The following is a 110159-nucleotide window of genomic DNA, read 5'->3' as shown; positions in this document are numbered from 1 at the left end:
GGACATGGTGGAGGCCCTTATCGCGCAGATTGACTTACTCGCGGGCGATCCAGATCTGGAGGAAACTGACGCGGAGGATTCGTTCGCCCCTCCGGCCGACGCCTTGGATCGCGCCGCTGGTGCAGGCTGCCCCATTTCTGATGGGGCGGGTGATGTTTCGTGGAACGAGTGGCACACCCGCCGCGGGCGCACCGCTGCGGGCTATCCTCACGAGCTAATCGGCGCCCGCCCCCACGGTGACCATGCCTATGAGGACGACGAAGAGGACGACCCTCATGGCCAGTGCGATGAAGATGGCTTGAATACCGGCCTATGCGCGCTGCGGGCTGGGCTACCAGGCTGTGAGATCAGCGATCCGGACTATGGCGTTGACGATCGAGGGTGCGATGATCCTGACGGCTTGCCGCTGCCTATTCTGTCGTGGGGCGAGGACCAGACTGAGCCCCTCTCGATCGACCCGGGTGCCGACAGGCGCATCCTCCAGCACCATCGCGACTTCATCCGGGCCAAGTCCTATGCGGCAGTACCTTCCCGCCTGCGGGGCTATCCGCCGGCCTATGCGGAAGCCGTCCCGGGAAATGTCGGAGCGCTTACGGCCGTCACGGTGAGTCGTGTTCCGGTGGCCAACGAAACACAGCGTATATGATCGTGACAGCCCCATAGGTTCTGGGCCATGATCAAGGCGACGGGATAGGAGGCATCCGACAAGCGCGACACTCCGACGCGCTTCCCGTCGTCACTTCGGAGCCGCTTGGAGGGCGGAATGGATATCGAGGCAAACCAAGGGGCCGGGTTGGACTCAACCGCGGCCAGTGCGCGGGGAAAAGAGCTTGATCGCCTGGAACTGGCGCAAGACCTGCGCGAAGCTCGCTCTTTAAGGGTAGAGCTATCTTTGGAAGGGCACGGTTCTCTGACCTTAGCCCAGACATATTCCGAGATCATTGCCGTTCTCAGATCAGATGAGCCAATGCCTCAGAGCCTTAGGGAGTCGATCGCTGGCGCCTTGGAACGCGGGCAGATCAACGCGCCTGGCGTTAGGCTTAGGATTGAGGGACCACCGTCCTACTTCAAAGCCTTATCATCCAAAGAAAGTGATGATCGGCTACTTGAAGCGGGCCTCTATATCGCACAGCAGCACATCAAGGGTCGGCCCTACAGTGCTATTTACAATGACCTCCCCGAGATGTTCGGCAGAAACGACGCGGCTGACTTTGCGAAACGGGCGCGAAAAATATACGCGGAACTGCGAGACTTCATAGAAAGCAATCGAGATGAAGTAATAGTATTTTCCGTTTCGGAAGAGCTTCACGGCTATGAAACGAACATGCATGATTACGATATGTTCGCTTATGCCCGTTCCCTGTTCCTTGAGGCTCGGCACGGGTTTGTTGAGCTTGACGAGCAGCAGACTGATACCTGATCAGTTGATCATAGCCCACAAACAAGCATGTTTCTGCCAACTCGTGAACCTTGAGGTTTTGATCTAAAGAATTGGTAATCGAATAGTATGGGGAGCGCGGTACGTCTCCCCATTGCTTATTTCTGCCGGTTTCCCGGCCTCTTTTTTGAGCGCGATTGGTTTAGCACCGCTTCATAGGCTTTCATCATGTCGCCTTTTCTGGACATTCGCACACGGCCATCTTTGACACGGTGTTGCACCCGGGATTGAGGCCCAGGTTCGTCTCCGAGTTCGTTCAAGGCCGCTACGTCATACGTCCATCGCCCGAACACTTTTCGAGCGCCGGGAATTAGACCCGCAGCTGCCTTCTCTTGAAGAGTACGAGCTGAAAGGCCCGTGATGCCTGCGGCTTCAGCTGTCCTCACCCGCCTTGATGTCACGCAATTTTGGCTCCCGTAGCGCTGCCGACAACTTTCGGTCTAGTGAGGGAGAGGATGCGCTCAGCCCACTTGTCCAAGGCCTCGCGCTTTTCAACAGCCCAGTCGTGCTGCTGGTAAACGCCGGCGATGCCGCCGCGGCTGCCGCTGACGTGGTTCAGCACGGCCTCGGTCACTTCGAACCGGACGCCCAGCTTTTGAAAGCCGGTGGCGACCGTGCGGCGAATGTCATGCATGCGCCAGGCTGCCGGGGCGGTGCGCTGCATATCCTTCGCCTTCGCGGCCATGTCGGCATCGAGCCTCCGCTTTGCGCGCGAGTGACCGGAGATCGGCGTTTTACCTGTCACCGTGAAGACGAGGCCAGCCGAGGGCCAGGCGATTTTCTTGGCCTCCTTCGGCGCCGGGGCCAGCGCGTCCAGTTCGGACATGGCGGCATCGGAAAGCGGGACAAGGTGGGTGACGCCATTCTTCGTCCGCACGCCGGGGATCACCCAGGCTCGCGCCTTGCGGTCAAGTTCGCTCCAATCCATCTCGCCCACCTCGTCGACGCGTTGGCCAGTGAGGGTGAGCAGGCGGTAGCACGGGCCGAACGGATAGCCCTGCTTGTGGGTCGCAAGCCAGAACACTTGCAACTCGGGATCTGTCAGCACGCGATCGCGGCTTTCCGGCGCGGCTGGTGTTTCGAGGTGATCGAACGGGTTGTCGGTGATCAGCTTCTTGCGCTTGGCCCAGCGCCACAGGATGCGCGCGCTGGCGAAGGTGTTGCGCCGGGTTGCCATCTTCGAAGGCGCGATTTTGTCGATCGCCTTCGTCACGTCGTCATCTTCGATCTCGTCGATGCGCCGGTTGCCGAACTGCTTCTTGAGGAAGGCCATGGCGCTCTCCACCATAGCGATAGTGGACTCGCTCCGCACGCGCCCCTTGCGTGCGCCCTTCTGCCGTCGCTCGGTCTTGTAGGCCTCCAGCCAAGAATCGGCGACCACGCCGAACGCTCGATCGACAGCATCGCGCTTCGCCTTCTCAGCTGCCTTGGCTTGGGCCTTGTCGTTATCGAGAGGATCGGTTCCGGCGTCGACCATGCGGCGCAGCTCGCGGGCGCGCTCCCTGGCCGTCTCCACAGTCCAATCGCCATATTTGCCGACCTTGTAGCGCCGATCCGTCTTCGCCCCTCGCATCCTGTATTGGAAAACGAAGCCCTTACTGCCGGCGGGCGTGACCTTGAGCCCAAAGCCGGAGACCGCGCCCTTGCCGTCGTCCCAGAGGTAGAGGTCGGCGCCAAGCTTGTCGGTGCGCGGCACTGCCGCATCGACCACTGTCTTCGTCAATCTTACGCTCGGCATCGGCCCTTACCTCCATTTGGTAAGTGTCGCAGTAAGTCAGTAAGTGGGGAGCATCAAGCACAAACGGGATCGTGCGGGAACATGTCTATCGCCAAAGCAGCGGATTTAAGCCATTTTTCGTGTTGACGGTTGGAGGCGCGGGATTTAGCGGGAACTTGCGTCGCCTGACTTTTAATCAGTAGGTCGCTGGTTCGAACCCAGCAGGGCTCACCACCGTTTTTGCCGCTTTCCGGACATTCCGGCGGCTTTCCAGGTCGCTGCTCTTCGCCTCGGTGCTGCCTTGCGGCGCCCCTGCGATCGAGCGCGATATATCGTTCTTTTTCGGAACTCTCCGGCATTTGTGCGTTAGATTCATAACGGCCAGAAAAGGAGAGAGCGATGTCGATCGGCGTGGAACAGAAGAGGCTGCATCAGGACCTCAAGAATGTGGGGCTTCGTGCGCAGGCGACGGCGGCGGGGCTGGTGCAGCTTTGCAAGGAGCTGCAGGCCGTGGGCGTGCTGGGCGATGCCGCCGTCAGCCGCGTCAAGGAAGCGATCGCCAACGAAATCGCTCTCACCGCGCCGCGGCCGATCCTGCGAGAGGATTTTCGCCGGGATGTCTGCGCGCGTCTGGACGCGATTTTCTCCGGCGCGGAGAAGCTCGGTCCCGCCGAGGAAATGCCCTTCGCGCAGCAGCGGATGGAGTAACGGCCCGGTCTGGGTGGCTCCAGACGGGCAGCGGTCTCCCGCGCATTCAGGGAGACTTTGCGGCAGTGCGATCTCGCAACTGCGAGATTTATTTTTGCGCGCAGGAACAAAGACATCGCCAATGACTTAAGTCACTGCCGGGCGCAGTTGCGAACCCTATCCCGCACCCACGGGATGCGCGCGCGGCAATTTAGGAACGCTTCCCGTCGGTCGCCATCGTGCACTTTCGGAATGCATTTCGGACTGGACCCAATCCTTCGGGCCCCGCGGATTTTCCGTGGGGCCTTTCTTTTTGCCCGAGGGCAGCGGGATCAGAGCGCCCGAGGGCACTGGGATCAGAGCGCCCGGGAGCGCCGGGATCAGAGTGCGGTGGGGCGCTTGCCTTCGGGATTGCCGAGGTGTTCGATCTGCGCTTCGGTCAGGTTTTCGCTGAAGGCGGGCGAGAGCTTGCGCTCCAGGCGGCGGCACATGTCCGAATGGGCGATCAATGCGCGTGCCGTCTCGCGCAGGGTGGCATAGTCCAGCGGCGCTTCGCCGGAGATCCATTCGCGCACGTCGCGTTCGGCGATGCCGAGGTGCCGGGCCAGCGCGCGCTGGCCGCCAAGGGCGTCGACGGCCTGTGAGAAGATGGCGAGTTGGATATCGGAGGCTTGCGGCATGTGGGGAGGCATGGGCGTAATCGGCGCCGTGCGCAAGCGGCGCCGGGCCGGTCAGGCCTCGCTACCGACAGGTTTCGTACCGGCCCCGGAATTCCCGGGCTCTCCAGAGGCTGCGCCGGTGCCCGCGGTGAGCGTGGTGCCGATCGTGGCGCCGACGATCGCGGCAATGCCCAGCCACTTGGCCAGGGGCAGCACTTCGCCCAGCAGCAGGGCGCCGGTCAGCGCGCCTACGGCCGGTTCGCCGCTGGTGAGGATGCCGAAGCTCTTGGTCGGCAGGCGGCGCAGCGCGAACATCTCCAGGGAATAGGGGATGGCGCTGGAGAAGATCGCCACGACCAGCGCTATGGCCAGGACATGCGGCTGGATCATGGCCATGCCGGCCTGGGCGATGCCAAAAGGCAGGGCGACGAGCGCGGCCACGGTCATGCCGTAAGCCGGCGCGGCGGCGCCCAGGACCTCGCCCGCGCGCTTGCCCATGAGGATGTAGGCGCCCCAGAACACCCCGGCGGCCAGAGCGAGCAGCACGCCTGCAGGGTCGAGGGCATGGTCGATGGCCCGGGGGGCGGCGGCGGCGGCGGCCTCTGGCGAGGCGGAGATCGGCACCAGCAGCGCCAGGCCCGCGATGGCCAGCCCGATCCAGGCGAGGTCGATGCGGCGGCGCGAGGAGAACGTCGCCACGGCCAGCGGGCCGGTGAACTCGGTGGCGAGGGCGATGCCGAGCGGGATGCGCTGGATCGCGAAGTAGAACAGCATGTTCATGCAGCCCAGCGCCAATCCATAGGGCAGGGCGGCGCGGAGCATCTGCCGGTCCAGCGGCTTTCGCCAGACGCGGAACACGCCGCAGAGGATGGCCGCCGCCAGCGCCAGGCGCAGCGCCGTCGTGCCGGCCGGGCCGGTCACCGGGAAGAGCGACTTGGCCACCGAGGCGCCCCAGCAGATCGAGACCATGGCCGTCGCCACCGCGGCAAGCGGCGCGAAGTCATTGGAGGAGGAACGCGTTGCTATGCGGCGAATGACCATGGAACCCTCGGCTGGAATCGGCGATGCTTTTATCCGGGGACGGCGATAAAAGCGGTCTATGATTGCCGCGCGGCGATAATATTTATCGGAGATCAGCCCCATGCCCGATGCGTTCGACTTGCGCATCCTTACCGAGCTTCAGCGCGACGCGCGGATTTCCATGCCGGATCTCTCCGAGGCGGTCGGGCTTTCCGCTCCCGCCTGCTATCGCCGCGTCAGGACGCTGCGCGAGCAAGGCGCGATCGAGCGGGAAATGGCGCTGGTCTCGCCCCGGACGATGGGCTGGCTGGTGACGATGATCGTGCTGGTTTCTCTGGAGACCGACAAGGGCCGCGTGGTGGACGACCTGGTCGCCCGGCTTCGGCAGACCCGCGAGGTGATCGATGTCTGGTACGTCACCGGCGACCACGACCTGGTGCTGCAGGTGGCGGCGCAGGACATGGCGCATTACGATGCCTTCTCGCGCCGGGTGCTTCACGGCGAGGAACACGTCCGCGCGTTCAAGACGCTGGTGGTGATGCAGCATGCGAAACGCGCGGCGGCATTGCCGGCGGCCTAGGACGGAACCGGCCGGCGAGGCACGAGGGTCGCTGTCCGCTTTCGCAGCAGACTGCCGGCAGCGATTGACGCGCCGGGGATTTGTCCCAAGGGTTCGCGAATTGGTTGGAGAGACTCGAGAATGAAATCCGTAAAGCTGGCCTGCGTCTTCCTGATCGCTCCGCTTGGCCTGTTCCCCGTTGCCGCGAACGCCAGTTTCTACACCGGCGACGACCTCTATGCGGCCTGCATGACCGAGCGCGGCAGCAATACCTATGTCGAGAAGAGCTACGAATGCATCGCCTATATCACTGGCGCCGTCGATGCCTTCAACACCACGCGCAAGACCAACAAGCTCGACAGCTGCCTGCCGGCGGACGTGACCATCGGCCAGCTGAAGGAAGTCACCATGGACTACCTGGCGCGCAACCCGAACGACCGGAAGGGCTCGGCGTCGGAGCAGGTCTTCAAGGCCACCCGCAAGGCCTGGCCCTGCGCCTCGTCAACGAAAAGCGCGCCCCAGAAAAGCACTGGGAAGAAGAGCACGGGCAAGAAGACGACTACGAAGAAGAACCGCTAGGGGGCTTCTACGGCGACTCCAGCCGCTCGCGGTTGCGGCGGTGGAAGATGCGTTCGTGGAAGTACCACTGGTAGGGGTAGCGTTCGAGCAGGCGGTAGACGATCTCGGTGAAGACCAGCGTCACCGGGATCACCACGGAGAGGAACAGGGCCAGCGACAGTGCCCAGTGAGCGCTGAACAGGCCGAGGCGCACGAAAAGCAGGCGCGTCGTCAGGTACGTGTAGGGGTGAGCCAGGTAGAGGCTGTAGCTGACGGTGCCGAGGTAGAACGCCGAGGGCCGGTCGAGCAGGCGGCCGGTCACGCTGCCCGGGGCGATGGCCATGTAGAAATAGGCCGAAGTGAAGAACAGCATCGCGTAGTTACGCGGGTCGCCCATGTTCTTCAGCATGAAATCGTAGTGCTGGATCGAACCGAAATAGAGGCACCCGGCGAACGCCAGGGCCTCCAGCGCCGGGCGCCAGGCGGCGGGCGGGCGCAGGCCCCGCTCGTCGAGCAGTCTCGCGCCCATTCCGGTGAGGAAGAAGGCCATGGCCGGGAAACGGTAGACGAGGCCGGCCGCGGTCAGGGCCAGGAGCACGGTCAGCACACGGTCCCCGCGGCGCAGCGCGGTGTGCACCGTCAGGCAGGCCATCGCGTAGAACAGCACTTCGTAGCTGAGGCTCCAGGCATTGGGCGTGAGCTGCTCGGTATGGGTGAGCAGGTTGACCAGCAGCAGCGCCGGCACGATCGATTCCAGCGTGTTCAGTTCGGGCATGGTGCCCGTCGCCGCGTTCACCGCGATGAACAGCAGCGAGAAGGCCAGGAACAGCGGATAGAGGCGGAAGAATCGCCGCAGCGCGAATTCGCGCGCGGAATAGCGCATGACGCTGGGCAGGATCACGTAGCCGCTGATGACGAAGAACAGCCAGACGCCCCAGCGGCCGAAGTTCCACGGTGCCTCGGTAACGGCCAGGTAGGCGGCGTCGTGCGGGTAGATGTTCTCGCCCAGGCCGCCCAGGACATGGGCAAGGAAGACCATCATCGCCGCGACGCCGCGCAGGCCGTGGACGGTGGGGTTGAAGCCTGCGCCGGATCGGGACGCCCTGCCGTCACCCGTCCTTGCGGCATCGGCCGCAGGCGCGGGCGGCCCGCCCGGCTCGCGCTCGAGCGGGAGGGCAGTGGCGCAGCTCTGGGTCACAAGGATGTCATGCCGTGCGCGACCCGCCTGTGTGATTGTGCGCCTGGCCGTGAGCGTGGAGGGCGGCGCGCGAGCGCTTGGTCTTGCGCGGGACGCCGGCGGCCGTCGCGCCCCTGATGCCGGGTTCCAGCATCGGCGCGGCCGGACTGGGCAGGCTGTAGCCGAAGCGGCGCAAGTCGTAGCCGGTCATGCGCTGAAGCTGCTGGTTGCTTTCCGCATAGCGCTCTCCGACCGACTGCTCGATCTGGCGCATCAGGCGGCGGCGGAGCGGCTTGTCGAACATGGCGGTGAAGGCGAAGATCGGGCGGAGCTTGCGGTAGTAACGGTCGAACGGGGGGAACACCACCGGCGCCTGGGGCGAAAGCTGGTTCCGGTTGAACAGGGCGTTGAGCGGACGGCGCAGGGCCTGCATGAGGATCGGCATGCCCTCGTTGGCGGGGGCGCCGAAGATGTCGTGCGGGATCAGCGAGGCGTCGTGCTCGCAGAACTGCGAGATCTCGCGCGCGACGCGCGACGCGTCGTTGCGCAGGGCCTCGTAAGGCAGCACCAGCACGTTTTCGGGGCCGAAGAGCTGGCGGTAATATTCGATGCACTGGACATAGGCGAAGGAGCGGAAGTCGAAGTCCGGCTTGCGCGAGAGGGTCCATTGCAGCGGGGTGGTCAGCCGGCGGAACGAGAGCGAGCCGCCGTCGCTGATATATTGCAGGTAGTACGAGAAGATCATCGAGCGCTGCTCGCGCACGAAGACCAGGATCCGGGCGTTGGGCAGGCAGTTCTTGATGCGGTCGGCTATCAGCTTGGCGTCGTATCCGCCCGAGGCGGGATAGCCGGACAGCCGCTCGTGCGAGACTACCAGGGTATTGCCGCGCGCCTGCGCCTCGCGGCTGCGGCGGCGATAGCTCTCGATCCGGTGGGGAGAGAGGTCGTCGAAGGCGCCCTGTTTCACGAAGTCCAGCTGGATGTGATAGCGATCGTTCTCCAGCCGCTCGAAGCCGAGTTCGCGCCGCGAGAACAGGGCGTTCTGGAGCAGCGTTGAAGCAGTCTTGTGGAATCCGATATGGACAAGTGGTCTTGTACCCGGCTCCTTCACGTCGCGCTCCCTGGCTCCTCCGCGCGTGCATGCCGGGGAAGGTCAGGCCGCGAGGACATCGTTTGTCACGTTCAGGACAACACCTTGAACACAAACGAGAGACCATGCCGGGGCGGGTCGGGTCAATTGCCATGAATCGCCCGGATGGTCCTCCGAAAGTCTAGGGTGGATCGATATATACAGCCGGTTCCGGCGCGTTTCCGCGCTCGAGCCGCGCCCCTGCGATGCGGGATCGCCGGTTTCCTGCGAGGGGTTAATCCCTTGGGTCGCGGTTCGGCCCCAATGACCGGGCGCGCTATGCTTCCGGGTGATTGTCGGCCCGCCCGGCGATGCCCAACCTTGCGGCGGAACCCGTCGCAACAGGAAGCCGCTCTTGAACCCACCAGATCCCGCACTCGCTGCCGCCAACGTCACCGGACCTGTCCTGGTCACGGGCGTGGCCGGCTTCATCGGCCATGCCGTGGCGCACCGCCTGCTCGACCGGGGCGAGCAGGTGATCGGGCTCGACGTGGTCAACGACTACTACGACCCCGCGCTCAAGCATGCGCGCCTCGCCACGTTTGAGGGCCTGCCCGAGTTCGAGTTCCACCGCCTGGACGTGGCCGATGCCGCCGCCGTGGCCGCGCTGGTCCGCAGCCGGGGTGTGCGCCGGGTGGTCCATCTCGCCGCGCAGGCCGGGGTGCGCTACAGCATCGAGAACCCCTTCGCCTATGAGCGCTCCAACCTGGCCGGCCATCTCGCCGTGCTGGAGGCCTGCCGCCATGCGGAAGGCTTCGAGCATCTGGTCTATGCCTCCTCCAGCTCGGTCTACGGCGAGCGGCCGCTGGCCGGGCCGGACGGCCAGGCCTGTCAGGAAGGGGGCGCGGGCGGCTTCTCCGAGGACGATCCGGCCACGGAGCCGGTATCGCTCTATGCCGCCACCAAGCGGTCTTGCGAGCTGATGAGCCAGTCCTACGCCAGCCTCTACGGGCTGCCGCAGACCGGGCTGCGTTTCTTCACGGTCTATGGACCCTGGGGCCGCCCCGACATGGCCTACTTCGGCTTCACGCGGAAGATCTTCGCCGGAGAGCCGATCGAGGTCTATGGCGAGGGCCGGATGGCGCGGGACTTCACGTATATCGACGACATCGTCGACGGTGTGCTGGGCGCGCTCGACAATGTGCCGGGCGCTGGCGGCGCGAAGGCGCGGGCGCACCGGGTGCTCAACATCGGCGACAGTCGCCCGGTGGGGCTGATGGACATGATCGAGGCGCTGGAAGCGGCGCTCGGCCGCAAGGCGCAGAAGATCATGCGGCCGATGCAGCCGGGGGACGTCACCGCCACATATGCCGACGTGAGCAAGCTGCAGGCGATCTGCGGCTACCACCCGCGCGTCATGCTGGAAGAAGGGCTGCAACGCTTCGCCGACTGGTATCGCCAGTTCTACGACGTGGAATCGCTGCAGTCTCAGGAGGCGGAGTGACCGATATTCCGCGCAAACGCCGGCCGCTGGATCGGCCCACACTGGACAGGCCCCCACTGGACAGGTCGGCGCTGGCGCGCGAGGCGGCGACGCTGGCGCGCTTCGTGCTGGTGGGGCTGGCCAATACGGCGATCGGCTACGGCCTGATCCTGGGCTGGCTGCGGGCGGGGCTGGGCGACTATGCGGCCAACCTGGCGGGCTTCGCCATGGGCCTGCCGATCTCCTACGCCCTTCACCGGCACCTCACCTTCCGCGCCCGCCACCGCGCCTCCACGGCCGAGGCCCTGCGCTACGGCGCGGCGTTTCTGGTGTCCTATGCCGCGAACCTGGGGGTGATCGCGCTGGGCCGCGCGGCGGGCTTCGAGCGCAGCGCCCTGGTGCAGGGCCTGGCGATCTGCACTTATGCGGGTGTGCTCTTCGTGCTCACCCGCATCACTGTCTTTCGCGCGCAACCAGCGAGATCACTTCGGGAAAGTTGATCTTCTGCTCGACGATCGGCCGGGTGCCCGGCTTGGCCTGGAGGAACAGGCGGCCGACATATTCGCCCAGGATGCCCATGAAGACCGCGTTGATCGAGATCGACATGAGCAGCAGGATCGTGGTCGTGGCGAAACCGGCGGGCCAGGCCTGGCCCAGGAACACCCGCCCGACGAGGTAGATGAAGGTCAGCACCATGCTGAGCACGCCGATCACGATCCCCGAGATCGAGGCGATCCGCAGCGGCATCAGCGAGTGGTTGAGCACCCCGTCCACCGCCAGCGAGATCATCGACTTGAGCGGGAACTTGCTCTCTCCGGCGATACGGTCGCCGCGGTCGTATTCGAGGCCCACCTGGGAGAAGCCCATCGCGCTGATCAGCCCGCGCAGATAGGGCGAGGCGTCCTCCACCTTGTTCAGTTCCACCAGGATGCGGCGGTCGACCAGGCGGAATTCCCCGGCGTTGACGGGAAGGTCGTCGTCGCTGGTCCAGGAAATGAAGCGGTAGAAGGCGCGGCGCAGCGTCGCGATGACGAAGCCGTCCTTGAGCGAGCGGCGGATGCCGTAGACCACCTGGTGGCCCACCCGCCACAGCCCCAGCATCTCGGGGATCAGTTCGGGCGGATCCTGGAGGTCGCAATCGAGCTGGATCGAACAGGCGCCGGTGGCGGCCTTGTAGGCGCAGAGCAGCGAGCGCTGGTAGCCGTAATTGCGCGAGAAGCGGATGACCTTGAGCGCCGGGTCCTTGCGGGCGAGGTCTTCCAACAGCTCGAAAGTGCGGTCGGTGGAATGGTTGTCCGTGACGATGATCTCGTAGGCGTATTCGGGCAGCTTCTCGAAGACGCGCACGATCGCCTCGTAGCAGCGCACGACGTTGAGTTCCTCGTTGAAGGCGGGAACGAGGATGGAAACCAGGGTCTTCGGCTCGGCGTTCACGGATCTATCCTGCTTTCGTGCACATGAGTTGCTCGCCCGCGATGGTACGGGCGAGGCCTTCGTCGAGTTCGATGCGGCGGCGCCAGCCGAGCACGCCGGCGGCAAGGTCGGGACTGGAGCAAAGCTCCACGGGCGCGTCCTCGGGCTCGGCCCGCGGCAGGAAGTTCTCCGGGCAGCCGGTCATGGCCTCGATCCGGCAGGCGACCTCCTCCATCGTCGGCGCGTCGCCCGAGCAGATGTTCACGCAGTCCGGGACATCCCGCCCCGACGCTTGCCGGGCGATCTGCAGCAGCGCGTCGACCGCATCGTCGACATGGATCAGGTCGCGCCGGTCGGCGGGGCGGCGGATCGTCATCGGCTGGCGCGAGAGGCAGGCGTCGATCAGCGCGGGTATCAGGAAGCTGGGGGCCTGGCCCGGGCCGTAGCAGAGCGCCAGGCGCGCGGTGACGACCGGGAAGGGCAGGCGCGGGGCCAGCATGGCGATGGCCTCGGTGGTCGCCAGCATGCCCGCGCCATAAGGCGTGGAGGGCACCGCGCGGGCGTCTTCCTGGTAGGGCAGCGCGGCCCGGCCATATTCGGCGATGGTCCCTGCGCGCACCACCACTTCCGGGGGCCGGGGCAGCTCGGCCAGCGGCTGGAGCAAGTTGAGCGCGGGCTGGAGGTAGATGGCGTGGGAGGCGCGGGCCGCCGCGAAATCGGGCTGGGGCGGCAGGCGGGTCTCGGCCGCCAGGTGGAACACGCGCCGGGGCGCGATGCCGCGGATGCAGCGCCGGATCTCCAGCCGGTCCGACAAGTCGATGCGGTGGATCGTCAGGCGTTCGGCAAAGGGCGAGAGCCGCCCCAGCTCGGTGGAGGGGCGCACGATGGCATGGACGTCCCCGCCCTCATCGAGAAGGCGGCGGACGAGGTGCGCGCCGATGAAGCCGCCGGCACCTGTGAGCAGCGTTACGCCTTCGGCCACTTGGCGACCCTTCTACAAGAATTGCGGCCTTCCACGACAATCCGGCCTTCCGCAAAAGATCCGGGCCGGAAATTACGCTCCGGCCCGGCTTGATCGGTTCAGCAGACGATCCTCGGCACGGGCAGGGGCACGAGGAAGCGGCCGCCGCGTTCGCGGAAGGCGGCCTGCTGCTCGAAGATCTCGTCGAAGAAATTCCAGGCGAGCACGAAGAGCACGTCCGGTTTCTCTTCCTCGATCGCCTCGACCGGGCGGATCGGAATGCGCGTGTTCGGCGAATAGAGGCCGTGCTTCAGCGGATTCCGGTCCACCAGGAAGTCGAGGTAATCGGTGTCGATCCCGAAATGGGTGATGAGGGTGTTGCCGCGGGCCGAGGCGCCGTAGCCGGCGATCTTCAGGCCCTGGGCCTTCATCTCGTCGAGCATGGCGCGGATGTCCCGGCCCATGTCCTCCACTTCGAGCGCGAGCGCGTCATAGGTCTCCTGGACCAGCATGCCGCCGGCCAGTTCGTCGCGCAGCATCGTTCCGACCGACTGCGAGGGGCCGATCCCGGCCGCCTTGCGGTTCAGGAACACCCGCATCGAGCCGCCGTGAATGTCGGGCAGCGAGAGCGCGTCGGTCACTTCGAGGTCGAAGAAGGCGGCCAGCTTGACGATCGAGAGCAGGCTGAACTCGGAGACGTGCTCGTGGTAGATATTGTCGAATTCGGTGTGGTCGATGTATTCCTTGGCGCGGGGCACTTCGATCACGAAGGTGCCGTCGTCCGCCAGCAGGATGCTGATGGCCGCCATGAAAGTGTGCAGGTCGCCGATGTGGTTGAAGGTGTTCGTGGTGACGATCACTTTCGCCGGGCCGCGCTGCGAGCGGACCAGTTCGGCGGAGGCGGGCGTGAAGTAGTCGATATATGTCTCGACCCCGCGCTCGGCGGCCATGGCGGCGATGTTCTCGGCCGGGTCGAAGCCCAGCGTCCGGCAGCCCAGCGCATTGCAGGCGGCCAGGAGCAGGCCGTCGTTGCTGCCGATGTCGACGATCAGCCCGTCACCCGCGCGCGCGGCCAGCACTTCGGCGAAGTCCGAGAAGTGCGTGTGCATGCGCGCGGCCCCCGAGGGGACATAGAGGTAGTGGCGGAAGAAATCGGCCGGGATCTGGTCGGCGATCTCCACCAGCCCGCATTCCAGGCAGACCTGGGTGTTGAGCGGGAAGGCCGGCTGCTCCGCGCCCAGGTCTTCCGGGCGGATCAGCATCTGGCCGGGGGCATGGTCGCCCAGCGGCAGGAAGAGATAGGGCGAAGGCGCCTTGCACGCGCGGCATTCGCTGAGCTTCGAGGCGGAATCGGCGGCATCGGCCGGCTTGGGAATGGACATTTCAAGCATTCGCCGCCTCCCGCGAGGACGTTGTCGTCAGGGAGCGGACGAAGCCTTCGAACGTCTCGTGCATGAAGTCGATATGCGCTTCCGTCAGGCCGTGGTGGCAGGCGAGCAGGATGCCGCCCTTCATCACCGCATCGGCGACCGGGCAGCCTTCCGGCGGGGCCTTGAGCGTCACGTCCTTCATGGCCGGCTGGCGCAGGATGTTGCCGGTGAAGACCGGGCGGGTCTGGATGTCGCGCTCTTCCAGCCAGATCTGCATCTGGGTGCGGGTGAAGGGCGCGTCCTCGCGAATGGTCAGCGGGAAGGCGAGCCAGCCCGTACGCGATTCCGGCAGCTGTTCGGGCAGGACGAACCAGTCCTCGTACTGCTTGAAGAACTGGTACTGCCGCTCGAAATTGTGCTCACGCGCGGCGATGTTGTTGTCCAGCTTCTTCAGCTGGACGAGGCCGAAGGCGGCGCCCATTTCCGAAGGCTCGACATTGAAGCCCAGCTCGTCGAACAGGAACTTGGCGTCATAGTCGATGCCGTCGAGCGCCACGTTGAAGCGCTTCTCGATGCTTTCGGAATCGACGTAGAGCGAGCTGGTCCGCCCCCAGGAACGCAGCAGCAGCGCGCGGCGGGCGAGGTCTTCGTCCGAGACGCAGAGCATGCCGCCGTTACCCGCCGCATTGATGACGTGCGAGCCGTAGAAGCTGGTGGTGGAGATGTGCGAACGGGTGCCGGTGCTGGTGCCGCGCAAGGTGGCGCCCAGGGTGTCGGCGCTGTCTTCCACCACCATCAAGCCGTGCTTGTCGGCGATCTCGCGGATGCGGTCCCAGTCGGGCAGGTTGCCGATCAACGAAGGGATCATCATCGCCCTGGTGTTCGGCCCGATCATCGCCTCGATCTTCTCGACGTCGATGTTGTAAGTGCCGACCGCCGAGTCGACGAAGGCCGGCACCAGGCGCGAGCGCACGATCGGGGCCACGGTGGTGGCGAACGTCAGCGCCGGGGTGATGACCTCGCTGCCTTCGGGCAGGTTCAGCAGCTCGATCGCGAGGTAGTTCGCCGAGGAGCCGGAATTGACCATGATGCCGTGGTCCTTGGCGAAGAGCGCCGAGACCTGCTCCTGCATGGCGCGCACTTTCGGGCCCATCTGGGTGGAGGTGCGCAGCACTTCGAGGACGGCGGCGATTTCTTCCTCGCCGTGGACGGTCTGACCATAATTCACGCGCATATTGCTGTTTCCCCCTGGAGAGTTTCAGTGATCCCGGTCTCCGAGCCGGAGAGCTGATCGGAGTACCGGGCGATCTGCGCCTCGCTGAAGGCGCGCATGTCGGCGTTGCCGCGCGCGTAGGCGCGGTACCATTCGGCGCTCATCGTCACCGCTTCCTCGGTCGAGAGGCGCGGGCGCCAGCCGAGCCGGGCATGGGCCTTGCTGGAATCGAGCGTGAGCAGCCCCGCCTCGTGCGGGTCGTCGGGACGGCGCCCGAAGGCGATCCGCGCCACGCCCGGGCCCCAGGCCCGCTGGAAGTGGCGCGCGATTTCCTCGACGTCGATGAAGCCATCGGCGCTGGGGCCAAAGTTCCAGGCCTCGGCAAAGCGCGGCGCATCCTCTCCAAGAAGCCGCGCACCCAGCATCAGGTATCCCGCCAGCGGCTCCAGCACATGCTGCCAGGGGCGCACGCTGGCCGGGTTGCGGATGGTCACGGCGGTGCCGGCCATGGTGGCGCGCACGACGTCGGGCAGCAGGCGGTCGAGCGAGTTGTCGCCCCCGCCGATCACGTTGCCCGCACGCACGGTGGCCAGCTGGCAGCCGTCGGGACTGGAAAAGTACGACCGCCGGAACGCCGCGGCGACCAGCTCGGTGCAGCCTTTCGAGGCGCTGTAGGGATCCGCCCCGCCCAGCGCGTCGGTCTCGCGGTAGGGCCATTCCCACTCGCGGTTCTCGTAGCACTTGTCGCTGGTGACCACGACCACGCCGCGCGCCGAAGGCATGCGCCGCACCGCGTCGAGGACGACGGCGGTGCCGGTGACGTTGGTGGCGAAAGTCTCGACCGGATCGTCGTAGGACGGGCGCACCAGCGCCTGCGCGGCGAGGTGGAACACCAGGTCCGGCCGCAGGTCAGCACAGGCCGCATCGAAGGCGGCGGCGTCGCGGATGTCGGCAATGCGGTGGTCGACCAGCCCCCCCAGGTCGACCGAATGAAACATGTCAGGGCCTTGCGGGGGGCGGTGCAAGGCGACCCCGGTGACCTCTGCGCCCAGTTGCCTGAGCCAGAGGCATAACCAGCCACCCTTGAAGCCGGTGTGGCCGGTCACCAGAATCCGCTTGCCCCGATATGCCGAAACAAGCGCCTGATTCAGTGTGCCTTGTTCAGGCATGTTGCAACTTCGCGGGCAGGTCGGTGCTGAGCACCGGCTGGCCGTTTTCGAAATCCATCCAGGGCGGCATCGCCGAGGTACCCAGCTTGTCCAGCGTGTCGCGGTCGCGCACGGTGTCCATCGGGTGCCAGAAGCCCTTGTGCTTGTAGGCCATGAGCTGCCCGTCATGGGCCAGGCGCGTCAGCGGCGCCTGCTCCAGGGGTTCCTCGTCGCCGCTGAGATAGTCCAGCACGCCCGGTTCGAAGACGAAGAAGCCGCCGTTGATCCAGGTCTCGTACTTGACGACCTTCTCGGTGAATTCGACCACCTGGCCGCCGTTGCCGTCGCACTCACCCAGCTCCAGGTTGCCGAAGCGGGCGGGCGGCTGGACCGCGGTGACGGTGGCGAGCTTGCCGTGCGAGCGGTGGAACGCCAGCAGCGCGTCCAGGTCGACATTGCCGACGCCGTCCGAATAGGTGACCATGAAGGTCTCGTCGTCGAGCCAGGAGCGCAGGCGCTTCAGGCGTCCGCCGGTCATCGTGGCCAGGCCGGTGTCCACCACCGAAACGCGCCAGTCGACCTTGGAAGTGGGGCGCAGGGCCATCTCGCCATTGCCGATGCCGACCGTGAAGTCGTTCGACATGAGGTGGAGGTCCTGGAAAAAGCTCTTGATCGCCATGGCCTTGTAACCGCAGGCGACGATGAAGTCGTTGTGGCCCCAGCGGTCGTAGATATCCATGACGTGAAGCATGATCGGGCGGCCCGCCACTTCCACCATGGGTTTGGGGACGCGGACCGTTTCTTCGGCAAGGCGGGACCCAAGGCCCCCGGCGAGCAGGACGACTTTCATAACCGCACCTCCGGTGTCGGAATTTTCTGGAGAATTTCTCCGGTCGATGGGGGAAGGTTAAGGGCAGAGCGGTCCGGCGGAGAAGTGTTCATCGGGGTTAGGCAGCTTTAGCCAGCAGGGGTGCCAAAGGGTTAACCCGTGCTCTGCAAATGGCCGAAGGAACCATTCGGGTAGGCTCCGCAGAGGGATCGGCCACGCCTTCTGCGCCGGGTTTCCGCGCGATCACTGCGAAGCCTCGTCCGGGTCCAGCGGGCGGCGGTAGAGCACCGGGCCGGTGCCGTTGCGGCGGCTGGCGAATTCCAGGTAGCCGTGGCTGCGCGCATAGTCCGCGAAAGCCTGCTCCAGCGGTTCTTCCCCGCCGATCAGGATGGCCGAGGGGTGATTGGCATCGAGCCAGGACACCAGCCGGGTGGGTGAGGTTGTCGTCCAGTAAGTGCGGTCCTGCGGCGGCATGTAGTCCGCCACGCGGTAGACGAACTGGCCGGCGGCGAACTCGCCCGGCAGCGAGAAGCCGCCCTCCAGCGCCAGCACCGGAGAGAGCGTCGCCACGCTGTCGCCCGAGGAGGCCCCGGCGCTGCGGGCGAGAGCGCGCATCTCGCGGTGGATCTTCACGCCTTCCCACGACGTCGGTCGGGCGAGGGAGATCAGGCCCGGCCCCAGCCTGGACCCTGCGCAGAGCAGCGCCACGAAAGCCAGCGAGAGCAGCACGGCGTCGGCCGCCAGCCGGTTTTCGCTGAGCGTGCGGGCGCGCAGCAGCACCACCAGCAGGATCAGGAAGGGGATCGGCGGCGCGAAATATTGCGGGAAGGACGGGCTGGGCACGAAGGCCACGACCACGCCCATCAGCGCCAGCACCGCGGCCAGCACCACCGGCCAGGACCAGACCGCCAGGACTCCGTCCCGCCAGCCGCGCCGCCGCAGGGGGAGGGCGACCAGGGCCACCGCGCCGACGAGGGCGAGGAGCGTGGCGTTGGAGGTCCAGATGTCTTCCGCCAGCAGGATCTTCTGGGCCACGCCGATCACTTTGGGCTCGGTGGAGTGCATCCAGTAGACCGGCTGGAGCTGGGTGAAGTAGCGGATCGTATGCGCGAAGAAGGCGTCGGGGTCGGAGGCGATGGCGATCAGCGCGGGGATGCCGCCGGTCAGCCCGCCCAGCGCCAGCGGCACGGTGCCGCAGGTCAGGCGCTGGCGCAGCGGATGGGCCAGCGGCGCCAGCAGCGTGGTCACGGCCAGGAACGGCGCGATGAAGATGTAGTTGGCCTTGAGCCCCACCGCCACCGAGACCAGCACGCCCGCCACGAAGCAGCACATCCAGGAGGGCCGCTCCCGGTCCAGTCCGCAGAGCAGGAAGTGGATCGCCATGAGCGCGAAGGGAATGGGCAGGAAGTTGTTGCTCACCATCATGCCCGGGGGGCCGATCAGGAGGACATTGCCCATCAGCAGCATGGCGGCGGTGAAGAAGGCCGGAAAGCCGGTTCGCTGGCGGCGGGCGATCAGCCAGAGCGCCCCGATCGCCATGGCCCAGGCGGCCACGATCAGCATGCGGCCCAGCAGCAGGACGTGCCCGGTGCCGGTCAGCCAGTAGAACCCGCCCAGGATATAGGGCAGGTAAGGCAAGTGGTTATAGCCGAAATCGCGGTAGATATCGCCGGTGCCCCAGAGGCGGGAGACGGTGATGAACAGGTTCTCGTCCCGTCCGATCGGGAAGGCCAGGATCCGTCCGGCCAGCCCCAGGAACAGCACGGCCAGCAGGCCGAGCGCGGCGACGATGGCCGGGCTGGGGGCGGTTCGCGCGGTATTGCCCGGGCCGTCGCTCAGGCCTTGCGGCAAGGCGGCCGAGAGCCCCGCGGGTTCGGCGCCGAGGTCCGGCGCGGATTGCGGCGCGGCGTAGTCCCGGCCCTGACCAGCGGCCTGGCCCACGTTCTGGCCTGCGTTCTGGCCCAAACCCTGCCCCGCGGCTTGCCCCGCGTTCTGCGGCCTGTCGCGTTCCATCATCGGGATCCCCTGTTGCCTGCGGCGCCAGCAGCCTGGCCTCACCCCTGGCACGGGAGTGTGGCCGATGCCGCCAGCGACCGTGAGCGCGATTAGGGCGTACCCACTCAGGATGACGGCGGACCGCCGGGTGGGGGTGCCGGGGCCTGCCGGAGGCTCATCGTGATGTTTCGGCCGTCGCCCGGTCCGTCATGGTCCCGATCCTGCCGGGTCGCCCTCCCGCATTGCTCCCAAATCGCCCGCTCCAATAAAGGGTTAGACCGCATGAACGCCTGCCTGCGGGGCAGGCTTTCGCTAGGTTCTGGCGCAATTGACGAAGCGGTTTTCACGCAGGCAGGTTTTCACGCAGGCGGAAGAGGGGGCCTTGGTACTTCCAACCAGCACGATGCGCATCGCGATCCTCGCCTCCGGCCTTGGCGCCGGCGGGGCGGAGCAGGTGATCGCCCAGCTCGCGCACCATTGGTGCGCGGCGGGACATACGGTGGACGTGATCGCCTTCGACAGGCCGGAGGATCCCGTGTTCCACCGCCTGCCGCAGCCGGTCACGCTGCACCGGCTCGGCGGGGGCAGCGGCTTTGCCGGCATGGCGGGGCGGGTCGCGGCGCTGCGGCGGGTGTTGCAGGCGCGGCACCCGCAAGTGATCGTCTCGTTTCTGACCAAGAACAACCTGATCGCCGCGCTGGCCACGCTCGGCACGCCCACGCGCCTCGTCTGTGCCGAGCGCAACAATCCCGAGCGGCAGGGCACGCATCCCTTGTGGAACCTGCTGCTGCGCCTGCTCTATCGCCGCGCCGACGCCATCGTCTGCCAGACGGCGGCGGTAAGGCGCTGTTTTCCCGCCGCCGTGCAGGCCAAGCTGGTGACGATCGCCAACCCGGTGCCCGCGCCTGACGTGATGCGGGCCGAGGGGGAGGTGAAGCGCCTCTGCGCGGTCGGCCGGCTGACGCACCAGAAGGGCTTCGACCTGCTGGTGCAGGCTTTCGCCGCCGTGGCGCCGCTCTGGCCGGACTGGCGGCTCGACATCTGGGGCGAAGGCCCGGAACGCGCCGCGCTGGAGGCGCAAGTGAGCGCTCTCGGCCTGGAGGGCCGCGTCCTGCTGCGCGGGCTCAGCCCCCGGCCGCGCGCCTGGGTGGAGGAGGCCGGGATCTTCGTCCTGTCCTCCCGCTACGAAGGCTTTCCCAATGTGCTGGGCGAGGCCATGGCCGCGGGACTGCCCGCGATCGCTGCCGACTGCGACTTCGGCCCGGCCGACATGGTGGAGCATGGCCGCAGCGGGTTGCTGGTCGCGAGCGAGGACCCGGCCGCGCTGTCGCAGGCGATGGCGGGCCTGATCGCGGATCCCCTGGCGCGCAGCCGCATGGGCGCCGAGGCCGCAGAGGCCATGGCGCGGTTCCAGCCGGCGCGGATACTCCAGCAATGGGACCAGGTCCTGGCGCAAGTCGTCTCGCCGCGGCATCGTGGCGCGCGGTCGGTCACGGTGTCCGGTCCGGCCGGGCGCAGGGCCGGGGCGGAAGGTTGAGGGGCGCCGGAATCATGGGGCCGAAGGCATGAACGGGGGAAACAGGGTGGTACGGATACTCTTCACGTCGGCCGGGCGCCGGGTGGAACTGACGCGGTGCTTCCGCCGCGCGGCCGAGAAACTGGGCCTGCGCGCGGAAGTCCATGCCTGCGACCTGCAGCCCGAACTGAGCGCCGCCTGCCTGGAGGCGGAAGTGGCCTTCGCGGTGCCGCGCTGCACGGCGCCCGATTATGTCGAACGCCTGCTGGAGCACTGCGCGCGCGAGAAGATCGCCTTGCTGGTGCCAACCATCGATACCGAGCTGGACCTGCTCTCGCGGGCGCGGGAACGCTTCGCGCAAGTGGGAACCCTGGTCCACGTCAGCGCGCCCGAAGTGATCGACGTCGTGCGCGACAAGGAACGCACGATCGCCGTGCTGGCAGAGGCGGGCGTGCCCGTGCCGCGCACCGCGCGGATCGAGGATGTGCGCGCCGATCCCTCGGGATGGGCCTTCCCGCTTTTCGCCAAGCCCGTGGGCGGCAGTGCCAGCCGCGGCATCGGCGTGCTGCACGCGGCGGCCGACATCCGCGAGGACTATCCCGAGCCGATGCTGGTGCAGGAACTGCTGCGCGGCCCGGAATACACGATCAACATGTACCTCGATGCGCGCGGGCGGATGCGATCGGCGATCCCGCACTTGCGCATCTCGACCCGGGCCGGCGAAGTGGAGAAGGGGCGCACCGTGCGCGAGCCGCGCATGATCGCCATCGCCGCAGACATCGCCGCTGCCCTCAATGCGCGTGGCCTGAATGCCCGTGGCCTGAATGCGCGTGACCCGGACGCCGGTGATCTTGCTGCCCCGGCTCCGAGCGGGCCGGGCGCCGAGGGCGTGCTCTGCTTCCAGCTCATCGACGATCCCGATCGCGGCCCCCGCGTCTTCGAGATCAACGCCCGCTTCGGCGGCGGCTATCCCCTGGCCGACCAGGCCGGGGGCCGCTTTGCCGAAAGCCTGCTCGCCCGCGTCTCCGGGCTGCCCGAATGCGCCAGCGAGCACTGGCGCGAGGGCGTGACCATGGTGCGCTACGACAGCGCCGTGTTCCGTGGTTGATATCCCGCATCCGGTCGTGGTGCTGGATCTCGACGACACGCTCTATCTCGAACGGGACTTCGCGCGCAGCGGTTTTGCGGCCGTGGGGCGCCACCTGGAGGAGAGCCACGGCCTGACCGGTTATGCCGAGCACTGCGCGCGGCTGCTGGACGAAGGGCACCGCGGCACCGTGTTCGACGCGGCGCTGGCGGCCATGGGGCTTGCCGCGATCGAGGTCGCGCCGCTGGTGGCGCTCTACCGTGGCCACGCGCCCGAGATCGCGCTGGCCGAAGACGCCGGACGCCTGCTCGACCGGCTTGGCGCGCGGGCCAGCGCGATCATCACGGACGGCCCGGCGCAGACCCAGGGCAACAAAGTGGCGGCGCTGGGCCTTCTCGACCGGATCGGCAAAGTGATCCTCACCGGCCTGCTGCCCGAAGGCTGCGGCAAGCCCCATGCCATGGCTTACGAGATGGTCGAGCAATGGTCCGGCCGTCCTGCGGGGGACCACGTCTATATTGCCGACAATGCCGCCAAGGATTTCGTGACGCCCCGCGCCCGAGGGTGGACGACCGTGCAGATCCTGCGCGAGCGGCGCATCCACGCCTGCACCGCGCCGACGCCCGGCCATGCGGCGCACCATGTGGTGGTTTCGCTGGACGAACTGAGGCTGGCCTGATCGGGTTCCGGGTTTTTCACAAGAGTCACGCGCAGAAAGAACAGGCGCCCGCGGCGCCGCGCGCTTCCTCAATCCGCGAGAACCACCGCCTGCGAACGGCGTTCGCCGCCGACCATGACCCAGAGGGTCAGCGCCACGATCCGCAAGTCCAGCAGCGGCGAGGCATTGTCCACGTACCACAAGTCCAGCGCGATCTTCTCGTCGAGCGAGAGCAGGGTATTGCCATTGACTTGCGACCAGCCGGTCAGCCCCGGCCGGACCCGACCCCGCGCCGCGCCGCGTGGTCCGAGACCGGCGATGGTCTCGGGCAGCAGCGGGCGCGGGCCGACGAAAGTCATGTCCCCGGCCGCGACGTTCCACAGGCCCGGCAGTTCGTCCAGCCGGCTGCGGCGCAGGAAGCGGCCGAAGGCGGTGACGCGGGCTTCGTCCGGCAGCGGCTGCCCATCCGGCCCCGTCGCCTCGCGCATGGAGCGCAGCTTGAGCAGGGTGAAATCCCGCCCGTCGCGGCCCGCCCGGCGCTGTCGGAACAGCACCGGGCGACCCATCGAGAGCAGGACGCCGAGCCCCAGCAGCAGGAGCAGCGGCAGAAGGGTGAGCAGGAGCAGCGAGGCGAGCAATCGAAGGGAAGCGAAGGCCACTCGCGCGCTCCTGCTCACGCTTCCACGGGGCGCCAGGAGTGGCCCCGGAACAAGCGACGGATCTTGGCGGCCCATTCGTCGCGGGCCGGGACCGGCGACGAGTAGTAGCTGGCCGAGTCTGCGTAGTACTGGACCGAGTCGCCATAGCGGCGACGGGCGTGCTCGACGTAGTCGACCTGGTCGAAGATCACGCCGCTGACGCTGTCGTCCAGCATTTCCAGGGCGGCGCGCATCTGGTCCCCGGTGGTGTGGCCCCAGCGGGCGACCAGCACGGTCTGGTCCGCGAAGTGGCACATGGCCCGGGCATCGCGCACGGCAAGGGCTGCCGGGGCGTTGATGATGACCAGTTCGAAGCGCTCCCGCAGCTGTTCGAGCAGGGTCTTCAGGCGATTGGACGAGAGCAGCAGCGCGGGTTCGGCCACCGGATCCTTGGCGCTGAGCAGCACGATCTGGTTCGCGCCTTCCGGCTCGATGATCTGGCTGCCGTCGGGCCCGGTGACGATCGTGCCGGCATTGGGCGAACCGTCATAGGGATGGGCCGAGCGCGGGCCCACCAGGCTGTCGAGATCGGCCCGGCCGCAGACGATGTCCACGAGGTCGGGCATGTGCATCTCGTTCTGGAGGCGCTGGAGCGCGCCGCGCTTGCGCAAGTCGAGGTCGAGGATCACCGTGCGGTCGCCCATGGCGATGCCGGCGGCGGCGAGCGTCAGCGAGACGGTGGACTTGCCGTCGCCGGGCAGCGGGGAGGTGACCAGCACCACTTGCGAATTCCCGCGGGCGGCGGCGGGCCGCCGGTCCAGTGCCCGCACTTCGGTATAAGTCGAGCGGGCGACTTCGGCGAAGAGCGATTGCGGCTCCTTGATGACCGGGCTGTCCTTGGGGTCTTCCGACAGGCTGTTGTTCAGCAGCGGCAGCATGCCCAGGGTCGGCAGCCCGAAGAGGCGGCGGATCTGCGCGGTGGTGCGCAGGCGGTCGTCCAGGAAGTCGCGGGCGAAGGCGATCAGGAAGGCCAGGACGCTCGATCCCAGCAGGGCGGTGATGGCCATCTTGACCGGCGCCGGGGCGACCGGGTCGTAGTCCGGCACGGCGGGCGAGACGACCGAGGAGGACACGCCCTCCATCTGCATCTGCGCGCGAACCTGCTCCACGCGGCCGGCGATCGCCTTGTAGGCATCGTCGGCCAAGGTCGATTCGCGCACCAGCTTGTCGAGCTGCACGGCATTGGCGGTGTTGCGATAGGCGGTCGAGCTGAGCCCGGCGACGATGCCTTCCAGGCGGTTGGCCTGGGCGCTGTCGCCGGCAGCTTCGCTGCGGGCGATCTCGGTCATCTGCGAGGCCTTGGCCGAAGCGTCGGCCTGGGCGGCGCCCTGGACGCGGGCCTGTTCCTTGGTGATGCCCTCGTTGACGGTGGCAAGCTGGGAATTCAGGCGCTTCACGTCGGGGTGGTTCGGCCCGAGGCTGGTGGAGAGCTTCGAGGTTTCGGCGATGAGTTCGCCGCGGGTGCGTTCGAGCTGGTCGAGCACGCCGGAACTGGCGAGCGCGGTGCTCTGCATCCGGCTGGCGCGGGCGATGCCGGCGCTGCGGGCGGCGGCAGCGTCACGCGCGGCCATGGCCGAGGCGCTCTGCACGGCGATGCGGTTGATCTGGGCCAGGTCCTCTTCGCCGCCGGCGCCGGTCAGCATCTGGTGCTGGCCGCGGAAGTCGGCGACGCGCTGGGCGGTCTCCTCGGCTTCGGTGGCGCGCGACTGCTGTTCCTGCTCCAGCGAGGCCAGCAGCTCGGAGCGGCGCTCGTTGGTCTTCATCGTGCGCAGCGAGCGGACCGAGATCGGGATCTGGTTGGCGATTTCGGCGGCGACGACCGGCGAACGGGCGGTGACGGCGATCTCGACAAGGTCGGAACCGGCCTCGGAATTGATCGTCACCATCGACAGGACCTTGTTGGTCGCCGCCTGCTGCAGCGCCCGGCGGTCGGCCGGAACCTTGCCGAGTTCCTTGAGGAAGTCGTTGTCGCGGGTGAGGTGAAGGTCGTTGACGACCTGCTCGGCCGCGGAGCGCGAGCGATGCAGGCGCACGGCATTGGCCACGCGCTCGGCATTGCGGGAGTTCACGTCCGCCTGGTTGGTGCCGACCTCGTCGATCAGCTCGACCTGCACGGTCGAGGATGCCCGGTACTGGGTGGGGGAGAGCAACTGCTGCACCAGCACACCCAGGGTGATGACCCCCACGACCAGCGCCATCATCGTTCGGTGACGGTAGATGACGCGAAGAAGGTCGCGTGGCCCGACTTGTTGTTCGGATGGTGATGAAGCATCCCGCGACAGCGCCGGTCCGCGATAATGCGCCGGCGCGCCGCCGATCGGGCTTGGCGCGATTGCAGTTGACATGTGTGCCCCTCCAGCGAGGTGAAGTTCGCCGCCACAGGGCGGCCCTGTAATACCTGCCGCCCCCCCTCGGGACGGGCCTGGTGCGGGACCGCCCACGCGGGGCGATCTTCAGTCTGGACTATGCGATCAAAGCCGGGACGCGCAAAAAGGGCATCCGGGACGGGCGCGCCCTAATAGAGACTAGTCCTTTTGGGGAGCGCGCAGCCGCAGCAGCGACGCGTAGAGTTCGAGGTGCCGGGCGGCGGCATTCTCGATGGTATATTCGCGGCTCGTGGCCAGCGCGCCCGCGGAAAACTGCCGGTAAAGCGAATTGTCCTGCATCAGCCGCATGATAGCCGCCGCCAGGGCCTGGGGTTTGTCCGGCGCGCAGAGCAGTCCGTTCTGCGCGGGACGCACGAGCCCGCGGTTGCCGGCGACGTCAGTGGCGACGACGGGCATGGCCATGGCCATCGCCTCCAGGATGGCGACCGAGAAACCCTCGTAGTGCGAGGTATTGAGGAACAAGTCGCTGCGGGCGATGAGGTCCGGCACGTCGCGCCGCTCCCCGAGGAATTCGACCACCCCTTCGAGGCCCAGCGTCCGCACTTGCGCGCGCAGGTCCTCCAGCCCCTCGCCGCCGCCCGCCACGCGCAGGACCGGCGGCGGCATCGCCTCGGTGGCGCGGTCACGCAGGATGCGGGCGGTCTCGATAAGCAGGGGATAGTTCTTCTGGTCGGACACGGCGCCCACGCTCAGCACGTTGCCGGGCCGCCGCGCGGCCACGCGCGGGGCCTTGGCCTTGTAGCGGGCCGAGGGCGCGTTCTGGATCAGGGTATAGGGCCGCCGGGACAGCCGGCGATACATGGCCGCGGTGTCGTTGCTGATCGCGACATAGTGATGCACCACCCGGTCGACCGCGGCGAACAGGCCGGGCGGGAAGCTCAGGCGGCTGTTGTGGTAAGTGAAGACCACCGGGCCGGCGAAACCGGTGAAGGCCATCATGGCCACCGCGCGCACGGTATGGACGTGGACGACGTCCGGCCGGGCGGCCGCCAGGTGGCGGCGCAGCGCGAGCGCGCCGCGCAGCAGGCCCCGTCGGCGGGTGAGCTGCATCGATTCGAAACGGCAGCCGCTCTCGGCGATCTGTCCGGCGAGTTCGGCCTCCATCTCGGGCGAATTGCCGAGCGTGGGGGCGTCGCAGAAGGCGACGACGGTGCCGGCCGCGCCCCGGGCGGCGAAAGCGCCGTTGAGGTTGGTGACGAGGATCTCGGCCCCGCCGGAGGTCAGGCTGGTGATGACCGAACTGACCCGCAGCGGCCTCGGCGCCCCGTCGCCGCCCGGGAATTCGCCGTCGCGGGCGAAGTCTCCGGCGGGGGCGTGGGCCGTCACGCCTCGGACTCCAGGGCGAAGGCGGCCTTGGGCGATGCCGCAGGGCCCTTGGGCGCCGCTTCCGGCCCCGTTTCGCGCGGGTTGTGGTCGGCGCTGCGGAGGCCGCGCCAGAACGCGATGTCGAGCAGGATCACCGTGACCAGGCCGAAGGCGATATGCGCGTAGTTGGCGCCCAGCGCGCCGTAGCGGGGGATCAGCACGAAGGCGACGGCGAAGAACGAGGCGGTGGAGGTGAAGCTGGCGGCCAGCACGTAGGTCGGCCGGTTCATCGCCAGCAGCGCCGCGCGGGCCGGAGTCGCATGGAGCGTCAGCAGCACCGCGAAGAGCTGCACCAGCAGGAGCTGGTAGCTGTCCGCGAAGCCCGGCCCGAACACGATCTCGATCGCCTGGCGCCCCATCAGCCAGCAGGCGCCCACTGCCGTCAGCGCGATGGCCGCCAGCGAGGCCTGGAGCACCGAGACCAGCTGTCCCATCGCCGCCGGGCCGACCTTGCGCCACAGCCGGGCGAGGTCGGGGTAGATCACCGTCTGGATCATGTCCCCGGCGGTCTGCGCCACTTTGGCGATCCGGCGGGAGAGGTAATAGAGCCCCGCCGCGCTGGCGCCCGCGAAAGTGCTGACCAGCAGCGTGTCCATCTCATGCGTCATGGTGCGCAGGGTGGAGGACAGGTTGGTCGATATGGCGAAGCGCATGAAGCCGGGGAAGCGGCCGGGCAGGTCGCGCCAGTCGGCCTTGAGCGGGCTGGGGATGCCGGTCTCCGCCAGGGCGCGGAAGCCGAGGTAGTTGAACAGGGCCGAGTCGAAGATCTGGCTCACCGTCCAGACCAGCACGAACCAGATCAGTCCCCCGCCCAGTCCGTAAAGCAGCGCCGAGAGGGCGAAGCGGGCCACGAAGGAGGCAAGCTGCACATAGGCCAGCACCCGGAACCTGCCCGCCAGACGCAGCGCCGCGCTGGCCATGCCGCGCGGGTTGCAGGCGATGGCGCAGGCGTAGATCGCCACGAGGTGCACGTTGTCATGGCCAATGCCGATCAGCCCGCCGGCCGTCCACGCCACGATCACGCTCAGGACCGCGGCCACCAGAGCGCTGCCGACATCGAGGAACAGGCCGTAGGCATAGAGCGAGGACATCCGCGAGACGTCTCCGTTCTCCTCCTCCACGGCCACGAAGCGCACCAGCGGTTGCCAGGATTCGAAGCGGATCAGGCGTTCGCAGACGCGCCCGATCGACAGGACCACGGCGAGAATGCCGAACTGCTCCTGTCCAAGCGCGCGGGTGGCGATGGCGAGGCTCGCCATCATGATCATCACGCCGCCGAAATTGCCCGAGAGCAAGTGGCCGATGCTGACCAGATGGGGCTTCAGCATCTCGCTGCCGCGCCAACGGGAAAGCAGGCGCGGAAGGAACGAGGCCTTGCTGGCGCTGTCGATGGGAGTCATCCTGCTTCCGAAGTCCGTTCTGTGTCAGCCGCCGGTTCTGCATCCCGGTGGCCGGCCTGATTGTACCACTGCGGGCGCCGCGTGGCGGTGAGGGCGGCGACTCCGGCCCCGGCCGTGGACAGCGCGAACATCAGCATCACCGGCCCGTTCCACATCCGCGCGAACATGTGCGGCAGCGACATCGCGTACATGAAGAAGACCCCCAGGATCGCGAGCGCGCAGACCCCGTCGGTGCGACTTCGCCCGGCGATGAAGAGGCCCTGCACGAACATGGCGGCGAACATCACGCTGAGCCCGATGAAGGAGACCAGCCCGCCTTCGTTGAGCACCAGGAGGTAGAGCTGGTGCACCGGCATGCCGTAGACGCTGGCCTTGCGGTATCCGTCGCTGCCCAGGCCGATCAGCAGGTTGTCGCCCGACATCTGCCAGGCCTCCTGGATCAGCACCGAGCGGCCGACGAACGTGCCGGCCTTGGTCGGATCGCCGGAGACGACCGCGTCGCCCACCCGCTGTTCGAACACGGCCGGAACCGGGCCGCCCAGGCCGACGTAGGCGCCCACCGCCAGGGCCACCGGCAGCGCGATGGTGACGACCGTGCGCATGCGCGAGAGCGCCAGGATGAAGCCGATCGCCAGGATGGTGGCGGTGAAGGCGGTGAAGCTGGCGGAATAGACCAGGCCCGCGACGATCACGAGCGCCAGCGGCACGGCGATCACCGGCCGCAGGCGCTTCTCGATCACCGCATGGAGCAGGAAGATCAGGGCGAAGACGCAGACCGCGCCGTTCGAATTGGGCTCGCCGGTGAAGGCGCCCAGCCGGCCATTGCCGGTGACCACGTACTTGTTCACGTACTGGTTGATCATGTCGCGGCTGAACAGGTTCACCAGGGCGACGCCCACCGCCTGCGATACCGCCACGCCCCAGACATAGGCCAGGCCGCTGCGGCGCAGCGCCGTCAGCGAGCAATTGGCCAGGACCATCGGGATCAGCACCAGGGCGAAGGCATATTGCCCGGCCACCACCGGCCAGCGCGTGAAATCGCCGTGGACGGTCGAGCCCACCAGCATGCCGCCCAGCAGCATGACGATCCCGCCCACCCACAGCACCGACATGCGCCCCATCATCCGCGCGTTCAGCCCGCGCGAGACGAGCATCAGCAATGTGCAGACGATCAGGATCATGTCCGACATGGTCAGGTTGAAGGCGGGAATGCGCCCTACCTGCCACCAGCTGAGGAAGAAGGCGGCCGCCGGAAGCAGGAAGCCGATGGCGCGGTCGTAGGGGGATTCCGGTGCGCGGGCAGGCCGATAGCCCCCCGCCATCCGGAACGGGCCCCGCAGGATCGCCGGTTGCTGCACCCCGTCGTCGGGAAGCTGGGTTAGGATAGCGGCCATGGACCGGGATCATGGGCAGGGGATCGGCCCAAGGCAAAGGCCAGTCCGGGCAATAGGCAAGCGCATAGATGTTAGCGCAAAAGGGGGAGGGAGCGGGCCGCGCTAAGTCCAATTGGTAACTTGTGCGCGTTCGGCCGAAGGATCACGTTTCGCCGCGCGCATGTTTCCCGGGCCCATTTCCGATGCTTGGCCCGGTCCTCGGCTGGAGAATCGGCATGGTTGCGGCAAAGCTTTCCAAGACAGCGCGTTCCCGAACGACCCGTTTGCGCGCGCTGATAGTGCTGGCGGCGATGGGGCTGGCGGTGCTGGCCCTGGTGCTGGGCCTGGCCGGCACGGTCAGCGAGCGCGTCATGGCCGCGGCGCCGGTGGTTCGCATTCCCACGGGCAAGAAGTCCTTCCCCGCCGCGATCGGCTACGGCGCCACCAGCGTCGGCGGACGGGGCGGGCGGATCATCTATGTCACCACCCTGGCCGATTCCGGCACCGGATCCTACCGCGCCTGCGTTACCGCCAGCGGCCCGCGCGTCTGCGTGTTCCGGGTCAGCGGCGTGATCCGCTTCACCCAGCGGCCGCCGTGGATCATGACGCCTTACCTGACCATCGCCGGGCAGACCGCGCCGGGCGGCGGCATCACCCTGGCCCATTCGGGCGGCAAGAACGGGCTGACCCCGCTGGTCATCAAGAACACCCATGACGTCGTGGTGCGCGGCATCCGCGTGCGCAACGACCGCGTGGGCGGCAACCGCGAGGCCGAGGACAGCATCACCATAGAAAAGAGCAGCCGCGTGGTGATCGACCATGTCAGCGCCTCCTGGGCGCGCGACGAGCTGATCAACGGCTATGACGACAACGACGAGATCACCATCAGCAATTCGATCTTCGCCTGGGGCGTGCCCAAGCACGACAAGTGCGCGCTGCTCGCCAGCGATCCGGTGGACAAGCAGAAGCTGAGCTTCATCGGCAACCTCTGCGCCCATAACGGAGACCGCAACCCGGACATCAACTTCCCCAAGGGATCCTGCGTGGAAGTGATCAACAACGTGCTCTACAACGCCATGTCGGAATTCGCGGAAGTCTGGGAAAGCTACGGGGGCAGCCCGGTCTCGATCGTGGGCAACAGCTTCATCGCCGGCACCAATACCAATGCCCAGAGCCGCGGCGTCGCCCGCGAGACCCAGGGATCGACCGGCACGGCCTCGATCTACCTCTGGGACAATGCCTTCGACGGCAATTTCAAGCATGTCAGCCCCGAAGTGGTGCCGGCCCAGATCCAGCAGGCGCCGTGCCCGCTGACCGTCCAGCCGATGGCCGCCGCGGCCGCCTATACCTCTGTCCTCGCCCGCGCCGGGGCCTTCCCGCGCGATGCCCTCGACAAGGAAGTGGTGGCCGACGTCAAGAACCGCACCGGCCGCATCGGCGAACCGGTTCCGGCACTGCCGGCCCAGGCATCGGGCACGCCTTATGTCGATGACGACAAGGACGGCATGGACGATGCCTGGGAACGCGCCAATGGCCTGGACCCCACGCGCAACGACGCCTGGGGCGACAAGAACGGCAACGGCATCGAGAATATCGAGGAATTCCTGAGCTACCGAGAGAAAGGGTTCGGTCTTTGAACAGTCTGGCAGGGCCGCTTGGGGCCAAGTTCGAGAGGGCCGAATTCGAAAGCGCCGAATTCGAGAGGGCCGAGCTGGACAGGATCGAAGGCGGGACCGCCCGCGTGGCCGCCGGGTCCGCGCCGCTGCGGATCTGCTATCCCTTCGCCGGTGACGAGCTGGGCGGCAGCCACGTTTCCGCACGCGGGCTGATGGAGCAGCTCGATCCCGCCGACTATCGCCTTCTGGTGGTTCCCGAAGTGCCGGGCGGCACGATCGCGCAGTTCTTCTCCGCTTTTGCCCAGGTGCCCGACCCGGCCCGGCCGCGCCGCTCCTTCGTGCCCGGCGCGCGCTTCGGCTTCGGCAAGGTTCTGCGCGCGATGGCCGGCGTGCCGCGCCGGGTGCGGTTCCTGCGCGAGAATGCCATCGATGTCGTGCACAGCAACGACGGGCGCAGCCATGCGAGCTGGGCACTGGCGGCACGGCTGGCCGGCGTCCGGCTGATCTGGCACCACCGCGGCGATCCCGACGCGCGGGGCCTGCGCTATGTGGCGCCGTTTCTGGCGCACCGCATCTTCACGGTGTCGCGCTTTTCGCTCCCGCAGGGCAGCCGCGGGGCGGCGCGGGCCGCGCAAGTGGTCTACAGCCCCTTCGACACCAGCGTCACGGCCGACTGGGCCGCCATGCGCCGTACCCTCGTGGAGGAACTCGGCTGCTCCCCGGACGCCGTGCTCTGCGGCTGGTTCGGCAACTTCGTACAGCGCAAGCGGCCGCTCGAATTCGTCGATGCGGTGGAGCGGCTCGGGGCCTTGCTGGACAAGCCGGTGGTCGGCCTGATGTTCGGCGATCCCCGCAATACCGAAGTGGGCGACGCCCTGCCGGAGCGGATTGCGCGGGTCTCGGGCAATGCCACCGTCCACATGATGGGCTTCCGCACGCCCGGCCACGAATGGCTGGCCGGCTGCGACCTCCTGCTGGTTCCCGCCGCGCGCGAGCCCCTGGGGCGGACCCTGGTGGAGGCCATGCTGGTCGGCACGCCGGTGGTGGCCACCGATTCGGGCGGCAATCCGGAAGCGCTGGAGGGCGGCTGCGGCGTGCTCTGCCCGCTCGACGATGCCGAGGCCATGGCCCGCGCCGCCGCGGGCCTGCTCGCCGACCCCGAACGCCTCGACGCCATCCGCACCCGCGCCCGAGGCGAAGCCCGCCGCCGCTTCTCGCGCGAAAACCACGTCCGCCAGGTCACCGCCGCTTATGAGGAACTGGCGCGAGGGTAGGGCGCCCGCGCCGGACCGGGGCTGGTGCCGCAAGCCTTCGACATCCGTCGAAGGCGCTCCAACCAAATCCTCCCCCCGTTTTTGCCTGGCGATATCGGACAGGAAACCCATCCTCCCCCCACGAGGATTAGCTCTCATCGCCCGAGTATTCCCCCGGATAACCCTTAATAACCAAGGCATTCCGCCGATCTTTGCGTCAACGTGTCGGACGACGGTTTCGCTGGGGCCGCGCTGCTTCGAGGGGCCGCGCGGGGGGCGAGCCGGGCTCGATTTCGCAAGGGCCTCAATTTTTCGCAAGGGAGGGCAACCCAATGTCACATGGTCTCGCAAGCCTGTTCCGGTTCCGGCCGCTTCTGGCGGTCCCACTGGCCGTTTCGCTCATTTCGACTTCGATGCTTGGCGGATGTTCGTCGCCCACCGCATCGTTGCCCACGCTCGCATCCACCCCGGCGGGAGCCTACAAGGTGGGTGCGGGCGACAAGCTCCACATCGTGGTGCAGGACCTGCAAAGCGCCAACGGCGACTACATCGTCGAGGACAGCGGCGCGATCTCGCTGCCCTATATCAAGCAGGTGGACGTCGCCGGCCTGACCTATCGCGAGATCGAGCAGGGCATCGCCGCGTCGCTGCTGCGCCAGGGCATCATGACCGGCGATCCGGTGGTCAACGTCGGCCCGGTCGAACTCCGCCCGTTCTACGTGGTGGGAGAGGTGAACAAGCCCGGCCAGTTCGAATATCGCCAGGGGATGACGGTGCTCGCGGCGATCTCGGCCGCGGGCGGCTATACCTACCGCGCGCAGACCGGCAAGGTCGCCGTGACCCGCGTGGTCAGCGGCAAGGACGTCACCGCCAGCGCCGACGAGATGGCGACCATCCAGCCCGGCGACCGGATCCGCGTCTACGAGCGGTGGTTCTGAGGCCATGCGGGGGGCAATCGTACTGGCCGCGCCGGTCCCGTTCCTGCTCGCGATGCCGCAGCAGGCACTGGCCCAGGCCCGCGACATCGGCTCGACCGCCTCGGCGGTCTATCCCAACGACAAGGACTATCGCGAGCTGCCGATGCACCTCGGCTCGCTCAACGTCAGCCTCGGCGGCGAGGCGCGGGTGGAATACGACACCAACGTCTACGCCCAGGAGAACAACGCGCGCGACGACGTCCACCTGGAACTGACGCCGGAACTGCAGATCAACACCGGCCCCGGCACGCTCAGCGGCCAGGCGCATGCTTCGGCCACGGTCCGCCGTTTCGCCAATCTCAAGACCGAGAACACCGAGGCCTGGTCGCTGGACGGCACCCTGCGCTGGTCCCCGGAGGCGACGACTTCGCTGGTCGGGCGCGCCTTCTGGCAGCGCACGGTGGAAGAGCGCGGCAGCCCGGAATCGCGGCAGGACCCCAATGCCGGACCGCGCGAGATCGACAGCCTCGGCACCGACTTGCGCTTCCGGCACATGACCCGCCGCCTGCTGTTCGACCTCCAGGGCAACTTCACCAAGTACGATGCCGTCTCCACCGTGGACGACAACCGCGACTTCAACAGCATGAACGGCGTGGCCACCGTGGGCTGGCGCGTGACCGGCATCACTTTCGTGACCGCCAGCGCCTTCGTCGCGCGGCGCGACTTCCGCATCGAATATACCCCCGCGGGAGACAAGCGTAACACCACCACCTGGGGCGGCCGCCTGGGCGTGGAATTCGAACCCGGCGGTGTGCTGCAAGGCAACCTTTCCGCCGGCTTCTTCCGCTTCACGCCGGACGACAAGGCCGTGCCCGATCGCACCGGCCTCTCGGTCTCGGGCAGCCTGACCTACCGGCCTCGCGAGCGCACGGCGATCATGCTGGACGCCTTCAACGGCGATGTCGCCACTTTCCGCAGCGGCGCCCAGTCGCGAACCGACACCACGGTCAAGCTCTCGCTCCAGCAGGAGATCCGCCACAATCTCTTCGCTTCGGTGGGCGCGGGCTATCGAAGCACGCGCTACATCGGCTCGGGGGTGAAGGAACAGACGCCCACGGTCTCGGGCGAAGTGGAATACCTGTTCTCGCGGAACATGTCGGTCGCGGGCTACGCCAACTTCGGCAAGCGCAACAGCGACGACGCGACTCAGGAATTCGACCGCCTCAAGGTCGGCGTCTCCTTCCGCCTGCGGTTCTGATCGGAACCGGGAAGCGGGCGGCAAGGGAAGGCGAAGGGCGCTACTCCTCGAGGGCGCCATTCCCCGTCGCCGCGCGCGCTTCGACTTGCGCGCGAAGTCCGGCGACTTTGGCCCGGATCGAGGCGCGGACTTCCTCCAGAGAGGGATATTCCGCCTCGATCTCGGCCCGGATACGTTCGTAGAGCGGATCGCCCGGCCGGGGATCGCGGCGGGTGTCGCCATAGCGATGGGGCAGGCGCTGGCGCAGCAGGAACAGCATGAGCTGCGTGTCGTGGCGCGTCCAGGAGGCCACCACTTCGCCGCGGCTTACCACCGGACGCTCCTCGCCCCGGATCGCGCGTTCGAGCGCGCAGTCCTCCAGCCGCATCATTCCCCGGCCGATCGCCATGTCCCATGCCGCCGAGAACCCCTCCGCGCCGGGCAGGTGGCGCAGCTTGTAGAGCGCTTCCATCGAGGCGCCGATGCTGCGCGCGGCCTGCGTGACGATGCCGCTGGCCGCGAGCGCAGCGATGAAGGCCCGCTGCCGCTCCGGCGTGATCGAGTTGGCGCGCGGCGCCTTGTGCCGATAAGGCGCGAAGCCCAGCAGGGGATCTTCGGGATCGATGGCATCCTCGAAGAAGGCCGTCCGCGAAGTCCGCCGCCCCGGCCGCACGGAAGCGCAGCGCACCGCCGTTTCCGCGGCAACCCGCACAGAGGAACTGGAACAAGCCGTTTCGCCGCGAGCCTCCGGGGCCGAGGATTTCACGCCGGCCGCCGGAGACGCGAAGGATCCTCGCGCCCGCTCATCCCGCGCCTGTCGAAGAAGCCGCTCACCGCGACGCCGTTTCGAAGAACCTGGATTTGGAGATTTTCTGCCGGAAGACATAAGGCAACCTCGCTCGCGCTGATGGACCTGTGTTCCCAATGGCAGGCCGGTCTAACGCGAGCGGGGACGTGTAGGAAAATGGTTTCTTCACTACGTCTCTTCCAGTTCTCGATCATCCACTTCATCACCGCACTTCGCTCGGTTCGCGCGGCGATACGCTATGTTTCAAGCTGTTAACACCTGTCTTCATCCTTGATTTATTGCTTTTTTAAGCAACTCTGAGCATCTTCAGATGATAATCTGGGGGCAGCATGGCCGACAAATTTTTCACTTTATTCCACTACAGTATGGTTCCGATTCAACAATTAGATATTGAAACCAAGATCGGGATGTCGCGCGAAGAATGGATACGTTACGTTCTATCCAGGCCCTTCCAGTTCTCATACCGAGGAGGCGTGGAGCTCCATTGGACGCCCAAGGGGAGGCTAGAAGAATCGTTCTACGGCCTAGTGCAGCGTCAGCGTGCTCACTCCCTACATCGATCGCCAGACGAAGGCGGCGACGAAATCATGACCGAAGAATGGCAGGGCGCTTATGTACTAGTTGATCCTACGGTTCACAACGAAGGACAGCGGATAGCGGTCGAAAACGACGTTGTCGGGCGCCCAGAAACGCTCCTGAAATACTTGATGGCCGCAATAAACGAGCGCATCGACGCCCCTTATCAAACCGAATTCGAGCCCATATTTGATGCGGATTCATTCTGGAGCTTCGTTGATGAGCATGGATCGAAACTAAAGTCGATTAGGTTTAAGTTTGTGGTGCCTAACATGTGGGGCACCGAAAAAGAGCTCGAAAGAGAGTTGCAAGATACTCGCGATAAAACGGGCGCTGAAAGAGTGGATATTGGGCTATCGTCCGAGCATGGTGTGGATGCACGCTCCGATCAAGTTGCCAATGGTGTTGAGTATGCCGAACGCGGCTCGGGGAAAATTTTTGCGCGATCCATGGGAGGAGCTACTTACAGAAGCAACGACGAGCCAAAGCGTACAGAAATTTCATACTTAAATGATATTGCGTTGATGGGAGAAAATTTTCTCCGAGATGCAAGAAAGAGGATATTAGGCCGTGAGTAAGGAAATTCCCAGAATCTTATTGATTCTGATTTTCTGCTTACTTATGACTGGTTGTATTTTCTTTCCATGGTGGATTAGTAGAAATTCCTTTCTAGATACATTTTTGAACGGGTCGTATCTAAGTGTAATGGGGACAATTGTATCAATAACCGTGGCTTCCTGCTCAAATATTTACTTAAGGTTGGGGCAGCTTGAGGCTGCGGGTCGGGGGCCTTTTCCTGGAACTAAGAAGGCTCTCCGCAAGTCGGCTTTTAGTCTTGTATTTATATTTTCGGCGGCGTTCTTTATTCTTGTTTTAAGAGGTGCGATTGACGCAAGCGGCCGTTTCGGCGCATTTTTAAATTCCTTATTGATATGCGGTGTGTTTTTCTTTTGTTCAGTGCTGCTGGATATTACGCGCGTCGCATTCAAGTTGCCCAGCAGCTGAATTTCTTGACCCCGCCTCCCAAATCTCCTAAGGGCGCCCATCTCCTGCGAGTGTTCTCGCGGGAAACGACATAGAGCTGAACATTGTCATGTCAGCATTTCCGGGACTTTCCCGCAGCCTGGCTGCCGGAAAAGCCGCTTTGGGAACGCCTTTCGCGAGTCGCGGGGTGGTTCTTGCCGGGAAGGCGCATGGCAAAGTAATCCGGTGCATTTGCCCGGGTGGAGTGTTTTTCGGCTCACGTTCGACGGTTGCCATGGGCGAACCGCCAGTAACTCCGGATCGGGGTGAAAGGGCTGGTTCCGATATCCGGCTCGTCTCGCGTGAACTCTCGAAAAAATTCCGTCCCTTTCAGATGCTCCGGGCTCCGATGTCGATCGGTCCCTTGGGGTGCGAAGGGTTCGCGCCGGTGCGCCTGCTGCTGCAGGCATCGCTCCGGCCCGGATCCATCGCACTCCCATTTGAAAGAAGAGTATAGATGCCCACTATCAACCAGCTGATCCGCAAGGGTCGCGAGCCGCAGAAGGCCAAGTCGAAGGTTCCTGCGATGGAGCAGAACCCGCAGAAGCGCGGCGTTTGCACCCGCGTTTACACCACGACCCCGAAGAAGCCGAACTCGGCTCTCCGCAAGGTCGCCAAGGTGCGCCTGACCAACAGCCGCGAAGTCATTTCGTACATCCCCGGTGAAGGCCACAACCTGCAGGAGCACTCGGTCGTGCTCATCCGCGGCGGCCGCGTCCGCGATCTTCCCGGCGTTCGCTACCACATCCTGCGCGGCGTGCTCGACACCCAGGGCGTCAAGGATCGCAAGCAGAGCCGCTCGAAGTACGGCGCCAAGCGTCCGAAGTAAGCCGGCCCGCGGGGCTTCGCGCCTCGCACGGTACTAGATTTACCGGCCGGTGATGCTCACGCTCCCGCCCGAAAGAACAAGGAATATCAACGATGTCACGTCGTCGTCGTCCCGAGAAGCGGATTATCCTGCCCGATCCCAAGTTCGGGGATCTCATCCTGTCGAAGTTCATGAACAACCTCATGTACGACGGCAAGAAGTCGGTCGCTGAAGCGATCGTCTACGGTGCCATGGAAACCATGGAAACCCGCGCCAAGGCCAACCCGGTCCAGCTGTTCCACGACGCCCTGAACAACGTCGCGCCGCAGATCGAAGTCCGCAGCCGCCGCGTCGGTGGTGCGACCTACCAGGTCCCGGTCGAAGTCCGTCCGGAGCGCGCCCAGGCTCTCGCCATCCGCTGGCTGATCACCGCAGCCCGCAACCGTCCCGAGACCACCATGTCGGCGCGTCTCTCGGGCGAGCTGCTCGATGCTGCCAACAACCGCGGCAATGCCGTGAAGAAGCGCGAAGACACGCACCGCATGGCGGACGCGAACCGCGCCTTCTCGCACTACCGCTGGTAATGTGCGTGGTGTCGCCCGGATCGATTGCCTCTCGGCGGTCATCCGGGCGTCACACTTTTATTTCAGGGGGCGAGGTCTTATCTGAAGGCCGCTCCGCTCCCAAACACTCCTGCTAAGGATTTTCACCATGGCACGCAGCCATCCGCTCAATATGTACCGTAACATCGGTATTATGGCGCACATCGACGCCGGTAAGACCACCACGACCGAGCGAATCCTCTACTACACCGGCAAGTCCTACAAGATCGGCGAAGTCCACGACGGCGCTGCGACCATGGACTGGATGGAGCAGGAGCAGGAACGCGGCATCACCATCACCTCGGCTGCGACCACCTGCTTCTGGACGTCCGAGGGCCAGGAATACCGCATCAACATCATCGACACCCCCGGGCACGTCGACTTCACCATCGAAGTCGAACGTTCGCTGCGCGTGCTCGACGGTGCGGTCGCGTGCTTCGACGGCGTTGCCGGCGTTGAGCCGCAGTCGGAAACCGTGTGGCGCCAAGCCGACAAGTACGGCGTTCCGCGCATGTGCTTCATCAACAAGCTCGACCGTACCGGCGCGAACTTCAAGTACTGCGTGCAGTCGATCATCGACCGCCTCGGTGCGACGCCTGCCGTGCTCTACATTCCGATCGGCCTCGAAGCCGATCTGAAGGGCCTGGTCGATCTGGTTCACAACCGCGCAATCGTCTGGAAGGACGAATCGCTCGGCGCCGAATTCTTCTACGAAGAAATCCCGGCTGAACTGGCTGACGAAGCTGCCGAATACCGTGAGAAGCTGCTTGAACTCGCTGTCGAGCAGGACGATGCGGTGATGGAAGCCTACCTCGAAGGCACCGAGCCCGACGTCGCCACGCTGAAGGCGCTGATCCGCAAGGGCACGCTGAACCACAAATTCGTTCCGGTCGTCTGCGGTTCGGCGTTCAAGAACAAGGGCGTGCAGCCCCTGCTCGACGCCGTCGTCGACTACCTGCCTTCGCCGCTCGACATCGAAGACGTCCAGGGCGTCAAGGTTGACAGCGACGAAGCCGACAGCCGTCCGCCGGAAGACAGCGCACCGTTCTCGGCGCTGGCCTTCAAGGTCATGAACGATCCCTTCGTGGGCTCGCTCACCTTCATCCGCATCTATTCGGGTACGCTCGCCAAGGGCACTTACCTGAACTCGGTGAAGGGCAAGAAGGAAAAGGTTGGCCGTATCCTCGAGATGCACGCCAACGACCGTAAGGACATCGACGAGGCCTTCGCGGGCGACATCGTCGCGCTGGCCGGCATGAAGGAAACCACCACGGGCGACACGCTCTGCGCGGAAAAGGCGCCGATCGTTCTCGAACGCATGGAATTCCCCGAGCCGGTTATCGAACTGTCGGTCGAACCGAAGACCAAGGCCGACCAGGAGAAGATGGGCGTTGCGCTCAACCGTCTCTCGGCTGAGGATCCCTCGTTCCGCGTCACCACCGACCACGAGTCGGGCCAGACGATCATCAAGGGCATGGGCGAACTTCACCTGGACATCATCGTCGACCGTATGCGTCGCGAGTTCAAGGTCGAAGCCAACGTCGGCGCTCCGCAGGTCGCCTATCGCGAATACCTCGCCAAGCCTGTCGATGTGGACTACACCCACAAGAAGCAGTCGGGCGGTACCGGTCAGTTCGGTCGCGTGAAGATCAAGGTCACGCCGGGCGAGCGCGGTGCGGGCATCACCTTCAAGGACGAGATCAAGGGCGGTAACATTCCGAAGGAATATATCCCCGCGATCGAAAAGGGCATGCGCGAAACCGCTGCCTCGGGCTCGTTGGTCGGCTTCCCGATCATCGACTTCGACATCGTTCTCTACGACGGTGCCTACCACGACGTCGACTCGTCGGCCCTGGCCTTCGAAATCGCCGGTCGCGGTGCCATGCGTGAAGTCGCGCAGAAGTCCGGCATCAAGCTGCTCGAGCCGATCATGAAGGTTGAAGTCGTCACCCCCGAGGAATATCTCGGCGACGTCATCGGCGACATGAACAGCCGTCGTGGTCAGATCCAGGGAACCGACAGCCGCGGCAATGCCCAGGTCGTCGAATCCATGGTCCCGCTGGCCAACATGTTCGGCTACGTGAACCAGCTCCGCTCGTTCACCCAGGGCCGTGCAAACTACTCGATGTTCTTCTCCCACTATGACGAGGTCCCGGCGAACGTCGCGGCCGAGGTCAAGGAGAAGCTTGCTTAAAAGGCAAGATCAGACTACGGGCGGCGCCTGTTTCAGCGGGCGCCGTCCATTCCCGCAGATTCGATTTCAAGCGAAAAGAAGGTTTGAACAATGGCGAAGGCAAAATTCGAGCGGAACAAGCCGCACTGCAACATTGGCACCATCGGTCACGTCGACCACGGCAAGACGACCCTGACGGCCGCCATCACCAAGGTCATGTCGGAAGCTTTCGGCGGTGAAGCCGTTGACTTCGCCAACATCGACAAGGCTCCGGAAGAGCGCGAGCGCGGCATCACCATCTCGACCGCTCACGTTGAGTACGAGACGGAAGCCCGTCACTACGCACACGTCGACTGCCCGGGTCACGCTGACTACGTGAAGAACATGATCACCGGTGCCGCCCAGATGGACGGCGCGATCCTGGTTGTGAACGCTGCTGACGGCCCGATGCCGCAGACCCGCGAGCACATCCTGCTTGCCCGCCAGGTCGGCGTGCCGCAGCTTGTCGTGTTCATGAACAAGGTCGACCAGGTCGACGATCCGGAACTCCTCGAGCTCGTCGAGCTGGAAGTTCGTGAACTGCTCTCGTCGTACGATTTCGACGGCGACAACATTCCGATCGTCATGGGTTCGGCTCTGGCCGCCCTTGAAGGCCGCGACGACAACATCGGCAAGGAAAAGATCCTTGAGCTGATGAAGGCAGTCGACGACTTCATCCCGCAGCCCCCGCGTCCCACCGACAAGGCATTCCTGATGCCCGTCGAAGACGTGTTCTCGATCTCGGGTCGTGGTACGGTTGTTACCGGCCGCGTCGAAACCGGCATCGTCAAGGTTGGTGAAGAAGTCGAAGTCGTTGGTATCCGCGACACGCAGAAGACCACCGTCACCGGCGTCGAAATGTTCCGCAAGCTGCTCGACCAGGGTGAAGCCGGCGACAACATCGGCGCACTGGTTCGTGGCCTGAAGCGCGACGACGTTGAGCGTGGCCAGGTTCTCGCCAAGCCGGGCACCGTGACCCCGCACACCGAGTTCTCGGCTGAAGTCTACGTTCTGTCGAAGGACGAAGGCGGCCGTCACACGCCGTTCTTCGCCAACTACCGTCCGCAGTTCTACTTCCGCACCACCGACGTGACCGGCGAAGTGATCCTTCCCGAGGGCACCGAAATGGTCATGCCGGGCGACAACGTTTCGCTGACCGTGAAGCTGATCGCTCCGATCGCCATGGACGAAGGTCTCCGCTTCGCAATCCGCGAAGGCGGCCGCACCGTCGGTTCGGGCGTCGTTGCCACGATCACGAAGTAATTCGCTGATCGGCTTCGGCTAACGTGATTGGCCCGGCGTCTCGAGAGAGGCGCCGGGCTTTTCGCGTTCATGGAGCCAAATGGATTTAAAGGGCGCAAAGCCCGGCTTGCAGTTTTATCGGGCCCGCAAATCGCCCTGTGCGATCTTCCATGCATCCGAGCCCTTGGGTGCTTCGGGAATGGACGCGAGGTCGATGTAGTAGACGGGTGCCGGCACGCGGCCGAACGGTATGGTGATGCAGGGGCCTAGGCAGCCGGGCAGGTCCCAGAGGTCCGGCGGGTACGCTGCGCCCGTCCGCGTGCTCTCGTCGACGGATTTCGAGGCCGGGACGCGCTGGTTCGTGCCGTCGCCGTTATGTGAGCAGACAACGATCGTGCCGTCATTGCCGCCATTGCTGGCGCGGGCGGCCTCACGGCATGCGTCGTCCACGGGGCCATTCCCGGCATCGGGCATGGCGGCGTGAGCGGTGAGCACGTCGGTATCGTCGAGGTCGATCGGAACGCCCGTCTGGCTGCGGCCGTAGGGGGAATTGCCGGCTACGGCGAGCTCAGGTGCCAGACATGCAAGTGTTAGCGCGGCAAGTGCGCGGGAAATTATCGTGGTAGTGGAGGGCATTGAAAGCGCCTTCTGTTAGGCGTCGCCATGCCAAGGTAGGATGCTGATCGGGGGCAGGGAAGAGGGGATGCGATGAACTGCATCGGCGGCCCCCGGAAACCTGCCGGACTTGATGAAATCAGGGCTTGCCCGACTCGGCATCAGCGTGTAGTGGCGCGGTTCGAATTTGACGGGGCTTCGGCCCTTTGGCTCTTTCTCATCGGTAGTAGGTAATGGAAGCTCAGAACATCCGTATCCGCCTCAAGGCGTTTGACCATCGCGTGCTCGACCAGGCCACTGGCGAAATCGCTGACACGGCTCGCCGCACCGGCGCTCTGATTCGTGGGCCCATTCCCCTGCCGACGAAGATCGAGAAGTTCACGGTCAACCGTGGTCCGCACATCGACAAGAAGTCGCGTGAGCAGTTCGAAGTCCGCACCTACAAGCGTCTGCTTGATATCGTGCAGCCGAACGCAGCTACCGTCGACGCTCTGATGAAGCTCGACCTGGCTGCCGGCGTGAACGTCGAGATCAAGCTGGCCTAAGCCGGTTTGCGGGGCTGCCATCGGCGGCCCCGACAGTCTTTTGATCGGACTTTAAACGATCGGTGAAATTCGGATCCTCGGATCCAAATTACCTTGTCGGCCCCCATGGCCGGCTTTGCAGGCAACAGTCTGCAGAGACAGCGCCCCGGACAAGCGGTTCGGGGACACAAGGGATACCTCCGCCGTTTCCTTCGGGAATCGTCGGGAATGCGTCCCCCGTCTCGTTTCCGCGGCCCATGATGGGCTTGCAGGGAACACCTGACCCGGACGGGGTTCGTATCACAACCAGGGTTGGACACGCGTACGAGGGATGGTCCTGCGTACGCCTCTGTAAGGAGAAAGGTCATGCGTACAGGCGTGATCGCCAAGAAAGTCGGGATGACCCGCCTGTTCCAGGAGGACGGTCGCCACGTGCCCGTCACTGTCCTGGCACTTGAAGACTGTCAGGTGGTTTCGGTTCGTACTGCTGATCGTGACGGCTACGTCGCGGTTCAGCTCGGTGCGGGCGAAGCAAAACAGAAGAACGTTGCCAAGCCGCAGCGCGAACACTTCGCCAAGGCTCAGGTTCCCCTGAAGATGCGCGTCGCGGAATTCCGCGTCGCCGACGACGCCCTTCTGGAAGTCGGTGCCACGATCGCTGCCTCGCACTTCGTGCCCGGTCAGCTGGTCGACGTAGGCGGCCACACCCAGGGTAAGGGCTTCCAGGGCGCCATGAAGCGCTGGGGCTTCGGCGGTATGCGCGCCACCCACGGTGTTTCGATCTCGCACCGTGCGCACGGTTCGACGGGTAACCGTCAGGATCCGGGCAAGGTGTTCAAGAACAAGAAGATGGCCGGCCACATGGGCGACCGTCAGCGCACCCAGCAGAACCTCGAAGTCGTCCGCGTGGACGACGAGCGTGGCCTGATCTTCGTCAAGGGCTCGGTCCCCGGTTCGAAGAACGCCTGGCTCACCGTGTCGGACGCCGTCAAGGTCGACCGTCACGCCGAGGCTCCGTACCCCGCCGGCATCAAGTCGGCCAGCAACACCAATGATACGGCCGCTGCCGTGACCCCGGCCGAAGCCGCGGCTCCCGAAGCGACCGAAGGCCAGGAGGGCTAATCATGAAGGTTCAGGTCCTCAACATCGACGGTTCGGCCGCCAACGCCGACATCGAGCTTTCGGACGACGTGTTCGGCCTCGAGCCGCGCGCGGACATCCTGCACCGCGTCGTCACCTGGCAGCTCGAAAACCGTCGCGGTATCGCCCGCGCGACCCGCGAGCGCTCGGAAGTCGCCCGTACCGGCAAGAAGTTCGGTCGCCAGAAGGGCGGCGGTACTGCCCGTCACGGCGATCGCGCTGCTCCGGTGTTCATCGGCGGTGGTAAGGCTCACGGTGCCCGTCGCCGCGAGTTCAACATCTCGCTGAACAAGAAGATCCGCGCACTCGGTCTGAAGATGGCTCTCTCGGCCAAGGCCCAGAACGGCCTGGTCATCGTCGACTCGCTCGACGTTGCCGACGCCAAGACCAAGTCGCTTGCCGGCCAGCTCGCCAAGGCGAACTTCGGCAAGAAGGTTCTCGTCATGGACGGTGAGCAGGTCAACGAGGGCTTCGCCCTGGCTGCCCGCAACATCATCGGTGTCAACGTGCTCCCGGCTGTCGGCGCCAATGTCTACGACATCCTGAAGCATGATACGCTGGTGTTGACGCGCGCCGCGGTCGAGAAGCTGGAGGCGCGTTTCAATGGCTAAGAGCAACGTGGATATCCGTCACTTCGACGTGATCCTGTCGCCCCACATCACCGAGAAGTCGACCCTGCTTTCCGAGCAGAACGCAGTCGTCTTCAAGGTTGCTGACAAGGCGACCAAGCCCGAGATCAAGGCCGCCGTCGAAGCTCTGTTCGACGTCAAGGTCACCGGCGTGAACACGCTGGTCGTCAAGGGCAAGACCAAGCGCTGGCGCGGTAAGGCTTACCGCCGCAGCGACGTGAAGAAGGCGATCGTCACGCTGGCCGAAGGCCAGTCGATTGACATCACCGAAGGCGCGCGGGGTTAATTCCGATGGCACTTAAGAAGTACAACCCGACCAGCCCCGCCCGCCGCGGCCTGGTCCTCGTCGACAAGTCGTCGCTCTGGAAGGGCAAGCCCCTCAAGGCGCTGACCGAAGGCAAGAGCAAGACCGGCGGCCGCAACAACAAGGGTCATGTCACTTCGCGTGGCATCGCCGGTGGTCACAAGCAGAAGTACCGCTTCATCGACTTCAAGCGTCGTAAGTGGGACATGGAAGCGACCGTGGAGCGTATCGAATACGATCCCAACCGCACCGCTTTCATCGCGCTCGTGAAGTACACCGACGGTGAACTGACCTACATCATCGCGCCGCAGCGTCTCGCCGTTGGCGACGTCGTTGTCGCCGGCGAAAAGACCGACGTGAAGCCCGGCAACGCCATGCTTCTGTCGCAGATGCCGGTCGGCACGATCTGCCACAACGTCGAGATGAAGCCCGGCAAGGGCGGTCAGATCGCCCGTTCGGCAGGCACCTATGTGCAGGTCGTCGGTCGTGACCGCGGCATGGTCATCGTTCGTCTGAACTCGGGTGAGCAGCGCTACCTGCGTGGCGACTGCATGGGCACCGTTGGCGCCGTGTCGAACCCCGACAACGCCAACCAGACCCTCGCCAAGGCGGGTCGTGGTCGTTGGCTGGGCCGTCGCCCGCTGACCCGCGGTGTTGCCAAGAACCCGGTCGACCACCCGCACGGTGGTGGTGAAGGCCGTACCTCGGGCGGCCGTCACCCGGTCACTCCGTGGGGCAAGCCGACCAAGGGCGCTCGCACTCGCAACAACAAGCAGACGGACAAGATGATCATCCGTTCGCGCCACGCCAAGAAGAAGAGGTAAGACACGATGGCACGTTCCGTCTGGAAAGGCCCCTTCGTCGACCTGTACCTTCTCAAGAAGGCCGAGGTCGCGCAGGATGCCGGCAACCGCGCTGGTCCGATCAAGACCTGGTCGCGTCGCTCCACCATTCTCCCGCAGTTCGTTGGTCTGACCTTCTCGGTCTACAACGGTCACAAGTTCATCCCGGTTTCGGTGAACGAGGACATGGTCGGTCACAAGCTCGGTGAATTCGCGCCTACGCGCACGTTCCCCGGCCACGCCGCCGACAAGAAGGGCAAGCGCTAATGAGCAAGCAGGCAGCACCCCGCCGCGTTGGCGAGAAGGAAGCTCTTGCGGTCGGCACCACCATCCGTGGTTCCGCCCAGAAGCTCAATCTCGTCGCCGCCCTGATCCGTGGCCGCAAGGCTGAGGACGCGATGAACATCCTGACCTTCTCCAAGAAGGCGATGGCTCAGGACGCTCGCAAGATCCTCGCTTCGGCAATCGCGAACGCGGAGAACAACCACAACCTCGACGTCGACGCTCTGGTCGTCGCCGAGGCGTCGGTCGGCAAGTCGATCACCATGAAGCGCTTCCACGCTCGTGGTCGCGGCAAGTCCACCCGCATCCTCAAGCCGTTTTCGCGCCTGCGGATCGTCGTTCGCGAAGTCGAGGAGGCCTGATCCATGGGTCATAAGAGCAATCCGATCGGTCTGCGTCTGCAGATCAACCGTACCTGGGACAGCCGCTGGTTTGCGGAAGGCCGGGACTACGGCAAGCTGCTTGAGGAAGACCTCAAGATCCGCAAGTTCATCATCGACACCGTGCCCCAGGCTGCGGTTTCGAAGGTGGTCATCGAGCGTCCGGCCAAGCTGTGCCGCATCTCGATCTACGCAGCCCGTCCCGGTGTGATCATCGGCAAGAAGGGTGCGGACATCGAGAAGCTGCGCAAGCAGCTTGCGAAGATGACTTCGAGCGAAGTGAAGCTGAACATCGTCGAAATCCGCAAGCCGGAAATCGATTCGAAGCTCGTCGCTCAGGGCATTGCCGATCAGCTGATCCGCCGTGTTGCCTTCCGTCGTGCGATGAAGCGCGCCGTTCAGTCGGCCCTTCGTCTTGGCGCCGAAGGCATCAAGATCACCTGTGGTGGTCGTCTTGGCGGTGCGGAAATCGCGCGTACCGAATGGTACCGTGAAGGCCGCGTGCCGCTTCACACCCTGCGTGCCAACATCGACTATGCCGAAGCCGAGGCGCTGACCGCCTATGGCATCATCGGCATCAAGGTCTGGATCTTCAAGGGCGAAATCCTTGGCCACGACCCGATGGCGCAGGACCGCCTGATGATGGAGGCGCAGACCTCCGGCGTGCGTCCGGCACGCGATGACCGCAGGAACTAAGAGTCATGCTGCAACCGAAGAAGACCAAGTTCCGCAAGGCCTTCAAGGGCCGGATCAAGGGTGATGCCAAGGGTGGCACCGACCTGAACTTCGGCTCGTACGGCCTCAAGGCCCTCGAGCCGGAGCGGATCACCGCCCGCCAGATCGAAGCGGCTCGCCGCGCGATCACGCGTCACATCAAGCGCCAGGGTCGTCTCTGGATCCGCGTCTTCCCCGACGTGCCGGTTTCGAAGAAGCCTGCTGAAGTCCGTCAGGGTAAGGGCAAGGGTTCGGTCGAATACTGGGCGGCCCGCGTCAAGCCCGGCCGTATCCTGTTCGAACTGGACGGCGTCGCTGGCCCGCTCGCAGCCGAGGCTTTCAGCCGCGCTGCGATGAAGCTGCCGATCAAGACCAAGGTCGTGGCTCGCCTCGGCGACACCTCGCACCTTGGCGGCGAGTAAGGAAGTCGAATCATGGCAAACAAGATCGAAGACTTTCGTGCCAAGACCGACGATCAGCTGACTGCTGACCTCGCCGACTTGAAGCGCGAACAGTTCAACCTGCGGTTCCAGGCCGCGACCAGCCAGCTTGAAGCGCCCGCGCGTATCAAGCAGGTGCGTCGTGACATCGCCCGCATCAAGACGCTCCAGGCCGAGCGTTCGGCGCAGGCCTAAGGAGGAAACACGATGCCCAAGCGTATTCTGATCGGGACCGTCGTTTCCGACAAGACCGACAAGACCGTGACCGTACTGGTCGAGCGCAAGGTGAAGCACCCCCTCTATGGGAAGATCATCCGTCGCTCGAAGAAGTACCACGCTCACGACGAAGATAACGCCTTCAAGACCGGCGAACGCGTCCGGATCGAGGAGACGAAGCCCTTCTCGAAGACCAAGACCTGGAAGGTTCTTGACCGTCTTCAGGCGAGCAAGGGTACGGCACTCGAAGCCGAGGTCTAAGGACCTCGGCCTCAAGGCCGGACAAGAGTGTTGACCTTCGCGGGTGAATGCGGCAAATGGCCGCACTTCGCCCGTCGGGGCGACTCGGGCCCCTCGTGGGCCTGTCTTTTTAGGAACTGCCGGACTTGTTCCGGCAAGCCAGTTGAGAAGGACTCGGATCGATGATCCAGATGCAATCCAATCTCGACGTCGCGGACAACAGCGGCGCAAAGCGCGTCCAGTGCATCAAGGTACTGGGTGGCTCCAAGCGTCGTTTCGCAGGCGTCGGCGACATCATCGTGGTGTCGGTGAAGGAGGCGCAGCCCCGCGCTCGCGTCAAGAAGGGCGACGTTCACCGTGCGGTGATCGTGCGTACCCGTAAGGACGTCCGTCGTGCAGACGGTAGCGTTATCCGCTTCGACAGCAACGCGGCGGTGCTCATCAACAAGAACGAGGAGCCGATCGGCACTCGTATCTTTGGCCCCGTCGTTCGCGAGCTGCGCGGCAAGGGCTTCATGAAGATCATCTCGCTCGCTCCGGAGGTGCTGTAATGGCTGCTTCGAAGATCAAGAAGGGTGACGCCGTCGTCGTCCTGTCCGGCAAGGACAAGGGCCGCACCGGCACCGTGCTTCAGGTTCTCCCGAAGGACGGCAAGGTCGTGGTTGAAGGCGTGAACGTCGCAACCCGTCACCGCAAGCCGACCCAGCAGAACCCGCAGGGCGGCATCGAGCGCATTCCGGCCCCGATGGCTATCAGCAAGATTGCTGTTGCCGACAAGGACGGCAAGCCGACACGCGTTCGCTTCGAAACCAAGGACGGCAAGAAGGTCCGCGTGGCCGTGAAGTCCGGGGAGACCATCGATGGCTGAGAAGTATACTCCGCGTCTGCGCTCGAAGTACGACGCTGAAATCGCGAAGGCGATGACCGAGAAGTTCGGTTACAAGAACGTGATGGAAGTGCCGAAGATCGAGAAGATCACGCTCAACATGGGCGTCGGCGAGGCCAGCCAGGACAAGAAGAAGGTCCAGACTGCCGCTGCCGAGATGGAAGCCATCGCCGGTCAGAAGCCCGTCGTTACCAAGGCCCGCAAGTCGATCGCGCAGTTCAAGCTGCGTGAAGGCATGCCGATCGGCTGCAAGGTGACGCTGCGTCGTGAGCGCATGTACGAGTTTCTCGATCGTCTTGTCACCATCGCAATGCCCCGCATTCGCGACTTCCGTGGTCTGAACCCGAAGTCGTTCGACGGCCGCGGCAACTACGCGATGGGTCTCAAGGAGCAGATCATCTTCCCGGAGATCAGCTACGACAAGATCGAGAAGGTGCGTGGCATGGACATCATCGTCACCACCACCGCGAAGACCGACGAGGAAGCGCGCGAGCTGCTTCGTCTGTTCGGTTTCCCGTTCCCGGCTGAAGAGTCGGAACAGAAGGAAGCGGCGTGAGCCGCCGCTGAGGAAGAGAGCTTAAGTCCATGGCGAAACTGAGTTCCGTGAACAAGAACGAGCGCCGCAAGCAGCTCGTTAAGAAGTATGCAGGCAAGTACGCGCGCCTGAAGGCAGTGGCCGATGATGAATCGCTCGACGAAACCGAGCGCCTCATCGCCCGCCTGAAGCTGGCCGAGATCCCGCGCAACGGTAACCCCACCCGGGTTCGTAACCGTTGTGCGACCACCGGTCGTCCGCGCGGTTACTACCGCAAGTTCGGTCTGTGCCGCGTCGAGCTGCGCGATCTTGCCAACAAGGGCATGATCCCCGGCGTGACCAAGTCGAGCTGGTAAGGGTACGAAGCAATGGCTATGACCGATCCCCTGGGTGATATGCTCACCCGCATCCGCAACGGACAGCAGGCAAAGAAGGACACCGTCCTCTCGCCGGCTTCCAAGCTTCGTGCCCGTGTGCTCGAGGTGCTTCAGCGCGAAGGCTACATCCGTGGCTTCAGCGACGACGCAACCGGCGCACACCCGCAGCTTCGCATCGAGCTGAAGTACTTCGAAGGCGAGCCCGCCATCAAGCACATCGCTCGCGTCTCCAAGCCTGGCCGCCGCGTCTACTCGGGTTCGAAGGAACTCCCGGTCGTGCGCAACGGTCTCGGCATCACCATCGTCTCGACGCCCAAGGGCGTGCTCTCGGATGCCGAAGCACGTTCGCAGAACGTCGGCGGCGAAGTGCTGGCGGAGGTGTTCTAATGAGCCGCATCGGCAAGAAGCCGGTTGTGATCCCTGGCGGGGTCACTGCCGCCATCGATAACGGTGTCCTCACGGTGAAGGGGCCCAAGGGCGTTCTCACCATGGGTCTGTCCGACCTCGTGACCTACGCGGTCGAGGACGGTTCGATTGCCGTTCAGCCCGCCAACCAGACCAAGGCTGCCCGCAGCCACTGGGGCATGCAGCGCACCCTCGTCTCGAACCTGGTGGAAGGCGTTACCAACGGCTTCTCCAAGGTCCTCGAGATCAAGGGCGTCGGCTACCGTGCAGCAGCTCAGGGCAAGAACCTGAAGCTGCAGCTCGGCTACTCGCACGACGTTGACATCGCTGTGCCGGAAGGCATCGAGGTCAAGACCCCGGACAACACCACGGTCGAGATCTCTGGCGTCGACAAGCAGAAGGTCGGCCAACTCGCGGCCGAAATCCGTCGCTGGCGCAAGCCCGAGCCTTACAAGGGCAAGGGCATCAAGTACCGCGGCGAATTCATCTTCCGCAAGGAAGGGAAGAAGAAGTAATGGCCAAGCTTTCCCTTTTCGAGCGCCGTCGCCGGCGCGTCCGCACCGCCCTCAAGGCCCGTGCGGGTGGTCGTCCCCGTCTGTCGGTGCACCGCACCGGCCGTCACATCTATGCGCAGATCATCGACGACGCGCAGGGTCACACCGTGGCTGCAGCCAACACGCTTGGCGCCAAGGGCACCGATACGGATGCCGCAGTCCGCGTGGGCAAGGAACTCGCCGAGGCCGCCAAGAAGGCGGGCATCACCTCGGTTGTGTTCGATCGTGGCGGTTTCCTCTTCCATGGCCGCGTCAAGGCGCTGGCCGAAGCCGCCCGTGAAGGCGGGCTGGAGTTCTGATCATGGCTGACGAAAACATCAACGAAGCACCGATCGCGGCCGAGCACCCCCAGGGTGGCGACGCGCAGGAGACTCGTGAAGGTCGTGGCCGTGGCCGTGGCCGTGGCGAACGCGGTGAGCGTGGCGGCCGTGGCCGTCGCGACGACCGCCGTGGTGGCCGGAACGAGGAAGAGCAGGGCGAAGAGCTGATTGAAAAGCTCGTCCACATCAACCGCGTTTCGAAGACGGTCAAGGGCGGCAAGCGCTTCGGCTTCGCAGCGCTGGTCGTTGTGGGTGACGGCAAGGGCCGCGTAGGCTTTGGCCATGCCAAGGCTCGCGAAGTTCCCGAGGCAATCACGAAGGCCACCGCTTCTGCAAAGAAGAAGATGGTCCGCGTGGCGCTGAAGGAAGGCCGCACGCTTCACCATGACGGTCGGGGCCACTTCGGCGCCGGCAAGGTGAATGTGCGTTCGGCTCCGGCCGGTACCGGCATCATCGCCGGTGGCCCGATGCGCGCCGTGTTCGAGAGCCTCGGCGTCCACGACGTCGTGACCAAGTCGGTCGGTACCTCGAACCCGTACAACATGATCCGCGCTACCTTCGACGCGCTCGTCAACCAGACTTCGCCGAAGTCGGTTGCACAGCGTCGTGGCAAGAAGGTCGCTGACCTGCTTGGTCGCGGTGGTGCCACCGAGGCAGAGGCTGAAGCCGCTGCCGAAGCCATCGTGGAGTAAGTCTCATGGCGAAGATCAAGATCAAGCAGATCGGTTCGCCGATCCGTCGCCCCGAGAGCCAGAAGAAGATCCTCATCGGTCTTGGCCTCGGCAAGATGCACAAGGTCGTCGAGCGCGAAGACACCCCGGAAGTCCGTGGTGCGATCGCAAAGCTGCCGCACATGGTTGCGGTGGTCGACTGATCGACCTGCCTCAGGCACGATATTCGGAAAGGCCTCGGTGGAAACACCGGGGCCTTTCTGGTTTTGGCGAAGGGCAGGGCGCTGTGAGGCCATTCACAGGGCGAGGCTTGACGCGCTCGCGCGAAATCTGTGTGTGGCTGCGTGTCCGGCTCCCCAATCGGCCATGACTTGTGCTAAGCGCGGCGGGATTTGGATTTCCCCGGGGGATACATTGCTTCGCAGGACCATCGCGGCCTCATCCTTGTGCCTGGCCGCTCTCGCCGTTTCCGGATGCGAGGGCAGCGAACCGAGCGACAACGGCGAAACCTATGTGCAGGAAAGCCCGGCTGCCGAACCGGCCTGTAACGATCCGCTCGCGGATCCGGCGACGCTCGAGCGTGACCGGCTCGCAGATAAGGCGTTGAAGGCGTTGCTAGCGACTGGACAGGCCGATCCCGTTGCAGAAGCGCACAAGGCGGCCGCGTCCGGGGATTTTCGTCTTGTCGCTGCGGTCACGCTGGACGGCATCGACACGACTGAGTTTGGGGCCCAATGCGTGCTTCGCGGCGGTCTTTCGCCCCGCATGGCGCGCGTCGTGACTTATTTCGGCGATGATGCGCTGCCCACGCCGGCTCCCATCCCGATCGCCACGGGCACCGAGGGTGCCGGCGAAGAGGGCGAGGATCCCCTTGGAGATTTCGCACGTACCTTCAACGAGACGCTAATCGCCGATGATGCCTATCCCTATCGTGACGTCTGCCGCGTGGTTCCGGCGGTTGAGGGCGAAGGCAAGTCGGACCAGGCCGTCAAAGACTCCAAGCCGGTAAAGGCCGACAAGAAGGGCGCAAGTGCAAAGCCCGCGGATGCCGCAGCTTCGGGCAAGACGGCGGAGAGGAAGGTCGTGAAGCGTAACGGGCGCGACTATGGCTATGCGAACCTCGGGCCCTTGTCGGAAAGCCCGACACTGGCCGACGCTGCTCGCCGGGGGAATGTCGCTGTGCTTCGCAAGCTGCTGGAGGCGCCCACTGCTGATGCAACCGGCGACGCGCTGGACGGACTGACGACGATCGATTCGCCCGATCTCTTCGGCATGACTCCGCTCGCCTGGGCCATCGCCTATCGCCGCGAGGCGGCCGCGCGATTCCTGCTGTCGCAGCATGCCAGTCCGTCGGGTGCCCAGTGCCAGGCCCTGGTCGACCGCGATTCGCCGATGCAGATCGCGCGGGCGCTGTCCTGGACTGCCTTGGTTCTTCGGATGAAGTCGCTGGTAACGGAGCAGGAATATAACGCGCTTGCGGAAGAGCCGGCGCTTCCGGACGGCAACAAGGCGGCCTTCAACGCCGAACTGGCCAAGCTGGGCGACACTTACGGTACCGTGTTCAACAAGGACACGATGACGCGGCACGAGTTGAAGTTTGCCATCGATTCCAAGGGCAAGATCAAATCTTGCAGTTTTGAGCCAAAAACCGTTTCGACGGCGTTCGACGCCGACATTTGCCGGCTCGGCCGGGAGCAACTGCATTGGAAGCCCGCACGCAACGCCGAAGGGCGAACGATGCCGGGCGATGCGAAGCTGGTGATTCGCATGCGGGGCAGCTGAAGCCGCGACATCGCGGATTCAGGGGTGACAAGGCCGGCCGGTTCGCCTATGGGGCCGCCTTCCCATTAGCGCGACCAAAAGCGAAAGCGAGTGCAGATTATGAAGTTGAACGAAATCCGCGACAACGATGGCGCCCGTCATCGTCGTATCCGCGTCGGCCGTGGCATCGGTTCGGGCAAGGGCAAGACTGCTGGCCGCGGCCAGAAGGGTGCCAAGGCGCGTTCGGGCGTCTCGATCAACGGCTTTGAAGGCGGCCAGATGCCGCTTCACATGCGTCTTCCGAAGCGCGGCTTCAGCAACAAGAAGTTCGCCAAGGACTACGCTGAAGTGAACCTCGGCATGATCCAGAAGGCGATCGAAGCCGGCAAGCTCGACATCTCGGGCGTCGTCGACCACGCTGTTCTCCAGGCCGCCGGCCTGGCCCGTGGCGGCAAGGACGGCGTGCGCCTCCTCGCCAAGGGTGAACTGACCGAGAAGGTCGAGTTCAACGTTGCCGGTGCTTCGAAGAGCGCTGTTGCCGCAGTCGAGAAGGCTGGTGGTTCGGTGATCCTTCCTGCCAAGGAAGCCGCTGAGGCCTGAGGCATCGCAACCGCGATATGCTCATAAAGGGAGGGCGGGCGCCATGCGCTTCGCCCTCTCTTCATTCCAACGGGTGCCTTGACTTGGATCGGCCTTAGAACATGGCGGATTCGATGGGGCGCGGGGCGACAGGGCTTCCAGACCCGGTACGAATGTCTATATGAGCGGACCAGAACCGGTGTTCGACAAGCCTTCTTGCAGTCGCTAAGGCTGGACCCGAACCGACTATCGAGGCTTTACAAAACGTCATGGCTTCACGCGCCGACAATATCGCCAGCACTCTGAGCCTGGCCAATTTCTCGAAGGCGACCGAGCTCAAGAACCGCATCTGGTTCACGATCGGCGCCCTGATCGTTTTCCGCTTCCTGAGCTTCGTTCCGCTGCCCGGCGTCAATCCGCTGATTCTCTCGCAGCTTTACAGCAAGACCCAGGGCGGCATTCTCGACCTCTTCAACACTTTCTCGGGCGGTTCGCTTTCGCGAATGAGCCTGATCGCGCTCGGCGTGATGCCTTACATCACCAGCTCGATCGTGGTGCAGTTGGCTGCTTCGCTTCACCCGGCGCTGGTAGCGCTGAAGAAGGAAGGCGAAGCCGGGCGCAAGAAACTGAACCAGTACACCCGCTATGGCGCCGTGCTGCTCTGCGCCATCCAGGGCTGGTTCCTGGCCGTCAGCCTCGAGGCTTACGGCGCGTCGAGCGGCCTGCAGGCCGTCGTCGATCCGGGCCTTCTGTTCCGCGTCGGCGCCGTCATCTCGCTGGTCGGCGGCACCATGTTCCTGCTGTGGCTGGGTGAACAGATCACTTCGCGCGGTATCGGTAACGGCGTTTCGCTGATCATCATGGCCGGTATCGTCGCACAGATGCCGACTTTCGCGAGCAACGTAGGGCAGGCCTACAGCGCCGGTGACACGGGCTCGTTCCTGATCATCGCGCTGATCGTGCTGATCGTGGCGATGATCCTGATGATCTGCTTCGCAGAACGCGCACAGCGCCGCCTGCTGATCCAGTATCCCAAGCGCGCCACGCAGCGCGGCATGATGCAGGCGGATCGCAGCCATCTCCCGCTGAAGATCAATACCGCGGGCGTCATCCCGCCGATCTTCGCAAGTTCGCTGCTGCTGCTGCCGCTCACCATCACCCAGTTCGCGGGCAAGTCGCTGAACCCCGAATCGACCTGGGGCAAGATCGTCGTCGCGCTCAACCAGTACCTGGGCCACGGCAAGCCGCTCTACATGCTGCTTTACGCATCGGGCATCATCTTCTTCTCGTTCTTCTACACCGCCGTCGTCTTCAATCCCGAGGAAACGGCCGAGAACCTGAAAAAGAACGGTGGCTTCATTCCCGGCATCCGTCCGGGCAAGAACACCGCGAACTATCTCGATTATGTGCTGACGCGCGTGACCGTGATCGGCGCGATCTACCTGACCATCGTCTGCACCGTTCCCGAGTATTTCCTCTCGATGACCGGTCTGCCGTTGCTGTTCATGGGTGGGACCAGCCTGCTGATCGTCGTCAACGTCACCGTCGACACGATTACTCAGATTCAGTCGCACCTGCTGGCGCACCAGTACGGCGATCTGATCAAGAAGGCGAAACTGAAGGGCCGTATGCGCTGATAGCGCATTCAGGGACAGATGAGGGGTAAGGCGTGAATATCATCCTGTTGGGCCCGCCGGGGGCGGGCAAGGGCACCCAGGCGCAGCGTCTGGTCGAACGGCATGGCATGCGCCAGCTCTCGACTGGCGACATGCTGCGCGCCGCCGTAAAGGCGGGCACGCCCACGGGACTTGAAGCCAAGGCCGTAATGGAACGCGGCGAGCTGGTTTCGGACGCCATCGTTTCGGCGCTGATCGGCGACGAACTGGACGCGATGGGCGCCGATACCGGCGCGATCTTCGACGGCTATCCGCGTACTGCCGCGCAGGCGGAATCGCTCGACGCGATTCTTTCCGCTCGTGGCCGCAAGCTCGATCATGTGGTCGAGCTTGAGGTCGACGAAGAGGCACTGGTCGAGCGGATCACCGGGCGCTTTACTTGCGCGACTTGCGGCAAGGGCTATCACGACACGTTCGAGCGGCCCAAGGTTGACTGCGTCTGCGACAAGTGCGGAGGGACGGAATTCAAGCGTCGCCCGGACGACAATGCAGAAACCGTGCGCACCCGCCTGGCCGAGTACCGCGCCAAGACAGCGCCGATCCTGCCTATCTATGAGGCGCGCGGCATCGTGGCCAAGGTGGATGGCATGGCGGACATGGATCATGTTACCGCTGCCATTGAGGGCGCGCTGAGGACCTGATCCAGGGGTTGCATCGCCCCCTCGACCTACAAGAGCTGATCCGACGACAGCCCCGATCCTTTGCCGGTGCGAGCCGCAGAGGGTCGGGGCTTCGTCTTTCCGGCCGAGGGACAGTATGGAAAAGGCGGCCTGTCGGCGACCGGCCCTTCTATGCCGGCGCATCCGCCTGGAACCCGGTCGTTTCTTTGACTATCGCCCTTGGATGCGATACACAGATCGCGAAGTCACTCTCCCCGCTCCGACATGCGACAGGGATCGAGCGGCAGCAGGTTCGCGGGCGTTGACAGCCCTTGCGAATCGTTCTATGCGCGCCCTTCACTCAAAAGGTTTCGGCAAGTCCGGGTGGCGATGGCACCAAGTGTGCCGCCGACCGGGCGCTGTTGTCATTTCACCTTTCGGGTGAGTAAGCGTTGAGATAGGGGTCGTCCCTAGGGCGCTCCCTGTGGAGCATGGAGATTTAAGTGGCTCGTATTGCCGGGGTAAACATCCCCACCAACAAGCGCGTGATCATCGCGCTCACCTACATCCATGGTATCGGTCGTACCAAGGCTCTCGAGATCGCCGACAAGCTCGGCATCGATCACAGCCGTCGCGTACAGGACCTGTCGGACGCCGAAGTCCTGCAGATCCGCGAAACGATCGACGCCGACCTCACGGTCGAGGGTGATCTTCGTCGCGAAACCGCGATGAACATCAAGCGCCTGATGGATCTCGCCTGCTACCGTGGCCTGCGTCACCGCAAGGGTCTGCCGGTTCGTGGCCAGCGCACGCATACCAATGCGCGCACCCGCAAGGGCAAGGCCAAGCCGATCGCCGGCAAGAAGAAGTAAGCTGATTGGGTCGAGCAATCGACCCAACCGGTTTCCCCCAGCGATTTTTCGACAGGATACACGAACATGGCACGCGAACCTCAGCGCGTTAAGCGCCGCGAGCGCAAGAACATCACCAGCGGCATTGCGCATGTGAATGCCAGCTTCAACAACACCATGGTGACCATCACCGACGCCCAGGGCAACGCGATTTCGTGGTCCTCGGCCGGCATGATGGGCTTCAAGGGCAGCCGCAAGTCGACCCCGTACGCTGCACAGGTTGCTGCTGACGATGCCGGCAAGAAGGCCGCCGAGCACGGCGTCCGCACCCTCGAAGTCGAAGTCAAGGGTCCGGGTTCGGGCCGTGAGAGCGCCCTGCGCGCCCTCCAGGCGGTCGGCTTCACCATTACCTCGATCCGCGATGTGACGCCGATCCCGCACAACGGTGTGCGTCCTTCCAAGCGTCGCCGCGTCTGATCGAGCTAATCCGGACGGCGAACCGGTCGCTGTCCGGCTTCGGAACGTCCCGAGCCTTTCCACCAGGCTTCGGGGCGTAACCGCCATCACTCCCAGGGGAAGTCCATGACTGTCAACATCAAGAACTGGCAGGAACTCAAGAAGCCGAACAGCCTTGAGATCAAGCCGGGACCCGACCCCAAGCTGAAGGCGACTTTCGTCGCCGAACCTCTCGAGCGCGGTTTTGGCCTGACGCTCGGCAACGCGCTGCGTCGCGTGCTGCTCTCCTCGCTGCAGGGCGCCGCGATTACCTCGATCAAGATCGAGAACGTGCTGCACGAATTCTCGTCGCTTGCCGGTGTGCGCGAGGACGTCACGGACATCGTCCTGAACGTCAAGCAGATCGCTCTCAAGATGCAGGGCGAAGGCCCGAAGCGTCTTCAGCTCTCGGCCACTGGCCCGGGTGAAGTGAAGGCGGGCGACATCGCCGTTTCGGGCGATATCGAGGTCATGAACAAGGACCTCGTGATCTGCCACCTCGACGAGGGTGCGGTCCTGAACATGGAACTCACCGCCGACACCGGCAAGGGCTACGTCCCCGCCGTGTCGAACCGTCCTGTCGACGCGCCGATCGGTCTTATCCCGGTCGACTCGCTCTACTCGCCGGTCCGTCAGGTCAGCTACAAGGTCGACAATGCCCGTATCGGTCAGGAACTCGACTACGACAAGCTGAGCCTTGCGGTCGAAACCGACGGCACCGTCACCCCTGAAGATGCCGTGGCTTATGCCGCGCGCATTCTCCAGGACCAGCTGGCACTGTTCGTCCACTTCGAGGACATCGCTCCGGTTGGCCAGTCGCCGATGATCGGCATGGCTGCTGGCGGCGCTGCTGCTTCGGAAGAGAGCGACACCAACCAGCTCAACCGTTACCTTCTCAAGAAGGTCGACGAACTGGAGCTGTCGGTGCGTTCGGCCAACTGCCTCAAGAACGACAACATCATCTACATCGGCGATCTGGTCCAGAAGACCGAAGCCGAGATGCTGCGCACGCCGAACTTCGGCCGCAAGTCGCTCAACGAGATCAAGGAAGTTCTTTCCTCGATGGGTCTGCGCCTCGGCATGGACATCCCAGGCTGGCCGCCTGAGAACATCGAAGAAATGGCCAAGAAGCTCGAGCAGGAACTGCTCGGCTGATCGGTCTTTCCGATATGCAAAGAAGAAGGGCTTCGCAGCGATGCGGAGCCCTTCTTCTTTTAATGAGGGCGGAATTCCGCCCTTCGCGCTTGACTCTTTAAGTCAGATCGTCTTGAGGGCAGCGCTTCACGATACGTGAGCCGGTTTTGGGCGGTGGCCGCACCACATCGCCCGGCAGGCAGTACCTGAGACGGCTGCCTGACGAACGGAGAAGAAATCATGCGTCACAAAATGGGCGGCCGCAAGCTGCAGCGCAAGTCCGGCCACCGTACTGCGCTGCTGCGCAACATGGCCGCCGCGCTCATCAAGCACGAGCAGATCAAGACCACCACGCCCAAGGCGAAGGAACTGCGTCCCTACATCGAGAAGCTGATCACGCTGGCGAAGCATGGCGGCCTTTCGAACCGTCGTCTCGCGCACGCGCGCCTTCTCGACGAAACGCAGGAAGCCAAGCTCTTCGAAGTGCTCGCAGAGCGCTACAAGAACCGTGAAGGCGGTTACACCCGCATCATCAAGGCCGGCATCCGCGCATCGGACGCCGCTCCGATCGCGATCATCGAACTGGTTGATCGCGACGTGGAAGCCAAGGGCCAGGATTCGGGTCCGGTTGCTGCTGAAACCGAAGAATACGCAGAAGCCTGATAGCTTCTGAAGGCCCGCTTTCCACAAGGAGGCGGACCAGACATTGCAAGAGCGGTCGCGAGTGCTAGGCTCGCGGCCGCTTTTTGTTTTTTGAAATCAGGGGAATGGAATGCCTTGGAAGGGCGGGCTCGGCGGGGCTCATATTGCGACGGCTTGTGCCATGACTTTCAGCCTGCTGCTTGCAGCCATGCCGGTTTCGGCGCACACGGTGGCCACGATGAACTATCCAGAAACGCGCCGAGACGATGTGGTCGAAACCCTGTTCGGGGAAAAGATCGCGGATCCCTATCGATGGCTGGAGGCGGACGTCCGCCACGACGCCAAAGTGGCCGACTGGGTGGATCGCGAATCGCACTACACCGAGAATTACCTGGAGACTCTGCCGCAGCGAGCGTGGTTCAAGCAGCGCATCAGTGCGCTCATGAACTTCGAGCGCTTCGGGCTGCCGACGAAGGCTGGCACCCGGTATTTCTATACGCGCAACACCGGCTTGCAGAACCAGTCGCAGCTTTTCGTGCGCGACGGCCTGCACGGCAAGGCGCGGCTTCTGCTCGATCCCAATGCCTGGGCCAAGGATGGCGCGACCGCGCTGGACGCCTGGGAGCCGTCGCAGCAGGGCCGCTATCTGCTGTACAGCGTACAGGACGGTGGCAGCGACTGGCGCATTCTCCATGTGATGGACACCGCCAGCGGCAAAGTCCTTGAAGATGAGCTGCGCTGGGTGAAATTCAGCGCGCTGGCTTGGATCGGGGAGGAAGGCTTCCTCTATTCCCGTTTCCCCGCACCGGAGGATAACGGGGCATTCCAGAGCCGAAACTACAACCAGGGCGTCTACTACCACCGTCTGGGCACGCCCCAGGCCGCGGACGAGCTTGTCTACTCCACACCCGAGCATCCTGACTACGGCCATACCGCCGAGGTTACGCAGGATGGCCGCCTGGCGGTCATCACGTCGCACATCGGCACGGATTCCCGCTACGACGTGCGGGTGGTCGATCTTTCTAAGCGCGGCAAGACCGGATGGCACGCTCGCTCGATCGTCACCGGCTTCAAGGATGACTGGCGGCTTGTGGAAGGGGCCGGGCAGAAGCTCTGGTTCGTGACCAACGAAAGTGCTCCGCGCTACCGCCTTGTCAGCATCGATCTGGCCGCGAGCGATCCTGTGTTCACGCAAGTCGTGGCCGAACGTGAGGATATCCTCGAAAAGGCCGGTATCGTCGGCCGCCAGCTGGTTCTCAACTATATGCGCGATGCCGCCAGCCATGCGGAGATCGTCGGGTTGGACGGCAAGCCGGGCAGGGCGCTTGCTCTCAACGGCATCGGCACCGCTTCCGGCTTCCGAGGTAAACCGGGCGATCCAGAGACGTTCTACTCGTTCACCAGCTTCAACCGTCCCGCGTCGATCTTCCGCATGAATCTCGATACCGGCGCTTCTGAGCCCTTCGCGGAACCGGCGATGGACTTCGATCCCGCGCAAATCGCGGTCGAGCAGCGGTTCTACGTCTCGAAGGATGGCACGCGTGTGCCGATGTTCCTGGTACGCCGCAAGGACGTAGCGCAGGCAGGCAAGCCGGTACCGACGCTGCTCTACGGCTATGGCGGGTTTGATATTTCGCTGACGCCGGGCTTCTCGGCAAGCCGTATGGCCTGGGTGCAGGCCGGCGGCGCCTTCGCGATGGCGAATTTGCGCGGTGGCGGCGAGTACGGACGCGCCTGGCATGATGCCGGGCGCCGGGCCAACAAGCAGAACGTGTTCGACGATTTCATCGCTGCGGGAGAGTACCTCAAGGCAGAGGGCATCGCCGCCAAGGATGGATTGGCGATTCAGGGCGGATCGAACGGCGGCCTATTGGTCGGTGCGGTACTGAACCAGCGGCCCGACCTGTTTGCTGCCGGCGTGCCGCAAGTCGGGGTGATGGATATGCTTCGCTTCGACCGGTTCACGGCCGGGCGCTATTGGGTCGACGATTACGGCTATACTGACCGTGAGGCGGACTTCCGCGTGCTGCGCGCGTATTCGCCGTACCACAATATCAAGGCGGGCACGGATTATCCTGCCATTCTGGTCACCACGGCCGATACGGATGATCGCGTGGTGCCGGGGCATTCCTTCAAATATGCGGCGGCCCTCCAGGCGGCGCCGCTGGGCGACAAGCCGCACCTCATTCGTATCGAGACGCGCGCTGGGCACGGTTCGGGCAAGCCTACGGACAAGGTGATCGAGGAGAGTGCGGATGTGCTGTCTTTCGTGGCGCAGTGGACCGGGCTGTCGGTTCCGAAGTGAGGTCCCGCGCCAAGCGGGCATGAGAGTGGGTTGCGTTCGGCGCTGAAAGCCGGACTATGGCATGGTTCGCGGGCCGCTTGGGCGGCCGACCGCAAGGGAGCGACGAACCATGCCGAACCTTTTCGGGACATTGTCTCGCTGCGCACTTCTTGCAGGAGCCGTGATGGCGGCTCCGGTACTGGCTCAGACCGATCGCTTCGCGGCGGATCCCAGGCTGGACAACAAGCCCGATGCTTATGGCGTCAGTTCGCGGCAGGCGGCCCACAAGTGCGTGGCCGCCGCCGAGGACGCGGCGAAGACAGCGAAATTCACCGGTGTCGACGTCATCGGGCTCAAGAGCGTCGAGCGAAAGCCGGAAGGTTATGAGATCGAAGGGTGGGTCCGCGTAGGCGGGGGCGGACCGGCCTGGCGCGACAATGCTCCTGCGCGCGGCTCATTCGAATGCGAGATCGTTCGCGGAAGGATCGTGGATCTGGACTTCGACGACGTTCCCGGACTTTAGCGGTCCGGACGCGGCCTTGCCTGCCGCTCAGTCCGCCCCCTCGTGCGCAGGGAGGCCGAGCGACCAATGTATCGCGGCGCCGCGCAGGGCAAAGCCGGCGCTTGCGGCGATAGCCCAGGTGAGCACGGGCGCAAAGCCCAGGGCCAGTCCGGTCGCCGCGACGGCTGCTGCAAGTGCACCTGCCGTCACATAAAGCTCCGGCCGCATCAGGATCGAAGGCTGTCCCGCCACGACGTCGCGCACGATCCCGCCGACGCAGCCGGTGACGACGCCCATCACCATGGCCGGCACCGGCGGTACGCCCCAGGCCATGGCCTTGATCGTGCCGAATCCGGAATAGACCGCCAGGCCCATCGCGTCTGCCCACTCCAGCAAGCGACCCTGCCACCACCGCACTGGTGTGAACCAGGCAAGGATCGCCACGGCGAGGCACACCGGGACCACGAAAGGATCGCGCACCCAGAAGACCGGCGCGCCGATCAGAAGGTCGCGCAAGGTGCCCCCGCCGACGCCGGTCATCAGCGCGAAAAATGCGACCGTGACGAAAGTCTGCCGCATCTGCGCCGCGGAAAGCGCTCCGGTCAGCGCGAAAACCGCGATGCCCAGAATGTCGAAAGCAGCAGGCAAGGCAGGGGCATCGGGCGGAATGATCGTCGGCATCGCCGGTTCATAGCCGTGCCTCTGGAAAAACGGGAGCGAAAGCTGTTGCCGGTCGGGTCCCGCTATCGTTTGACCGCTTCCGAATTTGTGATACACAAAGGATCATAAGAATCGGGAGATCAAGTCCGTGTCCAGTCCAGCACTTCATCCGGCGCCCTCGGCCTACGAGACGGCCGACTGGTACACCGATGTCTCGCTGGTCGACGATCCGCACGCCTATTTCGACTTTCTCCGCGCGAAGGGGGCGGTCGTGCGCCTGCCCTATCGCAATGCCGTCGCCGTGACGGGCTACGAGGAGACCATTCAGGTCATGCTCGATACCGAGCACTTTTCCTCGATCAACGCGGTGACGGGCCCGGTGGCCTCGCTCCCGTTCGAGCCGACTGGAGACGACATTTCCGCCGAGCTGGAGTCCCATCGCGGGCAGATCGCTTTCGGCGACCAGATCGTAACCGAGGGCGGGGCGCGCCATGCCGACTTGCGTTCGATCATTGCCCGACTCTTCACGCCCAGCCGCCTGAAGGAACTTCAGCCCAAGCTGCTGGCGACGGCGGAAGGGCTGATCGACGAGTTCGCTGCCGACGGCCATGTGGACCTCGTTCGCCAATATGGCGGTCCTTACGGCGCTCTGGTGATTTCCGACTTGCTGGGGCTGTCGGAGCGGACGCGGAACAAGTTCCGCGTCCTGCTGGAGGGTGCGATTCCAGTGCCCATGGACGCCAGCGAAGAGGAGATGTTGAAGAACCCGCTCGTGGGCGTGGGGAAGGACCTGTTCAAGCTGATCGCCCAGCGGCGCATGTCGGCCCACCCGCTGATGCGACCCTTGCGCAGCTTGCTGGCTCACGAGGACATTCTCAACGAACTGGCCCAAGCGAGCTATCCCGATGGCAGGAAGCCTTCGCTGGTCGATCTTACCAGCCTGGCCGCGTTTCTGTTCGGGGCCGGGCAGGATACGACGAATCGCCTGCTGGCCAATGCCTTCCGCATCATCGCGACCAGGCCGGACATCCAGCAACAGCTGCGGGACGATCCCGGCCGCATCCCCGCTTTTGTCGAGGAAGTGCTGCGCTTCGATGGCTCGGTGAAGAGTGGCGGACGGATATGCCAGAAGACGACCACGCTCGGCGGTGTCGAGATCAAGGCCGGGACGGCGATCCTCCTCTCGCACATGGCCGCCAACCGAGATCCCACGCGCTTCGCCCAGCCCGATCGGTTCGACATGGACCGTCCCAGGATCAAGGAGCACCTGGCTTTTGGGCGCGGCGCCCATACCTGTATCGGGGCCCCGCTCGCCCGCCGGGAGGTCGTGACCAGTATCGAGCGGTTGCTGGCCCGCATGGGCAACATTCGCCTGGCTCCCGTCCATCAGCGGCCCGACGGCGGTTTGAGCTTCAACTACGAGCCGACCTATATCCTGCGTGCGCTCGCCAGCCTTCATCTGGAGTTCGATCCGATCGAGGGGGATTAAGCGGGGAGGGGGAATTCCAACCCGCACCGGTCTGTCCTATCACACGGGCATGACCCAGTCCGAGACCAGTGAAGCCGAAGCCGCCAACGAATTGATGCGCCTGGCGCGCCAGATCAGCCGTGCCAACCGGCTCTATCATGCCGAGGACGCGCCCGAAATCTCGGACGCGGAGTACGACGCGCTGGTTCGCCGCAATGCCGAACTCGAAGCGGCGTTCCCGCATCTCGCGCGTCCGGACAGTCCGAGCAACAAGGTCGGTCACGAAGTGGCTGCCTCGCCGCTCTCGAAAGTAACGCACGAGGTTCGCATGATGAGCCTCGACAATGCCTTTACCGACGAGGAAGTGGCCGACTTCGTCGGCCGCGTGCGTCGGTTCCTGTCGCTGCCCGCCGAGGAGCCGGTGCTGCTGACGGCGGAAGACAAGATCGACGGCCTGTCCTGCTCGCTGCGCTACGAGCACGGCAAGCTGGTGCGCGCAGCGACGCGCGGCGATGGACAAGTGGGCGAGGATGTGACCCCCAATGTCGCGCATATCGCGGATATCGTGCAGGAACTGCGGGGCGACGACGTGCCGGAGGTCTTTGAAGTTCGCGGCGAAGTCTACATGGAGAAGGCGGCTTTCCGGGCGCTCAACGAGACGCTGATGTCCGAGGCCCGCGCTTTGGCGGAAACGAAGAGCGAAGCCTTTGACGAGAGCAAGGTCCGCCAGTTCGCCAATCCGCGCAATGCCGCTGCCGGCTCGCTTCGACAGAAGGATGCCGGTGTCACTGCCAAGCGGCCCTTGCGATTCTGGGCCCATGGCTGGGGGGCGGCGAGTCACGTTCCCGGCGCCAGCCAGCACGAGGTTATCCGCAAGATCGAATCCTGGGGCCTGCCGGTCTCGCCGCAATTCCGCCTCTGCCATTCGGTGGCGGAGATGTTGACGGCCTATCGCGCTATTCGTGACGGCCGCGCGGCCTTGCCGTTCGAGATCGACGGCGTGGTCTACAAGGTCGACCGGCTCGACTGGCAGCAGCGCCTCGGCTTCGTGGCCAAGGCGCCGCGCTGGGGATTGGCGCACAAGTTCCCGGCCGAGCGAGCCGAGACACTGCTGGAATCGATTGATATCCAGGTCGGTCGCACCGGCAAGCTCACCCCGGTCGGCCGCCTAAAGCCGGTGTTGGTTGGCGGGGTCACCGTAACCAACGTGACCTTGCACAACCGAGACGAGATTGCCCGGCTCGGCGTTCGCCCCGGCGACCGTATCGTGTTGCAGCGTGCCGGCGACGTCATTCCCCAGGTGGTCGACAACGCGACTCGCGATGAGGAACGCCCTGCGTTCCGGTTCCCCGATCACTGCCCGCAGTGCGGCAGCGAAGCGGTGGCCGAAGAGGGCGAAGTCGATGTGCGCTGCACGGGCGGGCTCATCTGCCCGGCCCAGCGGACGGAGCGCCTCAAGCATTTCGTCAGCCGCGGGGCGCTCGACATCGAGGGTCTGGGCGAAAAGACGATCGATGAGTTCTTCGCCAGAGGCTGGCTGGAAAGCCCGGCCGATATCTTCCGCCTGCGCAAGCGCCGCGCGGATATTCTCGCGCTCGACGGGTGGAAGGACAAGTCTGTGGACAACCTGTTGGCGGCTGTGGAAAGCAAGCGTCGCCCCGATGCAGCGCGGCTCCTTTTCGGCCTGGGTATACGCCATATCGGCGCCGTGACGGCGCGCGACCTGATGAAGCGGTTCGAGACCCTGCCGGACCTTCGGATCGTTGCCGAGGCGATCCAGGTGCGGGACGGGGAGGCGGCGGCGGCCGCCGGGAGCGACGCCTATTCGGAACTGGTCTCGATCGACGGCATCGGCCCTGCCGTCGTCGAAGCGCTGGGAGACTTCTTCCACGAGGAGCATAACCGCGCGGTCTGGGAGGACTTGCTCTCGGAAGTTTCTCCGCCGCCTTATGTGGTCGAGACGGTGAACAGCGAAGTGGCCGGCAAGACGGTGGTTTTCACCGGCAAGCTGGAAACCATGAGCCGTGATGAGGCCAAGTCCCAGGCCGAACGGCTCGGGGCCAAGGCCGCTGGCTCGATTTCCGCCAAGACCGACCTGCTGGTGGCAGGGCCGGGGGCCGGTTCGAAGCTGAAGAAGGCCGCGGACCTGGGCATCCAGGTGATCGACGAAGCCGAATGGGCGCGGATCGTACAGGCGGCCGGCTAGCTCATGAATCGCCGCGGACCGGGGCGCAAACCGGGCAGAATCGAAAAGGGGAACCGGTGGACAGATGCCGCCGGTTCCCCTTTCTGATCAGATGCGGCGAGCCTGCTGTTCGTGCAGGTGCCGATAGTGTTGTACCCGGGTGGCGCGCAGCCCCGCCATGCCCTCGCGTTCGACCGCTCGCTGCCAGGACGCCAGTTCCTCAAGCGTGAGGTCGTAGCGGTCGCAGGCTTCCGCGATCGTGAGCAGTCCGCCGTTCACCGCCGCAACGACTTCCGCCTTGCGGCGAACGACCCAGCGTGACGTACTGCGCGGCGGCAAGCTGCCCCTGTCGAGAGCTTCCCCCAGGGGTCCCACGACGGCCTTGGGCCGATCGAGTTCAGATTGAAGCATGTTGGCCTCTTGAGCTGTTGTTACCAGCCCCCCTTGGCCTTAATTCTTGGTGCAAACCCTTAATTCGACGTAACCAGGCATGGTTAACGCGAAATTACGCGCATGTACGTAATTTTATGAAATTACACAATAAACCGCAAAACCAATTCTTACTGCACTGTCCATAGCCAGTTTACCCATATTAACTTTCAGGGGTAGCTCTTGGCTCTTTCGGATGAGTGGGGTTCGCGCGGCGGATCCAGGAATGCTCTGAAGGGGACGCAGTTCCCCGCGCGGCAGAGGACAATTTGCCGCGCATTCGGATCAACTGCGCGTCACCTGCGGCGCGCGCGCATCCAGAGAATCGACCAGTCGCCGTTCACCAGTCGCCCGGCCAGCCGAAGTCCCGCGCGGCGGCAGGCCCGCCGCACCGCGTCTTCCTGGGTCTCGAGCAGCCCTGCCAGGACCAAGCTGCCGCCCGGCGCCAGCGACTGCGCAAAGTCAGGGGCCAGTGAAACCAGAGGTCCCGCCAGGATGTTGGCCATGATCAGGTCGTAAGGGCCGCGCGCGGCGATCAGTGGATGATCCATGCCGTCAGCGATGGTCATGACCAGTTCGCCCCCGCGCGGGCCCATCTTCACGCCATTGGCCGCAGCATTGTCTTCCACCACGCCCACGCAGACCTGGTCGATATCGCTGGCCGTGGCGCGGGCGCGGGGCCAGAGCGCCATGGCCGCGAAGGCCAGCAGACCGGTGCCGGTGCCGATGTCGGCGTGATTCCGGAAGATAAGGCCCTGCGCCTTCATGTGCGTGAGCATGGCCAGGCATCCGGCCGTGGTCGCATGCTGGCCCGTGCCGAAAGCCTGGCTGGCGGGGATGGTGAAATCGATTACGCCGGGCTCGTCGAGGGCAGGGTGATCGGGCGTATGGACATGGAAACGGCCGGCGCGGATCGGCTCCAGCCCTTGCTGGCTGGTTACCAGCCAGTCGGTGTCCGGCAGTTCCTCGACGATGAATTCCGGCGCTTCGCCCTGGAACAACGCCGCGATCGCCGCGCGGTCCGCCTCGCCGGGTTCATGGCCGAGCCAGGCTTCGAGTTGCCAGTCGTCCGGCTTGTCTTCCGCGATTTCGCTTCCCGAAAGCACGATGTCCGGATCCCAGTCGAATGCGTCCTCATGCGCGACAAGAGCGCCTTCGACGACGGTGCGCGGGGCGTAGGCAGTGATTTTCCAACTCACGAACGGGTCTCCTTCGCTTCGTCCGCCGCCTCTTGCGAGAGGCGCTGATCGAAGCGGGCAGTGGCGCCGGCCGCATAGCGCTGGCAGGCGGTGGGATCGACAAGCGGGGATGTGCCGGCAAACCGCGCAAGCAGGTCGCTCGCGCCGGGATGCGGGGTGACCAGCAAGTCGCAGGGAAGGTCGGCTACCCGCGCGAGGCCCTGACGGACCCCGGCAATGCGCTCGGGATGGTCGCTGAAGCGATAGCCCTTGAAGGAAATCGCACTGACGCTGTCGGCATAGGCGATCGTCAGGCACTGGCGGTTGTCATCGCAGGTGCGCCAGGTCCAACTGGTCGAGCCAGCGGAATGGGCCGGCGTGGCGTGGGCGACCAGAGTGATGTCGCCGAGCGTCACGCGCTCCCCGTCGGCCAGGCGGCGGTCGACGTGGACGCGAGGAAATGCATCGAGTTGACCGAATTGCGGATCGGCGGCAGGGGGGTTGCCGGTTTCCAGAACCTCGGCGGCCGCGGGCAGGGCCGCGACGCGCGCCCCGGTAGCGCGCTGGAGAGCCGCCAAAGCGCCGGCATGATCGAAGTGCTCGTGGCTGGAGAGGATCCAGCGCACGTCCTTCGCCTTGAAGCCGGCCGCGGCGATATTGGCGAGCACCAGGGGGGCGGCTTCCGGAATTCCGCCGTCGATCAGGACATGGCCTTCACGGCCCGTGACGAGAATGGCCGAAATTCCGCATGTACCCACATACCAGCTGTTGCCGAACAGATGCGCAGGCGGCGCGGGATCGCCCCAGCCTTCCTTCCCCTTGCAGGCCGCGGCGAGCCGGGCGCCGTCGGCGGCTTGCGGCGCGCCTGGCGCTTCCCGGCGATCCGAGGTCGCCGGGGCGTCCGCGCTGCCAGGGGAGGAGGTGCATGCCATGAGCGAAAGCGCGGCGGCGAGGATGATTGGCAGGCGGGTCATGGTCTTGCGCTTTAATCCCGAGATGCGCGCAAGGCCAGTGGCAGGGGCGGCCCGCGGTTCGGCCACACGACGAGCCGAGCGCGCGGCGAGCGAGAGGGGGTAGCAGGCTGTTGTGTGCGATGCATCCGCGATGTGCTTCGCAGAACTTGCGCCAAGCGGTGATTTGTCTAAGGGGACTTTCGACAGGGGCAGCCTCGGGCTGCTGCACAAGGCAAAAGGGATTCGAAAGAGCCATGGCCAAAGACGGCACCAGGAACCGTCCGCTTTCGCCCCATCTCCAGATCTGGCGTTGGGGCCCTCACATGTTCGTCTCGATTCTGCACCGCGTGACCGGTGACGGAATGGCGTTCGCCGCCCTCGGCGTTCTGCTGTGGTGGCTCGGCGCGCTCGCCGGCGGACCCGCTTCTTACGAGACCTTCAGCTGGGCCATGACGACGCCGATCGGCTATCTCGTGCTCATCGGCATCTCCTGGGCGTTCTTCTCCCACATGATGAGCGGCCTGCGCCACTTCGTGCTCGACGTGGGCGGCGGTTTCGAACTCAAGACCAACAGGACCTGGTCGATCGTCTGCCCGATCCTGGGCGTGCTCGCCACCGTCGCCTTCTGGGCGACCCTGCTGCTTCGCTGAGGAACGGGTAACATGGGTAACGGAACTTCCATCGGCCGCGTACGCGGCCTCGGCTCTGCGAAGCACGGTGTTCATCACTGGCTGCTCCAGCGCTTCACCGCCATCGGCAACCTTCTATCGGTGCTGTTTCTCGTAGCCTCGATCCTGCTGCTGCCGGACATGAGCTATGCCACCGTGGTCGAATGGATCTCGCGTCCGGTTCCGGCCGTGGTGATGATCCTGCTGGTCGTCACCACCTTCTGGCATGCGCGCCTGGGCCTCCAGGTCTTGGTCGAGGATTACGTCCACGATCACGCCAACAAGTTTGCCTGCATCGCCGCGCTGAACCTGGCCGCGTGCGGCGGCATCGCCTTCGGCGCCTTCTGCATCATCCGTCTCGCGCTGGGAGCACATGCATAATGACCGCGCCTGCTTACAAGATCATCGACCACATCTATGACACCGTCGTCGTCGGCGCCGGTGGCTCGGGTCTGCGCGCCACGATGGGCTCGGCCGAAGCCGGCCTGAAGACGGCGTGCATCACCAAGGTGTTCCCCACCCGCTCGCACACCGTCGCGGCGCAGGGCGGCATCGCCGCCTCGCTGCAGAACAACACGCCGGACCACTGGACCTGGCACATGTACGATACCGTCAAGGGATCGGACTGGCTGGGCGACCAGGACGCCATCGAATACATGGTGCGCGAAGCTCCGGCTGCGGTCTACGAACTCGAGCACGCCGGCGTGCCGTTCAGCCGCAATGCCGACGGTACGATCTACCAGCGCCCGTTCGGCGGCCACATGCAGAACATGGGCGAAGGCCCGCCGGTGCAGCGCACTTGCGCCGCCGCGGACCGTACCGGCCACGCCATGCTGCACGCGCTCTACCAGCAGTCGCTGAAGTACGACGCGGACTTCTTCATCGAATACTTCGCCATCGACCTGATCATGGAAGGCGGCAAGTGCGTCGGCGTGATCGCGCTCTGCATGGATGACGGCTCGATCCACCGCTTCCGTTCGCAGGCCGTGGTGCTCGCCACCGGCGGCTATGGCCGCAGCTACTTCACCGCCACTTCGGCCCATACCTGCACCGGCGACGGCGGCGGCATGGTGCTGCGCGCCGGCCTGCCCCTGCAGGACATGGAATTCGTGCAGTTCCACCCCACCGGCATCTACGGCGCGGGTGTGCTGATCACCGAAGGCGCGCGCGGCGAGGGTGGCTACCTCACCAACTCCGAAGGCGAGCGCTTCATGGAGCGTTATGCGCCTTCCGCGAAGGACCTCGCCTCGCGCGACGTCGTCTCGCGCTCGATGGCGCTGGAAATCCGCGAAGGCCGCGGCGTCGGCCCGCACAAGGACCACATCTACCTGCACCTCGATCACATCGATCCCAAGGTGCTGGCAGAGCGTCTGCCGGGCATCACGGAAAGCGGCAAGATCTTCGCAGGCGTGGACCTTACCCGCCAGCCGCTGCCGGTCGTCCCGACCGTGCACTACAACATGGGCGGCATTCCCTGTAACTATCACGGCGAAGTCGTCACCATCGGTCCGGACGGCAATCCGGACACCGTGGTGCCCGGCCTCTTCGCGGTGGGCGAGGCGGCCTGCGTCTCGGTCCACGGCGCCAACCGCCTGGGCTCGAACTCGCTGATCGACCTCGTGGTCTTCGGCCGCGCCACCGGCCACCGCCTCAAGGAAATCGTCAAGGCGGGCGCTGCCCAGCAGGAACTGCCCAAGGATTCGGCGGATCTGGCGCTCACCCGTCTCGACCACTTCCGCAATGCCAACGGCGGTTCGTCGACGGCGGAAGTACGCACCGAGATGCAGCGTACCATGTCCGGCCACGCCGCGGTGTTCCGCACTGACGAACTCATGGTCGAAGGCAAGAACCAGCTCGCCAAGACTTATGACCGCATGCAGGACATCAAGGTCTCCGATCGCGGCCTGATCTGGAACTCGGACCTGGTGGAAACGCTGGAGCTGGACAACCTGATCTCGCAGGCTTCGGTCACGCTGCATGGCGCGCAGGCACGCAAGGAAAGCCGCGGCGCTCACGCGCACGAGGACTTCCCGAACCGCGACGACGCGAACTGGATGAAGCACACCGTGGGCTGGTTCAACGGTTGGGGCGGCAAGGGCGGTGAAGTCCGTCTCGATTACCGTCCCGTCCATGAATATACGCTCACTGACGACATCGAGTACATCAAGCCCAAGGCTCGCGTGTACTGATCCGCTTCGTCGGAATGACTTGCAAAGGGCGGCGTACCGGAAGGTGCGCCGCCCTTTTTGCGTTCACAATTGCACCTTGGTGCCGAAACCGAACCGGGTTTCGTGCATTGTCCAGCGGGAATACCTGACAACGCTGGAGGCAGGGGCATGACTCGCACCGAAATGGATCCGCTACTCGAACCGCACGTCGAGAACGATCCCCTGGTCAATACTCTGGCCCAAGCCAGCGGGAAGGCATGGGGCTGGGTGCTAGCCTACGGCCTGCTTCTGCTGCTGATCGCGCTGATCGTCATTGCCAATCCGCTTGTCGCCGGCGTGGCGACCGGACTGCTCATCGGCGTAGTCCTGGTGATCTACGGGATTGCGGCGATCGCCTCCGGTTGGACCTCCCTGTCGCAGCGCGCCCGCTGGGTGGAAGTCCTGCTTGGCCTTCTGGCGCTGATCGCGGGCATCTTCGCTATTCTCAACCCCGTGGCTGGCGCCCTTTCGCTGGTCTGGGCGATCGGCGCCTGGTTGGTGATTTCAGGCGGATTCCAGATCGCCTTCGCGCTGAAGGCGCGGATGGATCGCGGTTGGCGGCTGTTCCTTGGCGTGCTCGACGTGGTGCTCGGCCTGATCCTGCTGTTCTCCAACCCGGCGACCGGGCTGGCGTTTCTGGCGGTAATCATCATGATCAGCCTCGTGGTTCGCGGCGTCTTCCTGATCATGCTCGCGATGTCGCTCCGCAAGCTGTCGCGCTGACGCGTTCACCTGGCGTTCATGTTTACAGACGTAGTCGATTACGTATGTAAACGATGGAGGCCGCGGTGTCCGAGTCCCCTGAACAGCCCGAGCGTATCTCGGATGCCGAACATGCGGTGATGGAGGTGCTGTGGCAGCGCAGCCCCCTTACCGCCGCCGAAGTATGCGAACAGGTCTGCACCCCGCGCGGCTGGAGCCTGGCCACTGTCAAGACGCTGCTGTCCCGCCTCGTGGCGAAGCAGGCTCTCGCCACCGAGCCTGACGGCAAGCGCTTTCTTTACTCCCCCCGCGTCGCCCGCGAATCCTACGTCGGCAGCGAAAGCCGCCGCCTTGTCGACCGCCTGTTCGGCGGCCGCGCCGCACCGCTTTTCGCGCATCTTGCCGAATCCGACGCCCTGACCGAAGATGACATTGCCGAGATCGAAGCCCTGTTGAAGGAGCTGAAGTCATGATCGAATGGCTTACCGATACGCTTGTGATGACCGGCGCGCTGATGGCGCTGGTCCTGCTGGTCCGCCGCCCGGTTTCGCGCTGGTTCGGCCCCGCGGCCGCTTATGCACTCTGGGCATTGCCGGTGCTGCGGCTGGTCTTGCCGCCGCTCGCCCTCCCGCGCAGCATATTCGCGCGGCCGGAGGTCTCCATCGAGACCGTGACGGCGGCAGCCCAACCGATGATGCCGGCACCGGTCACCGATCCGGCCGCCACGATGCTGGACATGCCCGTTTCCGATGCGACAACCGGCTCCGTCGATCCCGGCCTGCTCACGCAAATCCCTTGGGTTTCGCTGCTACTGACGATCTGGCTGACAGGCGCAGCGATCTTCCTGGTGCAGCGGTTTCGCAACTATCGGCTGATGCGCGCAGAACTGCTGATCGATGCGCGCCAGGTGGCCCACGCTGGGGATATTCGCATCGTCGAGACCCCGGCCGCCGCCGCGCCGCTGGCGTTCGGAGTGCGGGACCGGATCGTGGCCCTCCCGGAGGGTTTCCTGGCGACGGTCGATTCGGAAAGCTCCGATTTCGCCATTGCCCATGAACTTGAGCATCACGCCGGCAACGACCTTCTGGCGCTCATGGTGCTGCAACCGCTCTTCGCGCTGCACTGGTTCAATCCGCTGGGCTGGGCCGCCTGGCGCGCGCTGCGCGCCGACCAGGAAGCGGCCTGCGATGCGCGTGTCATGGCCGGGTGCGACCGTGAAGTTCGCGCGCGCTATGGCCGCGTGATTGCATCGTTCACCGCAGGTACGCGCCTGACACTGGCCGCGCCGATCGCCGGGGCTCTGGCAGGTGAGAAGCCGATCATCCAGCGTCTTAAGGCGCTAAGCACCATGGACGTCTCGCCGACCCGGCGCGTGATGGCGCGAAGCCTGTTCGCTTTTGCGGTGGTCGCGGTGCCTTGCACGGCAACCGTCACTTATGCGGCCATGGATGACCAGGACGTGCCGGTAGTACCGGAAGCGCCCACGGAAGCGCTCTACGTTCCGGGAGACGCGCCTGCGCCCGCGATCCCCGCCGCGCCGGCTGTGCCGTCATCCCACGAGGCCGAGGCTTGGCCGGTCCCCCCCGAGCCGCCGCAGCCGCCCGCTCCGCAGACCATGAGCGTTCCGGAGGCCCCTCCGGTCCCCTGGTCCGCTGCAACGGCGCCCCAGCAGTTCGGCGGCCTGGGCGTGCCGCCTGCGCCGCCCGCCCCGCCTCCGACGCCCGTTCCTCCAGCCCCGCCCGCCCCGCCTTCGCACGAGAGCATGGACGCGGTTCGCCGGGCCGCGACGCGTGACTACCGGGCGGCGATGGCCGAACGCATGCGCAACGTCCCGGTGGTGGAGCAGACCACCAGCGCCGACGGCAGGATCCAGACCATTCGCATCCTGCACAAGACAGAGGGCGGTCGCCGCCAGGTGCAGAAGACGATCACGATCGACAGCACCTGCCCGGCCGATCGCAAGCCGGCATCGGGGGGAAATCCGGAAGGGACGAGCAAGCACGTCTGCACCGGCGCGCCGCGCCAGGCGATGAATGCCGCGATCCAGGCCATGTCCTCGGCGCGTGCCTCGGTGGCGTCGAACCGCGCGCTCGACGCCATGGTGCGCGATCAGATCGTTGCGGAACTCGACAAGGAGATGGCCGCGACCCGGGCCGGGATGATCGGCGAGGCGGATTGAACACGCCCGGCGGCGGAGGCTTTACGGGCCATCCGCCGCCGCCGCGCCGTTTCCGGGTTCACGGAACCTTCTGGACCACAGGCTGCGCCGTGTAGGCGACACCATCCTTTGCGGCCGTCTTGTCGTCAGCCGCGGCATCCTTCTTGTCGCCGTTCCTGGCGTCTTCCTGATGCTGCTTGAGTTCCTTGGCCTGGATGACCGCGGCCGTGGCAGGTGAGGCTGGATATTTGCAGCCGCGCTCGGCGCCTACGCCCTTGAGGAAACCGCGACGGGCGACGCCGGCCTGGACGGCCGCCAGCACCGCACGCTCCTGCGCGTTGGCGCCGGAGATTTCGCGGATCAGACCGCGGAAGGGGATGAAGGAGCTGACGACCCATTTCGCCATGCGGCCGGTGCTGACACGGTCGCGTGCGTCTTGCGGCAGGTCGATGTCGTCGCCAAGGATGCCGTCCAGCTCGGTCACCGCCGCGCCGATCTGCTTGCAGGAGCGCATGGCGCTGAGATCGTAGGGCTTCTTGATGGCGGTGATGAGGACCGGGGGAATGTCGGTCTTTTCCAGATTCAGGTCGGTCACCGGCGTCTTGGCGATATCCACCGCGCTGGGTTCGTTGCTGGTGATCGGCTTGTCCTGACGCGCCTCGGCGGCGCCGGCCGCCAGCGTTCCGGCCATGGCGGCCATGATCAGAATGGGGCGCATAGTTTCCTCCTGTTACCCCGGGCGGCGCGGTCGCACCCACGGGGAAGGAGGGAAACGCCAGCCTCGGTTCGTCTTACTTCTGGTTGAACGTGTCGCAGGCGTCCTCGTTCCCTGTCTCCAGACCGCGCCTGAGCCACTGCATACGCTGGGCGCTGGAGCCGTGAGTGAAGCTCTCGGGGCTTACGCGCTGCCCGGCGTTCTTCATCAGCGTATCGTCGCCAATGGCGCTGGCAGCGGTGAGGCCTTCTTCCATGTCGCCGGGCTCGATGCGGTCCTTGTTTCGGCCTGCCCAGACGCCCGCATAGCAATCGGCCTGAAGCTCCATGCCCACCTGCAAGGCGTTGGCCTGCTGAGGGTTCTGGCGCTGGGCGCGACGGACCTGGGCATCGAGGCCAAGGAGGTGCTGGATATGGTGGCCGTACTCATGGGCGACCACGTAGTACCGAGCGAAATCGCCCTTGGCGCCCAGCTTGCGGTCGAGTTCGTCATAGAAGCTCGTGTCTATGTAGATGCCCTGGTCTGCGGGGCAGTAGAACGGGCCCATCGCGCTTTGTGCCGCGCCGCAGCCCGATTGGTCGGAGCCGTTGTAGAAGTGCAGGTTTGGCTGGTCGAAGGCGATGTTGGCCTTCTGGAACAAGGGCTGCCAAGTGCTGTTCAGCGAGGACAGGGCGTTGCAGGATTCCAGGGAATAGGCGTTTTCACGGCAGATGGAGGACGTATCCTTCGGCTGGCCGGGCTCGATCTGGCTGGGCGCCTGCTGCTGCTGGACGCTGTCCAGAGTGCCGAGCATCTGTCCGGGATCGACCCCGAAGACCAGTGCGCCGATCAGCACGATGACCAGCGAGCCGCAGCCCATCTTGCCGCCGCGTCCTCCTGGAAAGCTGCGACCACCCTGGCTGACCCGGATATTGTCAGGGTCGAACTCGTCGAGCCGCATCGTATGTGATCCTTTCCGAACAGGCCTGCCGCCTTGCACGCAGATCCGGAGCAGGGCGCTCCAGACTAGCCACAGGCCTAAGGCCTGTTCAATCGAATTTCGGGCAAGTTGTTCCGGCGTTGCCTTGCGGCCACAAAAGTGTCTTCCTGTTCGGACACTTGCGAGAAAATGTAACAGCCGGCCGAATTCCATCGTATAGGCAGCGACGCGATGAACAGGGGACACGACAGGGGATATCGGGCGGCACTGGCCCGTGCGGCCGGCGCGGTGGCGCTCGGCGCACTGCTGTTGAGCAGCAATCCTCTGCTTTCCGCGATCTCACGCGCCGACCAGGAACTGGCCTCGCGTTTGCGCGCCCATATCGAGGTTCTGGCCAGCGACGATTTCGACGGCCGCGAGCCCGGCACGGACGGCGAGGCGAAAACCTTGCGCTATCTTGGCAAGCAGTGGTTCGACATCGGCTTGGTTTCGGGCACCAACGACCCGGGTCACGAATGGTTCGCCCCGGTCACCCTTGTCGCGCGCGAGCCTTCCTCTTCGATGGCGCGCTTCCTGCGCAAGGGCGCGCGCAGCACCGTTTCGCCCGAGGGTGTGCTGGTGCTGACTTCGGGCAAGCGGAGCCTCGTGCGCAATGTGCCGATGCTGTTCCTGGGCGAGGGGCGGGGCCGGGACTATACGCGCAACGAACTGGCGGGCCGCGTCGCCGTCGTGCTCGATGGCGACACGCCCGACGGCGAGCGGCAAAACGACCTGCTGGCGCTCGGCGCCTCGGCGGTGCTGACCGTGCTCGACGGGGACCGCAGCCTCGAGCAGGTCGCGGCGCGGCGCAAGCGGACGGGTTATGCCCTGTCCGACGATGCGCTGGGCGGCGATCTGGAAGCCTTCATCACGCGCGAGGCCATGGCGGCGTTGCTCAAGGGTACCTCCCGTTCGCTCGCCAGTCTCGAAGCGACTGCCGCGAAGGAGGACTTCGTGCCGCTGACGCTGGACCTCACCGCCTCGCTGGAGGCGACCACCCGCGAAACCACGATCCACACCCACAACCTGATCGGCAAGCTGCCCGGGAGAAGACCGGATTCGGGCGCCGTGCTGTTCCTGGCGCATTGGGATCACTTCGGCGAATGCGGCGAGGCACCCGCCGAGGACGTGATCTGCAACGGCGCGATCGACAATGCCAGCGGCGTGGCCGCGCTCACCGAAGTGGCACGCCGCCTGTCGCGCGGGCCGCAGCTCGATCGCGACGTCTATTTCCTGGCGACCACGGCCGAGGAACTCGGTCTGCTCGGCGCCCATGCCTTTGCGGAAAATCCGCCGCTGCCGCCCGAGCGCATCGTTGCCGCCTTCAATATAGACTCGATCGCCATTGCCCCGCGCGGCACGCCCTTCGCCATCGTCGGGCGGGGCATGACGGCACTGGACGGGGAGATCGCCAAGGTCGCCAAGGCAGAGCGCTTCAAGCTGCGCGCGGGTGACGACGCCAATGAATACCTCAAGCGGCAGGACGGCTGGGCCCTGATCCAGCACGACATTCCAGCGGTCATGGTGACGACGGCCTATGGCGACATCGCCCGCATGCGCGCCTTTTTCGATGGCGACTACCACCGGCCCAGCGACGACCTGGCGCATATGGATCATCCGCTCGAACTGGGCGGGGCGGTGGACGACGTGAAGATGCTGACGGCGCTCGGCAGGTGGTTCGGCGATTTGCGCCGCGTGCCGGTCAATCCGGTAGGGCCTCCCGTCGCGGGCGGGGAGAAGAAGCGCAAGTGAGCCGTTTCGTCCCGGCCCGAAGCCGCGCTTGAAAAGGCTCTAGCCCTGACGCCCCCCTTTGATTACATGGGCCGCCACGATTCTCCCCGGTAAAGGTTATGGTGGCGCTCATGGATATCCAGCTCGGACTTACTTTCGACGACGTACTGCTTCGTCCCGCGAAGTCCGACATCGTCCCGACGCAGGCCGATACCCGCAGCCGCCTCACGCGCGACATCGCGCTCAACATCCCCGTCATCTCGTCTGCGATGGACACCGTGACCGAGGCCGACATGGCCATCGTCATGGCGCAGCTGGGCGGCATCGGGGTGCTGCACCGCAATCTCACGATCGAGGAACAGTGCGCGGCGGTCCGTGCCGTGAAGCGCTTCGAGAGCGGCATGGTCGTCAACCCGATCACGATTTCGCCCGATGCCACGCTTGGGGAAGCGCAGGCCATCATGCTCGCAAACCGGATCAGCGGCATCCCGGTGGTGGAGAATTCGGGCAAGCTGGTCGGTATCCTGACCAACCGTGACGTGCGCTTCGCCGCCAACCCGGCACAGCCGGTGCGTGAGCTGATGACGCACGAGAATCTCGCCACGGTGAAGCTGGGCGTCGATCAGGACGAGGCGCGCCGCCTGCTGCACGCCCGCCGGATCGAGAAGCTGTTGGTGGTCGACAACGACTTCCGCTGCGTCGGCCTCATCACCGTGAAGGACATCGAAAAGGCCGTCACCTACCCGGACGCCACCAAGGACGCCGCCGGCCGCCTGCGCGTCGCCGCCGCCACCACGGTGGGCGACAAGGGCTTCGCCCGCACCGAGGCGCTGCTGGCCGCCGAGTGCGACGTCGTGGTGATCGACACCGCCCACGGTCATAACAAGGACGTGGCGCTCGCGGTCGAGCGCGTGAAGAAGCTGTCGAACTCGGCCCAGGTCATCGCCGGCAACATCGCCACCGCCGAAGCGGCGCGCGCGTTGATCGACGCGGGTGCGGACTGCGTGAAGGTGGGCATCGGGCCGGGCTCGATCTGCACCACGCGCATCGTCGCCGGTGTCGGCGTGCCGCAGCTCACCGCGATCATGGATGCCGCCGAAGAGGCCGACAAGTCGGGCGTTCCCGTGATTGCCGACGGCGGCCTGCGCACTTCGGGCGACGCGGCCAAGGCGCTCGCCGCCGGGGCATCGACGATCATGGTCGGCTCGATGCTGGCCGGCACCGAGGAAGCGCCGGGCGAGACGTTCCTTTACCAGGGCCGCGCCTACAAGTCGTATCGCGGCATGGGCTCGGTGGGGGCGATGGGCCGGGGTTCGGCCGATCGCTACTTCCAGGGCGACATCAAGGACCAGATGAAGCTGGTTCCCGAAGGTATCGAAGGCCAGGTTGCCTACAAGGGCCCCGCCAAGGACGTCATTCACCAGCTCGTCGGCGGCGTGAAGGCGGCCATGGGCTACACCGGCTCGGCCACGATCGAGGATCTGCGCAAGGGCGCGCAGTTCGTGCGCATCACCAATGCCGGCCTGCGCGAGAGCCACGTCCACGATGTGACGATCACGCGTGAGGCGCCGAACTACCCGTCGCGCTGATCGCGCAGGGCGGCACAAGGGCATGACACCGGGCGCGCGCGTTCAGGCGGCGATCGAGATCCTCGATCTCGTGATCGACGCCGCGCGTGCCGGCGGAGCGCCAGCCGACCGACTGATCGCAGACTGGTTTCGCGCGCGCCGCTTTGCCGGCAGCAAGGATCGCCGTGCCGTGCGCGAACTGGCCTACCGGGCGATACGCGTATGCGGTGAGATTCCGGAGTCGGGGCGTGCGGCCATGCTTCGCGTCGCGGCCGAAGATCCGGAACTGGCCGCGCTGTTCGATGGCGAGGGACATGCGCCCGCCGCTATCGCTGCAGACGAGCCGGTGGCCGAAGCCGGGCTCGCCCCGCGCTGGCTGGTCGATCGCTTTGCCGGCAGCGGCGTCTCCGAACGCGACGCGGCAGCCTTGCTGGGCCGCGCTTCGCTGGACATCCGCGTGAATACGCTCCGCCAGGGTGATCTGGATCTTCCCGAGGGCGGGGAGCGCTCCGAAGCGGCCCACGGCTGGCGCTATCCTCCCGAAACCCGCATCGAGCAGACCGAAGCCTATCTCCAGGGCACCATCGAAGTTCAGGACACCGGCTCGCAGCTGACCTGCGAAGTCGTGGCCGCAAGGCCCGGCGAAACGGTGATCGATCTTTGCGCCGGGGCAGGGGGCAAGACCCTGGCTCTGGCAGCGGCCATGGAAAATCGCGGCGTTCTGATCGCCTGCGATGCGGACCGGACCCGCCTCTCGCGCCTGCCCCCGCGAGCCGAGCGCGCCGGGGCGACCGGGATTGAGACCGTTCTCCTCGATCCCAACAAGGAAATGCAGGCTCTCCAGCGCTTCGCGGAATCGGCGGATGCGGTCATGGTCGACGCGCCCTGCTCGGGCACCGGCACCTGGCGCCGCAATCCCGAGGCGCGCTGGCGACTCACCGAAGCGCAATTGGCCCGCTACACGGCCGTGCAGGCCCGTCTGCTCGACGTGGCCACGCAGCTGGTGCGGCCGGGAGGAAGGCTGGTCTTCGTCACTTGTTCGCTGCTGGACGAGGAAGGCGCGAACCAGGCCGATGGCTTCCTGAAGCGCAATCCCGGATGGCGGGCGGCAGCGCCCGTCCTGCCAGTCGGCACCCGGCGCGGCGCCGGGCTGAGGCTGTCGCCGTGGCACGACGGGACCGATGGCTTTTTCGTCGCGCGCTTCGAACGGCTGTGATAGCGTCGGCGTCATGATGAGGACGAAGCCCTCGGCCAAGGACATTTTGATGCGTTACACGCCTGCCGCGATTGCTCTATCCCTTGTTGTTGCCATCTCTTCCAGCGCCATCCTGTCCGAGCCCGCCGCGGCGCTCGATCCCCGCGCTGCGACCCTGATGGCCGAAGGGCGCGCTGCTGTCGACGCGGGCAACGTCAATGGCGCCATCGATGCCTATGAAGCCGCTCTCACCGTGGAACCCGGCAGCGTTCCCGTCCTGCTGGCCCTGGCCGATGCCACGCGCAAGCAGGGGCTTCAGGGCAAGGCGCTGCATTACTACCGCGTCGCGCTGACCAGCGATCCGCGCAATGTCGCGGCTCTGGCGGGCGAAGGCATGGCGTTGGCGGAAAAGGGCGCGACCGACAAGGCGAGCCGCAACCTGGCCCGGCTCCAGACGCTTTGCGGCAAGGATTGCGCGGAAACCGAAAAGCTCGCCGCTGCCATCGCCAAAGTTCCCGCGACTCGGGTCATGACTGCCGAAGCGACGGCGCCCAAGCCGGTCGTTTCCGAAAACTGATTTTTCGGCAGGAGCAGGTTCGATCGGGCCGGTCAGCCCGATCGATCGACGCGCGAATCAGATCAGCGCGCGGAATTCTTCCAGAACGGCGCGATAGACTCGCTTCTTGAACGGCACGATCAGGTCGGGCAGCAGTTCCGGCTCGATCCATTTCCAGTCGGCGAATTCTGCCGGCGTATGGGCTTCAAGATCGATGTCGGCGTCCTTGCCGTCGAATCGGGCGAGGAACCAGGTCTGGCGCTGGCCGCGGTATTTGCCCTTCCAGAGCTTGCCGATGAGTTCGTCCGGCAAGTCGTAGAACAGCTCTTCGCGGGTCTGGGACAGCATGGTGACGTGCTGTTCGGTCGCGCCGGTTTCCTCCCAAAGCTCGCGCAGGGCGGCGGCCTTGAGGTCTTCGCCATCGTCGACGCCGCCCTGGGGCATCTGCCACCAGTCGCCTTCCTTGGTGTCGATCCGCTTGCCGACGAAGACCTTGCCGTCGGAATTGACGAGCATGACGCCGACGCAGGGGCGGTAGGGCAGGGACGCGAAGTCTTTCATCGGTGAACGGTATTCCATGATCGTTGGGAGAAGCGAGGTTCGGAAATCGGCGGCGGGATTACCGGAGCGCATGGCCGTAGAATGGCCCAAGCGCTCGCGCAATGCCAGCGCGATCTATGGTTCCCAGTCCGCTAACCGATGATCGGCTCCCGATCCGGGATCTGATCCGCCGCCGCGCGCGGTCTGCCGCGCCGGGCATTTTTCCGGTTTGCACCGATAGTAAGCCAGCATAGTCTGGTGAACGGGAAACAAATGCTGCCGGCGTCAGACCGGCCTTCCCGGGAGAGACGATGATGGCAACGATCTCATCGGTTGGCGATTCGGCGCGGCAACGCGCGCCGCTGGAAGGGGGCGTTCCTGGGGTGGAGGCACCACCGGTGGAAGCCGTGGTCGTGCGGTTTGCCGGCGACTCGGGCGATGGCATGCAGTTGACGGGAGGCCAGTTTACCCTCTCCACCGCCCTGGCCGGAAACGACCTGGCGACTTTCCCGGACTTCCCGGCCGAAATCCGCGCGCCGCAAGGCACGTTGTTCGGAGTTTCGGCCTTTCAGATCAATTTCGGCTCCAGTGAGATCACCACGGCGGGCGATGCGCCGGATGTGCTCGTCGCCATGAACCCCGCCGCGCTCAAGACCAATATCCATGCGCTCAAGCCCGGTGGCATGGTCGTCGTCGACACTGGGGAATTCGGCAAGCGCAACCTGGAGAAGGCGAAATACGCGGCCAATCCACTGGAGGATGGCAGCCTCGCGCGATGGGACGTGCTGGCCTTCGACATTTCCGCGCTGACGCTGGAGGCGGTGAAGCCCTTCGGCCTCGGCAACAAGGAAGCGCTGCGCTGCAAGAACATGTGGACGCTCGGCCTGGCGCTCTGGATGTTCGACCGCGACCGGCAGCCGCTGATCGACTGGCTTAACGCTAAGTTCGCGAAAAACCCGGTCCTGGCGCAGGCCAACGTGGCCGCGCTCAATGCCGGGCATGCTTACGGAGAGACGGCTGAACTGGCCGGTCCGCTGAAGCGCCAGCATATCGACCCGGTGCCGAGCGCGCCGGGGCTCTACCGCACGATCACCGGCGCGGAGGCGATCTCCCTCGGCCTTGTCGCGGGATGCCAGCTTGCCGGGCTGCCGATGTTCTTCGGCGGCTATCCGATCACGCCGGCCTCCGCGATCCTGCACCATCTGGTCAAGATGAAGGAGTTCGGGGTCACCACTTTCCAGGCCGAAGACGAGATCGCTGCGATCTGCTCCGCCATCGGCGCGAGTTACGCTGGGCAATTGGGGGTTACGTCCTCGTCCGGGCCAGGAATCGCATTGAAAGGAGAGGCCATGGGGCTGGCGGTGATGACCGAACTGCCGCTGGTCATCGTCAACTCGCAGCGCGGCGGGCCTTCGACGGGCTTGCCGACCAAGACCGAGCAGTCCGATCTCTACCAGGCGGTCTACGGTCGCAACGGCGATGCGCCGCTGCCGGTGATCGCGGCCTGCTCCCCGGCCGACGCGTTCGAATGTGCGATCGAGGCCTGCCGCATCGCCACCGGCTACATGACGCCGGTCATCCTGCTGACGGACGGCTATATCGGCAATGCCTCCGAACCCTGGAAAGTCCCCGATCCGGCTGGCTTTGCCTCTTTCCCCGTGGCGTTTCTGGAAGAGCCTAACGGTGAGTCGCGGGTGCTGCCTTACAAGCGCGACGAGCGCGGCGTGCGGCCGTGGATCAAGCCGGGCACGCCCGGTCTCATGCACCGCATCGGCGGCATCGAGAAGGCCGTCGATACCGGCAACATCGATTACGCTCCCGATGTCCATCAGGCCCAGACCGATGCGCGAAAGGCCCGGATCGACGGCATTGCGGCGGGCATTCCCCCTCAGGAAATCTGCCTGGGCGAAGCGCAGGGCACGCTGCTCGTCATCGGCTGGGGCTCCACGTTCGGGCCGATCCATCAGGCCGTGCGCCGCGCGCGGAAGAAAGGGTACGCCGTCAGCCATGCCCAGGTTCGCCACATCTGGCCGCTGCCCGGCAATCTCGGCGAACTGCTGGCGGGCTTCGACCATGTGCTCGTGCCGGAAATGAACACGGGTCAGTTCAAGACCTTGCTGCGGGACCGGTTTCTGGTCGACGCCGTGCCGCTGAACAAGACCAGCGGCCAGCCTTTTGCCATCGCCGAACTGGAGTTGGCCATTGCCCGGTTCTTCGACGGCATCGCCGGCAACGAGGGCGGCGAAGTGGAGGTCAACGAGACCCAGCTTCCCGCTCCCGAGATCGAGCAGCCCTGAGACTTTCGAACGGAGATGCCCTCATGAACGACATGACCCCGATCGAGACCACGCTCAAGGACTGGGAGACCGACCAGGAAGTGCGCTGGTGCCCCGGCTGCGGCGACTATGCCATCCTAAAGGCCGTGCAACGGACCTTGCCGATGCTGGGAGCAGACCCGAAGAACACGGTCTTCGTCTCGGGCATCGGCTGTTCCAGTCGCTTTCCCTACTACGTCGAGAGCTATGGCTTCCATTCGATCCACGGCCGCGCACCCGCCGTGGCGACCGGCATCAAGCTGGCCAACCCGCAGCTCGACGTCTGGCTGGTCACCGGCGATGGCGACGGCATGTCGATAGGGGGCAACCACACCATGCATGTGCTGCGCCGTAATCTCGATTGCCAGATCATGCTGTTCAACAACGAGATCTACGGCCTGACGAAAGGGCAATATTCCCCGACCAGTCGTCCCGGCACACCTTCGCCGACCTCGCCAGCGGGATCGGTGGATCGGCCCGCTAGCCCCTGCGCCTTCGCGCTGGGTTCGGGTGCGCGTTTCGTGGCGCGCAGCTACGATGTCTCCAAGGATCTCTCCGAGGTGCTCATGGCCGCCTATCGCCACAAGGGTGCGGCCTTCATGGAGATTTTCCAGAACTGCATCGTCTACAACAAGGACCGTTTCGACGACTTCACCGACAAGGCGGTCGCTGCGGATATGCAGGTCCAGTGCCGGGATGGAGAGCCCTTGCTCTATGCAAAGGAGACCCGCGGCCTTGCGCTCGATCCCGAGACGCTGTCGCTGCAAGCTGTCGACGTGGTTGACGGCGATTGGCAGGGCGCCGGGGTCTTGCGGCATAATGTGCGCAACCGCACGCTGGCCCACATGCTGGTGGAAATGCCCTTCGGTCCGTTCCCGATGGCGCTGGGCGTGATTCTCGACGATCCCGCGCCCACGTTCGAGAGCGCGGTCGTGGCCGAAAGGCAGGGTCTGATCGCGGGCAAGACAGCGGATCTCGGCAAATTGCTGGCCCGCGGGCAGACCTGGACCGTGCCTTGAAACCAGGAATTCAGCTCTTGGCGTCAGCGAGATCGTCGGCGGCATGGATCACGGTAACGGCTGGTCGATAGAGGAGCGCGCTGGCCAGGAAGGCCCAGCCTGCGCCGCCCAGCCACCCAGCCATGACGTCGCTCGGCCAGTGGACGCCCAGCCATACGCGGCTCCAGGCGATCGCAAGGCTCAGGATCATGGCGCAGGCGATGAGCGTGTGGCGCAGCGAGGCTCGCGGACTCAATGCGGCAAAAGCCAGGGCAAACGCGATATATGAAGAAGCGGCATTGAAGCTGTGCCCGCTGGGAAAGCTAGCCCCGCCGGCCGAGGTCAGGTGCGGCACGATCTCGGGGCGAGGGCGGCCGAACAGCGCCTTGAACCCCAGATTGACGAGGCTGGCGCTGATGACGGTCAATGCCAAGAGAACGCCTTCGCGCCGGCAGCGGAGCCAGAACAGCGCCACGACCGCCATGATCGTGTAGAGCTTCAGTTGCAGGAATCCGCCCATTGCGGTGAGATCCCGCACCCATTCCAGCAGCCAGGTCGGGCCGAGCGGCCGTAAATCCTGCGCGCGCCAGAACATCACGCCGATCCTGTCGAAATGTGTCGTACGTCCGGCCGGCACCGCCCATGCGAAGAAGGCGAAAGCCGTCCAGCAGGTCGCGGCGGCGATGAGGGATTTGCGCGGATCGATGCGATGCCGCAGCAGGTTCGGTCTTTCGGAAGAGGCGGTCATTGGCTTAGGGAACGCCCATGGCAGACAAGCGTTCCGGCAGCATGAATCCCCCCATCATCGTGTGGCTGCGGCGCGACTTGCGCCTGTCCGACCAGCCTGCCATCGCCGAAGCGGCCAGCCAGGGCCCCGTCGTCCCGGTCTACGTCCTGGATGACGAGACGCCCAGGCATCGCAGCATGGGCGGTGCATCGCGTTGGTGGCTGCACCATTCGCTGAAAAGCCTGGACGCCGCGCTGCGGGAAAAAGGCTCGCGTCTGATCCTGCGCAAGGGGCGCTGCGAGAACGTGCTGAAGGAAGTGGCCGAGGAAGTGGGGGCCACGTCGGTTCACGCGCTGCACCACTACGAGCCTTGGTGGCGCAATGCCGAAAAGGCCGTGGGGCAAGTGCTGGACCTGCACCTTCATCATGGCAACTACCTGGCGCCGGCCGGGTCGGTGATCAATGGTTCGGGACGGCCCTACAAGATCTACACGCCGTTCTGGCGGGCGCTGCACGAACGCCTGCCGCCGGTCGAACCGCATCCCCGCCCCGCCAGGATCGAGGCACCGGCGCACTGGCCGAAGTCCGATCGGCTCGGGGACTGGAAGCTGCTTCCGGCAAAGCCCGATTGGGCTGGCGGCATGCGCGAGATGTGGGAACCGGGCGAGGATGGGGCGAAGAAGCGGCTCCATGCTTTCTTGGAGGAAGCTGCCGCCTATGAAGCGCAGCGGAACCTGCCATCGGTCGACGGCACTTCCTTCCTTTCGCCGCATCTTCACTTCGGCGAAATCTCCCCGGCGCAAGTCTGGCATGCCGTGGCCGATGCCGGGGGCTCGGTGGAGACCTTCCTCGGCGAGCTGGGCTGGCGCGATTATGCGCAGAACGTGATCCTGCAGTTCCCCGAATATGGCAGCCGTTCCGCGAAGGAGGATTTTTCGCACTTGCACTGGCGGACCGGGAAGCAGGCCGAATCGGATCTTGCTGCCTGGCAGCGGGGCAGGACCGGCTATCCGATCGTCGATGCCGGCATGCGCCAGCTCTGGCACACCGGTTGGATGCACAATCGGGTGCGGATGATCGTCGCCAGTTTCCTGATCAAGCATCTCCTGCTCGATTGGCGGGAAGGCGAGAAATGGTTCTGGGATACCCTGGTGGATGCGGACTACGGTTCCAACGCGGTGAACTGGCAGTGGGCCGCCGGTTCGGGCGTGGATGCGCAGATGTTCGTGCGGATCATGGCCCCGCTCAGCCAATCGGAGAAGTTCGACGCGGGCGCCTATATTCGCGAGTGGGTGCCCGAGCTTGCGGACCTGGACGACGCGGATATCCATGATCCCGCGTCGGACAAGCGCCCTCGCGGCTATCCTGCCAAGCTCGTCGAGCACCGGGCGGGACGCGAGCGGGCCCTGGCCGCCTGGGCGAAGGCGAAAGACCGGTGAGAGCGGGTTTCTAAGCAATTGCCCGCGGCCAATTTCCGGATAATATCCCGGATATGAACGCACAGGCGCCAGGCAGGGGTGAGGAACTGGTCGATGGCGGCCGCTCCATTGGCGTCGGCCCGCAGTGGCTGGCAAAACTCTGGTCTGGCGGTGTGTCGAGGGTTCTCGACAAGATCGACCAGGGTCTCCAGCGCGGATCGATAGAGGCGACCCTTCCCGGCGGCGAGACTCGCCTTCTCGGCGGAAGGGCGCCGGGATTCGAAGCCGTGGTTCAGATCAATAGCTGGCGCGCGCTGCTGCGCCTCGCCACGGCGGGCTCGGTCGGCTGGTATCAGGCCTGGGACGAAGGGGAATGGGAAAGCCCCGATCCGGTGCCGATCTTCGCGCTGTTCATGGACAATGCCGCGGGCCTGGGAAATGTCGGCCGCGCGCGCGGACCCTGGCGGATCGCGGCCAAGGCCTTGCATTGGCTGAACCGCAATACGCGTTCCGGCTCGCTGCGGAACATCCACGTCCACTACGACCTCGGCAACGACTTCTACGAACAATGGCTGGGCGAGACGATGCTCTATTCCAGCGGGATCTATCCGCGCGCCGGGGGCGGCCCCAATGCGCTCAGCCAGTTCGTCACCGAGCTTGACCTCGCGCAGTCGAACAAGATCGGCGCCATCGCCCACCGGCTTGCCATTCCCGAGGACGGCCGCGTGCTGGAAATCGGCTGCGGCTGGGGCACGCTCTCCGCCTTCCTCGCTGAAACCGAGGGCGCGCATGTCGATGCCATCAGCCTTTCGGACGCGCAGCTCGCCTATGCGCGGGATCGCTGGACCGGGCGAGTGGAAGGCGCGGGCGGGCGCGTGGATTTCCTGAAGCAGGACTACCGCGATGTCGCAGGCGCCTATGACGCCATTGCCTCGGTCGAGATGGTGGAGGCGGTGGGGCGGCAGTTCTGGCCCGATTTCCTCGACTGCGTGGCGCGGAACCTCAAGCCCGGCGGCCGCGCTGCGATCCAGTACATCGCGATTCGCGACGACATCTTCGAATCCTATGCCCGCAGCGCGGACTTCATCCAGACTTTCATCTTCCCCGGCGGCATGTTGATTCATGAACCGGAATTCCGCCGCCTGGCCGAGGAGCGCGGACTTTCGTGGGAGGACCGGCAGGGATTCGGGCTGGATTATGCCCGGACGCTCCGCGAATGGCGCCGGAACTTCGAGGCCGCCGTTGCGGAAGGGCGGCTCCCCACCGGCTTCGACGAGCGGTTCGTGCGCCTATGGCGCTTCTACCTGATGTATTGCGAGGGCGGCTTCATGGGCGGCGGCATCGACGTCGCCCAAGTTACCCTGGTCAAGCCGGGCTGAAGAAGCGCTCAGCTTCCCTGGCCGCGCCACCGCGCAAGCACGTTTTCCAGAATAATCGGGTTCAGCAACTGCTCGAACGCGCAGCCGACCAGCCCGTCTTCCCACCAGATGACTCGCGCGGGCAGGGCTTCCATTCCGGGCAGCGTCAGCCAGCAGTACGTGCCGGGGTGGATGCGGCTGATCGCCGTGGCCGAGAAGCCGGAAAGCGAGAGATCGCGCACGGCCGTCTGGAAACCCTTGGTGCCCGATGCCCGGAAACCGGCCGGAATCGAGATTCGCAGGCGAATCGCGCTGCGGTCTTCCTGGGCAGCGAGTTCGTAGATGTCTTGCGGGGATTTTGTCGTCATTGTCCCGAGACCCGTACATTGGAGCGGCGTGCATGATACGCCGTCAATGGGAAGAAATCAGGAAAGAGTTACCACCGCATTAAATCATGTGGTTAAAAATCGGCGGGAATGGTCTCGCGGTGGCCGCTTTCGAAGGGTTCCGCCAGCAGCGAGACAAGCCTTTCGGCTACGGCTTCGGGCGGTTTCACCGATGCCGGCGCTTCGCCCGGATAGGCACGGGCACGCATCGCCGTGCGGGTGGCGCCGGGGTTGACGATGGCCACGCGCAGCTTCGCGATGTTGCGGCTTTCCTGCGCATAGCAATCCAGCAGAACCTCGAACGCGGCCTTGGTGGCGGCATAGGCGCCCCAGAACGCGCGGGGTGCGGTGGCAACGGTGGAGGTCATGCCGATCAGGCGCGCATCGTCGCTCTTGCGCAGCAGCGGATCGAAATTGGCGATCAGCGCCTGCGTGGCGAGGACATTCGTGGTGAGCGCCTTGTTGAAGGCGCGCTGGTCGATATCGGCCACGCTCGTCAGTTCCGGCAGGACCGCGGCATTGGCGACGAGAATGTCGAGCTTGCCCCAGCGCTGCGACACGGCGGTCGCCAGGCGGGCGATGCCGTCCGATTCGACGAGGTCGACCGGCGCGATCGTCGCCGCGCCGCCGGCCTGGTAGATCCGGTCCTCGATCGCTTCCAGCGCCTTGGTGTCGCGCCCCGTCAGCAGGACGTGTGCGCCCGCCGAAGCGAGTGCGAGCGCGGTGGCCGCACCGATCCCCCGGCTGGAGCCGGTGACGAGCGCGACCTGACCTTCGAACGGCTTGCCGCCAATACTTTCGCTCACGCTGCGTTGAGCTCCCCGGAAAAGCGCTCGGCGAAGTCCGTCAGCTTGGTGGGATATTCGCCCGAGAAGCAGGCATCGCAGAATTGCGGGCGCTTCTTGTTGCGCTTTTCCTCGCCGACCGCACGGTAGAGACCGTCGATCGAGACGAAGGCGAGGCTGTCGGCCTTGATGAAGTCCGCCATGGCCTGGATGTCCATGTTGGCGGCCAGCAGCTTCGAACGTTCCGGCGTGTCGACGCCGTAGAAGCACGAATGCTCGGTCGGCGGGCTGGCGATGCGCATGTGCACTTCGGCAGCGCCCGCGTCGCGCATCATCTCGACGATCTTCATCGAGGTGGTGCCGCGCACGATCGAATCGTCGATCAGGATGATGCGCTTGCCTTCGACGATGGCGCGGTTGGCATTGTGCTTGCGCTTCACGTCCGCGTGGCGGGCCGCGTCACCCGGCTGGATGAAGGTGCGGCCGACATAGTGCGAGCGGATGATGCCGAGCTCGAAGGGAATGCCCGATTGCTGGGCATAACCGATGGCGGCAGGCACGCCGCTGTCGGGAACCGGGATCACCACATCGGCGGCGGCCGGCGCTTCCTTGGCCAGTTCCATGCCGATCTGCTTGCGCACCTGGTAGACCGAGCGGCCGTCCATCACCGAATCGGGTCGGCTGAAGTAGACGTGCTCGAAAATGCAGGGGCGCGGGGCCGGATTGCCGAAGGGGCGGTGGCTGGAGATCGTGCCCTTGTGATCGACCTGGACCAGTTCGCCCGGCTCGATCGAGCGGATGAATTCGGCGCCGATCACGTCGAAGGCCACGGTTTCCGAGGCGAACACGGTGGCGTCACCGATGCGGCCCATGACCAGCGGGCGGATGCCCAGCGGATCGCGGCAGGCGATCATGCCCTCTGCCGTCATGCAGATGAGCGAATAGGCGCCTTCCACCATGCGCAGCGCGTCTACGAACCGGTCGAGCAGCGTGGGATAGCGGCTGGTGGCGACGAGGTGGATGATCACCTCGGTGTCGGAGGTCGACTGGAAGATCGAGCCTTTCGACACGAGATCGCGCTTCAGCGTCATCGCGTTGGAAATGTTGCCGTTATGGGCGATCGCGAAACCGCCTGCGGCCAGATCGGCGAAGAGCGGCTGCACGTTGCGCAGCCCGGATCCGCCGGTCGTGGCATAGCGGACATGGCCGGAAGCCATGGTGCCGGGCAGGGTATCCAGCTCGCGCTGGGAGAACACCTGCGCCACGTGGCCGAGGCCGCGGTGGGAGTGGAACTCCTCGCCGCTGAAGCTGGTAATGCCCACGGCCTCCTGGCCGCGGTGCTGCAAGGAGTGAAGCCCGGCCGCGGCGATGTTCGCCGCGTCCTTGGAGCCGATTACGCCGAAAACGCCGCACTCTTCGCGCAGCTTGTCCCCGTCGGCGTCTCGAAAGGGATGTGTCATGTTCATGGATGTCGTCCGGGCTGCTGGCGCGCCAAAATCGCCCGCGCATTTGGAGCGTGTTGCCCGTAAATGCAAGGGGGTCGAACGCCTCCGGTTCGGCAAGGGCGTCTGCGCCAGCTTCGTGACGGCATAATGACAGCCCCGATCCACGGGAACCGGCGCCTCTCAGAAGCATTGTGATCGACCGTTGGGGCTCTCTGGACTTTTGCCTGCGCGTTCAGCACCGCGTCACCTCGGGCAGGCGATCAGCTTGCCAGTCTTCCTACTTCTGCTTAATGCCGGGCCATCTGCCCGATCACAGACGGACCCGTCGCTTGATCCTATCCCCTTTCGAATGGACCATCGCCAAGCGCTACATGCTGCCCGGAAAGGGCGAGCGCTTCATTGCCCTGGTTGCCGGCATCAGCCTGGTGGCCGTGATGCTGGGCGTCGCCGCGCTGGTCATCGTCATGAGCGTCATGAACGGCTTCCGCGCGGAACTGTTCGACAAGATCGTGGGGCTGAACGGCCATGCGATCATCCAGGCCTATGGCGGCCGGCTGGACGACTGGCAAGGCGTGCTGAAGGATGTCCGCGCGACTCCGGGCGTGGTCAAGGCCTCGCCGCTGATCGAACAGCCGCTGGTGACCACCTTCAACGGCCGCGTCGAAGGCGTGCTGGTGCGGGGCAACACCAATGAGGATATCGCGCGCCTGCGCGAGAAGGTGCAGGCGGGCAATCTCGGAGAACTGGTTCCCGGCAGCGACAACGTAGCGATCGGATCGCAGCTCGCGCAGAATCTCGGCGCGCAAGTCGGCGATACGATCACCGTGATGAACCCGCTCGGTCGCTCGACGCCGTTCGGCACCGTCCCGCGCCAGATCGCCTATCGCGTCGCTGCCATCTTCGAGATCGGCATCTACGATTACGACAAGGCCTATGTCGTGATGCCGATGAAGGACGCACAGACGCTGATGCTCACGGGCGACACCATCGGCATGATCGAGGTGACGACTACCAACCCGGACCGCGTGGGCGAGATCATCGCGCCGCTCGAACGGCAGTTGAAGGGCCGCGCCATCGTCACCGACTGGAAGACCATCAACGCCTCCCTGTTCGAGGCGCTGGCGGTGGAGCGCGTGGCGATGTTCGTCGTGCTCTCGATCATCGTGCTGGTGGCCGTGTTCAACATCCTGTCCTCGCTGATCATGCTGGTGCGCGCCAAGACGCGCGACATCGCGATCCTGCGGACGATGGGAGCGACCCGGCGTTCGCTGCTCAAGGTTTTCGTGACGACCGGCTTCTGCATCGGCGTGCTGGGAACGCTGGCGGGGGTGCTGCTGGGCATCGTGTTCCTCTACTTCCGCCAACCCATCGTTCATTTCGTGGAGATCGTGACCGGCCAGAACCTCTGGGATCCCTCGATCCGGTTCCTGACCGAGCTGCCTTCGCGCCCGGACCCCGTGGAAATCGCGGTGATCTGCGTGATGGCCCTGATCTTCAGCTTTCTCGCCACGCTCTATCCCGCCTTCAAGGCGGCGAGCACCGATCCCGTGCAGGTGCTGCGCTATGAATGACACTGTCCATGCTTCCGCCAATGGAGCGGTCGTCCGCCTAGACAAGCTGACGCGCAGCTTCGAGCAGGGCGGCGTGACCATCGATGTCCTGCGCGGCGTGGACCTCGACGTTCGCCCCGGAGAGATCGTTGCCCTGCTCGGGCCTTCGGGTTCGGGCAAGTCGACCATGCTCCAGGCCATCGGCCTTCTCGAAGGCGGTTTCGGCGGGCGAATCGAGATCGCTGGCATCGATGCGTCGAAGCTCGGCAAGGACCGCCGCGCGGCGGTTCGGCGCGATCATATCGGCTTCGTCTACCAGTTCCACCACCTCCTGCCGGACTTCAACGCGATCGAGAATGTGGTCCTGCCGCAGCTCATCACCGGCAAGCCGCGCGAGGAGTGCGAGGAGCGGGCGCGCGAATTGCTGAGCGCGCTGGGGTTGGGGCAGCGCCTCGAACACCGGCCGAGCAAGCTCTCGGGCGGCGAGCAGCAGCGCGTCGCCGTGGCCCGTGCCCTGGCCAACAAGCCGCGCCTCGTGCTGGCCGATGAACCGACCGGCAATCTCGACGAGACCACCGCCGACACTGTGTTCGCGCAGTTCCTCGAACTGGTGCGCGGACAGGGCAGCGCGGCGCTTGTGGCTACCCACAACGAGCGGCTGGCTGCAGCCATGGACCGGGTGGTAAGACTCCACGAAGGGGTGCTGGCCTGACCCGGCCGGGATAAAGCTCAGGGAACATTGCGCGATTCCTGCGCGTTTCATGGGCCGAGGCAAGACGCGCGAAAGGAGCAACATATGAGCGACTTTCCCACCACCATCCAAGGCATTCCGGCTGGCGACAGCCCCGGATGGAACGACGGTGCGGAACTGCACAAGGCCACTGATGGCAGTGGTCTGTTCAACGTATTCAAGGCGATACGCCGAGATACGGTGGCCAATCTGATTCGCTACGTGATGCACCTCCCAGAGGCGGATCAGGTGAATTATTCCGTTCAGAAGGACGGTGACAGGCTGCTGGAAATCGGGGACATACGCCGTCTTTATCGAAGGACGGACTTCCCCCATGGCGTCACCAGCTGATCTCCGAACGATTGCGGATTTCGAAGTGGCCTTGCCCGGCGGTGAGACGGTAAGTCTCGCCGACAGGCTCGGCCAAGTGTTGCTCGTGGTCAACACGGCCAGCAAGTGCGGTTTCACGCCGCAATATGCCGGACTGGAAGCGCTCTGGCAGAAATATCGGGACCGCGGCTTCGAGGTCATCGCCTTCCCGTGCAATCAGTTCGGCGGGCAGGAACCGGGCTCGGCCGAGGACATCGCTTCGTTCTGCGAAGTGAACTTCGGTCTCTCGTTCCCGCTCATGGGCAAAGTGGACGTCAATGGAGACGATGCCGCGCCCATCTGGACATGGTTGAAGCGTGAAGCGCCGGGTCTGCTCGGCAGCAAGTCCGTGAAATGGAACTTCACCAAGTTCCTGATCGGCCGCGACGGCAAGGTCGTGCGTCGCTACGCTCCCACCGATAAGCCGGAGAGCCTGGAAAAGGACATCGAGGCGCTGCTCTGAGCGAGCAGCGCCTTCTTTCGTCCTGCCATCCGGCTCAATAGTAGAAGGCGTTGTAGATCACATCGACCACGCGGCGCGTGGTGCGGTTCACCAGCAGCAGGTCGGGGCCGTAGCGCACCCAGTAATAGCCCGGGGGCGGCGGGCCGACGCCGACCATCGAATAGTCCTGGAACAGATAGGCCGAGGACAGGAAGATGGCCGGCAGGACCATCCGCACCGTCCATCGCCGGTAGCTGTAGCCTCGCGGATAGCGGTACGGCGGCGCGCGCATCGGGCGGAACGTGCTCGGCCTTCCTGCGCCCGGACGATGGGGCTGAGAGACGACGGGCGGACGCGGATAGCCCGGTTGGCCGGGGCGGTTGCCGCTGCCCGGCTGGCCCGGGCGATAGTTGCTGCCCGGCTGTCCCGGGCGGTAGTTGCCACCCGGCTGCCCTGGGCGATTGCCATTGCCGGGCTGGCCGGGGCGATGGTCTCCACCGGGTTGCCCCGGTCGATTGCCGCCGCCCGGTTGTCCCGGCCGATTGTCGTTGCCGCCACCGGGCCGACTCGGTTGTGTCTGGTTGCCGCCGGGGCGGGTAGGCTGCGGTTGCGGGCGGCTTCCTCCCGCGCCGGGCTGGCCGGGGCCGGAGGGGCGATTCGAACCACCCGACGGTGGCCGCGCGCCCTGGCCCTGCGATCCGCCGGGACGATTCTGCTGTGCCATGGCTGCGAACTCCAGAGGCAGCAGGCCTTCCGGTGCGAGCAGCAGGGGAACGAAAGCGAGATAGGCGAACTTCATTCACACGTCTCCAGAACGGCCGATCCGGCATAAGACGAAAACGCCGAAAACGGCGTGGGTTGTGCATGAATCAATAGTTCTTGAAGACACCGGGTCGGGACTTCCGGCAAGGACAGGAACGGGCCGAACATGACGCGATTCCGCCCGACTTTCAAGGCGCTCCGACAGCAGCAAGGCCTGTACCCGCTCGTCGGAATCCAGCCATCCGGCGCGAGACCGGACCGTTTCGGAGCCATCGCGATCCCTTTCCCCCGGCTTATCCCCAGACGCGCCTTGATCGGGGCATAGGGCAATGCCTAAATTCCCCGGATGGCCCATGCATCCTTCGTACCTCTGCGCATCTTCTCAAGTTTCACGATGCTGGACGGCGCGATCGATCCCAAGGCCGCGGCGAAGCTGGCCAAGGAACGCAAGTTTCCGGCCGCCGCCATCTGCGACCGTAACGGTCTCTACGGTGCCCCCACTTACGCGCAGGCCTGCAAGGGAGCCGGCGTCCAGCCCATCGTCGGCACTTTCCTCGCCGTCGCGCGGCCGGGGGTGGTGGCACAGGGACAGGACCTGCCGATCGACTGGCTCGCGCTTTTCGCCCAGAGCGAGGCCGGCTGGCTGAACTTGTGCGATCTCGTCAGCCGCGCGCACCTGGAGCGTCCACTGGAGCTCGACCCGCATGTCACGCTGGAATCGCTGCGCGGCCACACCGATGGCCTGATCTGCCTGACCGGAGGCAGCGAGGGCGCGCTGACCCGGCTCTATGCGGCGGGCAAGTTCGAAGCCGCGGAAAGCTATTGCGACAGCCTGCAAGCCCTGTTCGGCGACCGGCTCTATATCGAGATCACCCGCACCGGCGAGCAAGTCGAGGACGAGAGCGAGGAAGACCTGATCGCGCTGGCCTATGCGCGCGATATTCCCCTCGTCGGCACTAACCCCGCGCAATATGCCGAAGCGCAGTTCCACGCCGCGCACGATGCCATGCTCTGCATCGCCAATTCCACGCAAGTCGACGCGCCGGAGCGTCCCCGGTCCTCGTCCGAACGCTGGGTCAAGCCCGCGGAGACGATGCAGGAGCTGTTCGCGGACCTGCCCGAGGCGCTGGCCAATACGCTCGTCGTCGCGCAGCGCTGCGCCTACATGCCGCCGCGCCGCAAGCCGCTGCTGCCCAGCCTTGCCGGCGACCTTGAGGGCGAGGCGCGGATGCTGGCGGACAATTCCCGCGCCGGCCTTGCCAGCCGTCTCGCGCCCTATTGGCCGGACGTTACCGAGGAAGAACTCGATGCCGCCATGGCCCTTCAGGGCGAAGAGCGCGAAGCCGCCTATCGCGAACTGGCCGAGCGCGGCGTCACCGAGGATTTCCTAGACTATGCCAAGCGCCTCGATTTCGAGGTGCAGATCATCGTCGGCATGGGCTTCCCCGGCTACTTCCTGATCGTTGCCGACTTCATCAAGTGGGCCAAGGACAACGACATTCCGGTGGGGCCGGGCCGTGGTTCGGGCGCGGGTTCGCTGGTCGCCTGGGCGCTGACCGTCACTGACCTCGATCCCCTGAAGCTGGGCCTGCTGTTCGAACGCTTCCTGAACCCGGAACGCGTCTCGATGCCGGACTTCGACATCGACTTCTGCGAAACCCGCCGCGGCGAGGTGATCCGCTACGTCCAGCGCAAGTACGGGCACGATCACGTCGCCCAGATCATCACTTTCGGCAAGATGAAGGCCCGCGCCGTGCTGCGCGACTGCGGCCGCATCCTGCAGATGGGTTACGGCCGCGTCGACAGTCTCTGCAAGATGGTGCCGAACCATCCGACCGACCCGTGGACGCTCACCGATGCGCTGCATGGCCGCAAGCAGCATGGCGTCACCAAGGATCCGCCGGTCGCGGAATTCCGCCGCGAATACGATGTCGACCGCGAGGTGAAGCGCCTGGTCGACCTGGCGGTCCAGCTGGAGGGTCTGCCGCGCAACTCGTCGACTCACGCGGCGGGCGTCGTCATCGGTGACCGTCCGCTGGCGCAACTGGTGCCGCTCTACCGCGACCCGCGCTCGGACATGCCGGTGACGCAGTTCGACATGAAGTCGGTGGAGGATACCGGCCTCGTCAAGTTCGACTTCCTCGGCCTGAAGACGCTTTCGGTGCTGAAGAAGGCCTGCGACCTGCTGGAACGGCGCGGCATCACGATCAACCTCTCGACGCTCGCCTGGGACGATGCGGCCGTTTACGAACTGCTGAAGCGCGGCGACACCGTGGGCGTGTTCCAGCTGGAATCGGAAGGTATGCGCCGCACGCTGGCGGCCGTGAAGCCCACCAATTTCGGCGACATCATTGCGCTCGTCTCGCTCTACCGTCCCGGCCCGATGGACAACATCCCGCTGTTCGGCAGGCGCAAGAACGGGCTCGAATCGATCGAGTATCCGCACGACAAGCTGGCCGGTATCCTGGGCGAGACTTACGGGATCTTCGTCTATCAGGAACAGGTCATGCAGGCCGCGCAGATCCTGGCAGGTTATTCGCTCGGCGATGCCGACCTTCTGCGTCGCGCCATGGGCAAGAAGGTCCAGGCGGAGATGGACAAGCAGCGCCAGCGCTTCGTCGATGGCTGCAAGGAGGTTTCCGGGATCGAGGCGGGCAAGGCCAACGAACTGTTCGACTTGATCGACAAGTTCGCCGGCTACGGCTTCAACAAGTCGCACGCCGCCGCCTACGCGCTGCTCGCCTATCACACCGCCTGGTTCAAGGCGCATTACCCGCACGAATTCTACGCCGCCTCGATGTGCTTCGACATGCACCAGTCGGAAAAGCTCGCGATCTTCGTCGATGACGCCCGGCGCAACGGCATTCAGCTCGCAGCGCCCGACATCAACATGTCGGAAGCCGAATTCTGCGTGGAGGAAACGCCGGACAGCCACGCGGTGCGCTATGCCCTCGCGGGTATTCGCAATGTCGGCGAGAAGGCGATGGACGCCATCGTCGCCGAGCGCGAAGCGAACGGCAAGTTCGTCAGCCTCGACGACGTGTTCAGGCGGGCCCCTGCCGGCTCGATGAATCGCCGCCAGCTCGAAAGCCTGGCCGCTGCCGGTGCTTTCGACGCCCTGGAGCCGAATCGCGCCAAAGTCCTGGCCAATGCCGATACCCTGCTGGCGGAAGCGGATCGCTCCTCGCGAGAGCGGAACAGCGCCCAGCATGGCCTGTTCGGCGGGGACGATCATGTCGAGCAGGGCTTGCGCTTCGTGGATGCGGACCCTTGGAACCGCATGGACCAGATGGCCAAGGAGCGGGAGACTTTCGGCTTCTACTTTGCCGCTCATCCGGTGGAGCAGTTCCGCGCCGTGGCCTCGGCCAACGGGGCGCGGACCTATTCCAGCCTCATGAACGGCGGCGGGGCAGGGCGCACGGATGCGGTCATGGCGGCCATGGTCGAGAACGTGCAGAAACGGAAGACGCGCCGCGGCAAGGACTTCGTCATGGCCGACTTCTCGGACCAGTCGGGCAATTTCTCTGCCTCCTGCTTCGAGGAAAGCCTGGTCGAGAACTTCGTCAGATGGTCGAAAGAGGGCGCATGCGTGCTGCTCAACGTCGAACTCGACAGCCCCAGCCCGGACGAACCGCCGCGTGTGACGGTGCGGGGCGCGCGGCCGCTCAACGAAGTGAAGGCGGGGGCCCGCATGCTGCTCACGCTCGACATAGACCGGATGGAAGCCGTGCAGGAACTGGCGATGCTCATGCGGCCGGGAGCGCCGGGCTGCGGTGAAGTGGTGGCAGTGCTGGATCTGGGCGAGGGGCGCCGGCAGAAAGTCCGGCTGGGACGGGATTTCGCGCTCGACGGTGAGTTCGCCGAGCACCTTGCCAGTGTGGCAGGGATCTCCAACGTGTCGCTGATCGCACGAAGGGGGCCGGAAGGCCTTCGCCGCGCGGCCTGACCGCATACCCCCTCGATCCGTCCGTCTGCCGCGCGGCCGGTCGCGGCAGCTTGCTATCAGGGGCAAACTGCACCTACCTTTTGCCTTGGCGGGCCTTCCTCCACGGGGGCAGCCGCAGGAAGAGGGGAGGCACCCGATGCTTGGGGCGATGCAGGAATGGGACCTTCGCGTGACGGGGCTGCTCGATCACGCCGCGCGCGAGCACGGCACGCGCGAGATCGTCACGCACTGGGTCGACGGCAGCGAAACCCGAACGGACTGGGCCGGCATCAGGCACGATGCCCTGAAGATGGTGCAGGCGCTGCGGCGGCTGGACATCTATCCCGGAGACCGCGTGGCGACGCTGGCGATGAACCACGGGCGGCACCTGGCGGCCTGGTTCGGGGTAACCGGCGCGGGCTGTGTGCTCCACACCCTCAACCCTCGGCTCTTCGAGGACCAACTCGCCTGGATCGTCAACGACGCATCCGACCGCGTCCTGATCTACGACGCGGCGTTCCAGCCCCTCGTCGAACGCCTGCTGCCGCGCTGCCCCTCCATCGCCCATGCCATCTGCTTCGATTCGGCGGCATGCGGGCCCTGTTTCGATGACTGGATCGGGCTGGAGGACGGCCGGGCGCTCTGGACGCCGGGAGCCGAGCGCGATGCCTGCATGCTGTGCTATACCAGCGGTACGACCGGGCATCCCAAGGGGGTGCTCTATTCCCACCGCTCCAACGTGCTTCACACCCTGGCGATCATTGCACCGTCCTGCCTGGCCCTGGAGCCGCGATCCTGCGTCCTGCCGGTGGTGCCGATGTTTCATGCGAACGATTGGGGGCTGCCCTGGGCCTGCGCCGCGGTCGGCGCGAAGATGGTCTGGTGCCAGACCAGCGAGGCTGAGACGCTCTGCGATCTCCTGCGAAACGAAGCGGTTACCCATGTGGCCGGGGTACCGACCGTCTGGTTCTCGATGTTCGCGCACCTCGACAGCACGGGAAGGGACATGCCGCCTATCCGCCAGGCCCTTTCGGGCGGCGCCGCCGTACCGCCGAGCGTGGTCGAGCGGCTGATGCGTGCCGGCGTGCGCGTGGTCCAGGCTTGGGGCATGACGGAAACCTCGCCGATCGCAACGGTCACTTACGAACCGGCCGGATGGGACGATATGACCTTCGAGGAGCAGGTCCTGGTCAAGAGCTTCCAGGGCCGCCCGCTCTACGGCAGCGAAGTCCGCATCGTCCCTCTCGCCGGAGAGGAGAAGGCAGGCGGCGAGGCAGACGGCATCGAGGTCGGGGGCATCGGAGCGGAGGGCAGGGCATCGTCCGGCGCCCTGCAAGTGCGCGGTGCCTGGACCGTACGCCGCTATTTCGGTGCCGAGGAGGACTGCGTAGACAGCGATCAGTGGTTCGATACTGGCGACGTGGCTGCGATCCAGCCCGACGGCGCCTTGCGGATCACGGATCGCACCAAAGATCTCATAAAATCCGGCGGCGAGTGGATCAGTTCGGTCGAACTCGAAAATGCCGCCGTGGCGCATCCCGATGTCATGGAAGCGGCGGCCATCGGCATTTCGCATCCGAAATGGGACGAGCGGCCGCTGCTGGTCGTCATCCGCAGACCGGAAAGCGCGATCGACGAGCGCCAGCTATTGGCATTCCTGGCGGGCCGAGTGGCCAGGTGGTGGTTGCCGGACGCGATCGAATTCGTGTCCGACATACCCCACACCGGCAGCGGGAAGATCAGCAAGAAAGACCTGCGCGAACGTTTCCGGGGTTATCGCCTGCCGGATTGACCCTTCAGCAGGGCCGCTCAGTTACCGTCGTTCTTCTGGACGTTGTCGGCAGCGTTCTCTGCCGCGTTGCCGACCTTGTTCGCGGCCGAGCCTACATTGTTGGCCGCTTCGGTGATGGCATCGTCCTTGGCGGTTTCGCTCTGCGTGCCCTTGCTGAAGAGGTAGATGCCGCCGACAACCGCGATCAGCAGGATCAGCGCCATCACGATGCCCGTCGCTCCTCCCGATGATCCGCGTTCGCGGATGATCGTCGTGGTGGTGGTCGGAGCTTCGGGCGCGCGTTCGGTCGTTACGGTTTCATCGGCCATGACAGCCTCCTGTCCATTTTTATCGTTGGGCAGGGAACGCGCGAGGATGGTTTTCGGTTGCGGAGCGCCTCAGACGGTCACGCGCACCTGGCTCGCTTCACCGACGCGGACATGGACCTGGTAATAGTACTTGCCGGAGGGCCTGCCGTCGGAGGAAAAGTTGATCCGCACCTGCTGGGCAACCCCGCGCACCACGATCCGGCGCTTCTGAAGCCGCTTGCGGACCTGGTCGAGATCGACCGTGCCGATGAAGGCCTGCATAGCCGCAGGCGTCATGGCCACGGTCAGGCAATTGCGGTCGCGGTAGTCGTCTTCGGAGTTGAGGTAGAACAGTCCGTTCTGCTGCCCGACTTCGACGACGGGCATTTCGAACATGCCGGCCACCCCGGCTTTTTCGCCGAGATAGGAGGCATACGTTACCGCCTCGATAGCGGAAAGGCATCCCCGGGCGCAGGAAAGCGCGCGGAAGGCCGGCGGTGCGGCTGCGATGCGAGTTGTCTCGACAGGGTTGGCGGGGGCAGAGGCAGAGGCAGGCGGAGCGGCTGGGGTGGAAGCCGCCGGCGCGACAGTGGCGGCCAAAAGAGCGAGAGTTGCCAGCAACATGGAATCAGCCTCCACCTGTATTTCGAAACGAAGGCTATAGCAGCGAAAGTTGACCGTCCAGCGACGGCCGGCGGAAGGCCGTGCTGTCCAGCAGGATCGCCGGTTTCGAGAATCCCATGCGGGTCATCGCCACCTTGAATCGCCTGCGGAACAGATCGGCCCAGACGCCGGTGGGGCGCATGCGGGTGAAGAAATCCGGATCGTTGTCGCGGCCGCCGCGCAGAGATTGGATCGTGGCCATGACTTTGCCCGCCCGATCCGGAAAATGCACATCCAGCCATTCGCGGAACAGGGGCGCCACTTCATGGGGCAGGCGGACCATGATCCATGTCGCGCGGTCGATACCCTTATCCTTCGCGGCATGAAGGATATCTTCGAGAAACTGATCGGTAATCGAAGGAATGACCGGCGCAATCGAAACGTGGGCGGGCACGCCCGCATCCGCCAGACGCCCCAGCGCGGCGATGCGCTTGGCAGGCGCAGCCGCTCGCGGTTCCAGCAGGCGGGAAAGCTTCGGATCCATGCTCGTCACCGATATGCCCACTTCCACCAGCTTCAGCTTGGCCAGTTCCGCGATCAGGTCGAGATCCTGCAGAACCCGATCCGATTTGGTGGTGATCGTTACCGGATGCCGCGTTTCCAGGCAGACTTCGAGCACATTGCGGGTGATCCGATAGCGGCTTTCGATCGGCTGGTAGGGGTCGGTATTGGTGCCTATGGCAATGGGAGCGGGCCGATAGCCGGGCTTCGCCAGGGTCTGGCGCAGCAACCGTGCCGCATCCGGCTTGGCGAAGAGCTTCGTTTCGAAATCGAGGCCGGGCGAAAGGTCGTGATAGGCGTGGGTCGGCCGCGCGAAGCAGTAGATGCAGCCATGCTCGCATCCCCGGTAAGCGTTGATCGAGCGGTCGAAAGGGATGTCCGGAGACTTGTTGAACGACAGGATCGAGCGAGGATGCTCCTCGGTAACTGTCGTGGCCGGGTGCCGCGCCGGACCGTCGATCTCTTCCGCGGCATCCATCCAGTCCCCGTCGCTCTCCCGCTGCGGCAGGTTGAAACGCCGACTGGCCTGGCCGCTGACGGCACCTCTTCCCTTTTGGATTGGCCCAGGAACTCGCATGCGATTCGTATGAACAAAAAGAGAACAAAATGCAAGCCAAAGCCGTTCGGTTGATATTGCTCCGGCCAGCCCCTAGGCAGGCCCGACAAGCAAAGGAAATCCGATGGCAGGCGCAGCGCGCAGGATAGGGGCCGAGACATCCGCGACGCGAGCGCGCATCGTCACGGCGACCGTGGAATTGATCCGGGACGAAGGCTATGCCGCCGCCAGCACGCGCCGCGTGGCTGCACGCGCAGGGCTCAAGCCGTCGCTGGTGCACTATTATTTCCCCACCACGGACGATCTGCTTCTGGAAGTGTGCCGCCAGGGCGCGGCAGACAGCGACCAGATGATCGAGGAGGCTTTGGCCTCCGCCGATCCTGTCCGGGCGCTCTGGGGGTTCTTCGTGGATACCAGCCGCACGGCCATGTCCGTCGAATTCATGGCCCTGGCCAACCATCGCCCGGCCGTGCGCGAAAAGATGGCCGAGCACAGCATCGCCATGCGCCGCCGCCAGGTCGAGATCCTGGAGCGCCTGCTGGGCGATCGGCTGAAGGCCGTGGAGGGCTTCGACCCGGCCGGGCTCACCGTGATCCTTGCCGGTATCGGCCGTTGCATCGTGATGGAGGAAGGGCTGGGCGCCGAGATGGGCCACGAACAGGCGCGCCGCATCGTCGAATCCTGGCTCGATCGCCTGCAGGGCGCGGGCTGACTTTCGCAAGGGCGATCCATCGCCGCGACGCGCTCGCGCCGATTTGAACAGGCGTTCAGGCCGTGATATTGGAACTCTCGTGAGCCGCTGATTCAGCGGGCCCAATATGACGGGAGAATTCCAGGATGTCGGTCGAGACCCAGACCAGGCTGAAGGCCGAAGAGATCAAGCCGAAGATCGGCAGCCGCGTGCTCAACAGCAGGGAAGACCTGCTCGCCGGAACCGTGGCCACCGAAATCCGTGAGCTGCTGGAGGCGCGCGGCGTGCTCGTGTTCCCGCAAGTGAATTTCACGGACGAGGAGCAGGTCGCCTTCACCAAGACGCTCGGCACGTTCGCGCCTGAGCGGAAGGGCGGCGAGGAGGTGATTTCCAAGATCACCCTCGACGCCAAGGAAAACCCGATGAGCGCCGAGTATCTGAAGGGCTCGCTCTATTGGCACATCGACGGCACCCGCAACGATGTACCCATCCTGGCCTCGCTGCTGTCCTGCCGCGTGCCCAGCCCCCGCGGCACGGGCAACACCGGCTTCGCGAACACTTACGCCGCTTTCGAGGAACTGCCGGCGGACAAGCAGGCCGAATACGAGCAGTACCGCATGATCCACGGCCCCTGGGCCAGCCTCTTCTATTACGAGCCCGAGCCTAGCCTCGCCAAGTTGCAGGGCTATGCGCAGATCGGTGAGCAGGAACTGCCGCTCGTCTGGAAGCACAAGTCTGGCCGCAAGAGCCTGGTGATCGGCTGCACTTCGGCGCAAGTGGTGGGCAAGTCCGCGCTCGAGAGCGCGATGATCATCCATGGTCTGCGCGAATGGGCGACGGGGCCGAAGTTCACTTATAGCCACGAGTGGGAAGTGGGCGATCTCGTCATGTGGGACAACACCGGCACCATGCACCGGGCCGAGGCCTATGACCCCACTTGCGGCCGCATGATGCATCGCACCAAGCTCGAAGGCGAAGAACCCTTCGAATAAGGCGCGCTCCATTAGGCAGGGTGCCGCCGCCCGGGACAAGAAAAAACCCTCCACCTGCGAAGGCGGAGGGTTTTTTGTACCCCAGGTCCGAAGACCCGGGGCTTGGATGCGAAAGGCTCAGGCCCAGGCAGCCATCTTGGTTTCGAGGTTCTGCACGATGGCCTCGAAGAACTGCTCGGTGGTCATCCAGTTCTGGTCCGGACCGATCAGCAGCGCGAGGTCCTTGGTCATCTTGCCGCTTTCGACGGTTTCGATGCAGACCTGTTCCAGCGTCTCGGCGAACTTCACGACTTCCGGCGTTTCGTCGAACTTGCCGCGATAGGCGATGCCGCGCGTCCAGGCGAAGATCGAGGCGATCGGGTTGGTCGAGGTGGCCTTGCCCTGCTGGTGCTGGCGGTAGTGACGGGTCACGGTGCCGTGAGCGGCTTCCGCTTCCACGGTCTTGCCGTCGGGCGAGAGGAGGACCGAGGTCATCAGGCCGAGCGAGCCGAAGCCCTGTGCAACGGTGTCCGACTGGACGTCGCCGTCGTAGTTCTTGCAGGCCCAGACGAACTTGCCCGACCACTTGAGCGCCGAGGCGACCATGTCGTCGATCAGGCGGTGCTCGTAGGTGATGCCGGCGTCCTTGAACTTGGCGGCAAAGCCTTCGTTTTCGAAGACTTCCTGGAACAGGTCCTTGAAGCGGCCGTCATAGGCCTTGAGGATCGTGTTCTTGGTCGAAAGGTAGACCGGCCAGCCGAGGTTGAGGCCGTAGTTGAACGAAGCACGCGCGAAGTCGCGGATCGATTCGTCCAGGTTGTACATCGCCATGGCGACGCCCGGAGCCGGGAAGTCGAACACGTCGAGGTCGATCTTCTCGCCGCTCTCACCGTCCCACACCAGGCGCAGCTTGCCGGGGCCGGGGATCAGGGTGTCGGTGGCCTTGTACTGGTCGCCGAAAGCGTGACGACCGACGACGATCGGGTCGGTCCAGCCCGGAACCAGGCGGGGGACGTTCGAGATCACGATCGGCTCGCGGAAGACGACGCCGCCCAGGATGTTGCGGATCGTGCCGTTGGGCGACTTCCACATCTTCTTGAGGCTGAATTCGGTGACGCGCGCTTCGTCGGGGGTGATGGTCGCGCACTTGACGGCAACGCCATGTTCCTTGGTGGCGTTCGCGGCGTCGACGGTGATCTGGTCGTCGGTCTCGTCGCGCTTCTCGACGGACAGATCGTAATACTTGAGATCGATGTCGAGGTAGGGGAGGATCAGCCGTTCACGGATCCATTCCCAGATGATCCGCGTCATTTCATCGCCGTCCATCTCGACGATGGGATTCTTGACCTTGATTTTTGCCATTCCGGAAAACTCCCCTGGAGGTGAGAAATTGGGGGTCTCTTAGGCAGGCGGGGCACGGCTGGCAAGGCGCTGTCGGGCAGGGCACCCGCTTTGCGCGGGGGCGGAGTTGCGCGCCGCGCATTACGCGCTGGCGATCGTCCGGGGCGAACCGGACTGGCCGCTGCCGCGGCAATCCGCGTTCCGTCAAATTGTAGAAATTTGGGGAAGGTCGGCCCTAGTTCTGGCCGACTGTCCGAATGGTGGGCGTAGCAAGGATTGAACTTGCGACCCCTACGATGTCAACATAGTGCTCTACCACTGAGCTATACGCCCACACCATTCGGTCGGTCCGTTGCGGCATTGTGTGCCGCTCGGTGGAGTGGCCCTCTAACGGTGGTCCCGAGGGTTGGCAACCGGTTTTTTCAAAAAACTTCTTTGGGCCTGTCGATAGCCCTGTGGATAGTTTCGATCAGAGCCGCGCGTGCTCTGAAAGGCCGAATACGCGCTGAACTTCCATAACGATATCACGCAGATGGAAAGGCTTGGACAGGACCTTGGCGTGCGGCGCCTCACGGCTGGCGCGCAAGGACACGGCGGCGAAGCCGGTGATGAACATCACCTTGGTCATCGGAGAAACTTCGGCGCAGCGCTGCGCCAGTTCGATTCCGTCCATTTCGGGCATGACGATGTCCGAAAGCAGAAGGTCGAAGTGTTCTCTTTCCAAATAAGGCAGGGCCTCGGTGCCGCGATCGACGGCCAGCACATCATAGCCGGCGTTTTCCAGCGCGCGGGCAAGATAAGTGCGCATGGCCTGGTCGTCTTCGGCAAGCAGGATGCGGATCATCGCGTTTTCATATCCAGATTCGGGGCCAAACCACGGCCAGATTCGTCGGGTGGCGCGTCGCACGCTCTTATGCTCCAAGCCATAACCCCTGTCTGGTTAAAATTCTCGCTAGGATTACGAAGTGATCGGGATCGGGACGCTTTGACAGCGGGACTGGAAAGGGCCAGCGTAGTGGGCATGATCGATCCATTGGGCGCGAATGATTCGCAACAAGGTGCCGGAGGCCGCATTCCCGGCGCTCCCGGCATTCCCGCTTTCGTCCTATCGGCGCCCGAACCTTCGGCCATTCCCGTCCTGATCGCGGCGCCTCATGCGGGGCGGGCCTATCCTTCGTCGCTTCTCAAGGACATGCGGCAGCCGGAAACCGTCTCGATCAGGCTGGAGGATCGCCTTGTCGACCGCATCGCCAAGGGCGTGGCGCGGGCGACGGGCGCTTCGCTGCTGTTCGCCCAGGCGCCGCGCGCGATGATCGATCTCAACCGCGCGCCCGACGATGTCGACTGGGACATGTTTTCGCGCGCGTCGCGCCCTGCCGGACATCGCGGATTGCCGAGTCGGCGGGTGCGAAGCGGACTGGGGCTGATACCGCGCCGCCTTCCCGGTGTCGGAGAAATCTGGCGCGGCCGGCTCGAGGAGAGCGATCTCAGGGCTCGGATCGACGGGGTGCATGAACCTTACCATGCGGCCCTGGCGAGCGCCCTGAGCGGGCTGCGTGAGCGCTGGGGGGCGGCATTGCTGCTCGACCTCCACTCCATGCCGCCGCTGGCGGCGCGGCTTGGCTCCGAGCCTGTGCGTTTCGTGCTGGGGGACAAGTTCGGTGCCAGTTGCCACGGCAGCCTTGTGGGAGCCTGTTTCTCGCACTTTGCGCATCATGGGTGGGAGGCGTCGCACAATCGTCCCTACGCGGGCGGATATGTGCTGGAGCGACATGGGCGGCCTGCCGAGGCGATCCATGCCATGCAGCTGGAGATCGACCGTAGCTGCTACCTCGATTCGCGTCTGCTGGAGCCGGGTCCGGGCATGGAGGCGATGATAGAACTGCTGTCAGGGCTGGTACGCCAACTGGCTGCGACCGTCTGCGAGTTGGCGCAGGATTCGGGCAGGGGTATGGCGCAGGCGGCCGAATAGCCCGGGTGCCGCTCGAAACCGCGTATATCTGAGATCTGGAAAATGCCCGCAGGCGATGCGGTCTTCAGAATCGCTTGAGCCCATAAAAAACCACCTCGCGCAATGCGCGAGGTGGCCAAGGTTCAGGGAGGAGGTGCACGATGTGCACCAGCCTGACCGGGCCATGAGGGTAGCGCCGATCAGGTAGCCCTAACATAGCAAGCCTGATCGCACATTCAACCCCTAGAATGGGGTACGCAACATATGTTTTGCAAGAGCGCGTTTGGATAGCGTCGCATAATGGAGCGGAGGTGTGACAAATTTGTCATAAACCTCCGCTCCGAGCGGGTTTAGCCGCTGGTTCTCAGGCGCTCGGCAGGATCTGCGGGCCCTTGCCCTGCGAAACCTGGCGGCCGAAGATCTCGCGTACGAGGTCGAGCGAGAAGAGGTGGGCGTAGATCAGCGGCAGCATGCCGTTCTGGTTCCACTGGCGCAGAACGTCACCGCGCATTTCGCGCAGCTTGTTCTCGTCGACCATCTGGAAGCCGCGATACGTGAAGGGCTGGCCGGTGCCGATGTCGATGTTCAGCTCGCCGTCCATCAGCAGGTTGTGCTTGGCCAATTCCGCCATGAAGTTGGCGGTCTTGGTGCCGGCGATCTCGAAGTTCTCGCAGAACTTGAGCATGTTGGTGGTGGCTTCGGTCGGCTCGGTGCCGTTGAACAGGGCTTCGCCCTCGTCGCCTTCACCCACCAGGTCGCTGGTCGGGTCGATGCAGAGCGACAGTTCCTCGGCGTCGGGACGCAGGCGTGCCAGCATGAAGGGATAGCGGCGCGCGTAGGCCGGAATGTAGACCGGGGTGTTCACGGTGCCGTCTTCGTCGACGTAGACGTTCACGCCTTCGTTCATGCCCATCAGCACCAGCGGGACCGGATTTTCGCCTGCCGTGAAGATGATCGGGAAGTTGCGCTGCGCCTGCGGGAATTCCTCGACGGTCAGCGGGATCGAATTCACGCCGACGAGCCAGGTCGCCTTGTCGGTCGAGCGGGTCTTCCAGGTGGTGTGCTGCTGCGAATTGAGCGGCACGAGGTCCTTGTAGAACAGGGGCAGGGCAGGATTCTGCGGCGCGGTGGCCATTGCGATACTCTCCGCAAGACAGGGAAATTTTGAAGGCGTCGCTTTAGGGGCTGCGCGGGGCGGGCGCAAGCGCCGGCCCCGCCGGAACGGGGATATTGCGCGAGTCGGCTTTTGGCGGCGTGTTCGGCGATATTATCCTGTCAGATCAGCTTGCCGGGATTGAGCAGCCCTTGCGGGTCGAGTGCCTGTTTCACCGCGCGCAGGATGGACAGGGCCACCGGATCGCCGAGGCGCGCCAGTTCGTCGCGTTTGAGCTGGCCGATGCCGTGCTCGGCCGAGATCGAGCCGCCCCATTCGGTGACGAGGTCGTGGACGTAGCGGCTGATCGCCTTGCCCTCGCCGGCCTGCCAGGCGGGGCCGTCGGTCACGCTGGGGGCGATGACGTGGTAATGCACGTTGCCGTCTCCGAGATGTCCGAAAGCGATGGCCTCGGTGCCGGGCCATTTCGCCTCGATCATCGGGATGGTCGTTTCCACGAAGTCGGGCATCTTCTCGACCGGCACCGAAATGTCGTGCTGG

The 110159-nt window shown here is 65.0% G+C and carries 113 protein-coding genes and 2 tRNA genes (2 of these 115 only partly in view); 76 read left to right on the top strand and 39 right to left on the bottom strand.

Annotation, left to right across the window (positions count from 1 at the left end; genetic code table 11):
- Window positions 1-646 carry the 3' portion of a hypothetical protein gene (locus AC1VV3_RS06350; RefSeq protein WP_482962043.1) on the top strand. It extends 98 nt beyond the left edge of the window, so the window shows 646 of its 744 coding nt (coding positions 99-744); the start codon falls outside the window, past its left edge; its stop codon occupies window positions 644-646.
- 117 nt (window positions 647-763) lie between these two features.
- Window positions 764-1420: a hypothetical protein gene (locus AC1VV3_RS06345; protein WP_482962042.1), complete on the top strand. Its 657-nt coding sequence runs from the start codon at window positions 764-766 to the stop codon at window positions 1418-1420.
- Between the two features lie 415 nt (window positions 1421-1835).
- Here the strand turns inward: AC1VV3_RS06345 and AC1VV3_RS06340 are convergent, their stop codons facing one another.
- Window positions 1836-3161, bottom strand: coding sequence for a tyrosine-type recombinase/integrase (locus tag AC1VV3_RS06340; protein WP_482962041.1), 1326 nt, complete (start codon window positions 3159-3161; stop codon window positions 1836-1838).
- 154 nt (window positions 3162-3315) lie between these two features.
- On the opposite strand from AC1VV3_RS06340, the gene AC1VV3_RS06335 reads away from it, so the two are divergent.
- Both AC1VV3_RS06335 and AC1VV3_RS06330 read left to right on the top strand, forming a co-directional pair.
- A tRNA-Ser gene (locus AC1VV3_RS06335) sits at window positions 3316-3389 on the top strand.
- Between the two features lie 165 nt (window positions 3390-3554).
- Window positions 3555-3863, top strand: coding sequence for a hypothetical protein (locus tag AC1VV3_RS06330; RefSeq protein ID WP_132263874.1), 309 nt, complete (start codon window positions 3555-3557; stop codon window positions 3861-3863).
- A 359-nt stretch (window positions 3864-4222) separates the two neighbouring features.
- Here the strand turns inward: AC1VV3_RS06330 and AC1VV3_RS06325 are convergent, their stop codons facing one another.
- Both AC1VV3_RS06325 and AC1VV3_RS06320 read right to left on the bottom strand, forming a co-directional pair.
- A complete protein-coding gene (locus AC1VV3_RS06325; protein WP_132263872.1) occupies window positions 4223-4522 on the bottom strand; it encodes a YdaS family helix-turn-helix protein in 300 nt (99 codons plus the stop codon).
- A 51-nt stretch (window positions 4523-4573) separates the two neighbouring features.
- Window positions 4574-5542, bottom strand: a complete 969-nt coding sequence (locus AC1VV3_RS06320; RefSeq protein WP_431566667.1) for an EamA family transporter — start codon at window positions 5540-5542, stop codon at window positions 4574-4576.
- 100 nt (window positions 5543-5642) lie between these two features.
- On the opposite strand from AC1VV3_RS06320, the gene AC1VV3_RS06315 reads away from it, so the two are divergent.
- Both AC1VV3_RS06315 and AC1VV3_RS06310 read left to right on the top strand, forming a co-directional pair.
- Window positions 5643-6101: an Lrp/AsnC family transcriptional regulator gene (locus tag AC1VV3_RS06315; RefSeq protein ID WP_132263869.1), complete on the top strand. Its 459-nt coding sequence runs from the start codon at window positions 5643-5645 to the stop codon at window positions 6099-6101.
- A 120-nt stretch (window positions 6102-6221) separates the two neighbouring features.
- Window positions 6222-6659, top strand: coding sequence for a Rap1a/Tai family immunity protein (locus AC1VV3_RS06310; RefSeq protein WP_431566668.1), 438 nt, complete (start codon window positions 6222-6224; stop codon window positions 6657-6659).
- Between the two features lie 7 nt (window positions 6660-6666).
- On the opposite strand, the gene AC1VV3_RS06305 is transcribed toward AC1VV3_RS06310, so the two are convergent.
- Together AC1VV3_RS06305 and AC1VV3_RS06300 are read right to left on the bottom strand one after the other, a co-directional pair.
- Window positions 6667-7836 carry an acyltransferase family protein gene (locus AC1VV3_RS06305; protein WP_431566669.1) on the bottom strand — a complete coding sequence of 390 codons (1170 nt, stop codon included), beginning with the start codon at window positions 7834-7836 and terminating at the stop codon, window positions 6667-6669.
- Between the two features lie 7 nt (window positions 7837-7843).
- The gene (locus tag AC1VV3_RS06300; RefSeq protein ID WP_132263863.1) at window positions 7844-8926 is read right to left on the bottom strand and encodes a hypothetical protein; all 1083 of its coding nucleotides are present in this window, start codon (window positions 8924-8926) and stop codon (window positions 7844-7846) included.
- Window positions 8927-9299: 373 nt separating this feature from the next.
- Between AC1VV3_RS06300 and AC1VV3_RS06295 the strand changes: the two genes are divergently transcribed.
- Both AC1VV3_RS06295 and AC1VV3_RS06290 read left to right on the top strand, forming a co-directional pair.
- Complete coding sequence (locus AC1VV3_RS06295) at window positions 9300-10388, top strand: NAD-dependent epimerase/dehydratase family protein (protein ID WP_431566670.1); 1089 nt, start codon at window positions 9300-9302, stop codon at window positions 10386-10388.
- Window positions 10385-10867 (top strand): GtrA family protein, encoded by a 483-nt coding sequence (locus AC1VV3_RS06290; RefSeq protein ID WP_431566671.1) that lies wholly within the window; start codon window positions 10385-10387, stop codon window positions 10865-10867. The genes AC1VV3_RS06295 and AC1VV3_RS06290 overlap by 4 nt, the downstream gene beginning before the upstream one ends.
- Here the strand turns inward: AC1VV3_RS06290 and AC1VV3_RS06285 are convergent.
- From AC1VV3_RS06285 to AC1VV3_RS06255, 7 genes are all read right to left on the bottom strand, one after another.
- Entirely contained in the window at window positions 10821-11801 is a 981-nt protein-coding gene (locus tag AC1VV3_RS06285) for a glycosyltransferase family 2 protein (RefSeq protein ID WP_132263859.1), read from the bottom strand. The two genes, AC1VV3_RS06290 and AC1VV3_RS06285, sit on opposite strands and share 47 nt — an antisense overlap.
- Before the next feature lie 4 nt (window positions 11802-11805).
- Window positions 11806-12762 carry an NAD-dependent epimerase/dehydratase family protein gene (locus AC1VV3_RS06280; protein WP_482962040.1) on the bottom strand — a complete coding sequence of 319 codons (957 nt, stop codon included), beginning with the start codon at window positions 12760-12762 and terminating at the stop codon, window positions 11806-11808.
- Between the two features lie 98 nt (window positions 12763-12860).
- Window positions 12861-14132 (bottom strand): class I SAM-dependent methyltransferase, encoded by a 1272-nt coding sequence (locus AC1VV3_RS06275; protein ID WP_243654109.1) that lies wholly within the window; start codon window positions 14130-14132, stop codon window positions 12861-12863.
- Window positions 14125-15345 carry a DegT/DnrJ/EryC1/StrS family aminotransferase gene (locus AC1VV3_RS06270; protein ID WP_132263856.1) on the bottom strand — a complete coding sequence of 407 codons (1221 nt, stop codon included), beginning with the start codon at window positions 15343-15345 and terminating at the stop codon, window positions 14125-14127. The genes AC1VV3_RS06275 and AC1VV3_RS06270 overlap by 8 nt, the downstream gene beginning before the upstream one ends.
- The gene (gene rfbG / locus AC1VV3_RS06265; protein ID WP_482962039.1) at window positions 15336-16430 is read right to left on the bottom strand and encodes a CDP-glucose 4,6-dehydratase; all 1095 of its coding nucleotides are present in this window, start codon (window positions 16428-16430) and stop codon (window positions 15336-15338) included. Before rfbG ends, AC1VV3_RS06270 begins: the two co-directional genes overlap by 10 nt.
- Before the next feature lie 55 nt (window positions 16431-16485).
- On the bottom strand, window positions 16486-17322 hold the full coding sequence (gene rfbF, locus AC1VV3_RS06260; protein ID WP_132263855.1) for a glucose-1-phosphate cytidylyltransferase: 837 nt from the start codon (window positions 17320-17322) through the stop codon (window positions 16486-16488).
- Between the two features lie 222 nt (window positions 17323-17544).
- A complete protein-coding gene (locus AC1VV3_RS06255; RefSeq protein WP_134095316.1) occupies window positions 17545-19314 on the bottom strand; it encodes a hypothetical protein in 1770 nt (589 codons plus the stop codon).
- 364 nt (window positions 19315-19678) lie between these two features.
- On the opposite strand from AC1VV3_RS06255, the gene AC1VV3_RS06250 reads away from it, so the two are divergent.
- Genes AC1VV3_RS06250 through AC1VV3_RS06240 form a run of 3 tightly spaced genes read left to right on the top strand, consistent with a single transcriptional unit; the run spans window position 19679 to window position 22578 of the window.
- Window positions 19679-20833 (top strand): glycosyltransferase family 4 protein, encoded by a 1155-nt coding sequence (locus AC1VV3_RS06250; protein ID WP_431566674.1) that lies wholly within the window; start codon window positions 19679-19681, stop codon window positions 20831-20833.
- 28 nt (window positions 20834-20861) lie between these two features.
- A complete protein-coding gene (locus AC1VV3_RS06245) occupies window positions 20862-21920 on the top strand; it encodes an ATP-grasp domain-containing protein (RefSeq protein WP_482962038.1) in 1059 nt (352 codons plus the stop codon).
- On the top strand, window positions 21913-22578 hold the full coding sequence (locus AC1VV3_RS06240) for an HAD family hydrolase (protein WP_431566676.1): 666 nt from the start codon (window positions 21913-21915) through the stop codon (window positions 22576-22578). Before AC1VV3_RS06245 ends, AC1VV3_RS06240 begins: the two co-directional genes overlap by 8 nt.
- Window positions 22579-22646: 68 nt before the next feature.
- Here AC1VV3_RS06240 and AC1VV3_RS06235 read toward each other — a convergent pair whose 3' ends face one another.
- The 5 genes from AC1VV3_RS06235 to AC1VV3_RS06215 form a co-directional block, all read right to left on the bottom strand.
- Window positions 22647-23216, bottom strand: a complete 570-nt coding sequence (locus AC1VV3_RS06235) for a sugar transferase (protein WP_314464598.1) — start codon at window positions 23214-23216, stop codon at window positions 22647-22649.
- Between the two features lie 14 nt (window positions 23217-23230).
- On the bottom strand, window positions 23231-25600 hold the full coding sequence (locus tag AC1VV3_RS06230) for a GumC family protein (protein ID WP_132263845.1): 2370 nt from the start codon (window positions 25598-25600) through the stop codon (window positions 23231-23233).
- 180 nt (window positions 25601-25780) lie between these two features.
- The gene (locus tag AC1VV3_RS06225; protein WP_165921341.1) at window positions 25781-26968 is read right to left on the bottom strand and encodes a glycosyltransferase; all 1188 of its coding nucleotides are present in this window, start codon (window positions 26966-26968) and stop codon (window positions 25781-25783) included.
- On the bottom strand, window positions 26965-28407 hold the full coding sequence (locus AC1VV3_RS06220) for a lipopolysaccharide biosynthesis protein (RefSeq protein ID WP_431566677.1): 1443 nt from the start codon (window positions 28405-28407) through the stop codon (window positions 26965-26967). Before AC1VV3_RS06220 ends, AC1VV3_RS06225 begins: the two co-directional genes overlap by 4 nt.
- Window positions 28404-29801, bottom strand: coding sequence for an O-antigen ligase family protein (locus tag AC1VV3_RS06215; protein ID WP_314464592.1), 1398 nt, complete (start codon window positions 29799-29801; stop codon window positions 28404-28406). Before AC1VV3_RS06215 ends, AC1VV3_RS06220 begins: the two co-directional genes overlap by 4 nt.
- A gap of 215 nt (window positions 29802-30016) precedes the next feature.
- On the opposite strand from AC1VV3_RS06215, the gene AC1VV3_RS06210 reads away from it, so the two are divergent.
- The 4 genes from AC1VV3_RS06210 (at window position 30017) to AC1VV3_RS06195 (ending at window position 34824) form a co-directional block, all read left to right on the top strand.
- On the top strand, window positions 30017-31417 hold the full coding sequence (locus AC1VV3_RS06210) for a pectate lyase family protein (protein WP_165921340.1): 1401 nt from the start codon (window positions 30017-30019) through the stop codon (window positions 31415-31417).
- Entirely contained in the window at window positions 31414-32670 is a 1257-nt protein-coding gene (locus AC1VV3_RS06205) for a glycosyltransferase family 4 protein (RefSeq protein WP_431566678.1), read from the top strand. The genes AC1VV3_RS06210 and AC1VV3_RS06205 overlap by 4 nt, the downstream gene beginning before the upstream one ends.
- 311 nt (window positions 32671-32981) lie before the next feature.
- Complete coding sequence (locus AC1VV3_RS06200; protein WP_132263836.1) at window positions 32982-33587, top strand: polysaccharide biosynthesis/export family protein; 606 nt, start codon at window positions 32982-32984, stop codon at window positions 33585-33587.
- 4 nt (window positions 33588-33591) lie between these two features.
- Complete coding sequence (locus AC1VV3_RS06195; RefSeq protein WP_132263834.1) at window positions 33592-34824, top strand: outer membrane beta-barrel protein; 1233 nt, start codon at window positions 33592-33594, stop codon at window positions 34822-34824.
- A gap of 40 nt (window positions 34825-34864) precedes the next feature.
- On the opposite strand, the gene AC1VV3_RS06190 is transcribed toward AC1VV3_RS06195, so the two are convergent.
- Window positions 34865-35491, bottom strand: a complete 627-nt coding sequence (locus AC1VV3_RS06190) for a hypothetical protein (protein ID WP_431566680.1) — start codon at window positions 35489-35491, stop codon at window positions 34865-34867.
- A gap of 449 nt (window positions 35492-35940) precedes the next feature.
- Here AC1VV3_RS06190 and AC1VV3_RS06185 point away from each other — a divergent pair, with 449 nt between their 5' ends.
- The 6 genes from AC1VV3_RS06185 (at window position 35941) to tuf (ending at window position 42095) form a co-directional block, all read left to right on the top strand.
- Window positions 35941-36765 carry a hypothetical protein gene (locus tag AC1VV3_RS06185; RefSeq protein WP_431566681.1) on the top strand — a complete coding sequence of 275 codons (825 nt, stop codon included), beginning with the start codon at window positions 35941-35943 and terminating at the stop codon, window positions 36763-36765.
- Window positions 36758-37192, top strand: coding sequence for a hypothetical protein (locus AC1VV3_RS06180; protein ID WP_431566682.1), 435 nt, complete (start codon window positions 36758-36760; stop codon window positions 37190-37192). Before AC1VV3_RS06185 ends, AC1VV3_RS06180 begins: the two co-directional genes overlap by 8 nt.
- A 475-nt stretch (window positions 37193-37667) precedes the next feature.
- Window positions 37668-38039: a 30S ribosomal protein S12 gene (gene rpsL, locus AC1VV3_RS06175; protein ID WP_007682177.1), complete on the top strand. Its 372-nt coding sequence runs from the start codon at window positions 37668-37670 to the stop codon at window positions 38037-38039.
- A 92-nt stretch (window positions 38040-38131) separates the two neighbouring features.
- Window positions 38132-38602 carry a 30S ribosomal protein S7 gene (rpsG, locus tag AC1VV3_RS06170; protein ID WP_132263829.1) on the top strand — a complete coding sequence of 157 codons (471 nt, stop codon included), beginning with the start codon at window positions 38132-38134 and terminating at the stop codon, window positions 38600-38602.
- A 127-nt stretch (window positions 38603-38729) separates the two neighbouring features.
- Entirely contained in the window at window positions 38730-40814 is a 2085-nt protein-coding gene (fusA, locus tag AC1VV3_RS06165) for an elongation factor G (RefSeq protein WP_134095327.1), read from the top strand.
- A 90-nt stretch (window positions 40815-40904) separates the two neighbouring features.
- Window positions 40905-42095, top strand: coding sequence for an elongation factor Tu (tuf, locus tag AC1VV3_RS06160; protein WP_132263826.1), 1191 nt, complete (start codon window positions 40905-40907; stop codon window positions 42093-42095).
- Between the two features lie 114 nt (window positions 42096-42209).
- Here tuf and AC1VV3_RS06155 read toward each other — a convergent pair whose 3' ends face one another.
- On the bottom strand, window positions 42210-42710 hold the full coding sequence (locus AC1VV3_RS06155) for a hypothetical protein (protein WP_431566683.1): 501 nt from the start codon (window positions 42708-42710) through the stop codon (window positions 42210-42212).
- Between the two features lie 212 nt (window positions 42711-42922).
- Between AC1VV3_RS06155 and rpsJ the strand changes: the two genes are divergently transcribed.
- From rpsJ to AC1VV3_RS06005, 30 genes are all read left to right on the top strand, one after another.
- Window positions 42923-43234, top strand: a complete 312-nt coding sequence (gene rpsJ, locus AC1VV3_RS06150; RefSeq protein ID WP_007011873.1) for a 30S ribosomal protein S10 — start codon at window positions 42923-42925, stop codon at window positions 43232-43234.
- Between the two features lie 345 nt (window positions 43235-43579).
- Window positions 43580-44335 (top strand): 50S ribosomal protein L3, encoded by a 756-nt coding sequence (gene rplC, locus AC1VV3_RS06145; RefSeq protein WP_132263823.1) that lies wholly within the window; start codon window positions 43580-43582, stop codon window positions 44333-44335.
- Between the two features lie 2 nt (window positions 44336-44337).
- Complete coding sequence (gene rplD / locus AC1VV3_RS06140; protein WP_313435404.1) at window positions 44338-44964, top strand: 50S ribosomal protein L4; 627 nt, start codon at window positions 44338-44340, stop codon at window positions 44962-44964.
- Window positions 44957-45268: a 50S ribosomal protein L23 gene (locus tag AC1VV3_RS06135; RefSeq protein WP_313435402.1), complete on the top strand. Its 312-nt coding sequence runs from the start codon at window positions 44957-44959 to the stop codon at window positions 45266-45268. Before rplD ends, AC1VV3_RS06135 begins: the two co-directional genes overlap by 8 nt.
- Window positions 45269-45273: 5 nt before the next feature.
- Window positions 45274-46110 (top strand): 50S ribosomal protein L2, encoded by an 837-nt coding sequence (gene rplB, locus AC1VV3_RS06130; protein ID WP_132263819.1) that lies wholly within the window; start codon window positions 45274-45276, stop codon window positions 46108-46110.
- Between the two features lie 6 nt (window positions 46111-46116).
- Window positions 46117-46395, top strand: a complete 279-nt coding sequence (gene rpsS, locus AC1VV3_RS06125) for a 30S ribosomal protein S19 (protein WP_054440312.1) — start codon at window positions 46117-46119, stop codon at window positions 46393-46395.
- The gene (rplV, locus tag AC1VV3_RS06120) at window positions 46395-46772 is read left to right on the top strand and encodes a 50S ribosomal protein L22 (RefSeq protein ID WP_132263817.1); all 378 of its coding nucleotides are present in this window, start codon (window positions 46395-46397) and stop codon (window positions 46770-46772) included. The genes rpsS and rplV overlap by 1 nt, the downstream gene beginning before the upstream one ends.
- 3 nt (window positions 46773-46775) lie before the next feature.
- Window positions 46776-47486: a 30S ribosomal protein S3 gene (gene rpsC / locus AC1VV3_RS06115; RefSeq protein WP_132263815.1), complete on the top strand. Its 711-nt coding sequence runs from the start codon at window positions 46776-46778 to the stop codon at window positions 47484-47486.
- Window positions 47487-47491: 5 nt separating this feature from the next.
- On the top strand, window positions 47492-47926 hold the full coding sequence (gene rplP / locus AC1VV3_RS06110; RefSeq protein WP_021233439.1) for a 50S ribosomal protein L16: 435 nt from the start codon (window positions 47492-47494) through the stop codon (window positions 47924-47926).
- Window positions 47927-47938: 12 nt separating this feature from the next.
- Complete coding sequence (rpmC, locus tag AC1VV3_RS06105) at window positions 47939-48139, top strand: 50S ribosomal protein L29 (RefSeq protein WP_132263813.1); 201 nt, start codon at window positions 47939-47941, stop codon at window positions 48137-48139.
- A 12-nt stretch (window positions 48140-48151) separates the two neighbouring features.
- Window positions 48152-48421 (top strand): 30S ribosomal protein S17, encoded by a 270-nt coding sequence (gene rpsQ / locus AC1VV3_RS06100; RefSeq protein WP_021233437.1) that lies wholly within the window; start codon window positions 48152-48154, stop codon window positions 48419-48421.
- Window positions 48422-48582: 161 nt separating this feature from the next.
- Window positions 48583-48951 (top strand): 50S ribosomal protein L14, encoded by a 369-nt coding sequence (gene rplN, locus AC1VV3_RS06095; RefSeq protein WP_054440322.1) that lies wholly within the window; start codon window positions 48583-48585, stop codon window positions 48949-48951.
- Complete coding sequence (gene rplX / locus AC1VV3_RS06090; RefSeq protein ID WP_054440323.1) at window positions 48951-49268, top strand: 50S ribosomal protein L24; 318 nt, start codon at window positions 48951-48953, stop codon at window positions 49266-49268. The genes rplN and rplX overlap by 1 nt, the downstream gene beginning before the upstream one ends.
- A complete protein-coding gene (gene rplE / locus AC1VV3_RS06085; RefSeq protein ID WP_021233434.1) occupies window positions 49261-49842 on the top strand; it encodes a 50S ribosomal protein L5 in 582 nt (193 codons plus the stop codon). The genes rplX and rplE overlap by 8 nt, the downstream gene beginning before the upstream one ends.
- A gap of 29 nt (window positions 49843-49871) precedes the next feature.
- Complete coding sequence (gene rpsN / locus AC1VV3_RS06080; protein ID WP_132263811.1) at window positions 49872-50177, top strand: 30S ribosomal protein S14; 306 nt, start codon at window positions 49872-49874, stop codon at window positions 50175-50177.
- Between the two features lie 12 nt (window positions 50178-50189).
- A complete protein-coding gene (gene rpsH, locus AC1VV3_RS06075) occupies window positions 50190-50585 on the top strand; it encodes a 30S ribosomal protein S8 (protein ID WP_132263809.1) in 396 nt (131 codons plus the stop codon).
- Window positions 50585-51118 (top strand): 50S ribosomal protein L6, encoded by a 534-nt coding sequence (gene rplF / locus AC1VV3_RS06070; RefSeq protein ID WP_132263808.1) that lies wholly within the window; start codon window positions 50585-50587, stop codon window positions 51116-51118. The genes rpsH and rplF overlap by 1 nt, the downstream gene beginning before the upstream one ends.
- Window positions 51118-51456 carry a 50S ribosomal protein L18 gene (gene rplR / locus AC1VV3_RS06065; RefSeq protein ID WP_086490045.1) on the top strand — a complete coding sequence of 113 codons (339 nt, stop codon included), beginning with the start codon at window positions 51118-51120 and terminating at the stop codon, window positions 51454-51456. The genes rplF and rplR overlap by 1 nt, the downstream gene beginning before the upstream one ends.
- A gap of 2 nt (window positions 51457-51458) precedes the next feature.
- Window positions 51459-52169, top strand: a complete 711-nt coding sequence (gene rpsE, locus AC1VV3_RS06060; RefSeq protein WP_132263806.1) for a 30S ribosomal protein S5 — start codon at window positions 51459-51461, stop codon at window positions 52167-52169.
- A 5-nt stretch (window positions 52170-52174) separates the two neighbouring features.
- A complete protein-coding gene (rpmD, locus tag AC1VV3_RS06055) occupies window positions 52175-52351 on the top strand; it encodes a 50S ribosomal protein L30 (protein ID WP_132263804.1) in 177 nt (58 codons plus the stop codon).
- Between the two features lie 37 nt (window positions 52352-52388).
- Window positions 52389-53930, top strand: a complete 1542-nt coding sequence (locus AC1VV3_RS06050; protein ID WP_482962037.1) for a hypothetical protein — start codon at window positions 52389-52391, stop codon at window positions 53928-53930.
- A 99-nt stretch (window positions 53931-54029) separates the two neighbouring features.
- Window positions 54030-54509: a 50S ribosomal protein L15 gene (rplO, locus tag AC1VV3_RS06045; protein WP_314464550.1), complete on the top strand. Its 480-nt coding sequence runs from the start codon at window positions 54030-54032 to the stop codon at window positions 54507-54509.
- A 248-nt stretch (window positions 54510-54757) separates the two neighbouring features.
- Entirely contained in the window at window positions 54758-56125 is a 1368-nt protein-coding gene (gene secY / locus AC1VV3_RS06040) for a preprotein translocase subunit SecY (RefSeq protein ID WP_132263799.1), read from the top strand.
- 32 nt (window positions 56126-56157) lie between these two features.
- Window positions 56158-56805: an adenylate kinase gene (locus tag AC1VV3_RS06035; protein WP_431566685.1), complete on the top strand. Its 648-nt coding sequence runs from the start codon at window positions 56158-56160 to the stop codon at window positions 56803-56805.
- Window positions 56806-57266: 461 nt separating this feature from the next.
- On the top strand, window positions 57267-57635 hold the full coding sequence (rpsM, locus tag AC1VV3_RS06030) for a 30S ribosomal protein S13 (RefSeq protein WP_132263796.1): 369 nt from the start codon (window positions 57267-57269) through the stop codon (window positions 57633-57635).
- A 66-nt stretch (window positions 57636-57701) separates the two neighbouring features.
- Window positions 57702-58091, top strand: a complete 390-nt coding sequence (rpsK, locus tag AC1VV3_RS06025; protein ID WP_132263794.1) for a 30S ribosomal protein S11 — start codon at window positions 57702-57704, stop codon at window positions 58089-58091.
- 105 nt (window positions 58092-58196) lie between these two features.
- Window positions 58197-59264, top strand: a complete 1068-nt coding sequence (locus AC1VV3_RS06020; protein ID WP_134095333.1) for a DNA-directed RNA polymerase subunit alpha — start codon at window positions 58197-58199, stop codon at window positions 59262-59264.
- Window positions 59265-59483: 219 nt separating this feature from the next.
- On the top strand, window positions 59484-59906 hold the full coding sequence (gene rplQ, locus AC1VV3_RS06015; protein WP_132263790.1) for a 50S ribosomal protein L17: 423 nt from the start codon (window positions 59484-59486) through the stop codon (window positions 59904-59906).
- Between the two features lie 160 nt (window positions 59907-60066).
- Window positions 60067-62190 (top strand): prolyl oligopeptidase family serine peptidase, encoded by a 2124-nt coding sequence (locus tag AC1VV3_RS06010; RefSeq protein ID WP_482962036.1) that lies wholly within the window; start codon window positions 60067-60069, stop codon window positions 62188-62190.
- A gap of 163 nt (window positions 62191-62353) precedes the next feature.
- Entirely contained in the window at window positions 62354-62692 is a 339-nt protein-coding gene (locus AC1VV3_RS06005; protein ID WP_431566687.1) for a hypothetical protein, read from the top strand.
- Window positions 62693-62719: 27 nt separating this feature from the next.
- Here the strand turns inward: AC1VV3_RS06005 and AC1VV3_RS06000 are convergent, their stop codons facing one another.
- Window positions 62720-63352, bottom strand: coding sequence for a trimeric intracellular cation channel family protein (locus AC1VV3_RS06000; protein WP_132263785.1), 633 nt, complete (start codon window positions 63350-63352; stop codon window positions 62720-62722).
- A gap of 127 nt (window positions 63353-63479) precedes the next feature.
- On the opposite strand from AC1VV3_RS06000, the gene AC1VV3_RS05995 reads away from it, so the two are divergent.
- Window positions 63480-64820, top strand: a complete 1341-nt coding sequence (locus AC1VV3_RS05995; protein WP_482962035.1) for a cytochrome P450 — start codon at window positions 63480-63482, stop codon at window positions 64818-64820.
- Window positions 64821-64869: 49 nt separating this feature from the next.
- Window positions 64870-67005, top strand: coding sequence for an NAD-dependent DNA ligase LigA (gene ligA, locus AC1VV3_RS05990; RefSeq protein ID WP_431566689.1), 2136 nt, complete (start codon window positions 64870-64872; stop codon window positions 67003-67005).
- Window positions 67006-67092: 87 nt separating this feature from the next.
- Here ligA and sciP read toward each other — a convergent pair whose 3' ends face one another.
- From sciP to bla, 3 genes are all read right to left on the bottom strand, one after another.
- On the bottom strand, window positions 67093-67395 hold the full coding sequence (gene sciP, locus AC1VV3_RS05985) for a CtrA inhibitor SciP (RefSeq protein ID WP_132263779.1): 303 nt from the start codon (window positions 67393-67395) through the stop codon (window positions 67093-67095).
- Window positions 67396-67709: 314 nt separating this feature from the next.
- Window positions 67710-68612 carry a 50S ribosomal protein L11 methyltransferase gene (locus AC1VV3_RS05980; protein ID WP_431566690.1) on the bottom strand — a complete coding sequence of 301 codons (903 nt, stop codon included), beginning with the start codon at window positions 68610-68612 and terminating at the stop codon, window positions 67710-67712.
- Window positions 68609-69565 carry a subclass B3 metallo-beta-lactamase gene (bla, locus tag AC1VV3_RS05975; protein ID WP_482962034.1) on the bottom strand — a complete coding sequence of 319 codons (957 nt, stop codon included), beginning with the start codon at window positions 69563-69565 and terminating at the stop codon, window positions 68609-68611. The genes AC1VV3_RS05980 and bla overlap by 4 nt, the downstream gene beginning before the upstream one ends.
- Window positions 69566-69798: 233 nt before the next feature.
- On the opposite strand from bla, the gene sdhC reads away from it, so the two are divergent.
- The 6 genes from sdhC (at window position 69799) to AC1VV3_RS05945 (ending at window position 75300) form a co-directional block, all read left to right on the top strand.
- Window positions 69799-70194: a succinate dehydrogenase, cytochrome b556 subunit gene (sdhC, locus tag AC1VV3_RS05970; RefSeq protein ID WP_431566692.1), complete on the top strand. Its 396-nt coding sequence runs from the start codon at window positions 69799-69801 to the stop codon at window positions 70192-70194.
- Window positions 70195-70206: 12 nt separating this feature from the next.
- Entirely contained in the window at window positions 70207-70593 is a 387-nt protein-coding gene (sdhD, locus tag AC1VV3_RS05965; RefSeq protein WP_431566693.1) for a succinate dehydrogenase, hydrophobic membrane anchor protein, read from the top strand.
- Window positions 70593-72401: a succinate dehydrogenase flavoprotein subunit gene (sdhA, locus tag AC1VV3_RS05960; RefSeq protein WP_431566694.1), complete on the top strand. Its 1809-nt coding sequence runs from the start codon at window positions 70593-70595 to the stop codon at window positions 72399-72401. The genes sdhD and sdhA overlap by 1 nt, the downstream gene beginning before the upstream one ends.
- Window positions 72402-72548: 147 nt before the next feature.
- Window positions 72549-73142 carry an HdeD family acid-resistance protein gene (locus AC1VV3_RS05955; RefSeq protein WP_134095342.1) on the top strand — a complete coding sequence of 198 codons (594 nt, stop codon included), beginning with the start codon at window positions 72549-72551 and terminating at the stop codon, window positions 73140-73142.
- Between the two features lie 53 nt (window positions 73143-73195).
- Window positions 73196-73594 (top strand): BlaI/MecI/CopY family transcriptional regulator, encoded by a 399-nt coding sequence (locus AC1VV3_RS05950; protein ID WP_134095343.1) that lies wholly within the window; start codon window positions 73196-73198, stop codon window positions 73592-73594.
- Window positions 73591-75300: a M56 family metallopeptidase gene (locus AC1VV3_RS05945; protein ID WP_482962033.1), complete on the top strand. Its 1710-nt coding sequence runs from the start codon at window positions 73591-73593 to the stop codon at window positions 75298-75300. The genes AC1VV3_RS05950 and AC1VV3_RS05945 overlap by 4 nt, the downstream gene beginning before the upstream one ends.
- A 58-nt stretch (window positions 75301-75358) precedes the next feature.
- Here the strand turns inward: AC1VV3_RS05945 and AC1VV3_RS05940 are convergent, their stop codons facing one another.
- Both AC1VV3_RS05940 and ypfJ read right to left on the bottom strand, forming a co-directional pair.
- Window positions 75359-75997, bottom strand: coding sequence for a hypothetical protein (locus AC1VV3_RS05940; RefSeq protein ID WP_243654104.1), 639 nt, complete (start codon window positions 75995-75997; stop codon window positions 75359-75361).
- 73 nt (window positions 75998-76070) lie between these two features.
- Window positions 76071-76934, bottom strand: coding sequence for a KPN_02809 family neutral zinc metallopeptidase (gene ypfJ, locus AC1VV3_RS05935; protein WP_431566696.1), 864 nt, complete (start codon window positions 76932-76934; stop codon window positions 76071-76073).
- Window positions 76935-77144: 210 nt separating this feature from the next.
- On the opposite strand from ypfJ, the gene AC1VV3_RS05930 reads away from it, so the two are divergent.
- The 4 genes from AC1VV3_RS05930 (at window position 77145) to AC1VV3_RS05915 (ending at window position 82023) form a co-directional block, all read left to right on the top strand.
- On the top strand, window positions 77145-78704 hold the full coding sequence (locus AC1VV3_RS05930; protein ID WP_431566697.1) for a M28 family peptidase: 1560 nt from the start codon (window positions 77145-77147) through the stop codon (window positions 78702-78704).
- Window positions 78705-78814: 110 nt separating this feature from the next.
- Complete coding sequence (gene guaB, locus AC1VV3_RS05925; protein WP_132263761.1) at window positions 78815-80272, top strand: IMP dehydrogenase; 1458 nt, start codon at window positions 78815-78817, stop codon at window positions 80270-80272.
- A 22-nt stretch (window positions 80273-80294) separates the two neighbouring features.
- Window positions 80295-81467, top strand: coding sequence for an RsmB/NOP family class I SAM-dependent RNA methyltransferase (locus AC1VV3_RS05920; RefSeq protein WP_431566698.1), 1173 nt, complete (start codon window positions 80295-80297; stop codon window positions 81465-81467).
- A 13-nt stretch (window positions 81468-81480) separates the two neighbouring features.
- On the top strand, window positions 81481-82023 hold the full coding sequence (locus AC1VV3_RS05915; RefSeq protein ID WP_132263758.1) for a tetratricopeptide repeat protein: 543 nt from the start codon (window positions 81481-81483) through the stop codon (window positions 82021-82023).
- Between the two features lie 57 nt (window positions 82024-82080).
- Here AC1VV3_RS05915 and AC1VV3_RS05910 read toward each other — a convergent pair whose 3' ends face one another.
- On the bottom strand, window positions 82081-82563 hold the full coding sequence (locus AC1VV3_RS05910; RefSeq protein WP_132264212.1) for an RNA pyrophosphohydrolase: 483 nt from the start codon (window positions 82561-82563) through the stop codon (window positions 82081-82083).
- Between the two features lie 293 nt (window positions 82564-82856).
- On the opposite strand from AC1VV3_RS05910, the gene AC1VV3_RS05905 reads away from it, so the two are divergent.
- Together AC1VV3_RS05905 and AC1VV3_RS05900 are read left to right on the top strand one after the other, a co-directional pair.
- Window positions 82857-84839, top strand: a complete 1983-nt coding sequence (locus tag AC1VV3_RS05905; protein WP_431566699.1) for a 2-oxoacid:acceptor oxidoreductase subunit alpha — start codon at window positions 82857-82859, stop codon at window positions 84837-84839.
- 23 nt (window positions 84840-84862) lie between these two features.
- Window positions 84863-85876 (top strand): 2-oxoacid:ferredoxin oxidoreductase subunit beta, encoded by a 1014-nt coding sequence (locus AC1VV3_RS05900; RefSeq protein WP_132263755.1) that lies wholly within the window; start codon window positions 84863-84865, stop codon window positions 85874-85876.
- A 10-nt stretch (window positions 85877-85886) separates the two neighbouring features.
- Here AC1VV3_RS05900 and AC1VV3_RS05895 read toward each other — a convergent pair whose 3' ends face one another.
- Window positions 85887-86603 carry a phosphatase PAP2 family protein gene (locus AC1VV3_RS05895; protein WP_134095349.1) on the bottom strand — a complete coding sequence of 239 codons (717 nt, stop codon included), beginning with the start codon at window positions 86601-86603 and terminating at the stop codon, window positions 85887-85889.
- Window positions 86604-86644: 41 nt separating this feature from the next.
- On the opposite strand from AC1VV3_RS05895, the gene AC1VV3_RS05890 reads away from it, so the two are divergent.
- Both AC1VV3_RS05890 and AC1VV3_RS05885 read left to right on the top strand, forming a co-directional pair.
- Window positions 86645-88021: a cryptochrome/photolyase family protein gene (locus tag AC1VV3_RS05890; protein ID WP_431566755.1), complete on the top strand. Its 1377-nt coding sequence runs from the start codon at window positions 86645-86647 to the stop codon at window positions 88019-88021.
- Window positions 88022-88074: 53 nt separating this feature from the next.
- Complete coding sequence (locus AC1VV3_RS05885) at window positions 88075-89379, top strand: class I SAM-dependent methyltransferase (protein WP_431566700.1); 1305 nt, start codon at window positions 88075-88077, stop codon at window positions 89377-89379.
- Window positions 89380-89387: 8 nt separating this feature from the next.
- Here the strand turns inward: AC1VV3_RS05885 and AC1VV3_RS05880 are convergent, their stop codons facing one another.
- The 3 genes from AC1VV3_RS05880 to purF all read right to left on the bottom strand — a co-directional run bounded on the left by AC1VV3_RS05880 (window position 89388) and on the right by purF (window position 91995).
- Window positions 89388-89726, bottom strand: a complete 339-nt coding sequence (locus AC1VV3_RS05880) for a PilZ domain-containing protein (protein ID WP_132263750.1) — start codon at window positions 89724-89726, stop codon at window positions 89388-89390.
- A 92-nt stretch (window positions 89727-89818) separates the two neighbouring features.
- Complete coding sequence (locus AC1VV3_RS05875) at window positions 89819-90550, bottom strand: SDR family NAD(P)-dependent oxidoreductase (RefSeq protein ID WP_134095351.1); 732 nt, start codon at window positions 90548-90550, stop codon at window positions 89819-89821.
- The gene (gene purF / locus AC1VV3_RS05870; RefSeq protein WP_132263746.1) at window positions 90547-91995 is read right to left on the bottom strand and encodes an amidophosphoribosyltransferase; all 1449 of its coding nucleotides are present in this window, start codon (window positions 91993-91995) and stop codon (window positions 90547-90549) included. Before purF ends, AC1VV3_RS05875 begins: the two co-directional genes overlap by 4 nt.
- A gap of 308 nt (window positions 91996-92303) precedes the next feature.
- On the opposite strand from purF, the gene AC1VV3_RS05865 reads away from it, so the two are divergent.
- The 4 genes from AC1VV3_RS05865 (at window position 92304) to AC1VV3_RS05850 (ending at window position 95086) form a co-directional block, all read left to right on the top strand.
- Entirely contained in the window at window positions 92304-93545 is a 1242-nt protein-coding gene (locus tag AC1VV3_RS05865; RefSeq protein WP_431566701.1) for a lipoprotein-releasing ABC transporter permease subunit, read from the top strand.
- Window positions 93538-94236 (top strand): ABC transporter ATP-binding protein, encoded by a 699-nt coding sequence (locus tag AC1VV3_RS05860; RefSeq protein ID WP_134095353.1) that lies wholly within the window; start codon window positions 93538-93540, stop codon window positions 94234-94236. Before AC1VV3_RS05865 ends, AC1VV3_RS05860 begins: the two co-directional genes overlap by 8 nt.
- A gap of 84 nt (window positions 94237-94320) precedes the next feature.
- Window positions 94321-94605, top strand: a complete 285-nt coding sequence (locus tag AC1VV3_RS05855; RefSeq protein ID WP_132263740.1) for a hypothetical protein — start codon at window positions 94321-94323, stop codon at window positions 94603-94605.
- Entirely contained in the window at window positions 94589-95086 is a 498-nt protein-coding gene (locus tag AC1VV3_RS05850) for a glutathione peroxidase (protein ID WP_134095354.1), read from the top strand. The genes AC1VV3_RS05855 and AC1VV3_RS05850 overlap by 17 nt, the downstream gene beginning before the upstream one ends.
- Before the next feature lie 34 nt (window positions 95087-95120).
- Here the strand turns inward: AC1VV3_RS05850 and AC1VV3_RS05845 are convergent, their stop codons facing one another.
- The gene (locus AC1VV3_RS05845; RefSeq protein ID WP_431566702.1) at window positions 95121-95864 is read right to left on the bottom strand and encodes an RcnB family protein; all 744 of its coding nucleotides are present in this window, start codon (window positions 95862-95864) and stop codon (window positions 95121-95123) included.
- A 309-nt stretch (window positions 95865-96173) separates the two neighbouring features.
- On the opposite strand from AC1VV3_RS05845, the gene dnaE reads away from it, so the two are divergent.
- A complete protein-coding gene (gene dnaE, locus AC1VV3_RS05840; RefSeq protein WP_431566703.1) occupies window positions 96174-99773 on the top strand; it encodes a DNA polymerase III subunit alpha in 3600 nt (1199 codons plus the stop codon).
- 136 nt (window positions 99774-99909) lie between these two features.
- Window positions 99910-101544 (top strand): long-chain fatty acid--CoA ligase, encoded by a 1635-nt coding sequence (locus tag AC1VV3_RS05835; RefSeq protein WP_431566704.1) that lies wholly within the window; start codon window positions 99910-99912, stop codon window positions 101542-101544.
- A gap of 17 nt (window positions 101545-101561) precedes the next feature.
- Here AC1VV3_RS05835 and AC1VV3_RS05830 read toward each other — a convergent pair whose 3' ends face one another.
- The 3 genes from AC1VV3_RS05830 to AC1VV3_RS05820 all read right to left on the bottom strand — a co-directional run bounded on the left by AC1VV3_RS05830 (window position 101562) and on the right by AC1VV3_RS05820 (window position 103572).
- Window positions 101562-101852: a hypothetical protein gene (locus AC1VV3_RS05830; RefSeq protein WP_132263733.1), complete on the bottom strand. Its 291-nt coding sequence runs from the start codon at window positions 101850-101852 to the stop codon at window positions 101562-101564.
- A 69-nt stretch (window positions 101853-101921) separates the two neighbouring features.
- Window positions 101922-102455: a hypothetical protein gene (locus tag AC1VV3_RS05825; RefSeq protein WP_482962032.1), complete on the bottom strand. Its 534-nt coding sequence runs from the start codon at window positions 102453-102455 to the stop codon at window positions 101922-101924.
- A 34-nt stretch (window positions 102456-102489) separates the two neighbouring features.
- Window positions 102490-103572 carry a PA0069 family radical SAM protein gene (locus tag AC1VV3_RS05820; protein WP_431566705.1) on the bottom strand — a complete coding sequence of 361 codons (1083 nt, stop codon included), beginning with the start codon at window positions 103570-103572 and terminating at the stop codon, window positions 102490-102492.
- A gap of 103 nt (window positions 103573-103675) precedes the next feature.
- On the opposite strand from AC1VV3_RS05820, the gene AC1VV3_RS05815 reads away from it, so the two are divergent.
- Window positions 103676-104263 carry a TetR/AcrR family transcriptional regulator gene (locus tag AC1VV3_RS05815; RefSeq protein WP_134095359.1) on the top strand — a complete coding sequence of 196 codons (588 nt, stop codon included), beginning with the start codon at window positions 103676-103678 and terminating at the stop codon, window positions 104261-104263.
- A gap of 125 nt (window positions 104264-104388) precedes the next feature.
- Window positions 104389-105234, top strand: coding sequence for a TauD/TfdA dioxygenase family protein (locus AC1VV3_RS05810; RefSeq protein WP_431566706.1), 846 nt, complete (start codon window positions 104389-104391; stop codon window positions 105232-105234).
- 117 nt (window positions 105235-105351) lie between these two features.
- On the opposite strand, the gene AC1VV3_RS05805 is transcribed toward AC1VV3_RS05810, so the two are convergent.
- From AC1VV3_RS05805 to cpdR, 3 genes are all read right to left on the bottom strand, one after another.
- A complete protein-coding gene (locus tag AC1VV3_RS05805; RefSeq protein ID WP_431566707.1) occupies window positions 105352-106575 on the bottom strand; it encodes an NADP-dependent isocitrate dehydrogenase in 1224 nt (407 codons plus the stop codon).
- A gap of 237 nt (window positions 106576-106812) precedes the next feature.
- Window positions 106813-106887 (bottom strand) — tRNA-Val (locus tag AC1VV3_RS05800).
- 136 nt (window positions 106888-107023) lie between these two features.
- Window positions 107024-107398, bottom strand: a complete 375-nt coding sequence (cpdR, locus tag AC1VV3_RS05795; RefSeq protein ID WP_134095451.1) for a cell cycle two-component system response regulator CpdR — start codon at window positions 107396-107398, stop codon at window positions 107024-107026.
- Between the two features lie 177 nt (window positions 107399-107575).
- On the opposite strand from cpdR, the gene AC1VV3_RS05790 reads away from it, so the two are divergent.
- Entirely contained in the window at window positions 107576-108526 is a 951-nt protein-coding gene (locus AC1VV3_RS05790) for an N-formylglutamate amidohydrolase (RefSeq protein ID WP_431566708.1), read from the top strand.
- Window positions 108527-108869: 343 nt separating this feature from the next.
- Here the strand turns inward: AC1VV3_RS05790 and AC1VV3_RS05785 are convergent, their stop codons facing one another.
- Together AC1VV3_RS05785 and AC1VV3_RS05780 are read right to left on the bottom strand one after the other, a co-directional pair.
- Complete coding sequence (locus AC1VV3_RS05785; RefSeq protein ID WP_132263719.1) at window positions 108870-109640, bottom strand: SapC family protein; 771 nt, start codon at window positions 109638-109640, stop codon at window positions 108870-108872.
- Between the two features lie 140 nt (window positions 109641-109780).
- Window positions 109781-110159, bottom strand: the 3' portion of a protein-coding gene (locus tag AC1VV3_RS05780; RefSeq protein ID WP_482962031.1) for an FAD-binding oxidoreductase. It continues 1043 nt past the right edge of the window; 379 of the gene's 1422 nt are visible here — the last part of the coding sequence; its start codon lies off the right edge, out of view; its stop codon occupies window positions 109781-109783.

Source organism: Novosphingobium sp. BL-S-34 (assembly GCF_056857015.1).
This window is presented reverse-complemented; position numbering and strand designations above follow the sequence as displayed.

Excerpts from the sequence above, each read along its gene's own strand:
- AC1VV3_RS06345 (WP_482962042.1), top strand. The coding sequence starts at position 764 with ATGGATATCGAGGCAAACCAAGGGGCCGGGTTGGACTCAACCGCGGCC.
- AC1VV3_RS06330 (WP_132263874.1), top strand. The coding sequence starts at position 3,555 with ATGTCGATCGGCGTGGAACAGAAGAGGCTGCATCAGGACCTCAAGAAT.
- AC1VV3_RS06325 (WP_132263872.1), bottom strand. The coding sequence starts at position 4,522 with ATGCCGCAAGCCTCCGATATCCAACTCGCCATCTTCTCACAGGCCGTC.
- AC1VV3_RS06320 (WP_431566667.1), bottom strand. The coding sequence starts at position 5,542 with ATGGTCATTCGCCGCATAGCAACGCGTTCCTCCTCCAATGACTTCGCG.
- AC1VV3_RS06315 (WP_132263869.1), top strand. The coding sequence starts at position 5,643 with ATGCCCGATGCGTTCGACTTGCGCATCCTTACCGAGCTTCAGCGCGAC.
- AC1VV3_RS06310 (WP_431566668.1), top strand. The coding sequence starts at position 6,222 with ATGAAATCCGTAAAGCTGGCCTGCGTCTTCCTGATCGCTCCGCTTGGC.
- AC1VV3_RS06275 (WP_243654109.1), bottom strand. The coding sequence starts at position 14,132 with ATGCTTGAAATGTCCATTCCCAAGCCGGCCGATGCCGCCGATTCCGCC.
- AC1VV3_RS06270 (WP_132263856.1), bottom strand. The coding sequence starts at position 15,345 with ATGCGCGTGAATTATGGTCAGACCGTCCACGGCGAGGAAGAAATCGCC.
- rfbF (WP_132263855.1), bottom strand. The coding sequence starts at position 17,322 with ATGAAAGTCGTCCTGCTCGCCGGGGGCCTTGGGTCCCGCCTTGCCGAA.
- AC1VV3_RS06255 (WP_134095316.1), bottom strand. The coding sequence starts at position 19,314 with ATGGAACGCGACAGGCCGCAGAACGCGGGGCAAGCCGCGGGGCAGGGT.
- AC1VV3_RS06245 (WP_482962038.1), top strand. The coding sequence starts at position 20,862 with ATGAACGGGGGAAACAGGGTGGTACGGATACTCTTCACGTCGGCCGGG.
- AC1VV3_RS06230 (WP_132263845.1), bottom strand. The coding sequence starts at position 25,600 with ATGTCAACTGCAATCGCGCCAAGCCCGATCGGCGGCGCGCCGGCGCAT.
- AC1VV3_RS06220 (WP_431566677.1), bottom strand. The coding sequence starts at position 28,407 with ATGACTCCCATCGACAGCGCCAGCAAGGCCTCGTTCCTTCCGCGCCTG.
- AC1VV3_RS06215 (WP_314464592.1), bottom strand. The coding sequence starts at position 29,801 with ATGGCCGCTATCCTAACCCAGCTTCCCGACGACGGGGTGCAGCAACCG.
- AC1VV3_RS06210 (WP_165921340.1), top strand. The coding sequence starts at position 30,017 with ATGGTTGCGGCAAAGCTTTCCAAGACAGCGCGTTCCCGAACGACCCGT.
- AC1VV3_RS06200 (WP_132263836.1), top strand. The coding sequence starts at position 32,982 with ATGTCACATGGTCTCGCAAGCCTGTTCCGGTTCCGGCCGCTTCTGGCG.
- AC1VV3_RS06195 (WP_132263834.1), top strand. The coding sequence starts at position 33,592 with ATGCGGGGGGCAATCGTACTGGCCGCGCCGGTCCCGTTCCTGCTCGCG.
- AC1VV3_RS06185 (WP_431566681.1), top strand. The coding sequence starts at position 35,941 with ATGGCCGACAAATTTTTCACTTTATTCCACTACAGTATGGTTCCGATT.
- rpsL (WP_007682177.1), top strand. The coding sequence starts at position 37,668 with ATGCCCACTATCAACCAGCTGATCCGCAAGGGTCGCGAGCCGCAGAAG.
- rpsG (WP_132263829.1), top strand. The coding sequence starts at position 38,132 with ATGTCACGTCGTCGTCGTCCCGAGAAGCGGATTATCCTGCCCGATCCC.
- fusA (WP_134095327.1), top strand. The coding sequence starts at position 38,730 with ATGGCACGCAGCCATCCGCTCAATATGTACCGTAACATCGGTATTATG.
- tuf (WP_132263826.1), top strand. The coding sequence starts at position 40,905 with ATGGCGAAGGCAAAATTCGAGCGGAACAAGCCGCACTGCAACATTGGC.
- AC1VV3_RS06155 (WP_431566683.1), bottom strand. The coding sequence starts at position 42,710 with ATGCCCTCCACTACCACGATAATTTCCCGCGCACTTGCCGCGCTAACA.
- rpsJ (WP_007011873.1), top strand. The coding sequence starts at position 42,923 with ATGGAAGCTCAGAACATCCGTATCCGCCTCAAGGCGTTTGACCATCGC.
- rplC (WP_132263823.1), top strand. The coding sequence starts at position 43,580 with ATGCGTACAGGCGTGATCGCCAAGAAAGTCGGGATGACCCGCCTGTTC.
- rplD (WP_313435404.1), top strand. The coding sequence starts at position 44,338 with ATGAAGGTTCAGGTCCTCAACATCGACGGTTCGGCCGCCAACGCCGAC.
- AC1VV3_RS06135 (WP_313435402.1), top strand. The coding sequence starts at position 44,957 with ATGGCTAAGAGCAACGTGGATATCCGTCACTTCGACGTGATCCTGTCG.
- rplB (WP_132263819.1), top strand. The coding sequence starts at position 45,274 with ATGGCACTTAAGAAGTACAACCCGACCAGCCCCGCCCGCCGCGGCCTG.
- rpsS (WP_054440312.1), top strand. The coding sequence starts at position 46,117 with ATGGCACGTTCCGTCTGGAAAGGCCCCTTCGTCGACCTGTACCTTCTC.
- rplV (WP_132263817.1), top strand. The coding sequence starts at position 46,395 with ATGAGCAAGCAGGCAGCACCCCGCCGCGTTGGCGAGAAGGAAGCTCTT.
- rpsC (WP_132263815.1), top strand. The coding sequence starts at position 46,776 with ATGGGTCATAAGAGCAATCCGATCGGTCTGCGTCTGCAGATCAACCGT.
- rplP (WP_021233439.1), top strand. The coding sequence starts at position 47,492 with ATGCTGCAACCGAAGAAGACCAAGTTCCGCAAGGCCTTCAAGGGCCGG.
- rpmC (WP_132263813.1), top strand. The coding sequence starts at position 47,939 with ATGGCAAACAAGATCGAAGACTTTCGTGCCAAGACCGACGATCAGCTG.
- rpsQ (WP_021233437.1), top strand. The coding sequence starts at position 48,152 with ATGCCCAAGCGTATTCTGATCGGGACCGTCGTTTCCGACAAGACCGAC.
- rplN (WP_054440322.1), top strand. The coding sequence starts at position 48,583 with ATGATCCAGATGCAATCCAATCTCGACGTCGCGGACAACAGCGGCGCA.
- rplX (WP_054440323.1), top strand. The coding sequence starts at position 48,951 with ATGGCTGCTTCGAAGATCAAGAAGGGTGACGCCGTCGTCGTCCTGTCC.
- rplE (WP_021233434.1), top strand. The coding sequence starts at position 49,261 with ATGGCTGAGAAGTATACTCCGCGTCTGCGCTCGAAGTACGACGCTGAA.
- rpsN (WP_132263811.1), top strand. The coding sequence starts at position 49,872 with ATGGCGAAACTGAGTTCCGTGAACAAGAACGAGCGCCGCAAGCAGCTC.
- rpsH (WP_132263809.1), top strand. The coding sequence starts at position 50,190 with ATGGCTATGACCGATCCCCTGGGTGATATGCTCACCCGCATCCGCAAC.
- rplF (WP_132263808.1), top strand. The coding sequence starts at position 50,585 with ATGAGCCGCATCGGCAAGAAGCCGGTTGTGATCCCTGGCGGGGTCACT.
- rplR (WP_086490045.1), top strand. The coding sequence starts at position 51,118 with ATGGCCAAGCTTTCCCTTTTCGAGCGCCGTCGCCGGCGCGTCCGCACC.
- rpsE (WP_132263806.1), top strand. The coding sequence starts at position 51,459 with ATGGCTGACGAAAACATCAACGAAGCACCGATCGCGGCCGAGCACCCC.
- rpmD (WP_132263804.1), top strand. The coding sequence starts at position 52,175 with ATGGCGAAGATCAAGATCAAGCAGATCGGTTCGCCGATCCGTCGCCCC.
- rplO (WP_314464550.1), top strand. The coding sequence starts at position 54,030 with ATGAAGTTGAACGAAATCCGCGACAACGATGGCGCCCGTCATCGTCGT.
- secY (WP_132263799.1), top strand. The coding sequence starts at position 54,758 with ATGGCTTCACGCGCCGACAATATCGCCAGCACTCTGAGCCTGGCCAAT.
- rpsK (WP_132263794.1), top strand. The coding sequence starts at position 57,702 with ATGGCACGCGAACCTCAGCGCGTTAAGCGCCGCGAGCGCAAGAACATC.
- AC1VV3_RS06020 (WP_134095333.1), top strand. The coding sequence starts at position 58,197 with ATGACTGTCAACATCAAGAACTGGCAGGAACTCAAGAAGCCGAACAGC.
- rplQ (WP_132263790.1), top strand. The coding sequence starts at position 59,484 with ATGCGTCACAAAATGGGCGGCCGCAAGCTGCAGCGCAAGTCCGGCCAC.
- AC1VV3_RS06010 (WP_482962036.1), top strand. The coding sequence starts at position 60,067 with ATGACTTTCAGCCTGCTGCTTGCAGCCATGCCGGTTTCGGCGCACACG.
- AC1VV3_RS06005 (WP_431566687.1), top strand. The coding sequence starts at position 62,354 with ATGGCGGCTCCGGTACTGGCTCAGACCGATCGCTTCGCGGCGGATCCC.
- AC1VV3_RS06000 (WP_132263785.1), bottom strand. The coding sequence starts at position 63,352 with ATGCCGACGATCATTCCGCCCGATGCCCCTGCCTTGCCTGCTGCTTTC.
- ligA (WP_431566689.1), top strand. The coding sequence starts at position 64,870 with ATGACCCAGTCCGAGACCAGTGAAGCCGAAGCCGCCAACGAATTGATG.
- sciP (WP_132263779.1), bottom strand. The coding sequence starts at position 67,395 with ATGCTTCAATCTGAACTCGATCGGCCCAAGGCCGTCGTGGGACCCCTG.
- bla (WP_482962034.1), bottom strand. The coding sequence starts at position 69,565 with ATGACCCGCCTGCCAATCATCCTCGCCGCCGCGCTTTCGCTCATGGCA.
- sdhC (WP_431566692.1), top strand. The coding sequence starts at position 69,799 with ATGGCCAAAGACGGCACCAGGAACCGTCCGCTTTCGCCCCATCTCCAG.
- sdhD (WP_431566693.1), top strand. The coding sequence starts at position 70,207 with ATGGGTAACGGAACTTCCATCGGCCGCGTACGCGGCCTCGGCTCTGCG.
- sdhA (WP_431566694.1), top strand. The coding sequence starts at position 70,593 with ATGACCGCGCCTGCTTACAAGATCATCGACCACATCTATGACACCGTC.
- AC1VV3_RS05955 (WP_134095342.1), top strand. The coding sequence starts at position 72,549 with ATGACTCGCACCGAAATGGATCCGCTACTCGAACCGCACGTCGAGAAC.
- AC1VV3_RS05950 (WP_134095343.1), top strand. The coding sequence starts at position 73,196 with ATGGAGGCCGCGGTGTCCGAGTCCCCTGAACAGCCCGAGCGTATCTCG.
- AC1VV3_RS05945 (WP_482962033.1), top strand. The coding sequence starts at position 73,591 with ATGATCGAATGGCTTACCGATACGCTTGTGATGACCGGCGCGCTGATG.
- AC1VV3_RS05940 (WP_243654104.1), bottom strand. The coding sequence starts at position 75,997 with ATGCGCCCCATTCTGATCATGGCCGCCATGGCCGGAACGCTGGCGGCC.
- ypfJ (WP_431566696.1), bottom strand. The coding sequence starts at position 76,934 with ATGCGGCTCGACGAGTTCGACCCTGACAATATCCGGGTCAGCCAGGGT.
- AC1VV3_RS05930 (WP_431566697.1), top strand. The coding sequence starts at position 77,145 with ATGAACAGGGGACACGACAGGGGATATCGGGCGGCACTGGCCCGTGCG.
- guaB (WP_132263761.1), top strand. The coding sequence starts at position 78,815 with ATGGATATCCAGCTCGGACTTACTTTCGACGACGTACTGCTTCGTCCC.
- AC1VV3_RS05920 (WP_431566698.1), top strand. The coding sequence starts at position 80,295 with ATGACACCGGGCGCGCGCGTTCAGGCGGCGATCGAGATCCTCGATCTC.
- AC1VV3_RS05915 (WP_132263758.1), top strand. The coding sequence starts at position 81,481 with ATGATGAGGACGAAGCCCTCGGCCAAGGACATTTTGATGCGTTACACG.
- AC1VV3_RS05910 (WP_132264212.1), bottom strand. The coding sequence starts at position 82,563 with ATGAAAGACTTCGCGTCCCTGCCCTACCGCCCCTGCGTCGGCGTCATG.
- AC1VV3_RS05905 (WP_431566699.1), top strand. The coding sequence starts at position 82,857 with ATGGCAACGATCTCATCGGTTGGCGATTCGGCGCGGCAACGCGCGCCG.
- AC1VV3_RS05900 (WP_132263755.1), top strand. The coding sequence starts at position 84,863 with ATGAACGACATGACCCCGATCGAGACCACGCTCAAGGACTGGGAGACC.
- AC1VV3_RS05895 (WP_134095349.1), bottom strand. The coding sequence starts at position 86,603 with ATGACCGCCTCTTCCGAAAGACCGAACCTGCTGCGGCATCGCATCGAT.
- AC1VV3_RS05890 (WP_431566755.1), top strand. The coding sequence starts at position 86,645 with ATGAATCCCCCCATCATCGTGTGGCTGCGGCGCGACTTGCGCCTGTCC.
- AC1VV3_RS05885 (WP_431566700.1), top strand. The coding sequence starts at position 88,075 with ATGAACGCACAGGCGCCAGGCAGGGGTGAGGAACTGGTCGATGGCGGC.
- AC1VV3_RS05880 (WP_132263750.1), bottom strand. The coding sequence starts at position 89,726 with ATGACGACAAAATCCCCGCAAGACATCTACGAACTCGCTGCCCAGGAA.
- purF (WP_132263746.1), bottom strand. The coding sequence starts at position 91,995 with ATGAACATGACACATCCCTTTCGAGACGCCGACGGGGACAAGCTGCGC.
- AC1VV3_RS05860 (WP_134095353.1), top strand. The coding sequence starts at position 93,538 with ATGAATGACACTGTCCATGCTTCCGCCAATGGAGCGGTCGTCCGCCTA.
- AC1VV3_RS05855 (WP_132263740.1), top strand. The coding sequence starts at position 94,321 with ATGAGCGACTTTCCCACCACCATCCAAGGCATTCCGGCTGGCGACAGC.
- AC1VV3_RS05850 (WP_134095354.1), top strand. The coding sequence starts at position 94,589 with ATGGCGTCACCAGCTGATCTCCGAACGATTGCGGATTTCGAAGTGGCC.
- AC1VV3_RS05845 (WP_431566702.1), bottom strand. The coding sequence starts at position 95,864 with ATGAAGTTCGCCTATCTCGCTTTCGTTCCCCTGCTGCTCGCACCGGAA.
- dnaE (WP_431566703.1), top strand. The coding sequence starts at position 96,174 with ATGGCCCATGCATCCTTCGTACCTCTGCGCATCTTCTCAAGTTTCACG.
- AC1VV3_RS05835 (WP_431566704.1), top strand. The coding sequence starts at position 99,910 with ATGCTTGGGGCGATGCAGGAATGGGACCTTCGCGTGACGGGGCTGCTC.
- AC1VV3_RS05830 (WP_132263733.1), bottom strand. The coding sequence starts at position 101,852 with ATGGCCGATGAAACCGTAACGACCGAACGCGCGCCCGAAGCTCCGACC.
- AC1VV3_RS05825 (WP_482962032.1), bottom strand. The coding sequence starts at position 102,455 with ATGTTGCTGGCAACTCTCGCTCTTTTGGCCGCCACTGTCGCGCCGGCG.
- AC1VV3_RS05820 (WP_431566705.1), bottom strand. The coding sequence starts at position 103,572 with ATGCGAGTTCCTGGGCCAATCCAAAAGGGAAGAGGTGCCGTCAGCGGC.
- AC1VV3_RS05815 (WP_134095359.1), top strand. The coding sequence starts at position 103,676 with ATGGCAGGCGCAGCGCGCAGGATAGGGGCCGAGACATCCGCGACGCGA.
- AC1VV3_RS05810 (WP_431566706.1), top strand. The coding sequence starts at position 104,389 with ATGTCGGTCGAGACCCAGACCAGGCTGAAGGCCGAAGAGATCAAGCCG.
- AC1VV3_RS05805 (WP_431566707.1), bottom strand. The coding sequence starts at position 106,575 with ATGGCAAAAATCAAGGTCAAGAATCCCATCGTCGAGATGGACGGCGAT.
- cpdR (WP_134095451.1), bottom strand. The coding sequence starts at position 107,398 with ATGATCCGCATCCTGCTTGCCGAAGACGACCAGGCCATGCGCACTTAT.
- AC1VV3_RS05790 (WP_431566708.1), top strand. The coding sequence starts at position 107,576 with ATGATCGATCCATTGGGCGCGAATGATTCGCAACAAGGTGCCGGAGGC.
- AC1VV3_RS05785 (WP_132263719.1), bottom strand. The coding sequence starts at position 109,640 with ATGGCCACCGCGCCGCAGAATCCTGCCCTGCCCCTGTTCTACAAGGAC.